This window comes from Mycobacterium sp. E735, assembly GCF_001666955.1.
In the GTDB taxonomy this organism is placed as follows: domain Bacteria; phylum Actinomycetota; class Actinomycetes; order Mycobacteriales; family Mycobacteriaceae; genus Mycobacterium.
Window position 1 is genome coordinate 1 of record NZ_LZIX01000001.1, and the last position, 97,032, is coordinate 97,032.

The following is a 97,032-nucleotide window of genomic DNA, read 5'->3' on the forward strand; positions in this document are numbered from 1 at the left end:
GTTGCCGCGTGCGTCGGCCCCGATGACGGTCATCACGTGCTGACGTTTCCGTTCCCATCCGGACCAGTTCAGGTCGGCCGGCCCGCGGCAGGTGACCTACTCGGTCACCGGCACCAAGGCGCCCGGGGACATCATCTCGGTGACCTACGTCGACGCGTCCGGGCGGCGGCGTACGCAGCACAACGTGTACATCCCGTGGTCGATGACGGTCACGCCGATCTCGCAGTCCGACGTGGGCTCCGTCGAGGCGTCCAGCCTCTTCCGGGTCAGCCGGCTCAACTGCTCGATCACGACGAGCGACGGAACGGTCCTCTCGTCGAACACCAACGACGCACCGCAGACGAGCTGCTGATGGTCAGCAGGTATTCGGCGTACCGCCGCGGCGACGACACCATTTCGCCGGACGTGATCGACCGCATCCTGATCGGTGCGTGCGCGGCGGTCTGGCTGGTGTTGCTGGGGGTGAGCGTGGCCGCGACCGTCGCGCTGGCGGACTTGGGCCGCGGCTTTCACAAGGCGGCCAGCAACACGCATTCCACCTCGTGGGTGCTGTATGCCGTGATCATCGTGTCCGCGCTGATCATCGCCGGGGCGATTCCGATGCTGATACGGGCGCGCCGGATGGCCCAGACCGACCCGGCCGCCCGGGGGATGACCGCGCCCAGCAGGCCGCCGGTGCGGCTGATGTCGCAGGCGCCGCGCACCGCGGCCGAGCGGGCGCGGCAACCGCGGCCCCAGGCGCCGGCTCCGGCGGGAGATTCCGACTGGTCGGGTGAGACCGTCGATCGGGTCTGGTTGCGCGGCACCGTGCTGTTGGTGACCGCGCTGGGCGGGGCGCTGGTCGCGGTGGCGACGGCCACCTACCTGATGGCCGTGGGCCACGACGGCCCGTCCTGGGCCGCGTACGCAGTCGCCGGTGTCGTCACCGCCGGGATGCCGGCGATCGAATGGCTGCACGTTCGCCAGCTGCGCCGGGTCGTCGACGCGGGGTAGGCGCCGGTCAGGACGCCTTGCCGTACCGGCGAACCGATTCGTCCTCGCCGAAGGTGCCGGTGTGTTGCGCGCCGTTGGCGTCGCGGCCGAAGAACGTCCAGCGCCGCGGGGTCGTCTGCGGTCCGCTGATCATCTTGACGGTGTAGCGCAGCTGCGTGGGACGCAGCGTGCCGATGATGTCGCCGACGCGGATCTTCGAGGGATGGATCTCTGGCGCGTCGGCCCAGTCCTGTATTGCCATTACGCCCGTCCTCACCGTTTCGGCCCCCCGCTCACCAGGACAGCGCCACGGTCAGGCACCCACAACTCTAGTGGACCGGCGGGGCCGAGCCGGTTGCCGCGACACCGGGGCGATTCCGGCGTCGGTGGGGTCACCCTGGCCGTCCCGACAGGTCACCGGGGGCGTAGCGTCGACGGCGAGCCGTTTCGTTGTCAGCGGTGGTCCGTGCGATCGGTGCGGGTGCCACCCACGGGCAATGCGATTCCTCCGTCCGCCCCGCGCCCGCCGGGGCGAACGACGCCGACGTGAAGGAAACCGCCCGTGGATGCCACAACCGGCCACGACCGCCGAGCCCGTCGATGAGCGCGCCGGAACGCCGACGTCGAGCCAACCCCGTCCGGCTGTCGGTGGGGCGTGAGCTCGGGCGGGCGATCGACGGCGCGTGGTGGCCACGCGCGGACCGCATCACCAACGAGTTGCCCGAGCTGATCGCCGTCCTGACCCCGTTGCTTGGGGAGGTCGAGTCCATCAACGTCAACTGGCCACCGCTGCAGCGGCCGCCCGACCTGAACTGGTCCGGATGGGAACGGAAACGTCAGCACGTGATGACCGTCATCGGGGCCGACGCACGCGTCAACCTGCTGGTCATCCCGTACGCGACCTACAGCGCGCTCGCCCTGATGGTGTTGCGCTGCGCGGCCGACCTACCCGTCGAGGCGCGCGACCAGGTGAAGCCGGCGTTTCTGACCGCCGGCTCCATCCTGCGGGCCGCGCACCAACAGTGCGGCACGGCTGTCACCGAACCAGCGCGAGGCTAGTGGTGCTCGCCGTTCTTGCCGTTTGAACCGACGGTGCTCTCCTGGTGCTCGCGCAGGGCGGTGAGGGCGCGTTGCTCCGAGCTGTGTGCCGCCTCGCGCAGCGCCGCATCCTCCGACACCGGGTCGGCGAACAGGAAGCTGCCGTGCCCGGGTGAACCCGCCGAGCCCAGCTTGTTCATCCGCTTCGGCAGTGCCGCGCCCTGATACTCGAGCGGTAGCGGGTGGCCGTGGTCGTCGACCGGGCCGAGCGGCTGATGCAGCTCGATGTACGCGCCATGCGGCAGCCGCTTGATGATGCCCGTCTCGATGCCGTGCGCCAGCACCTCCCGGTCGCTGCGCTGCAGCGCCACGCACCACCGGTAGGCGATGAAGTAGACCACCGGCGGCAGGACCACCATTCCGATGCGGCCGATCCAGGTCGTCGCGTTCAGCGAGATCTGGAACTTCAACGCGATGATGTCGTTCATCGCGCTGAGCGTCAGCACCATGTAGAACGCGATCGCCATCGCACCGATCGCGGTGCGCACCGGGGCGTCACGCGGCCGCTGCAGCAGGTTGTGGTGGGCGTAGTCGCCGCTGAACCGCTTCTCCAAGAAGGGGTAGACGATCAGCAGGACGAAGATCAGGCCCATCAGCAGCGCCACCCAGACGGGCGCCGGGATGGTGTGGTGCCAGAAGTAGAACTCCCACGGCGGCCAGATACGCGCCAGGCCCTCGGTCCACATCATGTAAAAGTCGGGCTGTGAGCCGGCGGAGACGTGAGATGGCTTGTAGGGGCCCAGGTTCCAGATCGGGTTGATCTGCAACAGCCCACCCATCAGTCCGAGCACGCCCACGATCGCGGCGAAGAACGCGCCGGATTTCACCGCGAAGATCGGCATCACGCGCACGCCCACGACGTTCTGCTCCGTGCGGCCCGGGCCGGGGAACTGGGTGTGCTTCTGGAACCAGACCATCGCGAGGTGCAGCCCGATCAGCGCCAGGATGATCCCGGGGAGCAGCAGGATGTGCAGCGCGTACATCCGCGGGATGATGGTGCCCACCGTCGCGCACTCGTTGCCGATGCCGCCGCAGGGGAAGTCGCCGCCGAACAGCGCCCAGTGCAGCCAGGTGCCGATCACCGGCATCCCGAGCGTGATCGAGGACAGCGCGGCGCGCAGGCCGATACCCGACAACAGGTCGTCGGGCAGCGAGTAGCCGAAGTACCCCTCGAACATCGCCAGGATCAGCAGCAGCGAGCCGATCACCCAGTTCGCCTCGCGGGGCCGCCGGAACGCGCCGGTGAAGAAGATGCGGGCCAGGTGGACCATGATGGAGGCGGCGAAAATCAAAGCGGCCCAGTGGTGTACCTGCCGAACGAACAGGCCGCCACGCACCTCGAACGAGATGTCCAGGGTCGAGGCGAACGCCTTGGACATGTCCACGCCGCGCAGCGGCTGGTAGGCGCCGTTGTAGGTGACCTCGGCCATGGACGGGTCGAAGAACAGCGTCAGGTACACGCCGGTGAGCAGCAGCACGATGAAGCTGTACATCGCGATCTCACCCAACAGGAACGACCAGTGCGTCGGGAAGACCTTGTTCAGCTGCCTGCGCACCGCCGCCGAGGGGTGATAGCGAGTGTCGATGTCCTCGCCCTGACGGGCCAGAACATCGCCGATCTTCGGCGGTTTCGGGGGACTCAGTTTGGGACTCATGTTGTCGTCCTCTCCCAGAATGCCGGTCCGACGGGTTCGACGAAGTCACCGTTGGCGACCAGATACCCGTTGGAGTCGATCGTGATGGGCAGTTGCGCCAGCGCACGGGCCGCCGGGCCGAAGATCGGCTTGGCGAAGTGCAGGGCGTCGAACTGCGACTGGTGGCAGGGGCACAGGATTCGGTAGGACTGCTCCTCGTACAGCGACGCGGGGCAACCGAGGTGCGAGCAGACCTTGGTGTAGGCGAACAACTCGCCGAAGTTGAAGCTCTCCTGGCCCTGGCGCTTGACCACCCGCGGCATGTCCGTGGGCCGGATCCGGATGAGCATCACGGGGTTTCGGACGCCCTGGTTGATCGCCCGCAGCTTCTCCTGCGATTCCGGCGTGGTGCCGTCACCGTCGGATTCCCGCCACGGGAACACGGTCTCCATGCCGCCTGCGTCGAGGTCTTCGGGCCGCATCTTGATGAACGGCGACGCGCCTGCGGAGCCGGTGGCCCGCGCGAGGAAGATGGTCTCGCCCGCGTACCGCGGGGTCCACCCGGACGTCCACAGCACCGCCTTCTTCCCGTTTGCGGTGGGCACCACCGGTTTCCACGGGTTCTTGATCAGGCCGCCGGCGAAGGCCACCAGGGTCGACAGGCCGAACGCGCCGAGGCCCAGCCCCAGCGACGCCCCGATCACCTTGCGGCGGCGGACGGTCGAGCCCTCCAGGGCGTCGGTCAGGTTCGCTACCACCGTCTTGCGGTCGACGTCCCGCGAGGCGCCGTCGTGGCGCTGCTGGATCGAAATCTCTTCCGGGATAAACCGTTTCTGGTAGAGGATGGTGCCGATCGCGATCGACAGGATCGACATCCCGAAGGTCAGCCCGTACAGCGGGGTGGCCAGGTCGTAGAGCAGGCTGCCCGCGGCGCTCTTGGGCTTGTACTCCCACGGCCAGAACAGGAAGACCAGCAGCAGCGCCAGGCCGAAGCCGCCGCCGAGCAGCAGCCACAGGGCGACCCCACGCTCGGCGCGCTTCTCGGCCTTGGTGCCCTCGACGGGCCAGCGGGGTTCCTTGACGATCGTCTCGACGCCGTCGAGCTTGCCGCCCAGCGCCACCAGCTCGTCGCGCGACATGGCCGCCAGCGCGGCGTCGTCGGGTTCCCTCTCGCCGACACCATGGGCGGTTCCGCCGGTGTCGGAGCCGCGAACGTCCTTTTCGCTCATGATGCTCGTGCCCCAATCCACAGTGCCAAACCGATGGCGGCGACCATCCCGATGATCCACGCCGCCATGCCCTCGGGCGCGGGCCCGAAGCCGCCGAGGCCGTAGCCGCCGGGCTGGCGCTCCTCGGTGACCGCCTTGATGTAGCCGATGATGTCCTTCTTGGCTTCGAAGGACAGCTGGCCGTCGGAGAACTTCGGCATGTTCTGCGGGCCGGTCCGCATCGCCGCCAGGATCTGCTGCTCGTTGGCCGGCTCGAGCGGCGGCGCGTACTTGCCCGACGACAGCGCCCCGCCCTTGCCGGTGAAGTTGTGGCAGGAGGAGCAGTTCAGCCGGAACAAGTCACCGCCGCGGCCCAGGTCCTCGCCGCGCAGCGACTTCATGGCCAGGCTGCCGTCGGGGTTGCGCACCGTGGTCGGGCCGCCGCCGTTGGCCTGCACGTAGGCGCCCAGGGCGTCGACCTGCGCCTCGTCGAAGATCGGCTCCTTGCGCGGCGCCTGGGCCTCGCCCGTCATCGCGGGCATCCGGCCGGTGGACACCTGGAAGTAGACGGCCTCCTCGCCGACCCCGATCAGGCTGGGGCCGCGGTCGGGCACGCCCTGCAGGTTGGCGCCGTGGCAAGAGACGCACGACGTCTCGAACAGCTGCTTGCCGGTCCGCAGCAGCGCCGAGGACGACTCGTCGGCGACGGCCACCTGCGGGCGCGGCGTCAGCACGGCCGCCAGCCCGCCGGCGATGGTCAGCGCGATCAGCAGCAGCAGCCCGCCGGACAAGCGGCGGCGCAGCCGCCGCCGGGAGCGATCACTCGCTGCTTTTCGCGGCTTCCGGTTTCGCATGGACCCCAGCTTCTTCAACCGAGCACTCCTGTTCATTCCGTTATTCGGAGCCGTCGGCTCATCGGATGAAATAGATCACGGTGAACAGCGCGATCCACACGATGTCGACGAAATGCCAGTAGTAGGACACGACGATGCTCGCGGTGGCCTGCGCCGGAGTGAACTTGCTCATCGCGGTGCGGGCCAGCAGGAAGATGAACGCGATCAGACCGCCGGTGACGTGCAGCCCGTGGAAACCGGTCGCCAGGTAGAAGACGCTGCCGTAGGCGCTGCCCGGAATCGTCGTGCCGTGGGTGGCCAGGTGGTAGTACTCGTAGCCCTGCCCGCAAACGAAGAACAGGCCCATCAGGAAGGTGATCACGTACCACCGGCGCAGCCCGAAGACGTCGCCGCGTTCGGCCGCGAACACGCCCATCTGGCAGGTGAACGACGACGCGATCAGCACCAGCGTCACCGGTACGGCCTGATAGAGGTTGAGTTCGGTCGGCGGCGGCGGCCACTTTCCGCCCGACTGCGCACGCGCGGTGAAGTACATCGCGAACAGGCCGGCAAAGAACATCAGCTCGCTGGAGAGCCAAACGATGGTGCCGACACTGACCATGTTGGGTCGATTCAACGAATGAACCCGCGACGTGATTGCAGTACCTGAGGTCCCTACAGCGCTGGTCACATCCGCAAGTATGACGCTTTGTAGTTGTTGAACTCCACCCGGGGCGGCATTTGATGTTTTCGCGTCGCGACCACGGCGGGAGCGGGCGGCCGTATGCGACGGTTGGGGGAGGTTCGGTCCTCGTGGGACCATCGGCGCGTGGCTCTGTCATCTGAGGCTTCATCCCTCGGGGGTTCCGCCGCGGGCGCGGCGGGAACGGCGCCGTCGTGGCCGCGGATCCTGGGCCGGTTGACCGACCGCCACGATCTGCCCCGCGGCCAGGCAGCCTGGGCCATGGCCCAGATCATGTCCGGCGACGCGAGCCCGGCCCAGGTCGCCGCCTTCGCGGTGGCGATGAAGATGAAGGTGCCCACCTCGGCCGAGGTCAGCGAGCTGGCCGAGGTCATGCTGAGCCACGCCCGCCCGCTGCCCGCGGGCGTGCGCGACATCGCCTCCGGTGCCGTCGACATCGTCGGAACCGGTGGTGACGGCGCCAACACCTTCAACTTGTCCACCATGGCGGCGATCGTGGTCGCCGCCGCGGGCGTGCCGGTGGTCAAACACGGCAACCGCGCGTCGTCGTCGCTCGCCGGCGGCGCCGACACGCTGGAGGCGCTCGGGGTGCGCATCGAGCTCGAACCCGAGCAGGTCGCGCGGAGCCTCGCGGAGGTGGGCATCGGGTTCTGCTTCGCGCCGCTGTTTCACCCGTCGTACCGGCACGCGTCCGCGGCGCGCCGCGAGATCGGCGTGCCGACGGTGTTCAATCTTCTTGGGCCGCTTACCAATCCGGCCAGGCCGCGGGCGGGCTTGATCGGCTGCGCATTCGCCGACCTGGCCGAGGTGATGGCGGGGGTGTTCGCCGGTCGCCGGTCCAGCGTGCTGGTGGTGCACGGCGACGACGGGCTCGACGAGCTGACCACGACCACCACCAGCACGATTTGGCGCGTGCAGGCCGGCACGGTGGACAGGCTGACCTTCGATCCGGCCGGCTTCGGTTTCGCCCGAGCCGATCTGGGCGATCTGCTGGGCGGCGACGCGCAAGCCAACGCGGCGGAGGTGCGCGCGGTGCTGGCCGGCGGAAAGGGCCCGGTCCGGGACGCCGTCGTGCTCAACGCCGCCGGTGCGATCGTCGCGCACGCCGGGCTATCCAGCCGCGCTGAATGGTTGCCGGCGTGGGAGGACGGGCTGCGGCGCGCCGGCGCGGCGATCGATTCCGGTGCGGCCGAACAGCTGCTGGCGCGATGGGTGCGGTTCGGCCAGCAGGTCTGAATCACGTTGGGCCGCTTGCTCGTACGCCAACCGGGCCGAGCGCGCCGAGGCCGCCCACGCCGCCCACCCGCCGGCGGAGCGCAACGGTGACGCCCACCCCGCCGCGTCGGGGGAGTCGTCGACGCGGACGATGCGCACCCCCGGGCCGGCCAGCCAGCGCGCGATGAGGGCGGACTCCTCCACCAGCGCACCGCCGAGCGGGGCCGGGCTCGGCAGAATCGCTTGTGCCCCAGCCACAATCGCGTCGACCACCGGCATCGGGGGCACCCCGCGCCGGGCGGAGCCCGCCGCCGCGAGCTGGCCGTGCCGGACGACGGCGAGGTGGTAGCCGCCCTGTCCGTCGGGCGCGGCCGCGATCAGCTCGGGCAGCGCGGCCAGGGCGCGCAGCCGCTGGCCGCGCCACAGGGTCTCGACGGCTGTGGCGGTGCGGTCGCGCAGGCGGGCGGCGCTCTCGAAGTGGCGGCGCTCGGCCAGCGCCGCGACCTGGTCCACGGCGGCGGCCAGGGCGGCATTCTTCAGGCCGTCGATCAAGGCGGTGGCGTGCGCGACGGCCGCGGCGTATTGGGTCGCCGTGACGCCGCGCGCCGCGGGGCACGGCGAGACCTCGACCTCGGCGCAGGCCGGGCCGTGCAGGACCGAGCGCCCCAGCCGGGCGGTGCAGGTCCGCAGCCCGGTGAAGCGGGCCAGCAGGGCGGCCGTGTCGGCGGCGTCGGCACGCGAGCGGAACGGGCCGACGGCGCGGTCATGGCGGGGCGCCCGCACCACCGCGAGCCGCGGGAACGCCTCGTCGGTGAGCGCCACCCACCACCATCGGTGCGGGAACCGCGACCGGCGGTTGTAGGGCGGGGCGTGCGCGGCCAGCAGCCGCAGTTCGCGGACGCCGGCCTCCAGGGCGTGGGCGCACTCGACGTGGTCGACCGAGGTGGCCAGGTTGACCATCTCCTTCATCCGGCCGCGCGGGTCCGCGCCGGTGAAGTACTGGCCGACCCGGCGGCGCAGGTCGACGGCGGTGCCGACGTAGAGCACCTCGCCCGACGGCCCGCGGAACAGGTAGACGCCAGGCCGGCGGGGCAGGCCCTCGGCGAGGACCCGCTTGCGCCGCTGGGCCGGCGTCACGTCCGGCAGGTAGGCGCGCAGGTCGGCGTAGGTGTGCACGCCCTGATTGCCCACCCGCTCGATGAGGGCGTGCAGCACGTCGACGGTGGCGCGCGCGTCGTCGAGGGCGCGGTGGGTGGGCTGTGTGGCGACGGCGAACAGCCGCGCCAGGGCGGCCAGCCGCACGCTGGGGGCTTCCTCGCGGCTGAGCACCCGGCGGGCCAGCCGCACCGTGCACAGCACCCGCGGTCGGGGCCAGGCGATGTCGCACCGCGCCGCCGCGGCGCGCAGGAACCCGATGTCGAACCCGGCGTTGTGCGCGACCAGCACCGCGTCCCCGGCGAACTCGAGGAACATCGGCAACACCGCGTCGATCCTCGGAGCGTCGGACACCATCGCGGTGGTGATGCCGGTCAGCTGCACGACCTGCGGCGGGATGCTGCGTTCCGGGTCGACGAGCGTGGCAAACTCGCCGAGCACCACGCCGCCGCGAACCTTGACCGCGCCGATCTCGGTGATGGCGTCGGGGGCGCTTCCGTCCGTGCCCTTGGTGCGGCCGCCGGTGGTTTCCAGGTCCACCACCACGAATGTGGTGTCGCGCAGCGGGGCGTCGGCGGTGGCAAAGGGCGACCCCAAGTCGGCGAAGCTGAGCTGAGTCGCACCACCGGCACCCATGGCCGCGAGGTTAAGCGCGACCACCGACACCCGCGCGGCTCCCACGCCGGGGCGAGTCGAGCCTGTTGCCAGCCGAAACGCGGTGCCGGCTGGTTGTCGGTGGCTGCGGTTACCGTTCGGACAGTCCGACCTGACGTTCACCCAGCCCGACCGAGAGGACCGATCCCGATGGCACGAAGCAGCAGACCCGACGGCTACGGCGCGAAGGCGCCGGATGCGGGCGCCCCGGTGGTGATCGACTGCGACGACTGCGCGGTGCGCGGGCCCGGGTGCCGCGATTGCGTAGTCAGCGTGATACTCGGGGTCCCGGAAACTTTGTTGGAAGACGAATGCGCTGCATTGGCGGTGCTCGCCGATGTCGGCCTGGCGCCGCGATTGCGGCTGGTGCCCATCCGCCGCGAGCACGATTCGGGCGTCGCCTAGGATGCTTTGTGTGCCAAAGGCTTACGAGGGGGTCAGCGTCGTTCACACGATAATGACAGAAATCTATCCAATTTCTTAACCGCTCGCTTTGGACAAACGTCGATATCGTTTCGTAACCTGTTTGAGACCTAAACCAGCTCGACGGCGCGAGGGCGCGTCGGTGGCCGTTTAAGGAAGCAAAATCTTGAGGCTTGACTCTAGATACCCGTTTGCGCGTGTCCTCACACGAACTGCCATCGGGACGCTAGCGGGCTTCACTGTGTTAACGGGTGTCCTTGCTGCGCACGTCTCGGCCGACCCGGCCGACGACGCGCTGGCGAAACTCAACGAGTTGTCCCGCCAGGCCGAGCAGACCACCGAGGCGATGCACAGCGCGCAGCTCGACCTGAACGACAAGTTGGTGGCCGAGCGTGCGGCGGAGAAGAAGCACGACGACGCCCAGGCCGCCGTCGATGCGGCCAGGGCCCGGTTGGCGTCCTACCAGAGCGCCGTCAACAAGCTCGCCGCCGCGACCTACATGGGCGGCCGCGTGGACGGCATGACGGCCATGTTGACCGCCGGGTCGCCGCAGGGGCTGATCGACAAGCTGGCCATGCAGCGCCAGATGGCGACGCAGATGGCCGACCAGATGACGAACTTCCGGGTCGCCGGCGAGCAGGCCGCCAAGGCCGAGCGGGATTCCGCCAAGTCCGCCGCCGACGCCAAGAGCGCGGCCGAGCAGGCCGCCGCAGTGCGCGCGAGCCTGCAGTCCAAGCAAAGTCAGCTGCAGGTGCAGATCGCGGTCGTCAAGTCGCAGTACGTCTCGCTGTCGCCCGAGCAGCGCACGGCGCTCGCCGATCCCGGGCCCATCCCGGCCGGTCTCCCGGCACCCGGCGCGCCCGCGCCGGAGGCCGCGCCCCCGGGCGCGCCGCCGCCCGCGGGGCAGGCACCCGGTGAGGCGCCGCCCCCCGGCGGAATGCCCGGGCCGTTCGGCGGCGGTGACCGCGCGACCGTCGTGCAGGCGGCGCTGACCCAGGTCGGCTCGCCCTATGTGTGGGGCGGTGCCGCGCCCGGCGGGTTCGACTGCTCCGGGCTGGTGATGTGGGCGTTCCAGCAGGCCGGCATTTCGCTGCCCCACTCCAGCCAGGCGCAGGCCACAGGCGGCCAACCGGTGGCGCTGTCGGACCTGCAGCCCGGGGACGTGATCACCTTCTACAACGACGCGTCACACAGCGGCCTCTACGTCGGTGACGGCATGGTGATCCATTCCTCCACCTACGGCCAGCCGGTGCGGGTGGTGCCGATGAATGCCGCAGGCCCGGTCCACGACGCCCGCCGCTACTAGAGGCCCCGCCCGTCGGCTCACGCTGCTGCTGGCCTGGGTATTCCTGGTCGAGCTCATCGTCGCGGCGGCCGTGCCGCTCGAAGCCGGACGCGGTGTCGGGATCCGGCCGGCGCAGCTGGTCACGCCGACGCGCACCCAGGCGAGCGCCACGACGAAGTCGCTGGCCGTCGGTGACCGCACCGTTCGGCTGGCCGGTTTCGGCGGCCCGGCCAGTGATCGTCTGCTGTCACGGCTGGCCTCCGACGCCGGCGCCGCGATCGACGCCGTCGAGGGGTTCTGGGGCGTGCAATGGTCGCGCGACATCTCGCTGGTCGCGGCCCGCACCGACGAGGAGTTTCGCGCCGACGCCGGCGGGGGACCGGCGGCGCAGTGGGTGGACATCGCGGCGATAACGGTTGCCGACCGCCTCGATCCGGCGCACCGGGCGGCGGTGGGTGAGCGGATCGTCTTTGCGCCAGGCGCGGCCACCATGACCGAGGGGGCGCTCCGAATCGTGTTGGCGCACGAGCTTTTTCACTACGCCGCTCGGGCGGAGACCGCCGCGGACGCGCCCCGATGGCTGGCCGAGGGCGTGGCCGACTTCGTCGCCCGGCCCCGCACGCCGGTGTCCGCCGACGCGTTGCCGGTGCCGCTGACGTTGCCCTCGGACGCCGACCTGGACGCGCCCGGGTCGCAGCGCTCGCTCGCCTATGACCGGGCCTGGTGGTTCGCGCGTTTCGTCGCCGACACCTACGGCGCGGCCAAGCTGCGCGACCTGTATCTGGCCGTCTGCGGTGTCCGCCGCACCGACGTGCCCGCCGCCGTCCACGACGTCCTGGCGACCGACTCGGCCGGCCTGCTCGCGCGCTGGCACGACTGGCTGACCCACCCGGGCTGAGGAGATGCCCCGCACGGCCCGGGTGCGCGCGCAGGCTAGCCTGACGCGGTGAGTCGGGTCCTGCTGGTTACCAACGACTTTCCGCCCCGGCCGGGCGGGATCCAGTCCTACCTGAACGACTTCGTCGGACGGCTGGTCGATGCCCGGCTGCATTCGGTGACGGTGTACGCGCCGCAGTGGAAGGGCGCCGACGCCTTCGACGAGTCGGCCGGGGCGGCCGGTTACCGGGTGTTCCGTCACCCGGGCACGCTGATGCTGCCGGGACCGGCGGTGGACGCTCGGATGCGCCGGCTGATCGCCGAGAACGACATCGACACCGTCTGGTTCGGGGCGGCGGCGCCGCTGGCGTTGCTGGCGTCGCGCGCGCGCCAGGCCGGCGCGACCCGGGTGGTGGCCAGCACGCACGGCCACGAGGTCGGCTGGTCGATGCTCCCGGTCGCCCGGTCGGTGCTTCGCCGCATCGGCGACACCACCGACGTCGTCACGTTCGTCAGCCGCTACACCCGCGCCCGGTTCGCGCCGGCGTTCGGACCCAAAGCCTCGCTGGAATACCTGCCGCCCGGGGTCAACACCGACCGGTTCCGGCCCGACCCGGCGGCCGGCGCCGAGCTGCGCGACCGGTATCGGCTGGGCCAGCGGCCGACGGTCGTGTGCGTGTCCCGGCTGGTGCCGCGCAAGGGCCAGGACACCCTGATCAAGGCGCTGCCGTCGATCGGGCAACGCGTAGACGGCGCGGCCCTGGTGATCGTCGGCGGCGGTCCCTACCTGGACTCGCTGCGAAAGCTGGCCCGCGACTGCGGGGTCGCCGAGCACGTGACGTTCACCGGGGGTGTGCCGGCCGCCGAACTGCCCGCCCACCATGCGCTGGCCGACGTCTTCGCGATGCCGTGCCGCACCCGCGGCGCCGGCATGGACGTCGAGGGCCTGGGCATCGTGTTCCTCGAGGCGTCCGCGACCGGCAAGCCGGTGATCGCCGGCGACTCCGGCGGGGCACCGGAAGCCGTGCAGCACAACAAGACTGGCTTGGTGGTCGATGGACGGTCGCCGGACGCCGTCGCCGACGCCGTCACCGAGGTACTCGGCGATCCGGACCGGGCCGCGGCAATGGGGGCGGCCGGACGCGAGTGGGTGCAGGCCCACTGGCGGTGGGACACGCTCGCCGCCCGGCTGGCCGAGCTTTTGCGCGCCTAGCCGCTCGAGCGTCACGCTGGCGTGACGCTCGACGCCCCCCGTCATGCTGGCGTGACGCTCGCAAGCGGTGGCGGTCCGCAGTGCGCCACCTCGAACCGGAGAGAACGGGATGGTCGCCCACCGCTGCCGGGCGCGGCTAGCTATTCCTTTTCGTAGATCCAGTCGATGTCGGAGGCGAACTTCTCGGCCACCACGTTGCGCTTGACCTTCATCGTCGGCGTCAGCTCACCGGTGTCCTCGGTGAAATCGACCGGCAGGATGCGGAATTTGCGGATGGACTCGGCGTGCGACACGGACTGATTGGCGTGCTTGACGGCGGCGTCCACCTCGGCGACCAGGTCGGGGTCGTTGACCAGGTCGGCCACCGACGCGCCGGCCGCCTTGTGGTTGCGCTCCTTCCACGCGCCGAACGCCTCGGGGTCGATGGTGATCAGCGCGCCGATGAACGGCTTGGCGTCGCCCACCACCATGGCCTGGCTGATCAGCGCGTGCGCCCGCAGCTGGTCCTCGAGCACCGCCGGGGCGACGTTCTTGCCGCCGGCGGTCACGATGATCTCCTTCTTGCGGCCGGTGATCTTCAGGAAGCCGTCCTCGTCGAGCGCGCCGAGGTCACCCGTCCTGAACCAGCCGTCGGTGAACGCGTCGTTGGTGGCCTGCTCGTTGCGCCAGTAGCCGCTGAACACCACGCCGCCGCGGACCAGCAGTTCGCCGTCCTCGGCGATGCGTATGCTGTTGCCCGGCAACAACGTTCCGACCGTCCCGATCCGCACGTTGCCGACCTGGTTGACCGTGATGGCCGAGCTGGTCTCCGTCAGGCCGTAGCCCTCGTGGATGGTCAGCCCGACGCCACGGTAGAAGTGGCCCAGCCGCGCGCCCAGCGGGGCGCCGCCCGAGACCGACGCGTGGCATTCCCCGCCCAGCGCGGCGCGCAGCTTGTGATAGACCAGCCGGTCGAACAGCGCGTGCTTGGCGCGTAGCACCAGCCCGGTGCGCCCGCGGTCCTGCGCCTGGCTCCAGTCGACCGCGGTCTGGACGGCGGCGGCGAAGATGCGTCCCTTGCCGTCGTTGACCGCGCTCTGCTCGGCGGTGTTGTAGACCTTCTCGAACACCCGCGGTACCGACACCACGACCGTCGGCTTGAACACGGCGAACATCGGCAGCAGGTTCTTGATGTCGCTGGTGAACCCGACGGTCACCTTGTTGGCGAACGCCGAAAGTGTCAGCGAGCGCGCCAGCACGTGGGCCAGCGGCAGGAAGATCAGCAGCCGCTGACCCTCGTCCAGCAGCGTCGGCAGGCACTCCTTGGCGCCCCGCGTCTCGTACAGCAGGTTGGAGTGGGTGAGCTGGCAGCCCTTGGGCCGTCCGGTGGTGCCGGAGGTGTAGATCAGCGTCGCCGGGTCGTCGGCGCGCAGCGCCTCCTGGCGGGCGGTGAGCTCGGCGGGCTCCACCGACGCGCCGGCCTCCGCGAGCTGGTCGAGTGCCTTGGGGCCCGACCCGTCGATGTGCAGCACGCGGCGCAGCGCGGGCAGCTCGGCGGTGAGTTCGGTGACCATCGCGGCGTGCGCGTCGGTTTCGGCGAAGGCCAGCACCGCCTCGGAGTCCTGCAGCACCCAGCGCACCTGTTCGGCCGACGACGTCTCGTAGATCGGCACCGTGACGGCGCCCACGGACAGGATCGCGAGGTCGATGATCGCCCACTCGTAGCGGGTGGCCGAGAAGATGGAGACCCGGTCGCCGGCCTGCACGCCGAGGCCGATCAGGCCCAGCGCCGCGGAGCGAACCTGTGTGGCCACCTCGGCGCAGGTGACGTCGGTCCAGACGCCGTCGACCTGACGGCGGAAGATGACGAAGCCGGGATCTGATCGCTCGTGCTCGAAGACCATGGCCGCGATGTTGTCGTGCTCGCCGACGGTGAAACGGGCGGGGACACTGTACTCACGCACTCTTACTGACCTCGTTTTTTGGCTTGGCTGACGGTCCGGGGGGACGGCTGGTTGTGGTCCAGCCTAATCCGCGCGTTCATGCAGGAATGGTGGCAGTCTGCGGGGCCTCGGGAGAGCTGTGTGAAGCTGGGGTGGTGAACAGCATCCAGATCGCGGACGAGACGTTCATCGCCGCCGACGGTGCGCGGGTCGGGGCCGCGGTCGCCGACCGGTCGTGCTGGCGTCGCTGGTGGCCGGACCTGCGGCTGCAGGTCGTCGAGGACCGGGCCGACAAAGGCATCCGGTGGGCGATCACCGGCGCGCTGACCGGCACCATGGAGATCTGGCTGGAGCCGTCACTGGACGGGGTTGTGCTGCACTACTTCCTGCATGCCGAGCCGACCGGCGTGGCGGCCTGGCAGCTGGCCAAGCTCAATCTGGCGAAAATGACACACCGCCGTCGGGTGGCGGGCAAGAAAATGGCCTTCGAGGTCAAGACGACACTGGAACGGTCACGTCCGGTCGGAGTTTCTCCGGTAGTTTAGCCGGGTCAGGCTTGCAGGGAGAGTACCGTTTCGGGCCGTAGGCCCGGGGGGTCAGACCCGCACGGTAGTTCCCCGCCGGCGGCGTCGACCGCTTGCGGGAGAGAGGGCAGCACCAGGTGGCGGAAAAAACGTCGCAGACCATCTACATCGAGGCCGACCCGGGCACCGTGATGGACGTCATCGCGGACATCGATTCCTACCCGCAATGGATCTCGGAGTACCGCGAGGCCGAGGTCCAGGAGACGGACGCCGACGGCAACCCGAAAGTCGCGCGGGTGGTGCTGGACGCCGCCGTGCTCAAGGACACCTTGGTCATGGCCTACCAGTGGCCCAAGGACCGGCAATCGGTCAGTTGGACACTGGTCTCCAGCTCGCTGTTGCGCTCGCTGGAAGGCACATATCGGTTGGCGCCCAAGGGATCTGGCACCGAGGTGACCTATGAGCTCTCGGTCGACCTCGCCGTCCCGATGATCGGCCTGCTCAAGCGCAAGGCCGAACGCCGGCTGACCGACACCGCGTTGAAGGATCTGAAGAAACGAGTCGAGGGCTGAGTGAGTCCAGCCAATCGCCGGCGCCCACCCCGGCCCGGATCAGCCTCTTCGTTGGTAAGGGCGGGGTAGGAAAATCCACGCTGGCCTGCGCCACGGCCGTCAGCGCCGCGAGCGCGGGCCAGCGCGTGCTGGTGGTCTCCACCGATCAGGCGCACTCGCTGGGCGACGTGCTCGGTGTTCCCGTCCCGCCCAGCCAGGACGAACTGGTTCGGGTCCTCGCCGATGACGCCCAGGCCGGCGGTGGTTTTCTGGACGCGCTGGCGTTGGACACGTTGGTCCTGCTCGAGGTGCGGTGGCGCGACGTGGTCGACACGCTGGATCGGCGATTTCCCGACTCGGAGCTGAGTACCATTGCCCCAGAAGAGCTTTCGGCGCTGCCCGGGGTCCAGGAGGTGCTCGGCCTGCACGCCGTCGGTGAGCTGGCCTGCTCCGGCGCCTGGGACCGCATCGTCGTCGACTGCGCCTCGACCGCCGACGCGCTGCGGATGTTGACCTTGCCCGCCACCTTCGGGCTGTACGTCGAGCGGGCGTGGCCGCGCCATCGCCGGCTCTCCGTCGGCGCCGACGACGCGCGGTCCGCGGCGGCGGTGGAACTGCTGGAGCGCATCAGCGCAAGCGTCGAGGGGCTCGGTGCCCTTTTGACCGACGGCGAATTAGTCAGCGCGCATTTGGTGTTGACGCCCGAGCGGGTGGTTGCGGCCGAGGCGGCAAGGACGCTCGGGTCGCTGGCCCTGATGGGGGTGCGCGTCGAGGAACTCATCGTCAACCAGGTCCTGGCCGAGGACGAGTCCTACGAATACCGCAACCTGCCGGAGCACCCCGCGTTTTACTGGTACGCCGAACGCATTTCCGAACAACGTGGTGTTCTCGACGAGCTCGACGCCACCATCGGTGAGGTGGCCCTGGTCATGACTCCGCATCTGTCCGGCGAGCCGATCGGCCCCAAGGCGCTGGGCGCTTTGCTCGACAACGCCCGCCGCCGTGGCGGAACGCCCCCGCCGGGACCGCTGCGTCCGACGGTGGACCTGGAATCCGGCACGGGACTTGGTTCGATCTACCGGATGCGGCTAGCGTTGCCGCAACTCGATCCGTCGGGGCTGACGTTGGGGCGCGTCGATGACGACCTGATCATCAGCGCGGGCGGGTTGCGGCGCAGGGTTCGCCTGGCATCCGTGCTGCGACGGTGCACGGTGCTGGACGCCCACCTGCGCGGTAGCGAGCTGACAGTCCGATTTCGACCAGACCCGGAGGTGTGGCCTAAGTGAGTGGGGGTCATTCCGAAATCGGTCCGGAGCTGCGCAGGCTCGCCCAGGCGATCCTGGACGGTATCGATCCGGCGATGCGGACGGCGGCCGCGCTGACGGCGGGCCGGGGAGTCGGGACCGGCAAGTGTCAGCAGGTGTGGTGCCCGGTCTGCGCGCTGGCCGCGCTGGCGACCGGTGATCAGCACCCGCTGATCACCGTCATCGCCGACCACAGCATCGCCCTGCTCGAGGTCGTGCGCGCCATGCTCGACGACATCAACGGCGCGGCCAAACCGCCGCCCGACGGGCCGACCGACGACGGTGGCGCCGGGCCGGCGAGTCCCGAGGCCACGACCAGGACCCGGTATCAGCCCATCCCCGTCACCGTCGAGGAGTGACCCGGCCGCGCCGGAGGTGGTCCGCCGCCCACGCGATGGGTACAGTTGGCGCAGAACACCGGCGGGCGGGCGAGAGGGAGGGCCATGTGGTACTGGCTATTCAAGTACATACTCCTCGGCCCGTTGCTGGCCCTGCTCGGTAGGCCGAAAGTTGAAGGCCTGGAACATATTCCGAGTTCCGGCCCGGCGATCCTGGCCAGTAATCACCTAGCGGTGATGGACAGTTTCTACCTGCCGTTGGTGGTGCGCCGCCGGATCACCTTCCTGGCGAAAGCCGAATACTTCACCGGAACCGGCTTGAAGGGCTGGTTCCAGCGCTGGTTTTTCACCGCGGTGGGCCAGGTGCCGATCGACCGGACCGACGCCGACAGCGCGCAGGCCGCGCTGAACACCGCCGAGCGGCTGCTGTCGGCGGGCAAGTTGTTGGGCATGTACCCCGAGGGCACCCGTTCGCCGGACGGCCGGCTGTACAAGGGCAAGACCGGTCTGGCGCGGCTGGCGCTGCACACCGGGGTGCCGGTGATCCCGGTGGCGATGATCGGCACCAACGTCGTGAACCCGCCCGGCTCGAACATGCTGCGCTTCGGGCGGGTCACCGTCCGCTTCGGCAAGCCGATGGACTTCTCCCGTTTCGAAGGGCTGGCCGGCAACCGCTTCATCGAGCGCGCCGTCATCGACGAGGTGATCTACGAGCTGATGGGGCTTTCCGGCCAGGAGTACGTCGACATCTACGCCGCCAGCGTCAAGGAAAACCGCAACGGGGCGTCCGGTCAGGGATCGACCGGCGAGGCCGCGCGGATTCCCGAAACCGCCGTCGGCTGAACCGTCGCGATCAGCCGACCGCTGTCACCGGCGTCAATCGCTGCGGGGCGGAATCCCGCGCGGGCGTGCGCGCGGTGACCGTCAGCCCGGCCGCGACGAGGACCGCCAGCGCCCACCAGACGTAGGACATCCCCGCGAGCTGCCGCCACCAGACGGCCGCCGCCTCGTGATGCTTGGGTAGCAGGTCGATCGTCGACCAACGCATCAGCGCCACCCCCGCCGCGCCGACCACGCCCAGCGCCACGTTGCGGCGCCGCCAGGCCAGCACGGCCAGCACCACGACCGTCGGCAGCCCCCACACCCAGTGGTGTGACCAGGAGACCGGCGAGACCACCAACCCGAACAGCGCGACGCACACGACCGCCAGCACGGGCTCGTCGGCCCGCAGCACCCTGCGCATCGCCCACACCGTCAGCGCCAGGACCAGCAGCGAGGCGGCCACCCAGAGCAGGAAGCGCTGCTGCTCGCCCAGCCCGATGCGGGCCAGCGCCCCGGCGATGTTCTGATCGGTGTTCAACGCGGCCTCGCCGATCCGGTCGGTGTGGGCCAGCGTGTGCGTCCAGTACTCCCACGAATCGCTCCACGCCAGAACGAAACCGAGCGCCGTCGCCCCCACGAAGGACATCAGCGCGGTCACCGCGGCGCGGTTGTCCCGGCGCAGCAGGAAGTACAGCAGGAACACGGCCGGCGTGAGTTTGAGCGCGATGCCCAGGCCCAGCAACAGGCCGCGCGGCCACGGTGTGCGGCGCGGCACGCAGTCGGCGATCACCAGGGTCATCAGCACGACGTTGATCTGGCCGAAGGCGAAGTTCGACGTGACCGGTTCCAGCCACATCGTCGCCGCCGCGGTGATGACGACCGCGAGCCACCAGCGGCGCAGCCACGCCGGGCCGGGCAGCGCCGTCGACGCGGCCCAGACGTCGAGGCGGGTCAGCACGATCAGCGTCGACACGACCAGCAACACCAGCGTCAGCGCCGTGATCGCGACGCTGGCGGCCGGCATGTGCAGCCAGGCGAACGGGCAGAACACGATCGCGGCGAGCGGGGGATAGGTGAACGGCAGGTTGAGCCCGATCGGTGTGTGGAACAACACATCGCCGTGGTACAGCGAATGCCCCTGCATCCAGGCCTGCGCGCCCATCTGATACACGTCGATGTCGATGCGGTAGGGCGTGTGTCCGAACAGCTGCCAGGCCACATAGCCCAGCCCCGCCGCCGCCAGCAGCCAGAGCCCGCACCACAACAGGACGCGCCCGGGGTGGCTGCCCGCGCCGGGCGTCCGCGATCTACTCATGTCGCACAACAGCGTAATGGGTGCCTGGGCGTGCGAGGTGGCCCAGCGCGGCTCCCGCGGGGCGGACGCCCACAGGCGTACGTTTCAAGAGTGCTCCACTGGTTCGTTCTGCGGGTGACGCACTGGTTCGCGAACGACATCCTCGGCGGCGGCCGGTTGCCCCTGCTGTGCTGCCTGGTGGCGTTCATCCTGACCTTCTTCGTCACGCGGACGTTCGTGCGGCTCATCCGGCACCGCGCCGACGCGGGCCGGCCGGCCCGATGGTGGCACCCGCGCAACGTCCATGTCGGCGGCATCCACATCCACCACGTGACGTTCGGCGTGGTGTTGGTGTTGCTGTCCGGGCTGACGTTGGTCACCCTGTCCATCGACGGTCACGAGCCCGAATTCACCCTGTCCGCAATATTTTTCGGGATAGGCGCGGCCCTGGTGCTCGACGAGTACGCGCTGATCCTGCACCTGTCGGACGTCTACTGGTCGGAGGACGGTCGGACGTCGGTGGACGCCGTCTTCGCCGCGGTCGGGGTGGCCGGCCTGTTGATCATGGGGCTGCACCCGCTGATGTTCTTCCTGCCGATCTGGGAGGGCACCGATTCGTGGCCGCTGCGTGCCGCGGTGGCCGGCGGCCTGGTGTTGACGCTGCCGCTGGCCGTGGTGGTGGTGCTCAAGGGCAAGGTGTGGACCGGGCTGCTCGGCATGTTCATCGTCGTCCTGCTGGTGATCGGCGCGATCCGGTTGTCGCGCCCGCACGCGCCCTGGGCCCGCTGGCGATACACCGCACAGCCGGAGAAGATGCGCCGCGCGCTGCAGCGGGAACGGACGCTGCGTCGCCCCGTGGTGCGGGCCAAGCTGTACCTGCAGTGCGCGATCGCCGGCACCCCCGGGATGCCCGACGAGCGGGTCGTCGACGCCCAGCTGGACCACGAGGTGCACCCCGCGCCGCCGCCGACCGGGCCCATCCTGATCAGCAGATAGGCTACTCATAGGCTTTCAAGGTGCGGTACTTCTACGACACCGAGTTCATCGAGGACGGCCGCACCATCGAGTTGATCTCGATCGGGGTGGTGGCCGAGGACGGGCGCGAGTATTACGCCGTGTCCACGGAATTCGATCCCGAGCGCGCCGGTGGCTGGGTGCGCGCCAACGTGCTGCCCAAGCTGCCGTCCCCGGCGTCGAAGCTGTGGCGCTCACGCAGGCAGATCCGCGCGGACCTCGAGGACTTCTTAGGCGTCGACGGGGCCGACCCGATCGAGCTGTGGGCGTGGATCGGCGCCTACGACCACGTCGCCCTGTGCCAGCTGTGGGGCACGATGCCCGAGTTGCCGCGCGCGCTGCCCCGCTTCACCCGGGACCTGCGGCAATTGTGGGAGGACCGGGGGTGCCCGCCGATGCCGCCGCGGTCGCGCGACGCCCACGACGCGCTGGTCGACGCCCGCGACCAGCTGCGGCGATACCGGCTCATCACCGCGGCGGACGCGGACGGTCCTGGCGGCGACGCGACCGGGGAGCCGGCCTGAGCCCGTCCGAACGGCGTTCGCCCTGATCAGTCACCCTCGCCGCCCGGTTACCATGGACCGATGAACTGGACCGTCGACATCCCGATCGACCAGCTACCGGCGCTGCCGCCGCTGCCGCACGACCTGCGGGCCCGGCTGGACGCCGCACTGGCCAAGCCGGCCGCCCAGCAACCCAGTTGGCCGGCCGACCAGGCGACGGCGATGCGGACCGTCCTCGAGAGCGTGCCGCCGGTGACGGTGCCCTCGGAGATCCTCCGGCTGCAGGAGCAGCTGGCCCAGGTCGCCAGGGGCGAGGCGTTCCTGCTGCAGGGCGGCGACTGTGCGGAGACCTTCACCGACAACACCGAGCCCCACATCCGGGGCAACATCCGCGCGTTGCTGCAGATGGCCGTGGTGCTGACGTACGGCGCGAGCATGCCGGTGGTCAAGGTGGCCCGCATCGCCGGCCAGTACGCCAAGCCGCGGTCGGCGGACATCGACGCCCTGGGGTTGCGGTCCTACCGCGGCGACATGATCAACGGCTTCGCCCCGGATGCGGCCGCCCGCGAGCACGACCCGTCGCGGCTGGTGCGCGCCTACGCCAACGCCAGCGCGGCGATGAACCTGGTGCGGGCGCTGACGTCCTCGGGGCTGGCGTCGCTGCACCTGGTGCACGACTGGAACCGCGAGTTCGTCCGGACGTCGCCGGCGGGCGCCCGGTACGAGGCGCTGGCCAACGAGATCGACCGCGGCCTGAAGTTCATGAGCGCCTGCGGGGTGGCCGACCGTAACCTGCAGACCGCCGAAATCTACGCCAGCCATGAGGCTTTGGTGCTCGACTACGAGCGGGCCATGCTGCGGCTGTCGGAGAGCGAGGACGGCGAACCGCAGCTGTTCGACCTGTCGGCGCACACCGTCTGGATCGGCGAGCGCACGCGCCAGCTCGACGGCGCGCACATCGCGTTCGCGGAAGTGATCGCCAACCCGATCGGCGTGAAGATCGGCCCGACGATGACCCCGGAGCTGGCCGTCGAATACGTGGAACGGCTTGACCCGAACAACAAGCCGGGCCGGTTGACGTTGGTGAGCCGGATGGGCAACAACAAGGTGCGCGACCTGCTGCCCCCGATCGTCGAGAAGGTTCAGGCCACCGGCCATCAGGTGATCTGGCAGTGCGACCCCATGCACGGCAACACCCACGAGTCGTCCAACGGCTACAAGACGCGGCACTTCGACCGCGTCGTCGACGAGGTGCAGGGCTTCTTCGAGGTGCACCGCGCGCTGGGCACTCACCCCGGTGGCATCCACGTCGAGATCACCGGCGAGGACGTCACGGAATGCCTCGGTGGGGCGCAAGACATTTCGGACCTGGATCTGGCGGGGCGGTACGAGACGGCCTGCGACCCGCGGCTCAACACCCAGCAGTCGCTGGAGCTGGCGTTCCTGGTCGCCGAGATGTTGCGCGACTAGAACAGCCCGTTCAGGTTGCTCCCGATCGTCCACGCCGCGGTGGCGACCATCCCGGTGAGCGCCAGCACCAGGGCCACCCAGATCAGCACCAAGCGCCGCCCGCGCTGGCGGGCGTAGGCGAACTCGCCGATCGGAATGCCCGCGAATTCGCCTGTGACAGGCTGGTATTCGTAGGCTTCCTCGGGCTCGTCGTCCGACACTGGTGCGCGCTGCGGCTCGGACCAGTCCTCGGGGCCGCGGGTCAACTGGCGGGTGGGGTGGCGGACCGGAGCCGCCGCCGGCGGTGGCGCGGCAACCGGGCGTTGGCTCATGCGGCTGTGGTGCAGCGCCGCCGACCGGTGCTGCGCGGAGTTGCGCGGCGCGGGGACGGAGAAGTCCGGCAGCGCAAGCTCTTCGGCGATCGCCTCGAGGGCGGCGCCCATCTCGATCGCGTCGGCGTAGCGGTTGGCCGGGTCGCGCGCCGTCGCGCGCAGGACGAACTCGTCGAACTGCGGGGGCACGCCGTCGATCGCCGCGCTGGGCGGCGGCACATCGGTGTCCAGCCGTTGGTAGGCGATCGACAGCGGCGAGTCGCCGGTGAACGGGGTGCGCCCGGTGAGCAGCTCGTAGGTGAGGATCCCGGCGGCGTACACGTCGCTGCGCGGGCTGGCGTCGCCGTCGCGCACCTGCTCGGGCGACAGGTACGCCGCGGTTCCCAAAATGACGCTCGTGGAAGTGATTCCGGCGGCCGCGACGGCGCGGACCAAGCCGAAGTCCGCGATCTTGACCTCACCCTGGTCGGAGATCAGCACGTTCTCGGGCTTGACGTCGCGGTGGACCAGCCCGGACCGGTGCGCCGCGGCGAGCCCGCTCAGCACCGGGCGCAACACCGCGGCCACGGCGTACGGCGGCATCGGACCGCGCTCGGCCAGCAGCTCGCGCAGCGTGCCACCCTCGATCAGCTCCATCACCAAGAACGGGTGCCGGGAGTCCAGGCCCTGGTCGTAGACCGCGACGAGGCCGGGATCCTTCAGCCGAGCGACCGAGCGGGCTTCGCGCTGGAAGCGGGTCAGGAACTGGTCGTCGCCCGCGTAGCGCGAATCCATCACCTTCACCGCCACCGGGCGGTCGAGCCGGGTGTCGAGGCCGCGGTACACCGTCGACGTGCCTCCGCTGGCGATCTTGGACTGCACCAGGTAGCGGCCGTCCAGCAACGCGTTGTCCAGCGGGTCTGCGGCGCCGGCGTCGGCCGGGCGACGGTGCGGGCCGGGACGGCCGGACGACCCGGGCGATTCAGCTTCGGCCACGGGGCCATCGTAGGTGCGGCGGTGTGATTGGACGCCGGAACTTGGGTTCAATCCGCGTGGCAAGGCCTACACTTGCGCCGTGAGCAGTGTTCCTGCCGGCGACGATGTTCTGGACCCCGACGAGCCCACCTACGACCTGCCGCGGGTCGCCGAATTGCTCCGGATCTCGGTCAGCAAGGTGCAGCAGCAGCTTCGGGAAGGCCACCTGGTCGCGGTGAAGCGGGACGGCGGCGTGGTGGTGCCGCAGGTGTTCTTCACCAAGTCCGGTGAGGTGGTCAAGAGCCTGCCGGGGCTGCTGACGATCCTGCACGACGGCGGCTACCACGACACCGAGATCGTGCGGTGGTTGTTCACCCCCGACCCGTCGCTGACGATCACCCGCGACGGCAGCCGGGATGCCGTCAGCAATGCCCGCCCCGTCGACGCCCTGCACGCGCACCAGGCGCGCGAGGTCGTGCGGCGGGCGCAGGCCATGGCCTACTGAGCGGGCCTACTGAGCCGGCCTATTGAGCCGGCACTACGCCTTTTCCAGCGCGTCGTCCGCCGCGCCCGCCCGCCGGTCCGGCGCGCGGTCCAGGCTGTACCAGGCGATCAGTGCGCAGACGGTGGCCAGCGAGAAATGCAGCCACGAGTACATCCCGTGCGAGCCATCGGGTTTGAAGATCACCATCACCCACGTCGACAGCCCGGCGATGACCGCGATCGCCCGTCGCGATTGCGCCAGCGGGGCGACCACCGCCAATGGCCAGGAGTAGTACCACGGCAGGGCCGCGGGCACGAACAGCACCACGACGAGCATCGAGACCGCTATGCCGGTCAGCGCGGCGCGGTCGTCGCGCCGGAAGCGCCACCACAGCAACGGCAGCGACACCGCGATGACCGCGATTCCGACGAGGCGGGTGATGCGCAGCATCGGGTAGAAGTGCACCACGAAGAACCCGTTGAACACGGCGTGGATGATGTTGGCGGCGGCGGTCGGCACCGTGAGCCAGTTGATGATCTTCACCGAACCGGCCAGCGCGGTCAGCCACCCCAGGCCCACCCCGGCCACGGCCGACAGGATGCCGAACACGACGCCGAAGATCAACAGCGACATCGCCGTGGCCGCCGCGAACGCCGTGGCCGGCCGGTATCCGCGGCGGTCGCGCAGGTGGCGGGTCCAGACCCATACCATGAACGGCAGCGCGATTCCGGCGGTGGCCTTGACCGCGATGGCCACCGTGATCAGCGTCGTGCCCAGCACGTGCCGCCCGGCGAAACTCAGCGCGATGCCGGCGGCCATCAAGCCCACCATCAGCATCTCGTTGTGCACCCCGCCCATCAGATGGATGAGCACCAGCGGGTTGAGGACGCAGATCCACAGCGCCGTCGATCCGTCGGTGCCCAGGTGCCGGGCCAGCCGCGGGGTGGCCCAGATCAGCAGCGCCAGCCCCGGCAGCATGCACAGCCGCAGCAGCGCCGTTCCGGCCACCACGTTGTTGCCGACGGCCATGGTGACCAGCTTCGCCACCAGGATGAATGCCGGGCCGTAGGGGGCGGTGGTGATCGTCCAGATGGGACTTACGTTGTCCAGCAAGCTGTTCGGGTTGGCGACCGGCCCCACCGCGTAGGGGTCGAGGCCGTCGCGCAGCAGCGCGCCCTGCGCCAGGTACGAATAGGTGTCCCGGCTGAAGACGGGCACCGAGAGCAGCAACGGCACCAGCCAGAAGCCGGTGGTGGCCTTCATCATGAACTCGGTCACCTCGCCGGCCAGCACGCGCCGGCCCAGGCGCAGCCAGGCGATCAGCATCAGGCCCACGCCCGCCCACAGCACCACGGACGACAACACCAGCCCGTGGCCAAAACGCAGCCAGGACATGTGGATCGACTCCAGCAGCGGGTCGTGTTGGCGGGTGCTGCCCGCGCCGAGGCCGCCAACCAAGATCAGCACCGAACCGAGCATGCCCAGCTTCGCCGGTCCGGACTCCGCCGCGCCGGCGAACGCGCGCAGCTGTGAAAACCACCCGGCGCCAGCCGGTTTCGCTTCCGGCGAGTCGGACGGTGGGGTGTGCGTCGGCGTCGTCATCGGCTCAGGCGGACCGGTCGGTGGCCATTCTGGCCAGCTCGGAGAGCCCCGCTTTGGCCGCCGCGTTGATCGGCGCGGCCGCCAGCGCCGCCAGGGCCCGCTGGGTCAGCTCGGCGATGCGGCGCTCCGCCGCGGCCAGGGCGCCCACCGACTCGATTACCCCGCGCAACCGGTCCACCTCGGCATCGGTCAACTGCGCCCCGATCGAGTCGCGTAACAACTTGGCCGCCAACGGATCCGACCCGTCGGCCAGCTCCAGCGCCTCGGCCAGCAGCACGGTGCGCTTGCCCGAGCGCAGGTCGTCACCCGACGGCTTGCCGGTCACCGCCGGGTCACCGAACACACCCAGCACGTCGTCACGGAGCTGGAAGGCCACGCCGATGTCCGTCCCGAACCGGCCGAAGACGTCCTGCACGTCGGGCCGGTCGGCGGCGGCGGCCGCCCCGAGCTGCAGCGGTCGCGACACCGTGTAACAGGCGGTCTTATAGGTGTCGACGTTCATCGCCGAGGCGATCGACTCGGCGGCGCTGGCTTCGGCGACGATGTCCAGGAATTGACCGCCCAGTACCTCGGTGCGGATTTCGGCCCACACGCGCTGTACCCGCCGCACGGCGTCGGGCGGCAGTTCCGCGTGGAACACGATGTCGTCGGCCCACGACAGCGCGAGGTCGCCGAGCAGGATCGCGGCCGACATGCCGAACTGCTCCGGCGAACCCCGCCAGCGCCTGCCGCGGTGCAGGTCGGCGAACTGGACATGGGCGGTCGGGCGGCCGCGGCGGGTGGAGGAGTCATCGATGACGTCGTCGTGCACCAGCGCGCAGGCGTGCAGCAGCTCCAGCGCGGAAAACAGCAGCAGCACTTCGGAATCGGGTTCCCCGCTGGCCACGGCGCGCCAGCCCCAGTAGGCGAAGGCGGGTCGCAGCCGTTTGCCGCCGTTGAGCACGAAGCTCTCCAGGGCGGCGACCAGCACCTCGTAGTCGCTACCGATGTAGGCGGTGTCCGCGCGCCGGTCGTGCAGATACCGCCGGAGCCGATCGGTGATCGCGCCGGTCAACTCGACGGTTGCCGCTGCTGCTGGGGCTTTCGAGCTCAGCGCCGCGCCCCCTTCTGCTCGACGTGCTTGGTGTGGCAGGCCCGACCAGTGTATTCGGCGCGGCACCGGGGACCTTCTCAACCTGGCGTGGCGCTGATCGCTTCGACCGCCGCACTATTCCCCCGCAAGCGGGCGGCACCCCCACGCCTATGCTGGCGGGGTGTCGGAGCCGCCCGCTGTGCGGCCGGGAGACGCCCCAAGCATCGTCGGATGGAGAGAAGCCGCGTGACACTCAACACCATTGCGCTCGAGCTGGTGCCGCCGAACGCCGACGAAGGCCGCGAGCGGGCGCTCGAGGACGCGCGAAAGGTGGTGCAGTACTCGGCGGAAACCGGTCTGGCAGGCCGGCTGCGGCACGTGATGATCCCCGGCATCATCGCTGAGGACGACGACCGTCCCATCGTGATGAAGCCCAAACTCGACGTGCTGGACTTCTGGTCCATGGTCAAGCCCGAGCTGCCGGGATTCCATGGCCTGTGCACCCAGGTCACCGCCTTCTCCGACGAGCCGACCTTGCGGCGGCGGCTGACCGATCTGCGCGCGGCCGGGATGGAAGGCGTGGTCTTCGTCGGCGTCCCGCGCACGATGAACGACGGCGAAGGCTCCGGCGTCGCGCCCACGGACGCCCTGTCGATCTACCGTGAGCTCGTGCCCAACCGCGGCGTCATCCTGATACCCACCCGCGAGGGGGAGCACGGCCGGTTCAACTTCAAGTGCGATCAGGGCGCCACCTACGGCATGACCCAGCTGTTGTACTCCGACGCGATCGTCGGCTTCCTGCGCGAATTCGCCGAAACCACCGATCACCGGCCGGAGATCCTGCTGTCCTTCGGCTTCGTCCCCAAGATGGAGGGCCGGGTCGGCCTGATCAACTGGCTGATTCAGGACCCGGGTAACGCGGCGGTGGCCGACGAGCAGGAGTTCGTCAAACGGTTGGCCGCCAGCGAACCGCCCCAGAAGCGTCAGCTCATGACCGACCTCTACAAGCGCGTGATCGACGGGGTGGCCGAGCTGGGGTTCCCGCTGAGCATCCACCTCGAGGCCACCTACGGGGTGTCGGCGCCCGCCTTCCAGACGTTCGCGGAGATGCTGGCGTACTGGTCGCCCGCCCAGTACAGCTAGCTCGGCGGCTGGTCCCGCGGTGCGGTGAACCGCGGGGAACGATCGCGGTTCATCCAGGCCAGCAGCGCGACGACGCCGGCCGCGGCGAACGACGCGATGCCCAGCCACACGCCCGCCCCGGTGAATGACCGCGTGTTCGGGTCGGTGTAGCGGGCCTGAGCCGTCATCGTGCTCACGACGCCCGGCTTGAGCTTCCAGGACACCACCGTGGACTCGACCCGGTCGCCGTTGGTGGACGTCACCACGCCGGGGAAGGCGACGGTCAGCTCGACGTCGGCTTCGGAATCGGTCAGCGAGGTCAAGTCAGCGCGGCCCTCGAGGATGACCAGGTTGCCGCTGCGCCGCAGGGACAGGTTCACCCCCTGCGCATCGGAGTTCATGTTGGCCAGCTGCGGCAACTCGGCGAACGTCAGGTCCGAGAACACCGCCTGCGATCCCACGTAGCCGTCACTGTCGTAGTTCGACACCGCCACCTTCTGGCTGAACGGCAGGTTGTTGCTGTCGAGCTGGGGGCCGGTGTCCTTGGGCGTCTTGGGTTTAGCGGCGGCGACGATCTCCCCGGACACCAGGTCGTCGGGGGAGACGGTGAGCGACGCCCTGACCCGCAGGCAGCCGGTGGCCAGCGGCACCAGCATGAGCAGCATCGCGATGGCCACCAGGCGGCGGCGCCGAGCGGTGAATCCGCGGGATCGGGGCGGGGAGAGGCTGGCGCGCACCAGGTCATCGTGCCAGATCCGGCGCGCCGCCAGCGCGGGTCCGCCCGGGCGCGCCCGCGATCCGGCGATCACAGCGGGAGCTTGCGGCCCAAGATCGCGAATGCGCGCGGGTCGCCGGCGAAATGGTAGCCGCGGATCACGTCGGTGAAGCCCAGCCGGCGGTACAACCGCCAGGCCCGGTTCGGTTCGCCGTTGGTCTCGGGCGTGGACAGCAGGACGTTCTCTTCGGCTCGACCGGCGAGCAGCCGCCGGGCCAGCGCCTCGCCGAGGCCGCGACCCTGCGCGCGCGGGTGGATGTGCAGCTCGGTCAACTCGAAGTAACTGTTCATCAGCCCGGCGATCTCCTGCGCCGGCCGGCCGCCCCGTTGCAGTCCGAGCACGACCTGCTGCTGCCACCACTGCCCGGGTGCCCCGGGGTACCCGTAGGCGATGCCGAGCAGCGGGGCGTTGCTCAATTCGGCCACCGACGGGACCGCCCCGTCCGCGCCCTCGGCCGGCTCGGCGTCCACGACGCCCACCCCTTGCCAGCCCCGCCGGCGGATGTGCTCGAGCCACATCGCGGCGCGCTGGTTCTCGGTGCCGCGTGGGTACCGCATCGCGTCGACATACACCTTCAGGGCCTCGCCCAGACGGCGCTCCATATCGGTGGGCGGCAGATCGATGAGGAATATCGCCACTCGCGGTGTCCTCCTCACCCTGTGCTCGCATGCCGGCGTTCACGTTGTCGCGCGGCCCGCGCCGCCACCGCCATTATCGGACGCGCGGGGAGGCCGTCGGGCGGGCGGTCGCGGCAACGAACCGCCCACCCATCCCGGCTGGGGAAGCCGGTTGTAGCGCACGGCCGTTCCGGCTCCGACGGGGGCACGGCCGGGGCCAGGATAGAATCGCCACCGAACCAGTGGTATGGCGCAGATTGACCTCGTATCATTTCAGTTAGTTGCCCTACAACGGGCATCCGCGTGTTATCGATAGATACGCGTCAACTGTCGGCAAGGAGGGACGAATGCCACTCTCCGATCATGAGCAGCGGATGCTCGATCAGATCGAGAGCGCTCTCTACGCCGAAGATCCCAAGTTCGCGTCGAGCGTCCGCGGCGGAGGGTTGCGCGCGCCCACCGCGCGCCGCCGCCTGCAGGGCGCGGCCCTGTTCGTGATCGGCCTCGCGATGCTGGTTTCCGGGGTGGCGTTCAAGGCCACCATGATCGGAAACTTCCCGATTCTCAGCGTCTTCGGGTTCATCGTGATGTTCGGTGGCGTGGTGTTCGCCATCACGGGTCCACGGTTGTCCGGCCGCCCCGACCACCCCGGCTCGGCGCCCGGCTCGCTGCGGCAGCGCCGCAACAAGGGCGGCGGGGGTTCGTTCACCAGTCGCATGGAAGACCGGTTCCGCCGCCGCTTCGACGACTAGCGGTCTCGCCAACGAATCTGGGGTAGCCACCGGGCTCCCCCTTTTTCATGTCTGTTTCGTAGCCGGGCGCGCCGTCATCGTCACAGATTGATCCGGCTCGGCTGAGTATCGCCGGGCCGGTGATGCCGTTTTGAGGCCGGATCGAGCCGCAACCGTGCTTTGGCGCAGGAGTTGAGCCCCACCGCGCCCCACCGAGTGCCTCCACTTCGCCCCACATCGTGGCCTGTGCGGCTTTGAGCTGCGGTTTCCTACCTTCTACTGGAACGCGAGGCTGGGCCCGGTGGGTCCGGATGCGGTGGCATGTGCGCCCATGGGTGGCGGATAACCTGGAAAAGTCCGCCACGACACTCTCGGAATGGGGCGAAGTGGGGGATTGTGGGGTATGGTGGCCACAGTGTTTGGGTGACCCCGAGTGGGAGGTGAGCCGGTGTTTCTCGGCACCTACACGCCCAAACTCGACGACAAAGGGCGGCTCACGTTGCCCGCCAAATTTCGCGACGCGCTGGCAGGGGGGTTGATGGTCACCAAGAGCCAGGACCACAGCCTCGCCGTCTACCCGCGGGGCGAATTCGAGCAGCTCGCGCGCCGGGCGAGCAAGGCGTCGAGGAGCAACCCCGACGCCAGGGCGTTCCTGCGCAACCTCGCCGCCGGCACCGACGAGCAGCATCCCGACGCGCAGGGCCGCATCACACTGTCGGCCGACCACCGCCGCTACGCGAACCTCTCCAAGGATTGCGTGGTGATCGGAGCGGTCGACTACCTCGAGATCTGGGATGCGCAAGCCTGGCAGGACTACCAGCAGACCCACGAAGAGAACTTCTCCGCGGCCAGCGATGAAGCACTCGGCGACATCATCTGAGGCGCACGCCCGTGCAACGTGGCCTCTGCCCGAACCGACCCTGGCGTACTTCCCCAACGCCAGGTTCGTGCCTTCGGACAGGGACCTCGATGCAGGGGCGTCTCGCCGGACCCGGGGAGGCGTTGCGGTGGCTGACGATTCGGGCGACTTCGGACACGTACCCGTCCTGCTGCGGCGCTGCGTCGAACTGCTGACCCCCGCGCTGACCCGTCACCATGCCGACGGGTCGGGGGCCGTCCTGCTCGATGCCACCCTGGGCGCGGGCGGGCATGCCGAGCGGTTCTTGACCGACCTGCCCGGGCTGCGGTTGATCGGACTCGACCGCGACCCCAGCGCGCTGGAAATCGCCGGCGACCGGTTGGCGCGATTTGCCGACCGCGTCACGCTGGTGCACAGCCGCTACGACGGCCTCGCCGCGGCACTGGCCGAATCCGGTTACGACACAGTCGGATCGCTCGACGGGATGCTGTTCGACCTCGGGGTGTCGTCCATGCAGCTCGACCGCGCCGAGCGGGGCTTCGCCTACGCGCAGGACGCGCCGCTGGACATGCGGATGGATCCCGAGTCGCCGTTGACGGCGGCCGACATCCTCAACACCTACGACGAAGCCGCGCTGGCGGACATCCTGCACCGCTACGGCGAGGAACGGTTCGCGCGCCGGATCGCCGCGCAGATCGTGCGCCAGCGCGCTCGCGCACCCTTCACGTCGACCGCGGAGCTGGTAGCCCTGCTCTACCAAGCGATTCCGGCCCCGGCCCGGCGGACCGGGGGCCACCCGGCCAAGCGCACCTTCCAGGCCCTGCGGATCGCGGTCAACGACGAGTTGGACTCTTTGCGCAGCGCGATCCCGGCCGGGCTGGACGCGCTCGCCGTCGGCGGGCGCATGGTGGTGCTGGCCTACCAGTCCCTGGAGGACCGGATCGTCAAGCGGTTGTTCGCCGACGCGGTCGCGTCCCGCACGCCGGTGGATCTGCCGGTCGAGCTTCCCGGCCACGAGCCGCGATTCCGGTCGCTCACGCACGGCGCCGAACGCGCGGACGCCGCCGAGGTCGAACGCAATCCGCGCAGCGCCGCGGTGCGACTACGCGCCGTGCAACGGGTCCAGCAGGCAACCGGAAAGGGCGACGCATGAAAGCAAAGCGGGAGACGCCGAATCGCCGCGGCGGGCGCGACGGTTCCGCCCGGCGCAGCAGGCGCTCGGCCGCCGAGCCCGGCTCGGCCCGCCGCACCCGGCCGGGGCGGAGCGCGGCGCCCACCCGGGAGAGCCGCGCGCCCAAATCCGGACCGCACACCGGCCCCATCGCCCGGCCCGCCGAGCGTCCCGCGCGGCCCAAGAGCACGAGCCAGGCGAAGGCGCGGGCTAAGGCACGGAAGGCCAAGGCGCCCAAGGTCGTTCGCCCACGCCTGAGCGAGCGCCTGGCGACCCGGCTGGCCTCGATCGACCTGCGGCCCCGCACCCTGGCGGCCAAGGTCCCGTTCGTCGTGTTGGTCATCGGCGCGCTGGGCCTCGGCCTGGGTCTCACCCTGTGGTTGTCCACGGACTCCGCGGAGCGCTCCTACAAATTGAGCCACGCCCGCGAGAAGACTCGGCTGCTGCAACAGCAGAAAGAGGCGCTGGAACGTGATGTGCGCGAGGCGGAATCCGCACCGGCACTGGCGGAGGCGGCCCGCAAACAGGGCATGATCCCGACGCGGGACACCGCGCACCTGGTCCAGGACCCGTCCGGGAACTGGGTGGTCGTCGGCACGCCCAAGCCGGCTGACGGGGTGCCGCCACCACCGTTGAACAGCAAGCTTCCCGACCAAGGCCCGCCGGTGCCCCCCGCACCGCCGGCGCCGCCCGCCGAAGTCCCGGTCCGGCTGCAGCCCGACCCCGCGGCGCCCGCGCCGGCCCGGTCCGGTCCCGAGGCGCTGCTGCGTGCACCGGACGGATCGTCGACGCTCGGCGGCCAGCACCTGGCGCAGACCGGGCCGCAACCGCCGGGCATACCGGGGGCACCGGCAGCCGGGCAGGCGCCCGCTGCGCTGCCCGCGCCGGGTGCGCTGCCCGTGCCGGGCGTGCCGGTGCCGGGGCTGCCCGCGCCTGCGGTGATCGCGCCCGCTCCGGGGCCCGCCGAGGTGCCGGTGCCGTTGGGCGGCTTGCCGATTCCGCCGCCCGGGCAGGTGCCCGCACCGCTGCCCGCTGAGGTTCCGGTGCCGGTGCAACGGGCCCCCGCGGTTCCCCCGCCGGTGGCTCCCGTCGTGCCCGCCGCCCCCGTGTTGGCGCCGCAGCCGGTGGCTCCCGGTCCCGCCGTGACGCCGGGTGCGCCCCGGTGAGCCGCGGCGACTCCATGCGCGCCCGCCGGTCGCAGCCGAGCCGTGGTCCCCGTAAAGCGCAGGAAGCCAAGGGGGTTCGCCAGCCGAAGCGCCGCGGGAAGCAACAGCAGGCCCAGGACGTCCGGGAGCCGAAGCGATTCCGGAAAGCCAAGGAAGCCAAGCAGGGCCGCGCGGCCGACCGTCCGGAGGCCGCGGCGACCGGGCACTCCGCTCGGGAGCGGCGCACCCGCAAGCTCGTTCAGGCGGGCAGCCGCGGCGCGTCGTTCGTGTTCCGGCATCGGGCCGGGAACGCGGCCATCGGGCTCCTGATCGTGGTGGCGGCGGTCCAGCTGTTCGTCCTGCAGGTGACCAACGCGCCGACGCTGCGCGCCCAGGCGGCGAGCCAGCTCAAGGTCACCGACGTCGAGAAGGCCGTGCGCGGCAGCATCGTCGACCGCAACAAGGATCAGCTGGCGTTCACAACCGAGTCGCGCGCGTTGACGTTCCAGCCCAAGAGGATTCGCAAACAACTCGACGAGGCCAAGAGCAAGAACTCGGCGGCCCCCGACCCACAGCAGCGGCTGCGGGACATCGCCAAAGAGGTCGCCACCCGGCTGGGCAACAAGCCCGACTCCGCGACCGTGTTGAAGAAGCTGCAGAGCGACGAGAACTTCGTCTATCTGGCGCGCGCCGTCGACCCCGCGGTCGCCAGCGCGATCTCCGACAAGTATCCCGAAGTCGGTTCGGAGCGGCAGGATCTGCGGCAGTACCCCGGCGGGTCGTTGGCGGCCAACATCGTCGGCGGCATTGACTGGGACGGCCACGGGCTGCTGGGGCTGGAGGAGTCGCTGGACTCGGTACTGTCGGGGACCGATGGCTCGGTCACCTACGACCGGGGATCCGACGGCGTCGTCATCCCCGGCAGTTACCGCAACCGGCACCGGGCGGTCAACGGCTCGATGGTCCAGCTGACGCTCGACGACGACATCCAGTTCTACGTGCAGCAGCAGGTGCAGCAGGCCAAGAATCTGTCCGGCGCACATGATGTTTCGGCGGTCGTGCTGGATTCGAAGACCGGCGAGGTTCTGGCGATGGCCAACGACAACACCTTCGACCCGTCCCAGGACATCGGGCGCCAGGGCGACAAGCAGCTGGGCAACCTGGCGGTGTCCTCGCCGTTCGAGCCGGGCTCGGTGAACAAGGTCATCACCGCGTCCTCGGTCATCGAGTACGGCCTGTCCAACCCCGACGAGGTGCTGCAGGTGCCCGGCTCGATCAACATGGGCGGCGTCAACGTGCACGACGCGTGGGAGCACGGCGTGATGCCCTACACCACGACCGGCGTGTTCGGAAAGTCCTCCAACGTCGGCACTTTGATGCTCGCGCAACGCGTCGGGCCGGAACGCTTCTACGACATGGTCCGCAAATTCGGGCTCGGGCAGCGCACCAACGTGGGCCTGCCCGGTGAGAGCGCCGGACTGGTGCCGCCGATCGACCAATGGTCGGGCAGCACCTTCTCCAACCTGCCCATCGGGCAAGGGCTTTCGATGACGCTGCTGCAGATGGCCGGCATGTATCAGACGATCGCCAACGATGGGGTGCGCATCCCGCCGCGGATCGTCAAGGCCACCATCGCACCCGACGGCACCCGGACCGAGGAGGCGCGTCCCGAGGGCGTGCGGGTGGTTTCGCCGCAGACGGCCCAAACCGTGCGCAACATGCTGCGCGCCGTCGTGCAGCGCGACCCGATGGGCTACCAGCAGGGCACCGGGCCCTCCGCCGCGGTGACCGGCTACCAGATGGCCGGCAAGACGGGCACCGCTCAGCAGATCAACCCGGCCTGCGGCTGCTACTTCGACAACGTCTACTGGATAACCTTCGCCGGCATGGCCACCGTCGACAACCCGCGCTATGTCATCGGGATCATGATGAACAACCCGGATCGCAACGCCGACGGTACGCCGGGCCACTCGGCGGCCCCGTTGTTCCACAACATCGCCGGCTGGCTCATGCAGCGGGAGAACGTGCCGCTGTCGCCGGACCCGGGTCCGCCGCTGACCCTGCAGGCGACGTAGCCAACCGGAAACCGCCGGCCAATCTGTCGTGCAGTGACGTCGGGTGTGCGTCCAGGGCGGGATTCGGGCCGAAATCCCGCCCTCAACGCACACTCGATCGATGAGCCCACCTGGCTGGCAGGCGCCTCTCGGTAGGGTGTCATGGCCGATCATGAGGACCACGTGCGTGGACGGGAGGTGTGCCGTGCCCACTGATTTGCGCCCCAGCGCCGTGGCGGGCGCGCGCCTGCCCGCGCTGGCGGCCCAGGTCGGGGCGGTGCCCGCGGACCGGGGCGCGGCGGTGCCCGACGTGCCCGTCACCGGCGTCACGCTGCGCGCCCAGGACGTGCGGCCCGGCGACCTGTTCGCCGCGCTGACGGGCGCCTCGACCCACGGGGCGCGGTACGCCCCCGAGGCGATCGAACGCGGCGCCGTCGCGGTCCTCACCGACGCCGCCGGCGTCGCGGAGATGGGCGCGTCGGCCTCGACCGTCCCGACACTGGTGCATCCGGCGCCCCGCGGGGTCCTCGGCGCCCTGGCCGCCACGGTGTACGGGAACCCATCGGAGCGTACGACGGTCATCGGGATCACCGGAACCTCGGGCAAGACCACCACGACGTATCTGGTCGAATCCGGGCTGCGCGCCGCGGGCCGCAAGGCCGGGCTGATCGGCACGATCGGCATCCGGATCGACGGCGCCGACGTCCCGAGCGCGCTGACCACGCCGGAGGCGCCCGCGCTGCAGGCCATGTTCGCGGCGATGGCCGAGCGCGGGGTGGACACCGTGGTCATGGAGGTCTCGAGCCACGCGCTGGCGCTCGGCCGGGTGGACGGCACCGGCTTCGCGGTGGGCGGCTTCACCAACCTGTCGCGCGACCACCTCGACTTTCACCCCACCATGGCCGACTACTTCGAGGCCAAGGCGAAGCTGTTCGACCCCGCGTCACCGCTGCGGGCCCGGCGGGTGGTGGTCTGCGTCGACGACGACGCCGGGCGCGCGATGGCGGCGCGGGCCGGGGATGCCATCACCGTCAGCGCAGCCGGCGAGCCGGCGCACTGGCGCGCCATGGACGTGATGCCGATGGGGGCCGGGGGACAGCAGTTCACCGCGATCGACCCCGCCGGCGTGCGCCACCGGGTCGGCATCCGGTTGCCGGGGCATTACAACGTCGCCAATTGCCTTGTGGCACTTGCGCTTCTGGACGCGGTGGGAGTCTCACCCGAGCAAGCGGCGCCCGGACTGCTGGAGACCCGGGTGCCCGGGCGCATGGAAGACATCGACGGTGGCCAGGATTTCCTCGCGCTGGTCGACTACGCCCACAAGCCCGGCGCGCTGCGCGCGGTGCTGACCACTCTGGCGCGGCCGGGTCGCCGGCTGGCGGTGGTGTTCGGCGCCGGCGGCGAGCGCGACCCGGGCAAGCGGGCGCCGATGGGCGCGACCGCCGCTGAGCTGGCCGACCTGGTCGTCGTCACCGATGACAACCCCCGCGGCGAGGACCCCGCCGCCATCCGCCGCGAGATCCTGTCCGGTGCGACCGAAAGCGGTGGTGCGGCCGAGGTCGTCGAGATCGGGGACCGGCGCGCGGCCATCCGGCACGCCGTCGCCTGGGCGCAACCGGGCGACGTGGTGCTGGTCGCCGGCAAGGGGCACGAGACCGGGCAGCGCGCCGCCGGCGAAACCCGTCCGTTCGACGACCGGGTGGAGCTGTCCGAGGCGTTGCGGGCCCGTCGGCCCCGTGAGACTCGGTCATGATCGACCTCACCGTCGCGCAGATCGCCGAGCTGGTGGGCGGCACGCTGGCCGACATCTCACCGCGGGCCGCCGCCGAGCTCCGCGTCACCGGAACCGTCGAATTCGATTCGCGCGCAGTGGGTCCCGGCGGGTTGTTCCTCGCGCTGCCGGGGGCGCACGCCGATGGGCATGACTACGCGCGGGCGGCGGCGGCGGCCGGCGCGGTGGCCGTGCTGGCCGCCCGGCCGGTGGGGGTGCCGGCGATCGTGGTGCCCCCGCAGCGGGCGAGCCGCGGCGGCGGCCTGGCCGGGGTGCTCGAACACGACACCGACGGCTCGGGCGCGGCCGTGCTCGCCGCGCTGGCCAGGCTGGCCAAGGCGGTGGCCGCCGAGCTGGTGGCCGGCGGCCTGACCATCATCGGCATCACGGGTTCGTCGGGGAAGACGTCGACCAAAGACCTCGTCAAGACCGTGCTCGAGCCGCTGGGCGAGGTCATCGCCCCGCCCGGGTCGTTCAACAACGAGCTGGGCCACCCCTGGACGGTGCTGCGCGCGACGCGGGACACCGACTACCTGGTTCTCGAGATGTCGGCCCGCCATCCCGGCAACATCGCCGCGCTGGCCGAGATCGCCCCGCCCGCGATCGGGGTGGTGCTCAACGTCGGCACCGCCCACCTGGGCGAGTTCGGCTCACGGGAGGCCATCGCGCGGACCAAATCCGAACTGCCGCAATCGGTTCCGCCGTCCGGTGTGGTCATCCTCAACGCCGACGACCCGGTGGTGGCGGCGATGGCCCGCGTCACCGGGGCGAGGGTGGTGCGGGTCAGCCGGTCCAGCCGCACCGACTCGGGTCCCAGCGACGTCTGGGCGGACGGAGTGTCGCTGGACGAACTGGCCAGGCCGCGCTTTACCCTGCACGCGATGGACAGCGCGGTCGCGGTTGAGCTCGGCGTGTTCGGCGACCATCAGGTCACCAACGCGCTGTGTGCCGCCGCGGTCGCGCTGGAGTGCGGCGCGACCGTCGACCAGGTCGCCGCCGCGCTGGCGCAGGCGGGGCCGGTGTCGCGGCACCGGATGCACGTGACCACCCGGGCGGACGGGGTGACGGTGATCGACGACGCCTACAACGCCAACCCCGACTCGATGCGGGCCGGCCTGCAGGCGCTGGCCTGGATCGCCCACCGCGCAGGCGAGAAGCGCAGGAGCTGGGCGGTGCTGGGCGAAATGGCCGAGCTCGGCGACGACGCGGTGGCCGAACACGATCGCATCGGCCGCCTGGCGGTGCGCTTAGATGTGTCTCGACTCGTCGTCGTGGGAAGTGGGAGGTCGATGAGCGCCATGCACCACGGAGCGGTCATGGAGGGCTCGTGGGGAGCTGAGGCGGTCAACGTGGCCGATGCCGACGCGGCGCTGGCGCTGTTGCGGGCCGAGCTGCAGCCCGGCGACGTGGTCCTGGTCAAGGCCTCCAACGCGGCGGGGCTGGGAGCGCTGGCCGACGCCCTGGCTGGCGTCGATCGCGAGGGCGGCGAAGCCGGGCGAAGCGGGTCGTCACCATCGGACGTCGGGGGGACCGGCTCGTGAGGCAGATCCTGATCGCCGTCGCGATCGCGCTCGCGGTGTCAATCCTGTTGACGCCGGCGCTGATTCGCCTGTTCACCAGGCAGGGTTTCGGCCATCACACCCGCGAGGACGGGCCGCCCAGCCATCATTCGAAGCGCGGCACGCCGTCGATGGGCGGCGTGGCGATCCTCGCCGGCATCTGGGCGGGCTACCTCGGGACCCACCTGGCCGGGCTGGCGTTCGACGGCGAGGGCGTCTCCGCGTCGGGCCTGCTGGTGCTGGGCCTGGCGACCGCGCTCGGCGGCGTCGGCTTCCTCGACGACCTGATCAAGGTCCGCCGGTCGCGCAACCTCGGGTTGAACAAGACGGCCAAGACCATCGGGCAGGTGGCCGCCGCGGTGCTGTTCGGCGTGCTGGTCTTGCAGTTCCGCAACGGCAGCGGATTGACACCGGCCAGCTCGGACCTGTCCTATGTGCGCGAAATCGCCACCGTCACTTTGACTCCGGCGCTGTTCGTGTTGTTCTGCGTGGTCGTGGTCAGCGCGTGGTCCAACGCGGTCAATTTCACCGACGGTCTGGACGGCCTGGCCGCCGGGTGCATGGCCATGGTCACCGCCGCCTACGTGTTGATCACCTTCTGGCAGTACCGCAACGCGTGCGTGACGGCGCCGGGCCTGGGCTGCTACAACGTGCGCGACCCGCTGGACCTGGCGCTCGTCGCGGCCGCCACCGCGGGCGCCTGCATCGGCTTCCTGTGGTGGAACGCCGCTCCCGCGAAGATTTTCATGGGGGACACCGGCTCGCTGGCGCTGGGTGGCATCATCGCGGGCCTGTCGGTCACCAGCCGCACCGAGATCCTCGCCGTCGTGCTGGGGTCGCTGTTCGTCGCCGAGGTCACCTCGGTGGTGCTGCAGATCCTGGCGTTTCGCACCACCGGTCGCCGGGTGTTCCGGATGGCGCCGTTCCACCACCATTTCGAGTTGGCGGGCTGGGCCGAAACCACGGTGATCATTCGCTTCTGGCTGCTCACGGCGATCACGTGTGGGCTGGGCGTGGCCCTCTTCTACGGTGAGTGGCTGGGCGCGATCGGTGCCTGACGTGCCCGGACTCGAGCCTCTGGTGCCGGGCGCGCCGGTGCTGGTGGCCGGCGGCGGGGTGACCGGCAAGGCGGTGCTGTCCGCGCTGATCCGGTTCGGCGCGGTGCCGACCCTGTGCGACGACGACCCGGCCACGTTGCGGCGCTACGCCGAGAGCGGCGTGGCGACGATGACGACGTCGACGTCCGCGGAGCGCCTTGCGCAGTACGCCCTGGTGGTCACCAGCCCCGGGTTCTCGCCGGACACGCCGCTGCTGGCCGCCGCCGCGACGGAGGGCGTGCCGATCTGGGGCGACGTGGAGCTGGCCTGGCGGCTGGACACGGCGGGTTACTACGGGCCACCGCGCCGCTGGCTGGTGGTGACCGGCACGAACGGCAAGACGACCACGACGTCGATGCTGCATGCCATGCTGACCGCCGCGGGCCGGCGCAGCGTGCTGTGCGGCAATATCGGCGACCCGGTGCTCGACGTGCTCGAGCAGCCGGCCGACCTGCTGGCCGTCGAGCTGTCCAGCTTTCAGCTGCACTGGGCGCCCTCGGTGCGGCCCGAGGCGGGCGTCGTGCTCAACATCGCGGAGGACCACCTGGATTGGCATTCGACCATGGCCGACTACACGGCGGCCAAGGCGCGCGTGCTGGGCGGCCGGGTGGCGGTGGTGGGGCTCGACGACGCCCGGGCCGCGGCGTTGCTGGGCACCGCCGGGGCGCCGGTGCGCGTCGGCTTCCGGCTCGGCGAGCCGGCGGTGGGCGAACTCGGCGTGCGCGACGGCCGGCTGGTCGACCGCGCCTTCGCCGACGACCTCGCGCTCCTGCCGGTCGACTCGATCCCGGTGCCCGGGCCCGTCGGCGTCCTCGACGCCCTGGCCGCGGCCGCGCTGGCCCGCAGCGTCGACGTGCCCGCCGAGGCGATCGCGGGGGCGGTCGCGTCCTTCCGGGTGGGCCGGCACCGGGCGGAGGTGGTCGCGGTGGCCGACGGCATCACCTACGTCGACGACTCCAAGGCCACCAATCCGCACGCCGCCGAGGCGTCCGTGCTCGCCTACTCCCGCGTGGTGTGGGTGGCGGGCGGATTGCTCAAGGGCGCGTCGGTGGACGCCGAGGTCGCCCGGATGGCCCCCCGCCTGGTCGGGGCCGTGCTGATCGGCCGGGATCGGCAAGAGGTTGCAGAGGCGTTATCGCGACACGCGCCGGATGTCCCCGTCGTCCAGGTTGTGACAGGCGAGGATGCTGATATGAATGCGACGGCTGTGGTTGTTGGTGCAAATGTGACAGAAGTGAAATATTCCGGCGACGATCTCGGCACTTCCGTCATGACCGCGGCGGTGGCCGCGGCCCGCGACCTGGCCCGGCCCGGCGACACGGTGCTGCTGGCACCCGCGGGCGCCTCGTTTGACCAGTTCACCGGGTACGCCGACCGCGGCGACGCCTTCGCCGCCGCCGTCCGCGCGGCCACCCGGTAGGGCGGGAATGGGTAACCCGCTGGCCCGGCTCAGACGCCGGGACAAGGACATTGCAGAGGCCGGCGCCACCGAGGCCACCGACGCCACCGCGCCGGAGCAGCCGGACGCCGACGACGACGCGGCGACCGGCCCCGTCAGCGCCGCAGGCAGCTCGGAGGCCAGGCCGTCCACGAAGCCGCAGGCGGGAGGCGAGGGGCGTAACCGGTTCGGCGCCTGGCTGAGCCGGCCCATGACCTCGTTCCACCTGATCATCGCCGTGGCCGGGCTGCTGACGACGCTCGGTTTGATCATGGTGCTGTCGGCCTCGGGCGTGCGGTCCTACGACGCCGACGGGTCGGCCTGGGTGATCTTCGGCAAGCAGGTGCTGTGGACGGTGATCGGCCTGATCGCCTGCTACGCCTCGCTGCGCATGTCGGTCCGGTTCATCCGCCGCGTCGCCTTCACCGGCTACGTCGTCACCGTCATCCTGCTGGTGCTCGTGCTGGTGCCCGGCATCGGCAACCTGGCCAACGGGTCCCGGAAGTGGTTCGTCATCGCCGGATTCTCGATGCAGCCCTCGGAGTTGGCGAAGATCGCCTTCGCCATCTGGGGCGCGCACCTGCTGGCGGCACGCCGCCTGGAGCGCGCCTCGCTGCGCGACATGCTGATCCCGCTGGTGCCGGCGGCGGTCATCGCGCTGGCGCTGATCGTCGCCCAGCCTGACCTGGGGCAGACGGTGTCGCTGGGCATCATCCTGCTGGCGTTGTTGTGGTACGCCGGGCTGCCGCTGCGCGTCTTCGCCACCTCGCTGCTGGCCGTCTTCATGGCGGGCGCGGTCCTGGCCATGTCCGCGGGTTACCGCTCGGACCGGGTGAAGTCCTGGATGAACCCCGAGAACGACCCCATGGACACCGGCTACCAGGCCCGCCAGGCGAAGTTCGCCCTGGCCCACGGGGGGATCTTCGGCGACGGCCTGGGCCAGGGCGTCGCGAAGTGGAACTACCTGCCCAACGCCCACAACGACTTCATCTTCGCGATCATCGGCGAGGAGCTGGGCTTCGTCGGCGCATTCGGGCTGCTGGTGCTCTTCGGGTTGTTCGCCTACACCGGGATGCGCATCGCCCGCCGGTCGGCCGACCCCTTCCTGCGGCTCCTGACCGCCACGACGACGATGTGGGTGCTGGGCCAGGCGTTCATCAACATCGGTTACGTGATCGGGATCCTGCCGGTCACCGGCATCCAGCTGCCGCTCATCTCAGCGGGTGGAACTTCCACGGCTGCAACGCTTTTCATGATCGGCATCATGGCCAACGCGGCCCGTCACGAACCGGAGGCGGTGGCCGCGCTGCGCGCCGGCCGTGACGACAAGGTGAACCGCTTCCTGCGGCTGCCGCTGCCGCAGCCGTACGTGCCGACGCGGCTGGAATCGTTCCGCGACCGCAAGCGCGGCGGCAAGCAACCGGGCAAGGGAAGCCCGCCGCGCAACGGCGCGCGCAAGCCCGCCCGCACGGCCCAGGAACCGCTGCGGCCGGCGTTCTCCCGCACAGCCGCACGGCCGGCGCGCAGGGCGGTGCATCATGGATCTGGCCAGCGCTCCGCCACTCGCGGGGCCGGCCAGCGTCAGGCACGGCGCGCACGCGCACTGGAAGGTCAGCGTTACGGGTGAACGACACGGTCAGCAAGCCGACCGGCGGGCGGGGGACAAGTCCCCAGCCCGCCGGTGCCGCGTTGTCGGCATTTAAACCCCTGTCGGTCGTGCTGGCCGGCGGGGGCACCGCGGGCCACGTCGAGCCCGCGATGGCGGTGGCCGACGCGCTCAGCGCACTCGATCCGCAGGTGCGCATCACCGCGCTCGGCACCCACCGCGGGCTGGAGACCCGGCTGGTCCCCCAGCGCGGCTACCACCTCGAGCTGATCACGCCGGTGCCGCTGCCGCGCAAGCCCAGCGGCGACCTCGCGCGGCTGCCCCCGCGGGTGTGGCGCGCGGTCCGCGAGACCCGCGCGGTGCTCGACGCGGTGGACGCCGACGTCATCATCGGTTTCGGTGGGTACGTGGCGCTGCCGGCCTACCTCGCCGCCCGCGGGATTCCCCGCGGCCTCAGCCGTCGGCGCCGCGTCCCGGTGCTGATCCACGAAGCGAACGCCAGCGCCGGCCTGGCCAACCGCGTCGGCGCCCGCGGCGCCGACCGGGTGCTGTCCGCGGTTCCCGACTGCGGTTTGCCGCGCGCCGAGGTGGTGGGGGTGCCGGTGCGGGCGGCCATCACGTCGCTGGACCGCGCGGCGCTGCGCGCCGAGGCGCGCAGGCATTTCGGCTTCGCCGAGGACGCGCGGGTGTTGCTGGTGTTCGGCGGTTCGCAGGGGGCCGTGTCGCTCAACCGGGCCGTGTCCGGCGCCGCCGCCGACCTGGCGGCCGCGGGCGTGTCGGTGCTGCACGCGCACGGGCCGAAGAACACCCTCGACCTGCGGGAGAGCCAACCGGGCGATCCGCCGTACGTCGCGGTGCCCTACCTCGACCGGATGGACCTGGCCTACGCCGCCGCCGACCTGGCGATCTGCCGGTCCGGCGCCATGACCGTCGCCGAGGTCTCGGCGGTCGGGTTGCCGGCCATCTACGTGCCGCTGCCGATCGGCAACGGCGAACAGCGGCTCAACGCGCTGCCGGTGGTCAACGGCGGGGGCGGCATGGTGGTCGCCGACGCCGCGCTGACGCCGGAACTGGTGGCCCGCGAGGTGTCCGCCCTGCTCAACGACCCGCCCCGGTTGGCGGCTATGACGACGGCCGCCGCGCGGGTCGGGCACCCCGACGCGGCGCGCCAGGTGGCGCAGGCGGCGCTGGACATCGCCAGGAAGGCAGCCGCGGGAGGGCGGCGGTGAACGCCGAACAGCTGCCGCCCGAGCTGCAGCGGGTGCACATGGTGGGCATCGGCGGAGCCGGCATGTCGGGCATCGCCCGCATCCTGCTGGACCGCGGCGCGCTGGTCTCGGGGTCCGATGCCAAGGAGTCCCGCGGCGTGCACGCCCTGCGCGCCCGGGGCGCCTCGATCCGCATCGGCCACGACGCGTCGTCGCTCGACCTGCTGCCCGGCGGCCCGACGGCGGTCATCACCACCCACGCCGCCATTCCGAAGACCAACCCCGAGCTCGTCGAGGCCCGCCGGCGGGGCATTCCGATCATCCTGCGACCGGCGGTGCTGGCCAAGCTGATGGACGGGCGCACCACGCTGATGGTCACCGGCACGCACGGCAAGACGACGACGACGTCGATGTTGATCGTGGCGCTGCAGCACTGCGGGCGCGACCCGTCGTTCGCGGTCGGCGGTGAGATGGGGGAGGCCGGCACCAACGCGCATCACGGCAGCGGTGACTGCTTCGTGGCCGAGGCCGACGAGAGCGACGGCTCGCTGCTGGAATACACGCCGAACGTCGCCGTGGTCACCAACATCGAGACCGATCACCTGGATTTCTACGGCAGCGCCGACGCCTACGTCCGGGTGTTCGACGCCTTCGTGGAGCGGCTGGCCCCGGGTGGGGCGTTGGTGGTGTGCGTCGACGATCCGGGCGCGGCCGCGCTGGCGGACCGCACGGCCGAGCTGGGAATCCGGGTGCTGCGTTATGGATCCGACCCGGGCGTGGACCAGGCCGCCACCCTGCTGTCCTGGGAGCAGCAGGGCACCGAGGCGGTCGCCCACGTCCAGCTGGCGGGCGAACAGCATCCCCACGTGATGCGGCTGTCGGTGCCCGGTCGGCACATGGCGCTCAACGCGCTTGGCGCCCTGCTCGCCGCGCTCGAGATCGGCGCCCCGGCGGACGCGGTGCTGGACGGGCTGGCCGGTTTCGAGGGGGTCCGCCGGCGGTTCGAACTGGTCGGCAACTCCGGGTCGGTGCGCGTCTTCGACGACTACGCCCACCATCCCACCGAGATCAGCGCGACGCTGGCCGCCGTCCGCACGGTCCTCGAGCAGAGCTCCGGCGGCCGCAGCCTCGTGGTTTTTCAGCCTCACTTATATTCGCGCACAAAGGAATTCGCCGCGGAATTCGGTCGCGCGCTGGACGCCGCCGACGAGGTGTTCGTCCTCGACGTGTACGGCGCCCGCGAACAACCGCTGGCCGGGGTCAGCGGCGCCAGCGTCGCCGAGCACGTCAGCGTGCCCGTGCGCTACCTGCCGGACTTCTCCGCGGTCGCCGAGCAGGTGGCCGCGGCTGCCGGCCCCGGCGACGTCATCGTCACGATGGGCGCGGGCGACGTGACCCTGCTCGGGCCGGAGATCGTCACCGAGCTGCGGATCCGGGACAACCGCAGCGCGCCCGGCCGGCCGGGAGTGCCGCGATGACCCAGCCGGACGACCCCGTGGGTGTCGCCGGCGAATCGGCCTCCGGTTCGGCGGACGGCGCGATCACCGAACCGATCTTCGCCGCGGGGCCCGACGTCGAGAAGCCCACGGAGGACGAGGAATTCGAGGGGCCGCGCCGACGGGCGCGCCGGGAAAGAGCCGAGCGCCGCGCGGCGCAGGCACGCGCCACCGCCATCGAAGAGGCCCGCCGGGAGGCCAAACGCCGGGCCACCGGCCGCGCGGCCGACGAGCCCAAACCCGTGGCCCGGGGTGTGGTCCGCGGCCTGAAGATGCTGTTGGTGACGGTGCTGCTGGTCGCCCTCGGGATCGGGCTCGCGCTGATCCTGTACTTCACCCCCGCGATGTCGGCCCGCAACATCGTCGTCGTCGGCACCGGGGTGGTGACCCGGGAAGAGGTGTTGGACGCCGCCCGGGTGCGGCCGGGCACGCCGCTGCTGCAGATCAACACCAACCAGGTCGCCGACCGGGTGGCCGCCATCCGGCGGGTGGCCAGCGCCCGGGTGCAGCGCCAGTACCCGTCGGCGCTGCGCATCACCATCGTCGAGCGAATCGCGGTGGCGGTGAAGGACTTTCCCGACGGCCCGCACCTGTTCGACCGCGACGGCGTCGACTTCGCGACCGGGCCGCCGCCGCCGGCGCTGCCGTACCTCGACGTCGCCAACCCGGGCCCCAACGACCCGGCGACCAAGGCCGCGCTGCAGGTGCTGACCGCGCTGCGACCCGAGGTCGCGGGCCAGGTGGGCCGGGTCGCGGCCCCCTCGGACGCCTCGATCACGCTGACGCTGGGCGATGGCCGGGTCGTCATCTGGGGGACGACCGATCGCACCGACGAGAAGGCCGAGAAGCTGGCCGCGCTGCTGACCCAGCCCGGACGGACCTACGACGTGTCGAGCCCCGACCTGCCGACGGTGAAGTAGCGACGCCGGTCAAGCGCGGCGTGTGACGGTCGTAACAGAAAAAATTTGCGAGCCGCGCGTCGGCGCGCCTGCGGGGTTAGGGCGCGCCATGCCCATACCGTTCTGGTTGCGCGGAACTACTTGACATAACTCTAACTCTATGGTTGAGGTTGAGGGTTTGCCAGAGGGACCGTGAGTGACCGGAGAAACCGAATCCCCACCAGGGAGGAAGACGAGATGATGACCCCCCCGCATAACTACCTGGCCGTCATCAAGGTTGTGGGTATCGGTGGTGGCGGCGTCAACGCCGTCAACCGGATGATCGAACAGGGCCTCAAGGGCGTGGAGTTCATTGCGATCAACACCGATGCGCAGGCGCTGTTGATGAGCGATGCCGACGTCAAGCTCGACGTCGGCCGCGACTCCACCCGCGGGCTCGGCGCCGGGGCCGACCCGGAGGTCGGCCGCAAGGCCGCCGAGGACGCCAAGGACGAGATCGAGGAGCTGCTGCGTGGCGCGGACATGGTGTTCGTGACCGCCGGCGAGGGCGGCGGCACGGGCACCGGCGGCGCGCCCGTCGTCGCCAGCATCGCCCGCAAGCTGGGCGCGCTGACCGTCGGCGTGGTCACCCGGCCGTTCTCCTTCGAGGGCAAGCGGCGCGGGTCGCAGGCCGAAGGCGGCATCAACACGCTGCGGGAAAGCTGCGACACCCTGATCGTCATCCCCAACGACCGGTTGCTGCAGATGGGCGACGCCGCGGTGTCCCTGATGGACGCTTTCCGCAGCGCCGACGAGGTGCTCCTCAACGGCGTGCAGGGCATCACCGACCTGATCACCACGCCGGGCCTGATCAACGTCGACTTCGCCGACGTCAAGGGCATCATGTCCGGGGCGGGCACCGCGTTGATGGGCATCGGCTCGGCCCGCGGCGAGGGCCGCTCGCTCAAGGCCGCCGAGATCGCGATCAATTCACCCCTGCTGGAGCAATCCATGGAGGGCGCTCAGGGCGTGCTGATGTCGATCGCCGGCGGCAGCGACCTGGGCCTGTTCGAGATCAACGAGGCGGCCTCCCTGGTCCAGGACGCCGCCCATCAGGACGCCAACATCATCTTCGGGACCGTCATCGACGACTCCCTCGGCGACGAGGTGCGCGTCACCGTCATCGCCGCGGGCTTCAGCGCGACCGGTCCCGGTCGCAGACCGGTCACCGGGGACAGCGCCGCCGAAAAAGGCGGCGCGCACCGCATCGAATCGGCGAAGGCCGGCAAGCTCACCTCGACACTGTTCGAACCCGTCGACGCGGTCAGCGTCCCGGTTCACACCAACGGCGCCACGCTGAATATCGGTGGCGACGACGACGACGTCGACGTGCCGCCGTTCATGCGCCGCTGAGGGTCTCGATCTGCTTGCCAGTGCGCGACAAACCGGCCACGAAAAGCACGGGCAGGATGGCGCTGCCCGCTGGCAGCCGGGGGGCTCCGGATACTGAAGAAGTGAGCGTGCGCATCCGGCGGGTGACCACCACCCGCGCCGGTGGTGTCTCGGGTCCACCGTTCGACACCTTCAACCTGGGCGACCACGTCGGCGACGATCCGGCGGCGGTGGCCGCCAACCGCAACCGGCTGGCCGCCGCCATCGGGCTCAAGCCCGAGCGCGTCGTGTGGATGGACCAGGTCCACGGTGACCGGGTGGAGGTGGTCGACCGGCCACGGGGCGGCGCGGTCGAGAACACCGACGCGCTGGTGACCGGCACCGCGCGGCTGGCTCTGGCGGTGGTGACGGCCGACTGCGTGCCGGTGTTGCTCGCCGACGCGCGCGCCGGAGTGGCCGCGGCCGTGCACGCAGGCCGCGTCGGCGCCCAGCGCGGGGTGGTGGCCCGCACCGTGGAGGCGATGGTCGAGCTGGGCGCGCGCCCCGAGGACATCTCGGCCCTGCTGGGCCCGGCGGTGAGCGGCCGCAACTACGAGGTGCCCGCGGCCATGGCCGACGAGGTGGAGGCCGCGCTGCCCGGCAGCCGCACCACCACCTCGGCGGGCACCCCCGGCCTCGATCTTCGGGCCGGAATCGCTTGCCAGTTAACGGATTTGGGTGTGAGGGCCATCGACATCGATCCGCGGTGCACGGTCGACGACCCGACGTTGTTCAGCCACCGCCGGGACGCGCCCACCGGCCGGCTGGCCTCCCTGGTGTGGATGGAGTGACCGCGATGGCGGTGGACATGCCTGCGGGGGGTGACCGCGAAACGGAATTGACCCACGCATTAGCGGCGGTGCGCTCGCGCCTTGCGGCGGCCGCCGAAGCGGCGGGTCGCAATGTCGGTGAAATCGAACTGCTGCCGATTACCAAATTCTTCCCAGCAACCGATGTGGTGACTTTGTCGCGTTTGGGTTGCCGGGCCGTTGGCGAATCGCGGGATCAGGAAGCATCGGAAAAAGTGAGCGAAGTCACCAAACTCTTATCGCGGGTGGACGTCCCGGCCATGCGCTGGCACATGGTGGGCCACATCCAGCGGAACAAGGCCCGCTCGGTCGCCCGCTGGGCGCATACCGCTCACTCGGTGGACAGCTCGCAATTGGTCAGCGCCCTCGATCGGGGCGTCTCGGCCGCCCTGGCGGAGGGCCGCCGCGCCGATCCGATGCGGATCTACGTCCAGATCAGCCTTGACGGCGACGAGTCGCGGGGCGGCGTCGACATCTCGCTGCCGGGCGCGGTCGACCAGCTTTGCGCGCAGGCCGAGGAGTCAAAACACCTGGAACTGGCCGGGCTGATGGCCATCCCGCCGCTGGGCTCGGACCCCGACGCGGCCTTCGGGCGCCTGCGAACGGAGCATCTGCGCGTGCTGGAATCGCATCCCAACGCCGTCGGACTGTCCGCCGGCATGTCCGACGATTTCGAAATTGCCGTCAAACACGGTTCGACATGTGTGCGTGTCGGTACCGCGCTATTGGGCCCGCGGCCGCTACCGTCACCGTATTAAGTCACTGTAGTCACATCTTCATCACTGACACCAAGCATCAGGGGCTAGAAGGGGTCAACGCAATGAGCACACTGCACAAAGTCAAGGCCTATTTCGGTATGGCCCCGATGGACGACTACGACGACGAGTATTACGACGACCACGCGCCCTCCCGCGGATTCCCGCGCCCCCGCTTCGACGACGGGTACGGCCGCTACGAGGGGCGCGACTACGACGACCCGCGCGAGCCCGCGGACTACCCGCCGCCTGGCGGCTACCGCGGCGGTTACGCGGAGGAGTCGCGGTACGGCGCCGTCCACCCCCGCGAGTTCGAGCGGCCCGAGATGGGCAGGCCGCGCTTCGGGTCCTGGCTGCGCAATTCGACCCGCGGCGCGCTGGCGATGGACCCGCGCCGGATGGCGATGATGTTCGAGGAGGGCCACCCGCTCTCCAAGATCACCACGCTGCGGCCCAAGGACTACAGCGAGGCCCGCACCATCGGCGAGCGGTTCCGCGACGGCACCCCCGTCATCATGGACCTGGTGTCGATGGACAACGCCGACGCGAAGCGGCTCGTCGACTTCGCGGCGGGCCTGGCCTTCGCGTTGCGCGGCTCCTTCGACAAGGTGGCCACCAAGGTGTTCCTGCTGTCGCCCGCCGACGTCGACGTGTCCCCGGAGGAGCGTCGCCGGATCGCCGAAACCGGCTTCTACGCTTACCAATAAACCCGGCTCGGCGGCGGCGGTCGGCCGCCGCCTTCGCTGGCCGGGCGAGCTGAGATGTGGTCGAGGGCCCGGAGTCGGTACGCTGGCAGGCGCCGCGCATGCCTGCGGCGCATGACATCTCATCGGTAAGGTCGGGGCTCTTCAGTTGGTGCTGTTCTTTCAGATCCTTGGGTTTGCGCTGTTCATCTTCTGGCTGCTGCTCATCGCCCGGGTCGTCGTCGAGTTCATCCGATCGTTCAGCCGTGACTGGCATCCCACCGGCATCACCGTGGTGATCCTCGAGATCATCATGTCGATCACCGATCCGCCGGTGAAGTTGCTGCGCCGGCTGATCCCTCAACTCACCATCGGGGCGGTCCGTTTCGACCTGTCCATCATGGTGCTGCTGTTGGTCGCGTTCATCGGCATGCAGCTCGCCTTCGGCGCCGCGGCCTAACCTTGTCTCCAGCGCCTTGTCTCCGGGCCGTTTCGGTCCCTGTCCGCGGGCCGGCTTCGGTGCCCGGAGACGGTTCGGCCACGTTTTCGCCTCGGTTTGGTGGCTGCGATTTAAAAATTCTAAGGTTTCGGATTTTATTGCCCTGAGCGTTTGAAATTGGTTCTTATTTATTGGCCTAAACAGCAACGGTCGCGCCTGGTGTGACAGGATGGACGGCAGTTGCACGACGGCTACCACTGCGTTCTACACTTTCCAGAACGTTAGACAGGAACTTGAGGGGACGAAACAATGCCGCTTACACCAGCCGACGTCCACAATGTGGCGTTCAGTAAGCCACCGATCGGCAAGCGGGGGTACAACGAAGACGAGGTCGACGCCTTCCTCGATCTGGTGGAAGCCGAGCTGACGCGGCTCATCGAAGAGAACAGCGATCTGCGTCAGCGGATCGAGGAGCTGGACCAGGAGCTGGCCTCCGGCGGCGGCGCGAGCGCCGCCCCAGCCGCCGCGGCCGCCCCCACTCAGGCGATTCCCGTCCCCGAGCCGGAGCCGGCCCCCAAGGCGGCGCCGGTGGCCGCGCCTGCCGCGTCCTCGTCGAGCAACGAGGAACAGGCCATGAAGGCGGCTCGGGTGCTCAGCCTGGCCCAGGACACCGCCGACCGGCTGACCAGCACGGCCAAGGCGGAGTCGGACAAGATGCTGGCCGACGCCCGCGCCAACGCCGACCAGATCCTCTCCGAGGCCCGCCAGACGGCCGAGACCACGGTCACCGAGGCCCGGCAGCGCGCCGACGCGATGCTCGCCGACGCCCAAACCCGTTCCGAGACCCAGCTGCGCCAGGCGCAGGAGAAGGCCGACGCCCTGCAGGCCGACGCCGAGCGCAAGCACTCCGAGATCATGGGAACGATCAACCAGCAGCGCACCGTCCTGGAAGGCCGGCTCGAGCAGCTGCGTACCTTCGAACGCGAATACCGGACCCGGCTCAAGACCTACCTGGAATCGCAGCTGGAGGAGCTCGGCCAGCGTGGATCGGCGGCGCCCGTCGACTCCAGTGCCGACGCCGGCGGGTTCGACCAATTCAATCGGGGTAACAACTAGCCTCACAGGCGTGCCGGACACTCGCCCAGCTGCGCGGTCGGCACACTAGACCTGCACACGAACTGGCTCTCCCGCTCGCCGCTTGGAGGATGACCGATGCTGATCATTGCGCTGGTGCTGGCCCTGGTCGGGCTCGTTGCGTTGGTGTTCGCCGTCGTCACGAGCAACGAGTTGGTGGCCTGGGTGTGCATCGGCGCCAGCGTGCTCGGCGTGGTCCTGTTGATCATCGACGCGTTGCAGGAGCGGCAGCGCCGCGACGCGGGCGCCACGGAGCAACACGAGGATGAGGCCGGCGAAGAGGCCGTCGACTACCCCGAGGAAGCAACCGAGGAAGCGCCCGACGAGGGCGCCCACGAAGCGCCGGCGGAAGCCGGCGCGCCGCCATCGGCGGAGGTCACCGAACAGTCGGCGGTGGCCGCGGAGGGTCGCGGCGACGACGCCGCCAAGTAACACTCAGCAGGTGGGCGTGGCGAGTGTCTCGCGCACCTCGTCGTCGCTCACCTGATGGAAGTCGTCGTACACCTGGCCGACCGCTTCGAATCCGGGCGGCATCGTCACGCAGACCACCTCGTCCGCCTCGAGGGTGAGCTCACGGCAGGTCGACCGCGGTCCCACCGGCACCGCGACCACGATCGATCTCGGGCCCGCGGCTCGCACCGCCCGGACGGCGGCCAGCATGCTGGCCCCGGTCGCGATGCCGTCGTCGACCAGGATCACCACCTGGCCGCGGGGGTCGGCCGGCGCGCGATCGCCCCGGTACGCGCGCTCACGGCGGGCGAGTTCGGTTGTCTCGCTTCGGATTACCTCACGGACCTGCTCGTCGCTGATCTGCAGGCTCGAAACCACGTCGTCGTTCATGACGACGCCGCCGCCGCTGGCCAACGCGCCCATCGCGAGCTCCGACCACCGCGGCACCCCGAGCTTGCGGACCAGGAACACATCCAGCGGGGCGTGCAGCGCGGCGGCGATCTCCCACGCCACCGGCACGCCGCCGCGGGCCAGCCCGAACACCAGCACGTCGTCCCTGTCGCGGTAGGACACCAGCTGCTCGGCCAGCGCGCGACCGGCCTCGCGGCGGTCGCGGAAGGTGCGCGTCGCAGAGTGCCGGAGAAATCCGTCGGGTGCCATCGGTCGCGTTCCAGCCTACGGGCTCTCGCCCCGGCGGCCGAGGGGTCAGCGAACCCCGGTTTCTCCCGGGGCGTTCTGGCCGCCCGCATCCGAGACGGACGCGGTGACGAGGTGCTCGAACGTGCCGGTGACATCCAGGATGCGGTCGAGGAATCGCGGTCGGTGGTCGAGGTGCAGGAGCACACCGGCCTGAGCGCTTCGGCGGTGGACCAGCAGCAGGCCGGACAGGCCGGCGGAATCGCAGAAGACGAGTTCGGCCAGGTCGAGATGCAGGTCCGCGAGGTTGGGCTGGCGGGTGAGGAGCTGGACGGCGGCCTCGACCATCGCGTCCACGGTCTCGTAGACCAGATCACCGGAGACCCGCACGCAGGCCGACCGCCCGGAGGTGGTGGTGTTCAGAGACAGGTTCATTCGGACGCTCCTGGGCCTGCGATGGCGGTGAGGGCATCGTTTGCTGCGGTCAGTAGGCGCTGGCCGCGGGGAAACTCGTTGAGCTGCACTGTCAGCGAATCCAGCGCCGGGTGCAGCGAAGCCGCCGGAACGCCGCGCGCGGTGAGGATTTCGGCGGTCCAGCTGATGAAGTCGGTGAACAGAGCGTCGTCGTCGGTGTAGAGACTCACGGTGAGGAAGTCGACGATGTGGGCGATGTCCTCGACGGTGCGCTGATGCTGCAGCGGGGAGTAGGCGCGCATGGCGGGAAAGCGGTCCTCCAGGTCGGCGACGGTGGACTTGACCAGCCGCGCCGCACTCCGGCTCACCATGGTGTATTCCTGGTCGGCCAGATGCGGCAGGTCATCGACGGGCTGGCGGTTGGACGCCCGCCGAACGGGGCTTAACCCGCGGCTCAGCCGCTCGTCGGCGGTGCGCGCGTCCGGCGCCCACGCGTCCGCCCCGAGCTGGCGGGCGAAGCGGCCGTCACGGCCGAACGCGGCGCCGCCGGCCAGGACGGGGAAGCCGGCGGATTGGCACGCGACGATCGCGGCGTGCGCGTTGGGTAACCGGGTGGGGATCGAGCAGGAGAGCGCGACGACGTCCGGGCCGTGCTGGTGCAGGTGGGCGACCAGGTGCGGGGTGGGCACCTGCGCGCCGAGGAAGTCGACCTGCCAGCCACGCAGCCGCAGGACCTCAGCCAGCAGCCGGGCGGGCAAAGCGTGCCACTCGCCGTCGACGCACGCCAGCGTGACCCGGCCGCCGTGGCTGGAGACCTTGCCGGCGGCGTGATGGGCCAGCGCGGCGATGACGCGATCGTTGATCGCCGAGGCGGCGTGTTCCTGCGCGACGCTGATCCTGTTCGCGGCCCATTCCGCGCCCACTTTGTGCTGGACGGGGGCGATCACCTCCAGCAGCACGTCCTCGGGCGTCATGCCCGCTTCCATCGCGGCGAACACGGTGGCGGCCGCGGCGTACTCGTCACGGTCGGTCAGTGCCCCCCAGAGCCGTTCGCGGACAACGAGATCGTCCGCGGCACCGGTGGCGGACGTCATGTCGGTGTCGTAGGACGTCATGCCACGTACCTGCCCCGGGTGTGCCCGTCGACGGCGCTGAGGTGGGTCCGCTGCGGGGCGGTGATGGCGACGACGGCGATGTCGTCGTGCACGCGTTGCCCCACCCAGTCCGAGGCCAGCATCAGGACGCGTTCGACGACCGCCTCGGCCGGCATCCCGGCGCAACCGGTCAGCGCGGCCGCCAGGCGCTGTTCGCCGAAGAAGTCGTCGCCGAGCGGGCCGCCGCGCGCTTCGGTGATGCCGTCGGTGTACAGCACGCACGTCTCGCCCGGCGCCAGCGAGGTCTCGAAAGATTGCACCGTGATGCGCTCCAGGGCGCCGACCAGTGTGCCCTTGGTGTTGGCCTCTTCCACTTGCCCGTTGTCGCGCACGATCAAGGGAGGGGGATGCCCGGCGCAGGTCAGGCGCAGCACCACCTGACCGTCCCGGTAGGCGACCGACGCCAGCACCAACGTCGCGAACCGCGTGTGGTCCGACGACAACATGGCACGGTTGAGCAGCGTGAGCACGCCCTCGTGGTCCTGCGCCAGCGGTGTCAGCGCCTGCAGCGTGTTGCGGATCTTGCCGGTCATCACGGCGGCCTCCAGGCCCTTCCCGCACACGTCGCCGAGCACCACCAGCGTCTCGTCCTCGGGACGTTGCGCGGGATGGAAGTCGTAGAAGTCGCCGCCGACGACCTCGTAATCCTTGGACGCCCGGTAGCCGCCGGCGAATTCGATGCCGTGCAGCCCGTGCAGCGGCGGGGGTAGCAGGTCACGCATCAGCGTGCGGGTGATGGCGGCCTGCTCGGCGTAGAGCCGCGCGGCGGACAGCGCAGCCCCCGCCCGGGCGGCGAACAAGCCGGCGAAGGTCTCCTCGTCGGCGGTGTACACCGGCCGACCGGTGCGCCGCAGCAACACCAACGCGCCGGCCGACACGCCGTGGCCCGGGAGCGTCAGGATCATCACGGACCCGGCCGCACCTGAGAAGTCTTGCGGGAGGAGCCAATCCGGAACCGAAACGGGGTCGATCCAGCTCGAGGAGACCGGCGGGAACCCATGCAGCGCCTCGCTCAACCCCGCCACCATCGCGGGGTCGGCGTCCACACTGCACTGCTCCACCGCCCCGGCCGCGGCGCTGTAGAAGACCGGAAGCCGACGGCCGCGGCCCGCGGGGGCCACCAGTACCGCCGCGTCCGCCAGGTGTTGGGCGGCCATCTGCACGGTCGCTTCCCTGCAGCGGTCGACGTTGAGCGAGGCCGTCAGCACCGACGACGCCTCGAGCAGGATCGCGGTGCGCTCCTGTTCCCGTGCCAGCGCTTCTTGGGCCTCGCGCAACAGCTGACCGGTGTCCTCGACCAGCGACCATGCCACCTCGCCGCTGGGCAGCACCGCCGCGTGCGCATCGAACTTGCGGCTGCCCACGTTTCCCGATACCAGCGAGGCGTCCGGGCCGACCGAGTCGGGATGCAGCTGCACGAGGCGATGGTGCGCGTGCGAAAGCCATTCGACCGTCTCGTCGATTCGACCGCCCTGGGCCGCGCCTGGCAACAAGGACTCGGCGGACCCGCTCAAGGCCTGCACGATTCCCGCGCGGTCGATGACCAGGGTGGGACAGGGCACAGCTGCCCACAAGCCGTCGAGGTCGATCTCGACGCCTACGTGGGCACCATCATGCATGCGGTTGACCTGTCAACGCGGGGAGTCGGAGTTGGCTAGCGTTACGTCCGACTGTACGTGTGCGGAATTGCGGGAGAGATTCGCTCGTGCGGGCCGTGCGTCGAAGATGCAGTGCAGGAGCCATTTCTCGACCCCGAGTGCGGGACTGCGGCAGGCCCGGACCTGAAGACCTGCGCCACGCGTGTGATCGCGGCTTGGCCGCTCAACACACTCCATCGGCTCGGAAATAAACGCGAGCGTTCATTTCCTCGCCTCAGTCGCGTGTCCGAGGGGGGACTTGAACCCCCACGCCCATTAGTAGGGCACTAGCACCTCAAGCTAGCGCGTCTGCCATTCCGCCACTCGGACAAGGCCAACGAGAGTTGGCAGCTAAGGCTATCGGATTGTCGCGCGCGCACCCAACCCAGCCGGGGCGCTCAGCGTCGAGCCGAGCGGCCCCGGCAGTGGTAGGAAAGGTGGTTGTGACCGCGCACACCGAGTTCCCGACCAACCCGAGTGACGACGTGGTCGAGGTCGTCAGCAGGTTGATCCGGTTCGACACCACCAACACCGGCGAACCGGAGACGACGCGGGGCGAGGCCGAGTGCGCGCAGTGGGTCGCCGAGCAGCTCGCTCAGGTCGGCTACTTGCCGCAGTACGTGGAATCGGGCGCCCCGGGCCGCGGCAATGTGATCGCCCGCCTCGCGGGTGCGGACAGCTCGCGCGGCGCCCTGCTGATCCACGGGCATCTCGACGTGGTGCCCGCCGAGCCGGCCGAGTGGAGCGTGCACCCGTTCTCCGGCGCGGTCAAGGACGGCTTCGTCTGGGGCCGCGGCGCGGTCGACATGAAGGACATGGTCGGCATGATGATCGTGGTGGCCCGGCGGTTGAAGCAGGCCGGCATCGTGCCGCCACGCGATCTGGTGTTCGCATTCCTTGCCGACGAGGAACACGGGGGCAGCTACGGGGCCCGCTGGCTGGTCGACAATCAGCCCGACCTGTTCGCGGGTGTGACCGAGGCGATCGGCGAAGTGGGCGGGTTCTCGCTGACCGTGCCGCGCCGCGACGGGGGCGAACGTCGGCTCTATCTGATCGAGACGGCCGAGAAGGGCCTGTCATGGATGCGGCTGACCGCCCGCGGCCCGGCCGGGCACGGATCCATGGTGCACGACCAGAACGCCGTCACCGCCGTCGCCGCGGCGGTCGCCCGGCTGGGCCGGCACCAGTTTCCGCTCGTGCTCACCGACACCGTCGCGCAGTTCCTGGCCGCCGTCGAGGAGGAGACCGGGCTGACGTTCGACGTTTCGTCGGGCGACCTGGCCGGAGCGATCGAAAAGCTCGGCCCCATGGCCCGCATGCTCAAGGCGGTGCTGCAGGACACCGCGAACCCGACGATGCTCAAGGCCGGGTACAAGGCCAACGTCGTCCCGGCGGTGGCCGAAGCGGTGGTCGACTGCCGAATCCTTCCGGGCCGCAAGGCGGCGTTCGAGGCCGAAGTCGACGAACTGCTGGGCCCCGATGTCACGCGCGAATGGATCAAGGACTTCGAGTCGTACGAGACCAGCTTCGACGGCGACCTGGTCGACGCCATGAACGCCGCCGTGCTGGCCCTTGACCCCGATGGGCGTACGGTGCCCTACATGCTTTCCGGTGGTACCGACGCAAAGTCTTTCGCGCGCTTGGGTATTCGTTGTTTTGGTTTCAGCCCGCTGCGGTTGCCGCCGGACCTCGACTTCACCGCGCTGTTCCACGGAGTCGACGAGCGGGTACCCGTGGATGCGCTGAGGTTCGGCACCGATGTGCTGGAACACTTCCTGACACACTGCTGAATAGTCAACGAAAGGATTCGCCATGAGCACCGCGCCCGACCCGTACGCCGCGCTGCCGCAGCTGCCGACGTTCACGCTGACATCGGAATCGGTCACCGACGGCCAGTCGCTGGCCAAGCCCCAAGTCAGCGGGATCATGGGCGCGGGCGGGGAAGATGTCAGCCCGCAGTTGAGCTGGTCGGGATTCCCGGGGGAGACCCGCAGCTTCGCGGTCACCGTCTATGACCCGGACGCGCCGACGGCCTCGGGCTTCTGGCACTGGGCGGTGGCCAACCTGCCCGCCGACGTCACCGAACTGCCCGCGGGTGCCGGCGACGGCAGCGACCTGCCCGGGGGCGCGCTCACGCTGGTCAACGACGCCGGTATGCGCCGCTACATCGGCGCCGCGCCGCCGCCGGGGCACGGGCCGCACCGCTACTACATCGCGGTGCACGCCGTGGACGTCGACAAGCTGGACCTCGGCGAGGACGCCAGTCCCGCCTACCTCGGCTTCAACCTGTTCCAGCACGCGATCGCGCGCGCCGTCATTCACGGCGTCTACGAACAGAAGTAGGCGCGGGGCTTCGGGCCAGCCCGCCGGCCCGCCGGCCCGTCGGCCCGAAGGGCCCGAAATCACTTACGTCACTCCCGTCCCGGGGGGTTTGCGTTTGGGTTTCTTGTCGGTGGGCGGGGATATGATTCGAACATGTGTTCGACTGATCTGCTCAGCCGCATCGATGCCGTGCTCGAACGGTTCGAGCGCGCGCAGGACGTGTTCTTTGCGTCGTTGGATTCACTGACGGCGGTCGAGCTTGTCGCCGCACTCGACAGATATGGATTTCTGCTCGGACGGCTGGATGCGCTCATCTACGAGTTGTCCAGCCCCTTCGGGCCGCCGAGGGGGCGGCCCACATGGCGTTGACGGACCGCGAGGAGATCCAGGGCGACGTCGACGCGCTGCGCGCCGTTGTCTCCCGATTCCAAGGGCGCTCGTACGAAGCGCTGACCAACCCGGAGCGGTTGTGGTTGCTCGAGATATTCGAGTGCGAGACGCGTCGGCTTCAGGCGCCAAGTCACCAGCTCATCAATCAGCTTGGTGAGCAAGGGGATTCGGCCGAGTTGGGCGGCAAGCTGAGCTCGGCGCTGGCCGATCGGCTGCACATCAACCGGGGTGAGGCCAGCCGGCGCATCGCTGAGGCCGCCGAGCTGGGCCCGCGCCGCGCGCTGACCGGTGAGCCGCTGGCGCCGGTGTTGCCCGCCACCGCGGCGGCCCAGCGCGACGGTGCCATCGGTGCCGACCACGTGGTGGTGATCCGGCAGCTTTTCCGCCAGCTGCCGGAATCGGTCGACATCGATACGCGCGAGCATGCCGAGAAGCACCTGGCTTCCGAGGCAACTCACTATCGCCCCGATCAACTCGCCAAGCTCGCCCGCCATCTGTTGGACTGCCTCAACCCAGACGGCAACTACACGGATGCCGACCGGGCGCGGGCCCGCGGGCTGACCCTGGGCGCCCAGCAGGCCGATGGCATGTCGAGGCTGAGCGGGTGGCTGACGCCCGAGGCCCGCGCCAGCTGGGAGGCGGTGCTCGCCAAGCTGGCCGCCCCCGGGATGTGCAATCCGGACGACGAGGTGCCGGTCATCGATGGCGCCCCGACGGAGGAGGCGGTGCAACGGGACACCCGCACGGCCGCGCAGCGCCAGCACGACGGCCTCAACGCCGCGCTGAGAGCAACGCTGGCAAGCGGCAAATTGGGCCGGCACAACGGCCTGCCGGCATCCATCGTCGTGACGACCACGCTGACCGAGCTGGAAGCCGCCGCAGGTAAGGGCTTGACCGGCGGGGGCACCATCTTGCCGATGTCCGACGTGATCCGGCTGGCCCGCCACGCCCATCATTATTTGGCCGTTTTCGACAAGGGCGAAGCGGTGGCGCTGTATCACGGCAAGCGCCTGGCCTCACCGGGCCAGCGAATTGTCTTGTACGCCAAGGACCGTGGTTGTTCGCATCCCGGTTGTGATGTGCCGGGCTACTACTGTGAAGTCCACCACGTCGAAGACTGGGCCAGTACTTACCGCACCGACATCGACCAACTCACGCTCGCCTGCGGCCCCCACCACCGGCTTCTCGAGAAGGGCTGGACCACCCGAAGACGCGCCAACGGCGACACCGAATGGATCCCGCCACCACACCTCGATCGTGGGCAACCGCGCGTCAACAACTTCCACCACCCGGAAAAGATCCTGGCCGAAGACGACGAAGAAGGGGCGGCTTAACTCGCCGCGCCGCCGGCCTTAGGGGCCGCCGACCCGACGGCATCGCCGAGCGAGGCGAACCCGCCGTCGCGCAGCCGGTGCGCGATACCGTCGTGAATGCGCTTGGGCCACAAGCCTCCGCCGTAGACGAAGCCGGTGTAGCCCTGCAGCAGCGAGGCGCCCGCGGTGATCCGTTCCCACGCGTCGTCGGCCGTCTCGATGCCCCCGACGCTGATCAGCACCAGGCGGTCGCCCACGCGGGCATGGAGCCGGCGCAGCACCTCGACCGCCCGGCGCGCCACCGGCGGCCCGGAAATGCCGCCGGGCCCCAGCGCGTCGGCCCCCGGCGTCTGCAGGCCGTCGCGCGACACGGTGGTGTTGGTGGCGACGATGCCCGCGAGGCCCAATTCCACGGCCAGGTCGGCGACATCGTCGAGGTCGGCGTCGGAAAGGTCCGGCGCGATCTTCACCAGCACCGGCCTGGACGTCTCGGCGAGCACGGCCGACAGGATGGGCCGCAGCGACTCGACGGCCTGCAGGTCGCGCAGGCCGGGCGTGTTCGGCGAGCTGACGTTCACCACCAGATACGACGCCAGCGGCCCGACCAGGCGGGCGCTGGCACGGTAGTCGTCGACGGCGCCGGCGGCCGGCGTGGTTTTCGTCTTGCCGATGTTGACCCCGATGGGAACGTCTGGTTGGTGCCGCGCGAGTTGGACGGCCAGCGCACCGGCGCCCAGGTTGTTGAAGCCCATCCGGTTCAGCAGCGCGCGGTCGGCGGGCAGCCGGAACATGCGGGGGGCCGGGTTGCCGGGCTGCGGGCTCGCGGTGACGGTCCCGACCTCGGCGTAGCCGAATCCGAGCGCGCCCCAGGTCTGCAGTCCCTTGCCGTCCTTGTCGAAGCCGGCGGCCAGCCCGAGCGGCGCCGGGAAGCGCACCCCGAACACCGTGCTCGCCAGCGCCGGATCCCTCGGGCCGAGCAGCCGCTGCAACAGCCGCCGCGCCGGGGCGAGGGCGGTGGCGCCGCGCAGCAGCGCGAAAACCAGCGTGTGGATGCGCTCGGGCGGCACGAGGAAGAACAACCGCCGCATCAGGCCGTACACGACGCCGTCGCCGGGTGCAGCCAACGTCACAATTCCGGCTGGTCGGGACGCCGGTTTTCCAGACGAGATTTCTTGCGGCGCAACAGCACTCGCCTGCTGCCGTCGGTGTAGAGCCGTACCCGGGTCAGCTCCCATCCCCGATATTCGGCCTCGATCGACAGCCGGGTGGACGCGCTGAGCCGGGTGACCTCCGGCGGCAGGCGCAGCGGCACCCACTCGTATTCGTCGGACAGCTCGGTGTCCCAGCCCGCGGGCAGCCGACTGCTGCGCGACGCGGTCAACGCGTACCCGCCGCGTGCTCGATCACCTGCACCCCCGCGCCGGACCCCGACACCACGTACAAGGTGTCTGACGCTTCGTCGAAGGCCAGTGAGTTCGGTTGCTGCACGGTTGGGTAACGCACCTTTTCGACGGGAATTCCGGTGGACAGATCGTAACCAACCACGATATTGGAAGCGGTCTGGGTTACCCAGCTCAACGCGCGGGAGCCGGCCAGGCCGTAGGGCGCCTGGGGCACCGGATACGCCTGTCGCAGGATCAGCGGGTCCACGCCGTAGACCAGCAGCTGCCCGCCGCGAGTGTCGGCGACCAGGACCCGGCCCAGCGGGTCGGCAACCATGGTGGTCGCGCCTTCGCCGGCCCGCAGCGCCTGCCGGGCCTGGCCGTCGGCGCCGATCGTGGTCACCGAGGTCTGCCCCCGGTCCAACACCGCAGTTGTATTCCCTTGCGTGGCAAGCGAATCGACCCGCGCAAAGATCTTGTTCCTGCTGCCGACGGTCGCGGTGCCAGCGGTGCCGGGCGTCGGCGCGGCCGGTGTTGGAGAAGCGAGCGTGTAGACGGCTCCGTCGGCGCTGCCCAGCACCAGCTTGCCGTCGGCGCGCAGGGCGACCGCGGTGAAATCGGCCGGTTGGGCGTCGGCGACGTTCACCTGCGTCGCGCGGGCGGTGGCCAGGTCGACCACGAAATAGCCGCCCCGGGCGGCCAGGAACAGCGTTCCGTGGCCGTCGGCGGCCATCGCGGTCGCGGGTCCCGGCAGGGCGATGACGCGCGGCGCGGCCTTCGGGTCGCCGAAGACGGTGACGCTCGCGGGGCCGGCAGGCGGGGCCCCGGGCGCCAGCACCGCGAGCTGGTGAGTCCGACCGTCGAAGGTGGCCGCGGTCGCGGCCGCGGCCAGCGGGCGCACCTCGCCGGCGGGGCGCTGGGACGCCGGCGGGGACACGGCGGGCGTGGCCGCTTCGATGGTGGGCGGCGCGGATTTGAATGTATTGGACGAACAACCTGCGATCGCCAACAGCAAAAGCGCGGCGGCGGGCAAACGGCGCTGAGCAGCCAGTCGATGACGCGTGTGCCGTGACAGCAATTATTTTCCCTTGCGTAATGACGGTGGACTTCCGAGTCTAAGGAACGCCTTCGCATCCAATATGGCCATGTCGCGCACATCAAGTCCCGGTGGCGAGGTATCGTCGCCTCATGGCCGTCATCGTTGACCGGCAGATCGCGGAGAAAGAGTTTGCTGTCGAAGATATGTCGACAGGAATCTTCGCCAGCGGGTATGGACAAGTCGGTGATGGGCGCAGTTTTTCGTTCCACATCGAGCACCGCTCGCTCGTCGTCGAAATTTACCGACCGCGCCTCGCCGGGCCAGTTCCGCAGGCCGAAGAGGTGGTCGCCACGGCGGTCCGCAGCCTGGTCGACATCGACCTCACCGACGAACGCAGCCTGGTCGCCGCCGTGCGCGACTCGGTGGCGCATGCGGTGCCGGTATCGCACTAGCCGATAGCACCTTCGCACCGGGTACGGTCGTGGTCGTGGTAGCCCCAGCCTGTCGGATGTCGGACACCGCTGCATGACGGTCATCCTGCTGCGGCACGGTCGATCCAGCTCGAACACCGCCGGGATCCTGGCCGGCCGTTCCGAGGGCGTCGACCTCGACGACAAGGGCCGCGACCAGGCCGCCGGGCTGATCGACCGGATCGGTGACCTGCCGATCCGGGCGCTGATCAGTTCGCCGTTGCTGCGTTGCCGACGCACGCTCGAGCCGCTCGCCGAGGCGCTGTGCCTGGAGCCGTTGATCGACGACCGGTTGGCGGAGGTGGACTACGGGGACTGGACCGGCCGCAAGATCGCCGAGCTGGCCGGCGAACCGCTGTGGCGGGTCGTGCAGGCCCACCCGAGTGCGGCGGTGTTCCCCGGCGGGGAGGGGTTGGCGCAGGTTCAGGCGCGCGCCGTGTCCGCCGTCCGCGAACACGATCGGCGGCTCGCCCTGGAATACGGGGGGGAGAAGGGCGGCGACGTCCTATGGGTGGCCTGCACTCACGGTGATGTCATCAAGGCGGTCGTCGCCGACGCCTACGGCATGCACCTGGACGCGTTCCAGCGGGTCACCGCCGACCCGGCGTCGGTGAATGTGATCCGCTACACCGAATTGCGCCCGTTTGTGTTGCACGTCAACCACACCGGTGCGAAATTGGCGGCGGCGCTGCGGGCCGGACCACCGCCCAAGGACGAGGCGCAGGACAAGGGCACCGCCAAGACCGACGGCGAGTCCCCGGCGGGCGCAACGGAACAGCCGGCCGCGGTCGTGCCGTCCAGCGACGCGGTGGTCGGCGGCTCAACCGATTGATTCCGCTTAAAAGATGCGCAGCGGGGCAATCGAATCGCACGGCGAAGGCAACAGCCGGTATTTTGGAGGTGCCATGGCCCGCGCAATCCACGTCTTCCGCACACCCGACCGCTTCGTGGCCGGGACCGTTGGTCAGCCCGGAAACCGAACGTTCTACATCCAGGCTGTGCACGATTCCCGAGTGGTGTCGGTGGTGTTGGAGAAGCAGCAGGTTGCGGTGCTGGCCGAGCGCATCGGCGCGCTGCTGCTCGAGGTGAATCGCCGGTTCGGCACACCGGTCCCTCCGGAGCCCGCCGAAGTGGAGGACTTGAGCCCGTTGATCACACCCGTGGATGCCGAATTCCGGGTGGGGACCATGGGCCTGGGCTGGGATTCCGAAGCCCAGACCGTGGTCGTCGAGTTGCTGGCCGTCACCGACGCCGAGTTCGACGCGTCGGTGGTGCTCGACGACACCGAGGAGGGGCCCGACGCGGTGCGGGTGTTCTTGACGCCGGAGTCGGCGCGGCAGTTCGCCACCCGCTCCAATCGCGTGATCTCAGCGGGGCGGCCGCCATGCCCGCTGTGCGACGAACCGTTGGATCCCGAAGGCCATATCTGCGCGCGCGCCAACGGCTATAGGCGCAGCGCGCTGCTCGGGCCTGACGATGAACTTGAGGCCTGACGACCGTGAGGTGTTGCGCGACGGCGAGCTGACGGTCCTCGGACGCATCCGCTCCGCCAGCAACGCCACCTTCCTGTGTGAGTCCACGCTGGGCGAATCGACGGTCCATTGCGTCTACAAACCGATCTCCGGCGAGGCCCCGCTCTGGGATTTTCCCGACGGTACGCTGGCTGGCCGCGAACTCGCCGCGTACCTGGTGTCGACGCAGCTGGGGTGGAACATCGTGCCGTACACGGTAATTCGTCACGGGCCGGCCGGACCGGGCATGTTGCAGCTGTGGGTCGAGCAGCCCGGCGACGCGGCCGACTCCGAGCCAAGGCCCGGCCCGGACCTGGTCGACCTGTTTCCCGCCAACAAGCCGGAACCCGGTTATCTGCCGGTGCTGCGGGCCTACGACTACGCGGGCGACGAGGTCGTCTTGATGCACGCCGACGACATCCGGTTGCGGCGCATGGCGGTCTTCGACGTGCTGATCAACAACGCCGACCGCAAGGGCGGCCACGTCCTGCGCGACATCGAGGGCCACGTCTACGGCGTCGACCACGGGGTGTCCCTGCATGTCGAGAACAAGCTGCGCACGGTGCTGTGGGGCTGGGCCCACAAGCCGGTCGACCAGAAGATGCTGGAGGCGGTCGCCCGGCTCACCGAGGCGCTGGGCGACTCGCTGTGCGACGAACTGGCCGAGCACATCACGCGGGCCGAGATCGCGGCGTTGCGCAGGCGCGCCCACGCGCTGCTCGACGATCCGGTGATGCCGGGCCCCAACCGGCACCGCCCCATTCCGTGGCCGGCGTTCTGAACCGGCCACCGAGCCACCCACCGGGCCGCGCACGGCCGTCGGAGATACTGAACCGGTGAGCCAGGGCCCGGACGAGTTGACCGACGCCGCCCTGGCCGCCGAACTCGCCGCGGACGCGGGCGAACTGCTGCTGAAAGTGCGCGACGAGATCGGCTTCGGACATCCGTGGGCGCTGGGCGACGCAGGCGACAGCCTGGCGAACGAGCTGATCCTGCGGCGGCTGCGCGCCGAGCGGCCCGACGACGCGGTGCTCAGCGAGGAGGCCTACGACGATCTGGTCCGGCTGAAACACGACCGGGTGTGGATCATCGACCCGCTGGACGGCACCCGCGAGTTCTCCACTCCCGGCCGCGACGACTGGGCGGTCCACATCGCGCTGTGGCAGCGCCCCACCAACGGCGAGCGGGAGATCACCGACGCCGCGGTGTCGCTGCCGGCGCGCGGGAACACGGTGTACCGCACCGACACCGTCACCGCCGACGCCGCGCGCGTCGGCATACCCCACACGTTTCGCATCGCGGTCAGCGCCAACCGGCCGCCGTTCGTGTTGCACCGGATGCGCCAGTCGTTGGCAATCCAGCCGGTGGCGATCGGTTCGGCGGGAGCCAAGGCGATGGCCATCATCGACGGCGACGTCGACGCCTACCTGCACGCGGGAGGCCAGTGGGAATGGGACAACGCGGCGCCCGCCGGAGTGGTGATGGCCGCAGGCATGCACGCGTCGCGGCTGGACGGTTCGCCGATGCGCTACAACCAGCTCGATCCGTACCTGCCCGACTTCGTGATGTGTCGCGCCGAGGTGGCGCCGATCCTGCTCGACGCCATCCGCGACGCGTGGCGCTGACTTCCCGCGTTTAGAGTCGTTGGCATGCAGTCGTGGGAGTTTCCACCGGTTCCGGTGTTGCCGGGACGTGGCCCGGAACTCCGGCTGTTCGACACGTCAGACCGGCAGGTGCGGCCCGTTGCGCCCGGGTCGACGGCGACGATGTACGTCTGCGGCATCACCCCGTACGACTCAACCCATCTGGGTCACGCGGCCACCTACCTGACCTTCGACCTGGTCTACCGGCAGTGGCTGGACCTGGGCCGCGCCGTGCACTACGTGCAGAACGTCACCGACGTCGACGATCCGCTGTTCGAACGCGCCCAGCGCGACGGTGTGGACTGGCGCGAGCTGGGCGATCGTGAGGTCGCGCGCTTTCGCGAGGACATGGCGGCGCTGCGCGTCCTGCCGCCGCGCGACTACGTCGCGGCCACCCAGGCGATCCCCGAAGTGGTCGAGCTCGTCGAGAAGATGCTGGCGTCGGGCGCGGCGTACGTCGTCGACGGCGAGTACCCGGACGTCTACTACCGCGCGGACGCGACGCCGCAGTTCGGCTACGAGTCCGGCTACGACCGCGAAACCATGCTCCGGCTGTTCGGTGAGCGGGGCGGCGACCCCGACCGCCCGGGCAAGACCGACGAGCTGGACGCGCTGCTTTGGCGCGCGGCCCGGCCGGGGGAGCCGAGTTGGCCGTCGCCGTTCGGGGCCGGGCGACCCGGCTGGCATGTCGAGTGCGCGGCGATCGCGCTCAGCCGCATCGGCAGCGGCCTGGACATCCAGGGCGGCGGCAGCGACCTGATCTTTCCGCATCACGAATTCACTGCCGCGCACGCCGAATGTGTAAGGGGCGAGCGGCGATTCGCCCGCCATTACGTGCACGCGGGCATGATCGGCTGGGACGGGCACAAGATGTCCAAGAGCCGGGGCAACCTGGTGCTGGTGTCGACGCTGCGGGCCCAGGGCATCGAACCGGCGGCCATCCGGCTGGGCCTGCTGTCCGGGCACTACCGCGCGGACCGGTTCTGGAGCCGGCAGGTGCTCGACGAGGCCACCGCCCGGCTGGGGCGCTGGCGCACCGCGACCGCCCTGGCGGCCGGCCCGGATGCCGCCGACGTGATCGCGCGGGTGCGCCAATACCTGGCCGACGACTTGAACACGCCGAAAGCGCTTGCCGCGCTTGATGGTTGGACAACAGACGCGCTCGAGTACGGCGGCCACGACGCCGAGGCTCCAAGGTTGGTGGCAACCGCGATCGACGCGCTGCTCGGCGTGCAATTGTGAACGCGGTACGTTGTCGGCCATGACGTCGCTGCAGGACAAGGTTGTTTTGATCACGGGCGGGGCCCGGGGAATCGGGGCCGAGGTCGCCCGTCGGCTGGGCAGCAAGGGCGCCAAACTCGTGCTCACCGACCTCAACGACGCCGAGCTGACCGCCCTGGCCGCCGAGATCGGCGCCGACCGGGTGCTGACGGCCGTCGCCGACGTGCGCGACCTGCCGGCCATGCAGGCCGTCGCCGCCCAGGCGGTCGAGCGCTTCGGCGGCATCGACGTCGTGGTGGCCAACGCCGGCATCGCCAGCTATGGATCGGTGCTGCAGGTCGATCCCGAGGCGTTCAAGCGGGTCATGGACATCAACGTGCTCGGCGTGTTCAACACCGTGCGCGCCATGCTGCCCGCGGTGATCGAGCGCCGCGGCTACGTGCTCGTCGTCTCGTCGCTTGCGGCCTACGCCGCGTGTCCGGGCCTGGCCCCCTACAACGCGTCCAAGGCCGCCGTCGAGATCTTCGCCAACGCGCTGCGGCTCGAGGTCGCCCACCGCGGCGTCAGCGTCGGTTCGTCGCACATGTCGTGGATCGACACCGCCCTGGTCCGCGACACCGAGGCCGACCTGCCCGCCTTCGGCAAGCTGCTCAGCAGTTTCCCGTGGCCGTTGAACAAGACCACCACCGTCGACAAATGCGCGGACGCGTTCGTCAAGGGCATCGAGGCCCGCCGGAACCGGATCTACTGCCCCCGCTGGGTGGCCCTGTTCCGCTGGCTCAAGCCGGTGCTGTCCACCCCGGCCGGCGAGCTGCCCCTGCACAAGCCCACCGCGGAGCTGTTGCCCCAACTGGACGCCCAGGTTGTCGCGCTCGGGCGCTCCACCAGCGCCTACAACCAGGGCTTGGGCAAGAAGGCCTAGGTTCGATGGCGGCGACCCGCCGCGCCCGGCTACGCCGCGCCCGGCTACGCCGCGCCCGGCTACGCCGCGCTTGCGATCGCCGCTAGGTTCGATGGCGGCGACCCGCCGCGCCCGGCTACGCCGCGCTTGCGATCGCCGCTAGGTTCGATGGCGGCGACCCGCCGCGCCCGGCTACGCCGCGCTTGCGATCGCCGCTAGGTTCGATGGCGGCGACCCGCCGCGCCCGACTACGCCGCGCTTGCGATCGCCGCTAGCGGGCTAGCGGCCGAAACCCGGGCGCCGTCGGCGCAGGTAACGCTCGAACTCCGCGGCCAGCGCGTCGCCGTCGATCTTGCCCAGGGCCTCGTTCATGTCGACCTCGGCGTCGCCGCGCTGTTCCAGCGATTGCACGTACTCGGCCAGGTCCTCGTCCTCGGCGGCCATCTCGGTGATGGCCTGCTCCCACTCCTCGGCGTCGGTCGGCAGGTCGGCCAGCGGCACCTCGATGTCGAGCACGTCCTCGACGCGGCGGAGCAACGCCACCGTCGCCTTCGGGTTTGGTGGCTGAGACACGTAGTGCGGCACCGCGGCCCAGAACGTCACGGCGGGGATCCCGGCGGCGACGCAGGCGTCCTGGAACACCCCGGCGATGCCGGTGGGTCCCTCGTAGCGGCTCTCCTCGAGCCCGAAGCGTCTGGCCGATTCGGGGGAGTAGGCGGCGCCCGAAACCGGAACCGGCCGGGTGTGCGGCGTGTCGGCCAGCAGGGCGCCGAGGATGACGACGGTGTCCACGTTGAGCTTGTCGGCGATGGCCACCAGTTCGGCGCAGAAGGTCCGCCAGCGCATGTTGGGTTCCACGCCGTGCATCAACACGACGTCGCGGTCGCTGCCCGGCGGCCGGCAGTGCGAAATCCGCATGGCCGGCCAGACCAGCTCCCGGGTGACCCCGTCGACCTGACGAATGACGGGCCGATTCACCTGGTAGTCGTAGTACGCCTCGTCGTCGATCTCCAGGATCGGGTCGGCTTCCCAAATGGCCTCGAGGTGCTCGAGGGCGTCACTGGCCGCGTCGCCGGCGTCGTTCCAGCCCTCGAATGCCGCCACGACGATGGTGTCGTGCAGTTCGGGCAGTGCGGCGTTCCCAAACGGTGGGCGATCGGATGGGGTCACAGAATCAGCGTACGGCCTTTGCGGCCGATGTTCGGCGTTGTGGGCAGGGTCCCGTCAACCGTTCAAGGGCATTCCCTAGGACGATTATCCTTGTGGGGTGCGTGCCGTTCTGACCGTCGACGACATCGGCAGCAGGCGTCGACGCCGTCAGGGCGAAATACGTTCGGCTTCACACTGGTTAACCTTGGTAACTACCACGTCGCAGGCAGGACCCTAGGGCTGTCGATCGCGGCGATGAGTTGGGCGTCCAGACGTCGATCGGGGGACGACGTAGACTTTTCTGGTCGAGAGGCGTTGCAACGGATCTCCGGTCTCACCGGTATCCGCCACGCTCGGCAGAGTCAAGGGCGCCTTCCGCTACGGAAGGATGCACGTGAACGTCCCTGTAAAGGCCCCGGAGCCAGAGACCTTCGTGCCCGACATCCGGCCCGACTGCACCGCAGAACTGACGGCCGCTCTGCGCGAGCGGATCGTGGTGATCGATGGCGCGATGGGCACGGCGATTCAGCGCGACCGGCCGGACGAGGCCGGCTATCGCGGCGATCGCTTCACCGAGTGGCCGACCGCTCTGCAGGGCAACAACGACCTGCTCAACCTGACGCAGCCGCAGATCATCGAGGGGATCCACCGCGAGTACCTCGAGGCCGGCGCCGACATCCTGGAAACCAACACGTTCAACGCGAACGCGATCTCGCTGTCCGACTACGGCATGCAGGAGCTGGCCTACGAGCTGAACTATGCCGGCGCCGCCCTGGCCCGCAAGGCCGCCGACGAATACGGCACGCCGGATAAGCCCCGCTACGTCGCCGGCGCCATCGGCCCGACGACGCGCACCGCGTCGATCTCGCCGGACGTCAACGACCCCGGGGCCCGCAACGTCTCCTACGACCAGCTGGTCGCCGCCTACCTCGAAGCCGCCAACGGCCTGGTCGACGGCGGTGCCGACCTGCTCATCATCGAGACGATCTTCGACTCGCTGAACGCGAAGGCGGCGGTGTTCGCCGTCGAGACGCTGTTCGAGGAGCGCGGACGCCGCTGGCCGGTCATCATCTCGGGCACCATCACCGACGCGTCCGGGCGGACGCTGTCCGGTCAGGTCACCGAGGCTTTCTGGAACTCGATCCGGCACGCCAAGCCGCTCGCGGTCGGCCTCAACTGCGCCCTGGGCGCCCCGGAGATGCGGCCCTACATCGCCGAGATGGCGCGGATCGCGGACACCTTCGTCTCCTGCTACCCGAATGCCGGACTGCCCAACGCCTTTGGCGAGTACGACGAGACCCCGGAGCGGCAGGCCGGCTACATCGCCGACTTCGCCGAGGCCGGCCTGGTCAACCTGGTCGGTGGTTGCTGCGGAACCGCGCCACCCCACATCGCCGAGATCGCCAAGGTCGTCGAGGGCAAGGCGCCGCGCGAACTGCCGGAGATCCCGGTCGCCACCCGGCTCTCGGGCCTCGAGCCGCTCAACATCACCGACGACTCCCTGTTCGTGAACATCGGTGAGCGCACCAACATCACAGGCTCCGCCCGGTTCCGCAACCTGATCAAGGCCGAGGACTACGACACCGCGCTGTCGGTGGCCCTGCAGCAGGTCGAGGTCGGTGCGCAGGTCATCGACATCAACATGGACGAGGGCATGATCGACGGCGTCGCCGCGATGGACCGGTTCACCAAGCTGATCGCGGCCGAGCCGGACATCAGCCGTGTCCCGGTGATGATCGACTCGTCCAAGTGGGAGGTCATCGAGGCGGGCCTGAAGAACGTGCAGGGCAAGCCGATCGTCAACTCGATCTCCATGAAGGAGGGCGAGGAGAAGTTCATCCGCGAGGCGCGGCTGTGCCGCAAGTACGGCGCCGCCGTCGTCGTGATGGCCTTCGACGAGCAGGGCCAGGCCGACAACCTGGAGCGCCGTAAGGAGATCTGCGGGCGCGCCTACCGGATCCTGACCGAGGAGGTCGGCTTCCCGCCCGAGGACATCATCTTCGACCCGAACTGCTTCGCGCTGGCGACCGGCATCGAGGAGCACGCGACCTACGGCATCGACTTCATCGAGGCCTGCGCCTGGATCAAGGAGAACCTCCCCGGGGTGCACATCTCCGGCGGCATCTCTAACGTGTCGTTCTCGTTCCGGGGCAACAACCCGGTCCGCGAGGCGATCCACTCGGTGTTCCTGTTCCACGCCATCAAGGCGGGCCTCGACATGGGGATCGTCAACGCGGGTGCGCTGGTGCCCTACGACTCGATCGATCCGGAGTTGCGGGACCGCATCGAGGACGTCGTCCTGAACCGTCGCGAGGATGCGGCCGAACGGCTCCTGGAGATCGCCGAACGGTTCAACAAGACCGAGAAAACGGACGATCCCGCCGCCGCCGAGTGGCGCAGCCTTCCCGTCCGCGAACGCATCACGCACGCGCTGGTCAAGGGCATCGACGCCCACGTCGACGACGACACCGAGGAGTTGCGCGCCGAGATCGCCGCCGCGGGTGGCCGCCCGATCGAGGTGATCGAGGGCCCGCTGATGGACGGGATGAACGTCGTCGGCGACCTGTTCGGCTCCGGCAAGATGTTCCTGCCCCAGGTCGTGAAGTCGGCCCGGGTGATGAAGAAGGCCGTCGCGTACCTGCTGCCCTTCATCGAAGAGGAGAAAGAACAGAACGGGACCGCAGCGGCGAAGGACACCAACGGCACCATCGTGATGGCGACCGTGAAGGGCGACGTCCACGACATCGGCAAGAACATCGTCGGGGTTGTGTTGCAGTGCAACAACTTTGAAGTGATCGATCTCGGTGTGATGGTGCCGGCCCAGAAAATCCTGGATGCGGCCAAGGAGCACGACGCCGACATCATCGGACTGTCCGGGCTGATCACCCCGTCGCTGGACGAGATGGCCAACTTCGCCGTCGAGATGGAACGCGAGGGGCTCGAGATCCCGCTGCTGATCGGTGGGGCGACCACGTCGCGGGCCCACACGGCCGTGAAGATATCGCCGCGCCGCAGCGGTCCGGTGGTGTGGGTCAAGGACGCCTCGCGCTCGGTGCCTGTCGCGGCGGCCCTTCTCGACGACAAGCAGCGTCCGGCCCTGCTGGAGGCCACCGAGAAGGACTACGCGTCGTTGCGGGAACGGCACGCGCAAAAGAACGAGCGGCCGATGCTGACGCTGGAAAAGGCCCGCGCGAACCGGACGCCGATCGAGTGGGACGGCTACACGCCGCCGGTGCCCGCTATCGGTGCGGGGGTACGTGAATTCCAGGACTACGACCTGGCCGAGTTGCGCGAGTACATCGACTGGCAGCCGTTCTTCAACGCCTGGGAGATGAAGGGCCGCTTCCCCGACATCCTCAACAACCCGGCCTCGGGCGAGGCCGCCCGCAAGCTCTACGACGACGCCCAGCAGATGCTCGACACCCTGATCAAGGAGAAGTGGCTGACCGCCAACGGGGTGATCGGGTTCTTCCCGGCGAACGCGGTCGGCCCGGGTTTCGAAGACATCGAGGTCTACACCGACGACACCCGTACCGAGGTACTGACCACGTTGCGCAACCTGCGCCAGCAGGGCGAGCACCGGGACGGCATCCCCAACCGGTCGCTGGGCGACTTCATCGCGCCCAAGGAGACCGGGCTGGCCGACTACGTCGGCGCCTTCGCCGTCACCGCGGGGCTCGGCAGCCAGGAGAAGATCGCGGAGTTCAAGGCGGCCCTCGACGACTACAGCGCGATCCTGCTGGAGTCGGTCGCCGACCGGCTGGCGGAGGCGTTCGCCGAGCGGATGCACCAACGGGTCCGCAAGGAGTTCTGGGGATTCCAGCCGGACGAGCAGCTGGACAACGAGGCGCTCATCGATGAGAAGTACCAAGGAATCCGTCCCGCCCCGGGCTACCCGGCCTGCCCGGAGCACACCGAGAAGGTGACGCTGTGGAAGTTGATGGACGTGAAGGAGCGGACCGGCATCGAGCTGACCGAGTCGATGGCGATGTGGCCCGGCGCCGCGGTCAGCGGCTGGTACTTCTCGCACCCGCAGTCGCAGTACTTCGTGGTCGGCCGGTTGGGCCAGGACCAGGTCGCCGACTACGCGAAGCGCAAGGGCTGGACACTGGCCGAAGCCGAGCGCTGGCTCGCCCCGAGCCTCGGCTACAACCCGGAGGACTGAGCCCAAGGGCTCAAGGGGACATTCAGGGGAAGGGATGTTCATGCTCGAGCGAGAGTTGAATCGCATTGCCGACATCGCCGTGGAGGCCGTCAGTGTCACGGTCTTGCATGTCCGGCGCATTGTGGGAGTCCTGTGCACCGCGCTCGACCGCACGAAACGCGAAGTTGGCGACTTAGCTTGGGACTATGGCGATCTGGCGACAAGCGTCGGTTTCTCGGCTCGCCGTAACCGCGCGTCCACCGAGCACGACGGTCGGGAGACGCTCAGCGAGCACGCGGACAACGTGATATCGATCGAGCTGCGCCGTCGGAAGGCCAACTGAGACAACGCCAAAGGCGCCGGTGCTAGATGCGCAGCACGGAACTCAAGGCCGCCAGCGGGATATGCGCCTGCACCGTCCCGCCGTCCATGTACCACTGCATGACGCCGGGGGTGAAGTTGATCGGCTCATCGTGCCCCACCGGATAGTCGGGCATGTACAGGATCAACTCGTCGGGCGTCACCGCCCACGCCTTGTAGGCCCCGGAGTAGACCTTGTCCGGCGTCCAGCGGTCGATCACGAACGGGTAGCTGCCCGGGTCGTGCGGCGGCGGCGCCTGATCCAGCGCTGTTTCGATGAACGGTTGGGCCAGCGGGGGAATGGCGGTCAGCGGGTTCGACGTCGTCAGGTCCGCCAGCTGCACTCGCCGGCCGCTCGCCATGTCGAAGGTGAAGGTCCGGTAGGCGTTGTTGAACTTCGGCCCGTCGGCGTGGTAGTCCTCGTGGAACACCGCGCTGAGCAGGTTTTGATGCCGGAATACCTCGAAGTTCTCCTCGCCATAGCTGTCGGCGGCCATCTGCGAGTTGGCGGTCTTCCAGTTGTTGACCAGGGTGTGCAGGTAGTCGCGGATCACCGGGCCCGTGGTCGGGTTGTCGACCAGGTCGTCGGGCACGGCGACCTTGATGTCCCGCACGGCTTTGCGTTCCGACGTGACCGAGGTATGGCAGTACTGGCCGTCCCAGTCACCGCCCAGCTCCCCGCAGAATGAGGGTGCCGACGCGTGGGTGACGGCGGTGGTGGGAACCGTTGCGGCGGCGGTCAACACCGTCGCCGCGAGCATCCGGCGGATCACAGCAGCTGCACCTTGCCGGCCCGCCAGCGACCGTCGACCTTCTCCATGGTCATCTTGATCCGGCTGCGGTCGATGCGCGGGTCGGGCGCGGCCGTGTTGGTGACGGTCTGGTCGATGAAGACCAGCACCACAACCCTGTTCGTCGACTCGGACTGGATCGCCGAGTCCACCACCACGCCGTGCGCGGTCGCCTTGTTGTCGATCAGCAGCTGCCGCAGTTTCACGCTGGACTGGGTGTACATGTCCTTGAACTCGCCCGTCGCGCCGTCAAGAACCTGCCTGAAGTTATCGTCGACCTTGTTCGAATCAATGCTCGTCAGCACCTGGGCGTAGGCGATGGCGGCCTGCTGGGCCTGTTCGCCGGCCAGCTTCACCTGGTGCTCCTGCCACTGCCGCCAGCCGAGGAAACCCGAAACGGCAAGTGAGGCAACGAGTAGCGCCGGCAACGCGCCGCGACGCAGGTAGTGCTTCCAGGGGCGCCCGCGGCGATCGGGCTCGCGCCGCTTGCCTTTGAGCAGCACGCCGTCTTCTTCGTCCGGCCGGTCTTCGTCGAGCTGTTCGTCGTCGACGCGGACCGCCTCGGCGTCTTCGGTTGCGACTGGGGGTGTTTCGTCGTCCGGCTCCACCTCGGCGCGCACCTCGGCCTTCGGGTTCTTCTTGGTGGTCACGATCACGATCAGCTCCTCGAGATATGGGTTGACGGCTCAGTGCGGCGGTTCGATCGGCAGAGCCGGGCCGCCGTAGGGGGTGGGAATGGTGTAGCGACCCTGCGGGATCGGATCGGTTCGACGGCCCAGGTCGGCACCCGGCGGGGGACCGGCGGTGTCGTCGCCGCCCGGCCGCGGGGCGTTCTTGGCTCCCCGGATCGAGACCGCGGGGTCGTCGTCGCGGCAGTAGGTGTACATGAACGGCTCGTAGTAGTCGGCGGCGGAGGAGGCGTGCGACGGCGTCCCGTAGTCGCACACATAGCGCGGGTAGAGGTCGGCCGTCGCCCAGACCCCGTGATCGTGAAATGCGCTCGCCACCGCGTCCAACACGGACCCACGGTAGTCGGGGAACAGCGCGTTGAGCGCCGGAACCCGTAGATAGAGCAGCTGCGACATGGTCGCCATGCTGCCCAGCAGCTGCACCATCGTGTCGGAATTGTCGGCGAACAGGTTGTCGACCGCGGAAAGCGTGCGCGGGGTTTGCCCGGTCAAGCGGCGATAGCCGGCCTGCATCCTGGCCACGCCCGTCAGCGTTCGGTCGAGTTCCGTTGCGGCAGCGCCCAGTCCGGCGTTCTTGTCGCTCGCCAGGGTGAGCACCACCCGGCTGGTCTTGATGATGCTGGTGGTTTGGGGCAGCACCGAATCGAGCGTGGAGAGCAGAAACGTGCCGCCGTCGACGATGGCGGTCAGCTTCGCCGGGCCCTCCTTGCTCAGGCTGAGTTCCTTCTTGATCAACTCGACCTTGTGGGGGTCGACCTGGGCCAGCAGCCCGTCGGCGTCGCCGAGCAGCTGCGCCAAGCTGACCGGAACGGTGGCGCGGTCGGAGGTGATGAGGCTGCCGTCGTGCAGGTACGGCCCGGCGTCCGAGGTGGCCTCGAAGTTGATGTACTGCTCGCCGGCCGGCGACAGCGCCGACACGTGCACCACGCTGTTCGCCGGTATCCGAACGTTCGACGTGATGCTGGCGATGGCGTTCACGCCGTTATCGGTGATCCGCAGCGACTCGACCCGGCCGACGCGCACCCCCCGCAGCGCGACATCCTGGTTGGGCAGCAAGCCGCCGGATTCCGGCAACTGCACGGTGACGCGGTAGGTCGATGCGAAAGGTTCCACCCGCAACGCTCCGATGAGCAGGTAGGCGGTGGCGACGACCAGAATGAGCGCCAATCCGGCCACCGACAGCCAGACCTGTTGCCGGTGACCGGTACGCACCGCCCGGACGATGGCGTTCGCGACGTTGTCGACGGTGCGGATCATGGTCGCGGTCCCGGCGGTGGTGGTGCTGGCGGCGATGGTGCTGGCGGGGGTCCGGGGGCGACGTCGATTTGGCCGGGGATGTTCGGGTCCGGAACCACCGGAACCTGTGGCGAATTCGGCCCGCGGCCGACCACCCGTTCTTGCAGACGCCACAGGGTGTACTTCAGGGTGCCGACGAGCAGGTTCACGTTGTAGTGGTGCGGCCCGTGCAGTCCGATGTCACCGGGGAACCCGATATCGGGAAGCGATCCGAGCATGATCTTGTCCACGCCCACGTTCACCGAAATCGAGTTGCCCGCGGTCGACTTGACCAACGGCGGAATCAGCCGGTTGAGCGCCAGCCAGCTGGTATCCGGGCTCATCGCAACGTCATTGGCAGCCCCGGCGACCGTGTTCAGGTCGCGGATGATGCTGCGGCCGCTGGTGTCGGTCCCGCCGATCGACGGGAACCGGGCCAGCAGCCGGGAGGTGTCGCCCACCTGGATCGCGACGTCGGAGAGCTGGGCGGTGTTGTCGGCCAGCGCCGAAGTGGCGGGACCGGCGGCCGCCATCAGCTCGCTGATGGTTTGGTTCTTGGCGTCGAGTTCGTCGGCCAGGTGCGACAATTGGGTCAACGCGGTCGAGATCTGGCCGGAACGCGAGTCCAGCGTCCCGAGCAGCTCGTTGGACTTGCGGATCATGTCCCCGAACGCCTGGCCCTGGTCACCGGTCGCCTTGCCGAAACCGTTGATGATGTTGGTGAAATTGCGCACCGCCCCGCCGTTCACCAGGATCGCCGCCGAACTCAACACCGACTCGACCGTCGCGGCGGCCGCCGTCGAGTCCAGGCCGATGGTGTCGCCGTCCTTCAACAGTGGCGCCTCCGGATCACCGGCCGCCGGCGGCTTCAGGGCGACGAACACGTCGCCCAGCGGTGTCGCGGTTCGCAATTCGGCGGTGCTGCCCCGCGGCAGTTGCACGCCGTCCCTGATGCGCAACCGGGTGACCGCGGTGTAGTTGCGCGCGACCATCGACTCGAGCTGCCCCACGTCGGCGCCGGCGAGTTTCACCTTGGCGTTCATCGGCAGGTTGAGCGCGTTGGAGAACACGGCGTTCAGCGAGTAACCGCCCGAGCCCAGGCCCGGGGCCGGAAGGGGCAGGCTGGCAAGGCCGTTCGTGGCGCATCCGGCGGTCACCAGCGCCGCGGCCGCCGCCGCCAGCATGCCCCGGGGGACCGCGGTCATCATTTCTGCCCCATGGCGGCCATGCCGTCCAGCACATAGGTCAACCCGAAATCGGGGCCGAAGTCCTGTATCGTCCCGGTGCTGCAGCCCAGTTGCCGAAGGCCCATCAGGTTGCAGATCTCTTTGGTGTACTGGCTGTCGAAGAGCAACCGATCCGTCAGAAACCGCGCCCGGACGCTGCCGTTGGCCCGGTCGATCATGTTGTAGGCGTTGTCGGCCACCAACGGAGCCAGGTCCAGGAGTTCGGCCAGGTCGCGTCGCTGGTCGGTCACCGTCTGCAGCGTGGCGTTGCCGTTTCGGGCGGTCTGCTTGATGTTGTCGCGGTTGGCGTCGAGCAGGTCGCCGGCCCGTTGGATCAGTTCGTCGAGTTTGCGTCCCGTGGTGCCGCTGCCGAGGTCCTCGTCGGCCATGATCTGGCTGACTTGGTGGATGGTGGAGGCGAATTCCCGCAACTTGGTGTCGTTGGCGGCCACCGCGTCGAACAGGGAGCTGATGTTCTTCACGATCGTGGTGATCTGCTCGCGGGTCGCCGCGCCACCGTCGCTGGACAATCGCAGCGCCTTGGACAGCTCGCCGAGCGCCGCCTTGATCCTTTCCCCGTTGCCGTTGACGACCTGGGTGCCGCCGTTGAGCACGTCGGCGACCGGCCCGCCGCCGCGGCCGTCGCCCTCGAGCGACTTGGTCACTTTGTCCAAAACGTTGAGGACGCTGCTGAATTCGACGGGCGTCTTGGTGCGCGGCAACCCGATGGTGTCGTGGTTCTCCAGCGTCGGTCCGCCGTGATAGGGCGGTGTGAGTTCGATCTGGCGGTCGGTGAGGATGGAGGTTGACACCGTGACGGCCTGCGCGGTGGCGGGAACCTTGACGTGGCGGTCGACGGTGAATTCGACTTCGACGTAGCCGCCCTTGGCGGTGATCTTGGTGATCTTGCCGACCGGCATGCCCAGCACAGCCACCTCGTTGCCCTCGTAGAGGCCTGAGGCGCTGTCGAACTGGGCGGTCACGGTAATCGCGTCCTCGTCGGACCCCAGACACCACCAACCGATGCCGGCGGCCGCGGCGATCACCGCGAGGGCCGCGATGACGGCCACCGATTTCGACGCGAGCGATTTCACTTGCAATCCTTGAAGTACTGGATCATGCCGAACTGCTTGGCGCGGCCGCTGATTGCGCACATCCACGAGTCGATCAGCGGGACGTTGGGGGCGTTGAAGTTGATCGCGTTTCCGTCACCCGTGAGGTTGGCCGCCTCGCGGAAGAAGATCGGGCTGGTTTGCAGCATGCTGTGCAGCAGGTCGTCGTGCCCGGACATCAGGTTGGTGAAGTCGCGCATGTCCTTGATCAGCGCGTCCAGGGCCGGCCGGTCGTTGACCACGACCTGGCTCATGGTGTCGACGAGGCTCGACAGGGATTGCATCATCGCGTGGAAAACGGCTCGCCGCGCGACGAACTGGCCCAGCAGGTCTTGGCCCTGGTTGACCAGGGTGCCGATGTCGGCCTGCTGACGCCGCAGCGTGTTGGTCACCTGTTCGGTGCTGCGCAGCAGCTGGCCCAGCTGGTCACGTCGCAGCGCGATGATCGACGAGAGCGTGTGGATGTTCGAAATCGCTTGCGGCACAACCGCAGGCAGTCCTTCGAGCTGCTTGCCGAGCACTGCGAGCGACTGCGCGAACCGGTCGGAGTCGACCTGTTCGAAAGTGGTGGTGGCGTCCTGCAGCGCGGCTTGCAGGTCGTAGGGCACCTCGGTGTGTGCCAGGTCGAAGGTGTTGTTGGGCAGGTGCGCCGCGCCGGCGGGTTCCAGCGAGAGGTACCGCGAACCCAGGATGGTGGTGACCTTGATCTGCGCCCGGGAATCCTTGCCGAGCGCGATGTTGTCCCGAATCTTCAGCCCCGCCTCGACGTGGTCGCCGACGAGTTTCATGCTGGTGACGTTGCCCACCGGGATGCCTGCGACCACGATCGGGTTGCCGGCCCGCAGCGAGGCGGCTTGCAGGAACTCGGCGGTGTAGTGCCGATATCCGGCGCCGAGCGCGTGCACGAGCAGCATCACCCCGATGATCACCGCGACCACCGCGACGGCGATGAACCCGAGCAGGGTTTTGTTGTAGCTTTCCAGCGGTCGTTTCCTCATCCGCCGCCACACCGACGCGTCAGCCATCCGCCGTGCTCCTGCATCTGGGGCTGTGCCACGCCTTGTTGCCCGGGGTCGCGGCGTTGACGATGATCGGCACCACGTCGTTGAGGCCGGGGAAGAACCCCATGAAGTTCACGTCGCACACGTAGGCGTTGCCGTAGGCGCCCTGGTTGCCGACCCGGGCGAGCCCCTTGAGCAGCAGCGGAATGTTGTCGCCGAAGAACGCCACCTGCGGTTCGACCTCCATGATGTGTTTGGTGGCACCGGGCTGGCGGTCGATGAACTCGCGCAGCGCCGGGTACACGTCCGTCGCCGCGGTCGACAGCCGGTCGGTCACCCGGGCCAACGAACCGACCGAGGCCACCAGGTCGGGGCGCCGGACGTCGAGCTCGCCCACGACGCCGCGGGTCTGGGTGATCACCCCGTCGAGGTTGTCGTTCTGCTGGGCCAGGTTGGCCATCACCTTGTTGAGATTGGTGATCACGCTGCCGAGGGCCTGGTCCCGGCCCGCGAATGTCTCTGTGAGCGTTGAGGTCTGGCCGACCAGCGTGGTCAGCGACGACGTGTCGCCTTGCAGCGAGGCGATGATGCCCTTGGTGAGGTTGTCGGCGTCGTGGGGGTTCAGCAGGCTGAACAACGGTTCGTAGCCGTTCAGCAGCGTGGTGACGTCGAAGGAGGGTTCGGTGCGTTCCAGGGGAATCGTGCTACCCGGTGGGAGCGGCTGCGGGCTGCCGTCCCTGCCCAGGGACAGCCCGAGGTAACGCTGGCCGACGATGTTCTGATAGGTGACCGACGCGAGGGTGTTTCCGAACAGCCGTTGTTCCTGCTGCACCACGAACGAGACCTTCGCGAGATTTCCCTCGAGCTCGATCTTTTCGACCCGGCCGACGCGGACGCCGGCCATCCGGACGTCGTCGCCTTCGCGCAACCCGTAGACGTCGCTGAAGACCGCCGAATACGTGGCGGTGTTGCCGGCCACGTCACGGCGCAGGCTGACGTACACCAGCCACGTCAAGGTCAGCGAGACGACCATGAACAGGGTCAACGCGACGAGCGGGCCTCGAAACCTCATTTGGCCTCCCCGGGCGGATGAGCCGGCGGATGGGTGATGGACACCGTCGTGCCGCGGGCGACCGGGCCCAGCAGCAGCTCGGTGGCGGCGGTCGCAGGCTCGCCGGTGATCACGCCCAACATGTTCCGTTCGTACTGGCTCCCAACGGGTCCCACGTTCCCGCCGAACGACGCCTGCGGGATCCACGGTGCCTTTGGCGCCACCGGTGCGACCCACGGTTCGTGGGGCTGCGGCGTGGCGGGCGCCCCCGGCGACGGGTTGTCGGGGTTCGCACTCCCGGGCACTGGCGGTGACGGCGTGATCCCCGCGGGCAGTGGGGGATTGGGATCGGACAGGTTGGGGTTCGGGTTGATCAGCGGCGGACCCACGGCGACGAGATTTCCGTCCGGGCCGATCACCGTGCCCGGGGGCGGGGCCAGATCCTTGGGCGGTTGATAGTTCTGCGGCAGCAGGACGTCGGGAAGGTCGGGCCGCACCGGTATCAGCGGTGCGGTGAAACAGCTGGGTCCCTTAAGCTCGCCGTAATGGGGGCAGTCGGCGCGGGTGTAGGTGGAACTGGGGGTGAACGTCAGCATCGCGCGCATGTTGCCGAGGTTGGTGACCGGGTTCCAGACCTGCTCCATGAACTGGTTGGCCAGGTTGTCCAGCTTGGCGACCGCGGGCACAAAGTTATTGGACTTCTGCGCCAGCACACCGAGCACGGGCGTGAAATCGGTTGTGATCCCTATGAGTTGGTCGATATGGTTGCCCAACGACTGGCGCGTGGTGCCGACCGTGTAGTCGGCGCCCGACAGCAACGCGGCCAGCTGACCGCGCGTCTCGGCGAAGGTCCGCATCGGCTCGACGGCCTGGTGCAGCGCGTCGAGCAAATCGGGGGCGGTCTGCGCCAGCCCCCGAGTCGCATCCAGCAACGCAGACACCGTCGAGGGGCCGGCGTCGGTGCTGACAATCGAATTGAGCTGGTCGAGAAGGCGATTCAATTGCGCGCCGGCGTTCAGGAGGCTGACGCGGCGGTGATCGGTGGCGGCGCCCAGCGCGGCCAGGATCCCCACCGACCGGTCGTCCCGGTCGCGGCCCGCCGCGGCGAGCAGGTCGCGCAACTTCGTCACGGTCGTCTGGAACAACACCGTCGGAAGCCGCTTGTCCTCCGGAATATGCGCCCCGTCGCGGATCGTTGCCGCTGGGCGCTCCCGGTTCGGGGAGCCCACCAACTGAACCGACGACACGGCGAAGACATTGCTGGGCACCACGCGCGCGGTCACGTTGGCCGGGATCGAGCCGGCGAATTCTTCCTTGAGGTCGATGTGGACGTAGTTGGGGTTGCCGTGCGCCGCGGGCACGACGCCGTCGACCATGCCGACCAGCACACCGTGGTATTTGACGTCCGACCTCTGCGGCAAGCCATCGCCCACGTTCACCAGATCGGCGACCACGCGGACGTAATCGTTGAGTCTGCCAGTGGATTTGACCAACATCGCGGTGGTGAGCAGCGCGCTGACCACCACGACCGCGATGCCGATGCCGAACAGCTGCCGGTCGGACGGGCCGCGCCCGTCCAGCTCAAAGGAGTTCGGCATGTTCCCCCGACCTACCCGCCGAACCGTGCGCCGGAGTCGACGCCCCAAAGCGCCATGGTGAGCAGCATGTTCACGATGATCACGACGGTGATGCTGGCCCGCATGCCGTGGCCCGCGGCGACCCCGACGCCCTCCGGTCCGCCGCCGGCGTAGTACCCGTAGTAGCACTGGATCGTGGAGGCGATCCAGACGAAGATGACGGCCTTGATCAGGGAATAGACGATGTCCTGCCCCGCCAGCATCAACGTGAAGTAATGCAGGTAGGAACCGGTCGAGCCACCGCTGCCCAGTCCCACCACCACTTGGGTGCTCAGGTAGCCGATCGCCAGGCATGCGGCGTACAGCGGGACGATCGCCACCACCGAGGCGATCAGCCGGGTGGTGACGAGGTACGGAATCGGCCGGATCGCAATCGATTCCATGGCATCGATCTCTTCGGCGATGCGCATGGAGCCCAGTTGGGCGGTGAAGCGGCAGCCGCCCTGCATGGCGAAGGCCAGCGATGCCATCAGCGGGGCCAGCTCGCGGGTGTTGACCAACGACGAGACGAAACCGGTGGCGGGCCCCAGGCCGAGCAGGTCCAGGAAGTTGTAGCCCTCGATTCCCACGAGCGCCCCGACCGTCATGCCGAGCACGACGGCCACGCCGGCGGTGCCGCCGCCCACCACGATCGAGCCGTTGCCCCAGGTGATGTTCGACAGCAACCGCAGGAACTCGCCCCGGTACTGGCGCAGGGCAAGCGGGACCGCGACGAGCGCGCGGACGAAGAAGACCAGCAGGTGCCCGAGCCGAATGATCGGCACTTTGCCCCGTCGGTAGAGCCGGACGAGCGGGACCGAAATCGGTGCCAACGGTTGATAAGCGGACGCCGTCATGTCACAGCCCCGTCCTGGGGGACAACATGATGTAGAGCTGGCTGATGGCGACGTTGACAATCATCAGTAGCAGGATGGCCTCGACGACCGCCGCGTTCACCGAGTTTGCGACGCCCGTAGGTCCGCCCTTGGTGGACAAGCCTTTCTGGCTCGACACGATGGCCACGATGGCGCCGAACACGACCGCCTTGACCAGCGCCAGGATCATGTCGTCGGTCGTCGCGAAGGAGGCGAACGTCGACACGAAGCTGCCCGGCGCCCCGTTCTGGAAGTACACGTTGAACATGTAGCTCGCGAAGAATCCGGCGAAGCACACGACTCCGGTGAGGGCCACGCCGATCATCACCGCGGCGGCCAACCGGGGGACCACCAGACGACGGATCACCGAGACGCCCATCACCTCCATCGCGTCGTTCTCTTCGCGCATCGTTCGCGAGCCCAGATCGGCGGTGATGGCCGACCCGACCGCCGACGCCATCAGCACCGCGGCCACCAGCGATGCTCCCTGCCGGATGACCGCCAGGCCGCTGGCGGCCCCGGCCAGCGACGTGGCCCCAACCTGGCCGGCCAGCAGTGCGAACTGGATGGACAGCGTGACGCTGATCGGCAGTGACACCAGGATGGTCGGCAACACCGCGGTGCCTGCCATGAATGCGCCCTGGCGGACGAACTCCTGCCACTGAAATCGCCCGGTCATCAGGTCGAAGAAGAAATACTGTGCCGTGCGCACGCCCAAGACGAACTGTTCGCCCACCGTGGTCAGCGACGCGACCGGGTGGCGCTTGACGTACCCGACCGACCAGTTCCGGATCGCGACGACACCATCGAGTTGCGTCGTCATAGCGGCGTGACCCAAAGCCCGCACAGCAAACTTATGGCAACCGTCATCGACTATCAGCTACCGCTTCCATCGGCCCTCTCCCCACCCCTGAATTCCTGAGTGCCGAGCAGACGACTTCCGACGCCGTCGAAGCCAATTCTTATTAAAATAATGTCAACAGGCGCCCAAGACTCTGCAGCTCATCGGTGTGTGCCGCATCACGTTAGCCTACTTGATAGCGACTTTCAATAGTGTAGAGTCACTCATCTGAGTTCGTCGCTGGACAGCGCCGCGGGGTTCCAATGTCGGATTGACGAAGGTGAAGGCATGCCCTCAGCAAACACCGGCTCGTTGCGGGACCGGCGTCGTGCTGAGCTAGTTTCGCAGATCCAGCAGACCGCCCAGCGGCTTTTCGCCGAACGCGGCTTCGACGCCGTGACGACCGAGGAGATCGCCTCGGCGGCCGGCGTATCGATCAGCACCTATTTCCGGTACGCACCCACCAAGGAGAGCCTGCTCGTCGGTCCCGTCCGGGAGGCCAGCGCCGAGATCGTCGAGTCCTACAGCGCGAGACCACCGGACGAGTCACCGGTCGAGGCGTTGATTCGGCTGTTCGTCGCGCGCGCCCAAGAGGTCATCGAAGTCCAGACGCTGGACACTTGGCGCCAGGCCGTCGCCACCGCCCCGCGGTTGCTGAGCCAATCGGTGCTGGTCACCGAGATCGAACACCGCGAATTCGTCGAGCAAGTGGCGTCCCGCATGGGCGTCGACGCGGCGGCAGACGTCCGGCCCGCGCTGTTGGTGCACACCAGCTTGGCCACGGCCAAATTCGTCATCGACCGCTGGCTCACCCAGCCCCCCGACGGCCCGGAGTTTCACGTTCAGCTCGAAGAGGCGCTGCGCATGACGCTCGCCGGGTTCGACTGACCGGCGGCGCAAAACGTCACCGGCGGAAACCGCCGTGACTTTGCTCGCCGCCGCGTGAAACAATCGCTGGCCGTGAAGACGTTTGAGGATCTGTTCGCCGAGTTGGGCGAGCGCGCCCGTAGCCGGCCGGCCGGCAGCGCGACGGTTGCCGCCCTGGACGGTGGCATCCACGGGTTGGGCAAGAAGATCCTCGAAGAGGCCGGCGAGGTATGGCTCGCCGCCGAACACGAACCCGACGAGGCGCTGGCCGAGGAGATCAGCCAGTTGCTCTACTGGACGCAGGTGTTGATGATCGCGCGTGGCCTGTCGCTCGACGACGTCTACCGGAAGCTCTGACGATGTTGCGGGTCGCGGTTCCCAACAAGGGCACGCTGAGCGAGCCGGCCAGCGAGATTCTCGCGGAGGCGGGCTACCGTCGTCGCACCGACTCCAAGGACCTCACCGTCATCGACCCGGTCAACCAGGTCGAGTTCTTCTTCCTGCGGCCCAAAGACATTGCGATCTATGTGGGTTCGGGGCAGCTCGATTTCGGCATCACCGGACGCGATCTGGTCCGCGACTCGGACGCGCCGGTGCGCGAGAGGCTGGCCTTGGGTTTCGGGTCGTCGAGTTTTCGCTACGCCGGCCCGGCCGGGCGTGAGTGGACGACGGCGGACCTGGCCGGTAAGCGGATCGCGACCGCGTACCCCCATCTGGTGCGAAAAGATCTGGCGGAACGCGGCATTGAAGCGACCGTCATCCGACTCGACGGGGCGGTGGAGATTTCGGTGCAGCTCGGCGTGGCCGACGCCATCGCCGACGTAGTCGGCTCCGGGCGCACGCTGAGCCTGCACGACCTGGTGGCCTTCGGCGATCCGCTGTGCGATTCGGAGGCGGTGCTGATCGAGGGCGCCGACCCGGACGGCCAGGGCGGCACGCGAGCGGCGCGCGATCAGCTGGTGGCGCGGATCCAGGGTGTGGTTTTCGGGCAGCAATACCTGATGCTCGACTATGACTGCCCGCGTTCCGTCCTGGAAAAGGCCACGGCGATCACGCCGGGTTTGGAGTCGCCGACCATCGCGCCGCTCGCCGATCCGGACTGGGTCGCGATCCGCGCGCTCGTGCCCCGCCGTGGCGTGAACGAGATCATGGACGAGCTGGCCGCCATCGGCGCCAAAGCCATTCTGGCTTCCGACATCAGGTTCTGCCGGTTCTGACCAACTGGGTGGCGCGACCGCGGCTGTGTTAGCGTCCGCCTAGGGCTGTTTGCCCGTGTCACCCTCATGGGCCGTCATCCCTCACCACTGCCGGCTGTTCGATCCCCAGGAGGGTCTTCGTGACACACGCGCTTATTCTGCTGCTGGCTTTACTGATTGGCGTCATCGCCGGGCTGCGTTCGCTGACGGCCCCCGCCGTGGTCGCCTGGGCGGCCTATCTTGGCTGGCTCGACCTGCATGGCACGTGGGCGTCGTGGATGGCCAACATCATCACGGTCATCGTCTTCACCGTTCTCGCGGTCGGCGAACTGGTCAACGACAAGCTGCCCAAGACGCCGGCCCGCACGGCGCCGCCGATCTTCGCCGCCAGGATCGTCATGGGCGGATTGGCGGGGGCTGCGCTCGGCGCCTGGCCGCACTGGACCTTCACCGCGCTCGGGGCCGGCGTCATCGGCGCGGTGCTCGGCACACTCGGCGGCTATCAGGCGCGCAAGCGGCTGGCCACCGTGGCCGGCCGGGACCTGCCCATCGCGCTGCTCGAGGATGCAGTCGCGATCTTGGGCGGGTTCGCCATCGCCGCGGTGACGGGTCACGTGCTGACGGAATACATCCTGACGGCCGTTAAGTGACACAGCATTTCGACGCGATCATCGTCGGCGCCGGGCAGGCCGGGCCCCCGTTGGCCGGGCGGCTGACTGGGGCCGGGCAACGGGTTGCGCTGGTGGAGCGCAAACTGATCGGCGGCACATGCGTGAACACCGGATGCATCCCGACCAAGACCCTGGTTGCCAGCGCGTACGCCGCTCACCTCGCGCGCCGCGGTGCGGATTTCGGAGTGGCGACCGGACCGGTCAGCGTGGACATGGCGAAAGTCAAGGCACGCAAGGACGAAATCATGCTGGGCGACCGAAAGGGCGTCGAGGACTGGTTGGTGGGAATGGACGGTTGCACCGTCTTTCGTGGGCACGCAAGGTTCGAGGACCCGCACACGTTGCGTGTCGACTCCCGAGACGGGCAAGACGTGCTGCACGCCGACCGGATCTTCCTCAACGTCGGCGGTCGCGCGGTGGTGCCGGAAATCCCCGGGCTCTCCGACATCGAGTTCTTGACCAACGTCTCGATCCTCGAACTCGACACGCTGCCAAGCCATCTCGTCATTCTCGGCGGTAGCTACATCGCGCTGGAGTTCGCCCAGATGTACCGGCGCTTCGGCGCCCGGGTGACCGTCGTCGAGCGGGGTTCCCGGCTGGCATCCCGCGAGGACGAGGACGTGTCCGCCACCGTCCGCGACATCCTGGAGGGCGAGGACATCGAGGTCATCGTCGGTGCGGATGACGTGCGAATCACCAAGAAGGACAATGGCTTTGAACTGACCCCGAGCGCCGGCGCCGCCCCGGTCGCCGGCAGTCACCTGCTGCTGGCCGTGGGCCGACGGCCCAACACCGACGACCTGGGCCTCGAGGCGGCCGGTGTGCAGACCGACGCCCGCGGCTACATCGTCGTCGACGACCAGCTCAAGACGAACGTCGACCACATCTGGGCGATGGGAGACTGCAACGGCAAAGGCGCCTTCACCCACACCTCTTACAACGATTTCGAGATCGTCGCCGCCAACCTGCTCGACGACGACCCGCGCCGGGTCAGCGACCGCATCACCACCTACGCGCTCTACATCGACCCGCCGCTGGGGCGTGCCGGGATGACCGTTGACCAGGTACGTGCGTCGGGACGCAAGGCGCTGGTAGGCAAGCGTCCGATGACGCGGGTCGGCCGGGCGGTGGAAAAGGGTGAGACGCAAGGGTTTATGAAAGTCGTCGTGGATGCCGACACCCGGGAGATACTGGGAGCGGCCATCTTCGGCGTCGGCGGCGACGAGGCCGTTCACGAGATCCTGGACGTCATGTCGGCCAAAGCGCCCTACACGACGCTGGCTCGCACCATGCACATCCATCCCACCGTCAGCGAGCTCATTCCCACGATGCTGCAGGAGATGACGCCGCTGCAGTAGTGGCGATCGCGAGCGCGGCGTTGGCCGGGCGCGGCGGGTCGCCACCATTGGCTGGTGGCGATCGCGAGCGCGGCGTTGGCCGGGCGCGGCGGGTCGCCACCATTGGCTAGTGGCGATCGCGAGCGCGGCGTTGGCCGGGCGCGGCGGGTCGCCACCATCGACTCGTGGCGATCGCGAGCGCGGCGTTGGCCGGGCGCGGCGGGTCGCCACCATTGGCTCGTGGCAGTCCCTACCGCGACGCCGGGGCGGGGCGACGCGAGCGGCGTCGCCTGTTGCGCGCCGCGCTCGCCCGGGGCGCACGAGTCGCCACCGGGGCCGGCGCGACGACCTCGCGTGGCGCCGGCTGGCCGGCCAGGGCGTGGATGACGGGGGAGGCCGCGGTTACCTGCTGGGGCACGGCGCGAATGGCAGCCTTGCGCATCATCGATTCGGCGTCCCGGCGTTGGTCGGGCAACACGATGGTGACCACGTCGCCGGAAGCGCCGGCGCGGGCCGTGCGGCCGGACCGGTGCAGGTAGGCCTTGTGCTCCGGCGGCGGGTCGACATGGACGACCAGCTCGATGTTGTCGACGTGCACGCCACGCGCGGCGATGTCCGTTGCCACAAGCACTCTCGCGTGACCGGCCGCGAACGCCGCCAGGTTTCGGTCGCGCACGTTCTGGGAAAGGTTGCCGTGCAACTCGACCGACGGGATGCCGGACTGCGTGAGTTGGCGGGCCAGCTTCCGGGCCTGATGCTTGGTCCGCATGAACAGGATTCGCCGGGATTCGCCCGAGGCCAACCGGTGCACCAGGTCCTTCTTGGCCTGGGGTCCGTCGACACAGAAGAGATGATGTGTCATCGCGGGAGTCACGGATGCCGGTTCGGCGACCGATCGCGTCACGGGGTCGCTGAGGAATCGCTTCACCAGGGTGTCGACCGCGGCATCGAGAGTGGCCGAGAACAGCATCCGCTGCCCGGCCGCCGGCGTGGCCGCCAAGATGCGGGTGACCGTGGGCAGGAAGCCCAGATCGGCCATGTGGTCGGCCTCGTCGATCACGGTCACCTGTACGGCGCTCAGCGTGACGATGCCCTGCTTCATCAGGTCGTCCAGCCGGCCCGGGCAGGCGACGACGATGTCGACGCCGGATTTCAGCGCCGCGGCCTGCCGGTGCTGCGGCACCCCGCCGAAGACGGTGGTCACGCGCAGACCCCGAACCGCGGCGAGCGGCGCGATGGTCGCGGCGATCTGCGTCGCGAGTTCGCGGGTGGGCGCCAACACCAGCCCGGTCGGCTTGCCCGGTCGGCGGTTACCCGCATCGAGTCGGCTCACCAGCGGGATCGAGAAGGCGAGCGTCTTGCCGCTACCGGTCTTGCCGCGGCCCAACACATCACGGCCGGCAAGCGTGTCCGGCAGGGTCTCGATCTGGATTGGGAACGGCCGGTGGGCGCCGCCCTTGGCGAGCGCGTCAACCAGCGGTGGGCTCACCCCGAGGTGCGCAAATGTTTTGTCTTCAAGCATGTTTCACTGTCCCTAAAGCGTCGGTGGTAGCGAGATTGCCCGTATGGCAACGTCGATCGCCGCGACTCGAGGCTGTGCGGAGCGCACCTAGTCATCTCGGACTCGGCGCCCCGCGGGGATCTGAGAGGAAATAACGAATCGATCACGACGTGCTGGCAAGCCATTTGGCGCCAACGTTGACAACAGCCTACCGCACTCGCCGATGAACTATTGCGTCCGGACGCTCAGGCCGCAATGACGCTCGTCACACCTACGGACGGGCTGAGATCACGCCGCCGGTTCGGTCGGCTGCGAAACGCCTTGTGACAGTGCGATATCCGGCCATCCGGGGTAGGTTGGCGGGGTTCCGCCGAACAACGGGCAGTACTGCTGGTGGGGGCACCAGTCACACAACCGCGACTGGCTGGGACGGAAATCGCCGGTCCGGCCTGCGGATTGGATGGCACGCCACATCGCCATCAGGGTCTTCTCGAAGCGCAGCAACTCGTCGTGGTCGGGCGAATAATCCAACACCTGCCCGTCCGCGAGGTAGATGAGCCGCAGCCGAGTGGGTGGTACGCCGCGCGTGCGCAGCAGGGCCACCGCGTAGAACTTCATCTGGAACATCGCCTTGAACTCGGCCAGGGCCCGCGCCGCCGGCGGGGCCTTGCCGGTCTTGTAATCGACCACCCGGGTCTCCCCGGTGGCGGCGAGGTCGATCCGGTCGATGAATCCGCGCAGCAGCGTGCCGTCGGCGAGCTCGACCTCCACGCGCTCCTCGCAGCACTGCGGATCGAAGCGCGTCGGGTCCTCGAGGCGGTAGTAACCGAAGAGCAGCGCCCGAGCCTCGGCGATCAGCTGGCCGCGCTGCTCGGTATCGAAGTCGCCGGCCAGGTCGGGCGTCGCGGCGATCACCTGTTCCCAGGCCGGCTCGACCAGCGCCAGCGCGGTGTCGGGGCCGCGCTGCGCGGCGGGCAGCCCGTACAGCTGCTGCAGCGCCGCGTGCACCACCGAGCCGCGCAGTTGTGCGGCCGACGGCGCCTCGGGCAACCGATCGATCGCCCGGAACCGGTAGAGCAACGGACACTGCTTGAAGTCCGCCGCCCTCGACGGGGACAGCGCCGGTTTCGACGCCGGTCTTGCAGCCGGCCGCGCGAGTGCCTGCGGCTGGTCGGTCATGTCCGCAGCGTAGAACCGGGTGCCGACAACCCCGAGCACCGCCCGCGGCGAGTCGGCTGGCACGCTAGACGGCGTGTCCGCAACCGGCCCGTTCACCGTCGGGGAACGCGTCCAACTCACCGACGCCAAAGGCCGGCACTACACGATGGCGCTCACCCCCGGCGCGGAGTTCCATACCCATCGCGGCTCGATCGCACACGACGCGTTGATCGGGCAGGAGCAGGGCACTGTGGTCAAGTCCAGCAACGGTGCGCCCTTCCTGGTGCTGCGCCCGCTGCTGGTCGACTACATCATGTCGATGCCCCGCGGCCCGCAGGTCATCTATCCCAAGGACGCCGCGCAGATCGTGCACGAAGGCGACATCTTCCCGGGCGCGCGCGTGCTGGAGGCCGGGGCCGGATCGGGGGCGCTGACCTGCTCGCTGCTGCGTGCGGTCGGACCCGACGGGCGGGTGGTCTCCTACGAGCAGCGCGCCGACCACGCCGAGCACGCCCGCCGCAACGTCTCGGTGTTCTACGGCCGGCCGCCCGACAACTGGGAGCTGATCGTCAGCGACGTCGCCGACTCGGATTGGCCCGACGGCTCGTTCGACCGCGCCGTGCTCGACATGCTCGCGCCGTGGGAGGTGCTCGACGCAGTCGCCCGGCTGCTGATCCCCGGCGGCGTGCTGATGGTCTACGTCGCCACCGTGACCCAGCTGTCGCGGGTCGTCGAGGCCCTGCGTGCCCAGCAGTGCTGGACCGAACCCCGGTCGTGGGAGACGCTGCAACGCGGCTGGAACGTCGTCGGTCTGGCCGTTCGGCCGCAGCACTCCATGCGCGGGCATACCGCGTTCCTGGTCTTCACGCGACGGCTCGCGCCCGGCGTCGTCGCGCCGGCGCCGTTGGGGCGCAAACGCGAGGGCCGCGACGGCTGACCGGGGCCTCAATCGTCGCTGCGCTGCAGGCCCCGTCGCACCGACAGCAGCTCGAACTCGGGGTGCCCGGCCACCAGCCGTTCGGCCGCATCGAGGACGTCGACGGCATGGCTTCGGTCGCCGGACACCGTGGCCACGCCGATGCCGGCGCGCCGATACAGCTCGTGCGAACCCGTCTCGGCCGCCGACACGCTGAACTTGCGTTGCAGCTCGGCGACGACGGGGCGGATCACCGACCGCTTCTGTTTGAGCGACCGGACATCGCCGAGCAGCACGTCGAACTCGAGCCAGCCGATCCACATGCCGCGGGTCAACCGGGTGGGCTCGGCGTCGGGCCGGGCTCGGGCGGCGGCGCGGGAGCCGGGGCGGGTTGCGGCGCAGGTGCGGGCGCAGGGGCAGGCTCGGGAGGCGGTGCCGGGTTGGGCGGCGGTGTCGCGGGTGACTTGCCCAGTGCCAACAGCATTTCGGCGGTTCGCCGAGATAACTGCCAACCGCCTTGGAACGGCGTGAATTCCATCGGGAAGTGGAAGCTGGCGTTGGGCCGCTGTGCGGTGTTGACGTCGATGTTGGCCACCACGTTGCCGGGGGTCTTGTCGGACCAGGCGATGTCGTGCGCGACGAAGGTCATCGGCAGGTAGCCGTTGTCGCGCAACGCGTTGGTGAACTTGTCCAACGTGTCCGCGCTCTCGGGGGTGGCGCCTTCGACCAAAGTCACCTTGTTGATACCGGGTACGTTCGGGTCGGCGAGCCGGGTCAAGATGTCGGTAAGGGCTTCAGGCGTCGGCAGCGGGGTAGTCGGAGGTACGACAACCGTGCTCGACGTGGCGGGGGCCGCCGCGGGCATGGAGGAGGCGATGCGGGGTTGCTGATGCGACGAACATCCCGAAATCCCGACCGCCGCCAAGACGGTGACGGCGCTCACTGCTGCGGACAGGTGTCGGCGCATCCAGTCGATCAGGCCGGTCGGAGGGTCGGGGCGCTTCCCGAAGTGGGCGCCCGCCGCGCGGTCGGGCCAACGGGTGCAACTGAACTCACACTCGCGGTCGCCACGCCGACGTCGGCGGTGCCGGTAAAGCCTGTGGCGAGGCTTTTTGCGGTCACGGCGGCCCTTTCGATCAGCGAGATTAGTGGCCGAGATTACCAGCGAGACGAAAATCTTAACTTTTCGTGGGTATTTGACTCCGCACATCATTGGTCAATCGCCGGTAGCTTTGAAGTATCCACCGCGCCAATTCGGTGTGGGAAAGGAGCGCAACATGGGTGGCTCAGAGCGTTCTGAATCATTCGGTACCCCCCGCGAGTCAGGCATGTCCAGCGGCGATGCTGCCGAATTGGAAGAATTACGCCGCGAGGCAGCGTTGCTGCGCGAGCAACTCGAGCATGCAGCCGGGGCGCAAGGCGGCGCCCGCTCTGCGCGTGATGTGCATCAGCTCGAAGCCCGGATCGACTCGCTTGCGGCCCGCAACTCGAAGTTGATGGAGACGCTCAAAGAGGCGCGCCAGCAACTACTCGCGTTGCGTGAGGAAGTCGACCGGCTCGGGCAGCCGCCGAGTGGCTACGGCGTGTTGCTGGGCTCACACGAGGACGACACAGTCGACGTGTTCACCTCGGGCCGCAAGATGCGGCTGACGTGCTCGCCCAACATCGACGTCGGGTCGCTGCGGAAGGGTCAGACGGTCCGCCTCAACGAGGCGCTGACGGTCGTCGAGGCCGGCACCTACGAATCGGTCGGCGAGATCTCCACGTTGCGCGAACTGCTGGCCGACGGGCACCGGGCGTTGGTTGTCGGTCATGCCGACGAAGAACGCATCGTGTGGCTCGCCGAGCCGCTGGTGGCCGAGGACCTGCCGGAAGGGCATCCCGACGCCCTCAACGACGACACCAGGCCGCGCAAGTTGCGGCCCGGCGACTCGCTGCTGGTGGACACCAAGGCCGGCTACGCGTTCGAGCGCATTCCCAAGGCCGAGGTCGAAGACCTGGTGCTCGAAGAGGTGCCCGACGTCAGCTACTCCGACATCGGTGGTCTGACGCGCCAGATCGAGCAGATCCGCGACGCCGTGGAGCTGCCGTTCCTGCACAAGGAGCTGTACCGGGAGTACGCGTTGCGCCCGCCCAAGGGTGTGCTGCTGTACGGCCCGCCCGGTTGCGGTAAGACGCTGATCGCGAAGGCGGTGGCGAATTCGTTGGCCAAGAAGATGGCCGAGGTCCGTGGCGACGATGCGCGCGAGGCGAAGTCCTACTTCCTCAACATCAAGGGCCCCGAGCTGCTGAACAAGTTCGTCGGCGAGACCGAGCGCCACATCCGGCTGATCTTCCAGCGGGCCCGGGAGAAGGCGTCCGAGGGAACGCCCGTGATCGTGTTCTTCGACGAGATGGACTCGATCTTCCGCACCCGTGGTACCGGCGTCTCGTCGGACGTCGAGACCACCGTCGTCCCGCAGCTGCTGAGCGAGATCGACGGCGTCGAGGGTCTGGAGAACGTCATCGTGATCGGCGCCTCCAACCGCGAGGACATGATCGACCCCGCGATCCTGCGGCCCGGCCGTCTGGACGTGAAGATCAAGATCGAGCGTCCGGATGCCGAAGCGGCGCAAGACATCTTCTCGAAGTACCTGGTTGAGACCCTGCCGGTGCACGCCGACGACCTCGCCGAGTTCGGGGGCGACCGGTCGGCCTGCATCCACGCGATGATCGAAAAGGTCGTCGAGCGGATGTACGCCGAGATCGACGACAACCGGTTCCTGGAGGTCACCTACGCCAACGGTGACAAGGAAGTCATGTACTTCAAGGATTTCAACTCCGGGGCGATGATCCAGAACGTCGTCGACCGGGCGAAGAAGAACGCGATCAAGTCGGTGCTGGAGACCGGGCAACCGGGTCTGCGCATCCAGCACCTGCTCGACTCGATCGTCGACGAATTCGCCGAGAACGAGGACCTGCCCAACACCACCAACCCCGATGACTGGGCGCGGATTTCGGGCAAGAAGGGCGAGCGGATCGTCTACATCCGCACCCTGGTCACCGGCAAGAGCTCGAGCGCATCGCGGGCCATCGACACCGAATCCAACCTGGGCCAGTACCTGTAGGGCGCTAAGCCGCGCCGCGACTCAGACCACGCACACGCCGTGGTTTGAGTCGCGGCGCGCTTGCTCAGGGTTCGGGTCGCGGCGCCGCGACACTCAAAACCGCGCGCACGACACGCCGCGAGGGATGTGCGTGGCAGCCGTCAGTCGGTCACCAGCGAATAGCTGTTGGTCAGGTTGTCCTGCAGCACCTGGGCCGCCCGGGTCCGCGTGTCGACGCGCAGTTCGTCGGTGAGCACCCGCGGTTGGTAGCTCCACCCCGCCGGCAGGTCGAGCCGCTCGGCGAGCCCCGGCAGGTCCGCTTGCGACAGGTTGGGGTCGGCGACCTGGCTCAAGGTCTGCATCACCCAGTGCTGCCCTTGGGGGTCGATCAGCTCGTAGACCTGTTCACCGGCGTTGAAGACGAAGACCGTGTGCCGGTTGACCTTGTTCGGGATGTAAGGCGCCGGATTCATCGAAGAGAGCAGCACCGTGGCCTGCTGAATCATCTCGATACCGCCGAAAGTCTTCGTGATCTGAGGACCCTGGGCTTCCTTTTCGATGGCGTTCATCAGCCAGTACCGCGGACCGTTGAGCAGGGCTGCGGCCACGCCGTTTTCGGCGGCGATGGCGTGCGGGTCGAGCGCGGACCACAGCTCGGCGGGACAGTCGTTTAGCGGGAAGCTGTTGTAAACCGTTGCCTGCGGGCCGGCTTCGCCGGCGGTTACCAGGAGCACTTCGCCGTAGCGTTTTCCTGCCAGGTCGAGCGCGTGTTTGCCGACGGCACGGTCGGACTCGGGGGCGGACACACGGTGAAGTTAGTCACTACCGTCGGTGTCGTCAACAGCACCCGCGGTCGGCGCGACGGCGGCGCGGTAGCGGTTGCGGGCGATCAGCGTGGCATGCAGGTCACCGATCAGCGGGAACCGGCTCGGGCTGGCGATGGCGTTCCTGGTCTCCATCGCGGCGGCGTTCGTCATCTCGGCCACGGTGGAGCGGGTGCGACCGACGCTGAAGTCGGCGGCGGCCTTCTCCGGAGATGCCGAGCACCTCGCGGGCACGCCGTTCGCGACCATGCCGGACGCCCCGGACAGCACGCCGTTGAGGAAGAGCGAACGCCTCAACGTGGTGTTCGTTCTGGCCGCGTCCCAGCTGGCACAGATCCTGGTGGTGGCGGTGGTCACGGCCACCATCTATTTGATTCTCGGCCTGATCGTGCTGAGCCCGGAACTGCTCAACGAATGGACCCACACCTACAAGAGCACCGCGACGGTGTTGGGCTTCACGCTGCCGGTCCCGGACTCGCTGGTGCACATGAGCCTTTTCCTGGGCGCGCTGACCTTCATGTACATCAGCGCCCGCGCGGCCGGCGACACCGAGTATCGGTCCACCTTCCTGGACCCGCTGATCGGTGACCTGCATGCCACGCTGATCGCCCGCAACCGCTACCGCGCCGCCGTCGCGCCGACCATGGTTG

The 97,032-nt window shown here is 69.3% G+C and carries 92 protein-coding genes, 1 tRNA gene and 4 pseudogenes; 59 read left to right on the forward strand and 38 right to left on the reverse strand.

All coding sequences use genetic code 11. The annotated features are described in order from the left end of the window. Positions 1–76 precede the first annotated feature (76 nt). A pseudogene (locus tag A5704_RS00005) lies at positions 77–352 on the forward strand (MmpS family transport accessory protein); the annotation flags it as partial. Then, positions 352–993, forward strand: coding sequence for a DUF2561 family protein (locus A5704_RS00010; protein WP_067758496.1), 642 nt, complete (start codon positions 352–354; stop codon positions 991–993). The pseudogene A5704_RS00005 and the gene A5704_RS00010, both read left to right, overlap by 1 nt. A gap of 7 nt (positions 994–1,000) precedes the next feature. Here A5704_RS00010 and A5704_RS00015 read toward each other — a convergent pair whose 3' ends face one another. Continuing rightward, the gene (locus A5704_RS00015; protein WP_067758499.1) at positions 1,001–1,234 is read right to left on the reverse strand and encodes a hypothetical protein; all 234 of its coding nucleotides are present in this window, start codon (positions 1,232–1,234) and stop codon (positions 1,001–1,003) included. A 338-nt stretch (positions 1,235–1,572) separates the two neighbouring features. On the opposite strand from A5704_RS00015, the gene A5704_RS00020 reads away from it, so the two are divergent. Further along, positions 1,573–2,031: a DUF5994 family protein gene (locus A5704_RS00020; RefSeq protein ID WP_067758662.1), complete on the forward strand. Its 459-nt coding sequence runs from the start codon at positions 1,573–1,575 to the stop codon at positions 2,029–2,031. On the opposite strand, the gene A5704_RS00025 is transcribed toward A5704_RS00020, so the two are convergent. Genes A5704_RS00025 through A5704_RS00040 form a run of 4 tightly spaced genes read right to left on the reverse strand, consistent with a single transcriptional unit; the run spans position 2,028 to position 6,436 of the window. Next, positions 2,028–3,725: a cytochrome bc complex cytochrome b subunit gene (locus tag A5704_RS00025; protein ID WP_067758502.1), complete on the reverse strand. Its 1,698-nt coding sequence runs from the start codon at positions 3,723–3,725 to the stop codon at positions 2,028–2,030. The two genes, A5704_RS00020 and A5704_RS00025, sit on opposite strands and share 4 nt — an antisense overlap. Next, positions 3,722–4,933 (reverse strand): ubiquinol-cytochrome c reductase iron-sulfur subunit, encoded by a 1,212-nt coding sequence (locus A5704_RS00030; RefSeq protein ID WP_067758505.1) that lies wholly within the window; start codon positions 4,931–4,933, stop codon positions 3,722–3,724. Before A5704_RS00030 ends, A5704_RS00025 begins: the two co-directional genes overlap by 4 nt. Continuing rightward, on the reverse strand, positions 4,930–5,784 hold the full coding sequence (locus A5704_RS00035) for a cytochrome c (RefSeq protein WP_082950336.1): 855 nt from the start codon (positions 5,782–5,784) through the stop codon (positions 4,930–4,932). The genes A5704_RS00030 and A5704_RS00035 overlap by 4 nt, the downstream gene beginning before the upstream one ends. A 40-nt stretch (positions 5,785–5,824) precedes the next feature. Next, positions 5,825–6,436 carry a heme-copper oxidase subunit III gene (locus A5704_RS00040; protein WP_067274561.1) on the reverse strand — a complete coding sequence of 204 codons (612 nt, stop codon included), beginning with the start codon at positions 6,434–6,436 and terminating at the stop codon, positions 5,825–5,827. 138 nt (positions 6,437–6,574) lie between these two features. Between A5704_RS00040 and trpD the strand changes: the two genes are divergently transcribed. After that, a complete protein-coding gene (gene trpD / locus A5704_RS27245) occupies positions 6,575–7,684 on the forward strand; it encodes an anthranilate phosphoribosyltransferase (RefSeq protein ID WP_231968675.1) in 1,110 nt (369 codons plus the stop codon). Here trpD and A5704_RS00045 read toward each other — a convergent pair. Beyond that, a pseudogene (locus tag A5704_RS00045) lies at positions 7,622–9,454 on the reverse strand (DEDD exonuclease domain-containing protein); the annotation flags it as partial. The gene trpD and the pseudogene A5704_RS00045 sit on opposite strands and share 63 nt — an antisense overlap. A 168-nt stretch (positions 9,455–9,622) precedes the next feature. Between A5704_RS00045 and A5704_RS00050 the strand changes: the two are divergent. The 4 genes from A5704_RS00050 to pimB all read left to right on the forward strand — a co-directional run bounded on the left by A5704_RS00050 (position 9,623) and on the right by pimB (position 13,269). After that, positions 9,623–9,877: a hypothetical protein gene (locus A5704_RS00050; protein WP_067758511.1), complete on the forward strand. Its 255-nt coding sequence runs from the start codon at positions 9,623–9,625 to the stop codon at positions 9,875–9,877. Positions 9,878–10,061: 184 nt separating this feature from the next. After that, positions 10,062–11,201 (forward strand): peptidoglycan hydrolase RipC, encoded by a 1,140-nt coding sequence (gene ripC / locus A5704_RS00055; protein ID WP_067886736.1) that lies wholly within the window; start codon positions 10,062–10,064, stop codon positions 11,199–11,201. A gap of 25 nt (positions 11,202–11,226) precedes the next feature. Further along, a complete protein-coding gene (locus A5704_RS00060; RefSeq protein WP_067758668.1) occupies positions 11,227–12,078 on the forward strand; it encodes a hypothetical protein in 852 nt (283 codons plus the stop codon). Positions 12,079–12,126: 48 nt separating this feature from the next. Then, entirely contained in the window at positions 12,127–13,269 is a 1,143-nt protein-coding gene (gene pimB, locus A5704_RS00065) for a GDP-mannose-dependent alpha-(1-6)-phosphatidylinositol monomannoside mannosyltransferase (RefSeq protein ID WP_067758516.1), read from the forward strand. Between the two features lie 140 nt (positions 13,270–13,409). Here the strand turns inward: pimB and A5704_RS00070 are convergent, their stop codons facing one another. Beyond that, the gene (locus tag A5704_RS00070) at positions 13,410–15,212 is read right to left on the reverse strand and encodes a long-chain fatty acid--CoA ligase (protein ID WP_067782944.1); all 1,803 of its coding nucleotides are present in this window, start codon (positions 15,210–15,212) and stop codon (positions 13,410–13,412) included. 134 nt (positions 15,213–15,346) lie between these two features. Here A5704_RS00070 and A5704_RS00075 point away from each other — a divergent pair, with 134 nt between their 5' ends. The 5 genes from A5704_RS00075 (at position 15,347) to A5704_RS00095 (ending at position 18,751) form a co-directional block, all read left to right on the forward strand. After that, on the forward strand, positions 15,347–15,736 hold the full coding sequence (locus A5704_RS00075; RefSeq protein WP_067758671.1) for a polyketide cyclase / dehydrase and lipid transport: 390 nt from the start codon (positions 15,347–15,349) through the stop codon (positions 15,734–15,736). Positions 15,737–15,852: 116 nt separating this feature from the next. Beyond that, positions 15,853–16,287, forward strand: coding sequence for an SRPBCC family protein (locus A5704_RS00080; RefSeq protein ID WP_067758522.1), 435 nt, complete (start codon positions 15,853–15,855; stop codon positions 16,285–16,287). Then, complete coding sequence (locus A5704_RS00085; RefSeq protein WP_197499102.1) at positions 16,284–17,552, forward strand: ArsA family ATPase; 1,269 nt, start codon at positions 16,284–16,286, stop codon at positions 17,550–17,552. Before A5704_RS00080 ends, A5704_RS00085 begins: the two co-directional genes overlap by 4 nt. Further along, positions 17,549–17,929, forward strand: coding sequence for a hypothetical protein (locus A5704_RS00090; RefSeq protein WP_067758528.1), 381 nt, complete (start codon positions 17,549–17,551; stop codon positions 17,927–17,929). Before A5704_RS00085 ends, A5704_RS00090 begins: the two co-directional genes overlap by 4 nt. Before the next feature lie 84 nt (positions 17,930–18,013). Continuing rightward, entirely contained in the window at positions 18,014–18,751 is a 738-nt protein-coding gene (locus tag A5704_RS00095) for a 1-acyl-sn-glycerol-3-phosphate acyltransferase (RefSeq protein WP_067758531.1), read from the forward strand. 10 nt (positions 18,752–18,761) lie between these two features. Here A5704_RS00095 and A5704_RS00100 read toward each other — a convergent pair whose 3' ends face one another. Further along, complete coding sequence (locus A5704_RS00100) at positions 18,762–20,045, reverse strand: glycosyltransferase 87 family protein (RefSeq protein ID WP_067758535.1); 1,284 nt, start codon at positions 20,043–20,045, stop codon at positions 18,762–18,764. A gap of 108 nt (positions 20,046–20,153) precedes the next feature. Here A5704_RS00100 and A5704_RS00105 point away from each other — a divergent pair, with 108 nt between their 5' ends. From A5704_RS00105 to A5704_RS00115, 3 genes are read left to right on the forward strand one after another with little or no spacing between them, the layout of a single operon-like run. Next, positions 20,154–21,020: a hypothetical protein gene (locus A5704_RS00105; protein WP_156670200.1), complete on the forward strand. Its 867-nt coding sequence runs from the start codon at positions 20,154–20,156 to the stop codon at positions 21,018–21,020. A 20-nt stretch (positions 21,021–21,040) separates the two neighbouring features. Beyond that, the gene (locus A5704_RS00110) at positions 21,041–21,562 is read left to right on the forward strand and encodes a polyadenylate-specific 3'-exoribonuclease AS (RefSeq protein WP_067782938.1); all 522 of its coding nucleotides are present in this window, start codon (positions 21,041–21,043) and stop codon (positions 21,560–21,562) included. A 60-nt stretch (positions 21,563–21,622) separates the two neighbouring features. Beyond that, positions 21,623–23,011: a class II 3-deoxy-7-phosphoheptulonate synthase gene (locus A5704_RS00115; RefSeq protein ID WP_067758544.1), complete on the forward strand. Its 1,389-nt coding sequence runs from the start codon at positions 21,623–21,625 to the stop codon at positions 23,009–23,011. Here A5704_RS00115 and A5704_RS00120 read toward each other — a convergent pair. Then, positions 23,008–24,297: a protein kinase gene (locus tag A5704_RS00120; protein ID WP_067782933.1), complete on the reverse strand. Its 1,290-nt coding sequence runs from the start codon at positions 24,295–24,297 to the stop codon at positions 23,008–23,010. The genes A5704_RS00115 and A5704_RS00120 overlap by 4 nt on opposite strands. A 79-nt stretch (positions 24,298–24,376) precedes the next feature. Here A5704_RS00120 and A5704_RS00125 point away from each other — a divergent pair, with 79 nt between their 5' ends. Beyond that, a complete protein-coding gene (locus A5704_RS00125) occupies positions 24,377–24,781 on the forward strand; it encodes an Rv2175c family DNA-binding protein (protein WP_067758550.1) in 405 nt (134 codons plus the stop codon). 33 nt (positions 24,782–24,814) lie between these two features. Here A5704_RS00125 and A5704_RS00130 read toward each other — a convergent pair whose 3' ends face one another. Both A5704_RS00130 and idsA2 read right to left on the reverse strand, forming a co-directional pair. Then, the gene (locus tag A5704_RS00130) at positions 24,815–26,362 is read right to left on the reverse strand and encodes an alpha-(1->6)-mannopyranosyltransferase A (RefSeq protein ID WP_067758553.1); all 1,548 of its coding nucleotides are present in this window, start codon (positions 26,360–26,362) and stop codon (positions 24,815–24,817) included. 4 nt (positions 26,363–26,366) lie between these two features. Beyond that, positions 26,367–27,416 carry a bifunctional (2E,6E)-farnesyl/geranyl diphosphate synthase gene (gene idsA2 / locus A5704_RS00135; RefSeq protein WP_067758557.1) on the reverse strand — a complete coding sequence of 350 codons (1,050 nt, stop codon included), beginning with the start codon at positions 27,414–27,416 and terminating at the stop codon, positions 26,367–26,369. A gap of 264 nt (positions 27,417–27,680) precedes the next feature. Here idsA2 and A5704_RS00140 point away from each other — a divergent pair, with 264 nt between their 5' ends. Further along, positions 27,681–28,577 carry a mycobacterial-type methylenetetrahydrofolate reductase gene (locus A5704_RS00140; protein WP_067782927.1) on the forward strand — a complete coding sequence of 299 codons (897 nt, stop codon included), beginning with the start codon at positions 27,681–27,683 and terminating at the stop codon, positions 28,575–28,577. On the opposite strand, the gene A5704_RS00145 is transcribed toward A5704_RS00140, so the two are convergent. Both A5704_RS00145 and A5704_RS00150 read right to left on the reverse strand, forming a co-directional pair. Then, the gene (locus tag A5704_RS00145; protein ID WP_067758674.1) at positions 28,574–29,221 is read right to left on the reverse strand and encodes a DUF3153 domain-containing protein; all 648 of its coding nucleotides are present in this window, start codon (positions 29,219–29,221) and stop codon (positions 28,574–28,576) included. The two genes, A5704_RS00140 and A5704_RS00145, sit on opposite strands and share 4 nt — an antisense overlap. Positions 29,222–29,361: 140 nt before the next feature. Next, positions 29,362–29,970: an N-acetyltransferase gene (locus tag A5704_RS00150; RefSeq protein ID WP_067758571.1), complete on the reverse strand. Its 609-nt coding sequence runs from the start codon at positions 29,968–29,970 to the stop codon at positions 29,362–29,364. A gap of 326 nt (positions 29,971–30,296) precedes the next feature. Between A5704_RS00150 and A5704_RS00155 the strand changes: the two genes are divergently transcribed. The 20 genes from A5704_RS00155 to A5704_RS00250 all read left to right on the forward strand — a co-directional run bounded on the left by A5704_RS00155 (position 30,297) and on the right by A5704_RS00250 (position 52,645). Continuing rightward, positions 30,297–30,701 (forward strand): DUF3040 domain-containing protein, encoded by a 405-nt coding sequence (locus A5704_RS00155; protein ID WP_067274495.1) that lies wholly within the window; start codon positions 30,297–30,299, stop codon positions 30,699–30,701. 427 nt (positions 30,702–31,128) lie between these two features. Then, on the forward strand, positions 31,129–31,560 hold the full coding sequence (gene mraZ / locus A5704_RS00160; protein WP_007170790.1) for a division/cell wall cluster transcriptional repressor MraZ: 432 nt from the start codon (positions 31,129–31,131) through the stop codon (positions 31,558–31,560). Next, on the forward strand, positions 31,535–32,692 hold the full coding sequence (rsmH, locus tag A5704_RS00165; protein WP_156737569.1) for a 16S rRNA (cytosine(1402)-N(4))-methyltransferase RsmH: 1,158 nt from the start codon (positions 31,535–31,537) through the stop codon (positions 32,690–32,692). The genes mraZ and rsmH overlap by 26 nt, the downstream gene beginning before the upstream one ends. Next, positions 32,689–33,876, forward strand: a complete 1,188-nt coding sequence (locus tag A5704_RS00170) for a hypothetical protein (protein ID WP_067886744.1) — start codon at positions 32,689–32,691, stop codon at positions 33,874–33,876. Before rsmH ends, A5704_RS00170 begins: the two co-directional genes overlap by 4 nt. A 14-nt stretch (positions 33,877–33,890) precedes the next feature. Next, entirely contained in the window at positions 33,891–35,930 is a 2,040-nt protein-coding gene (locus A5704_RS00175; RefSeq protein ID WP_156737571.1) for a penicillin-binding protein 2, read from the forward strand. Between the two features lie 151 nt (positions 35,931–36,081). Next, complete coding sequence (locus A5704_RS00180; protein WP_067886808.1) at positions 36,082–37,662, forward strand: UDP-N-acetylmuramoyl-L-alanyl-D-glutamate--2,6-diaminopimelate ligase; 1,581 nt, start codon at positions 36,082–36,084, stop codon at positions 37,660–37,662. Then, on the forward strand, positions 37,659–39,221 hold the full coding sequence (gene murF / locus A5704_RS00185; protein WP_067886749.1) for a UDP-N-acetylmuramoyl-tripeptide--D-alanyl-D-alanine ligase: 1,563 nt from the start codon (positions 37,659–37,661) through the stop codon (positions 39,219–39,221). The genes A5704_RS00180 and murF overlap by 4 nt, the downstream gene beginning before the upstream one ends. Next, complete coding sequence (mraY, locus tag A5704_RS00190; RefSeq protein ID WP_067758585.1) at positions 39,218–40,297, forward strand: phospho-N-acetylmuramoyl-pentapeptide-transferase; 1,080 nt, start codon at positions 39,218–39,220, stop codon at positions 40,295–40,297. Before murF ends, mraY begins: the two co-directional genes overlap by 4 nt. Position 40,298: 1 nt before the next feature. Continuing rightward, complete coding sequence (gene murD, locus A5704_RS00195; RefSeq protein WP_369828406.1) at positions 40,299–41,756, forward strand: UDP-N-acetylmuramoyl-L-alanine--D-glutamate ligase; 1,458 nt, start codon at positions 40,299–40,301, stop codon at positions 41,754–41,756. A 7-nt stretch (positions 41,757–41,763) separates the two neighbouring features. Next, positions 41,764–43,401 carry a putative lipid II flippase FtsW gene (gene ftsW, locus A5704_RS00200; protein WP_067886751.1) on the forward strand — a complete coding sequence of 546 codons (1,638 nt, stop codon included), beginning with the start codon at positions 41,764–41,766 and terminating at the stop codon, positions 43,399–43,401. Then, positions 43,398–44,609, forward strand: a complete 1,212-nt coding sequence (gene murG, locus A5704_RS00205; protein ID WP_067758591.1) for an undecaprenyldiphospho-muramoylpentapeptide beta-N-acetylglucosaminyltransferase — start codon at positions 43,398–43,400, stop codon at positions 44,607–44,609. Before ftsW ends, murG begins: the two co-directional genes overlap by 4 nt. Continuing rightward, the gene (gene murC / locus A5704_RS00210) at positions 44,606–46,066 is read left to right on the forward strand and encodes a UDP-N-acetylmuramate--L-alanine ligase (protein ID WP_067886754.1); all 1,461 of its coding nucleotides are present in this window, start codon (positions 44,606–44,608) and stop codon (positions 46,064–46,066) included. The genes murG and murC overlap by 4 nt, the downstream gene beginning before the upstream one ends. Further along, positions 46,063–47,004, forward strand: a complete 942-nt coding sequence (locus A5704_RS00215; protein ID WP_067886757.1) for a cell division protein FtsQ/DivIB — start codon at positions 46,063–46,065, stop codon at positions 47,002–47,004. Before murC ends, A5704_RS00215 begins: the two co-directional genes overlap by 4 nt. Positions 47,005–47,223: 219 nt before the next feature. Then, positions 47,224–48,375, forward strand: coding sequence for a cell division protein FtsZ (gene ftsZ / locus A5704_RS00220; RefSeq protein WP_067758682.1), 1,152 nt, complete (start codon positions 47,224–47,226; stop codon positions 48,373–48,375). Positions 48,376–48,476: 101 nt separating this feature from the next. After that, positions 48,477–49,184 carry a peptidoglycan editing factor PgeF gene (pgeF, locus tag A5704_RS00225; protein ID WP_067758601.1) on the forward strand — a complete coding sequence of 236 codons (708 nt, stop codon included), beginning with the start codon at positions 48,477–48,479 and terminating at the stop codon, positions 49,182–49,184. A 5-nt stretch (positions 49,185–49,189) separates the two neighbouring features. After that, positions 49,190–49,960: a YggS family pyridoxal phosphate-dependent enzyme gene (locus tag A5704_RS00230; protein ID WP_067758685.1), complete on the forward strand. Its 771-nt coding sequence runs from the start codon at positions 49,190–49,192 to the stop codon at positions 49,958–49,960. Positions 49,961–50,022: 62 nt separating this feature from the next. Further along, positions 50,023–50,664: a cell division protein SepF gene (locus A5704_RS00235; protein ID WP_067274456.1), complete on the forward strand. Its 642-nt coding sequence runs from the start codon at positions 50,023–50,025 to the stop codon at positions 50,662–50,664. A gap of 145 nt (positions 50,665–50,809) precedes the next feature. Then, entirely contained in the window at positions 50,810–51,100 is a 291-nt protein-coding gene (locus tag A5704_RS00240) for a YggT family protein (protein ID WP_007170773.1), read from the forward strand. Positions 51,101–51,388: 288 nt separating this feature from the next. Then, positions 51,389–52,195 carry a DivIVA domain-containing protein gene (locus A5704_RS00245; protein WP_067758604.1) on the forward strand — a complete coding sequence of 269 codons (807 nt, stop codon included), beginning with the start codon at positions 51,389–51,391 and terminating at the stop codon, positions 52,193–52,195. Between the two features lie 96 nt (positions 52,196–52,291). After that, positions 52,292–52,645 carry a hypothetical protein gene (locus A5704_RS00250; RefSeq protein ID WP_067886760.1) on the forward strand — a complete coding sequence of 118 codons (354 nt, stop codon included), beginning with the start codon at positions 52,292–52,294 and terminating at the stop codon, positions 52,643–52,645. Positions 52,646–52,648: 3 nt separating this feature from the next. Here the strand turns inward: A5704_RS00250 and A5704_RS00255 are convergent. The 5 genes and pseudogenes from A5704_RS00255 to A5704_RS00275 form a co-directional block, all read right to left on the reverse strand. Next, positions 52,649–53,329: pseudogene (locus tag A5704_RS00255) on the reverse strand (phosphoribosyltransferase); the annotation flags it as partial. A 39-nt stretch (positions 53,330–53,368) separates the two neighbouring features. Next, positions 53,369–53,734 (reverse strand): STAS domain-containing protein, encoded by a 366-nt coding sequence (locus tag A5704_RS00260; protein WP_067886768.1) that lies wholly within the window; start codon positions 53,732–53,734, stop codon positions 53,369–53,371. Further along, positions 53,731–54,828 carry a B12-binding domain-containing protein gene (locus tag A5704_RS00265; protein WP_067886771.1) on the reverse strand — a complete coding sequence of 366 codons (1,098 nt, stop codon included), beginning with the start codon at positions 54,826–54,828 and terminating at the stop codon, positions 53,731–53,733. Before A5704_RS00265 ends, A5704_RS00260 begins: the two co-directional genes overlap by 4 nt. After that, on the reverse strand, positions 54,825–56,486 hold the full coding sequence (locus tag A5704_RS00270; protein ID WP_067758618.1) for a PP2C family protein-serine/threonine phosphatase: 1,662 nt from the start codon (positions 56,484–56,486) through the stop codon (positions 54,825–54,827). The genes A5704_RS00265 and A5704_RS00270 overlap by 4 nt, the downstream gene beginning before the upstream one ends. A 262-nt stretch (positions 56,487–56,748) precedes the next feature. After that, positions 56,749–56,834: transfer RNA gene (locus tag A5704_RS00275), tRNA-Leu, on the reverse strand. Between the two features lie 113 nt (positions 56,835–56,947). On the opposite strand from A5704_RS00275, the gene A5704_RS00280 reads away from it, so the two are divergent. The 4 genes from A5704_RS00280 to A5704_RS00295 all read left to right on the forward strand — a co-directional run bounded on the left by A5704_RS00280 (position 56,948) and on the right by A5704_RS00295 (position 60,550). Further along, a complete protein-coding gene (locus A5704_RS00280; RefSeq protein WP_197505029.1) occupies positions 56,948–58,294 on the forward strand; it encodes a M20/M25/M40 family metallo-hydrolase in 1,347 nt (448 codons plus the stop codon). Between the two features lie 22 nt (positions 58,295–58,316). Continuing rightward, entirely contained in the window at positions 58,317–58,847 is a 531-nt protein-coding gene (locus tag A5704_RS00285; protein WP_067886774.1) for a YbhB/YbcL family Raf kinase inhibitor-like protein, read from the forward strand. Between the two features lie 132 nt (positions 58,848–58,979). Beyond that, positions 58,980–59,195, forward strand: coding sequence for a hypothetical protein (locus tag A5704_RS00290; protein WP_067886778.1), 216 nt, complete (start codon positions 58,980–58,982; stop codon positions 59,193–59,195). Then, entirely contained in the window at positions 59,186–60,550 is a 1,365-nt protein-coding gene (locus A5704_RS00295; RefSeq protein WP_067886780.1) for an HNH endonuclease signature motif containing protein, read from the forward strand. The genes A5704_RS00290 and A5704_RS00295 overlap by 10 nt, the downstream gene beginning before the upstream one ends. Here A5704_RS00295 and A5704_RS00300 read toward each other — a convergent pair. Genes A5704_RS00300 through A5704_RS00310 form a run of 3 tightly spaced genes read right to left on the reverse strand, consistent with a single transcriptional unit; the run spans position 60,547 to position 62,989 of the window. Beyond that, positions 60,547–61,629 carry a quinone-dependent dihydroorotate dehydrogenase gene (locus A5704_RS00300; protein WP_197499144.1) on the reverse strand — a complete coding sequence of 361 codons (1,083 nt, stop codon included), beginning with the start codon at positions 61,627–61,629 and terminating at the stop codon, positions 60,547–60,549. The two genes, A5704_RS00295 and A5704_RS00300, sit on opposite strands and share 4 nt — an antisense overlap. A 26-nt stretch (positions 61,630–61,655) precedes the next feature. Next, on the reverse strand, positions 61,656–61,910 hold the full coding sequence (locus tag A5704_RS00305) for a DUF5703 family protein (RefSeq protein ID WP_067758633.1): 255 nt from the start codon (positions 61,908–61,910) through the stop codon (positions 61,656–61,658). Then, positions 61,907–62,989, reverse strand: coding sequence for a YncE family protein (locus tag A5704_RS00310; RefSeq protein ID WP_369828407.1), 1,083 nt, complete (start codon positions 62,987–62,989; stop codon positions 61,907–61,909). Before A5704_RS00310 ends, A5704_RS00305 begins: the two co-directional genes overlap by 4 nt. A gap of 110 nt (positions 62,990–63,099) precedes the next feature. Between A5704_RS00310 and A5704_RS00315 the strand changes: the two genes are divergently transcribed. The 7 genes from A5704_RS00315 to A5704_RS00345 all read left to right on the forward strand — a co-directional run bounded on the left by A5704_RS00315 (position 63,100) and on the right by A5704_RS00345 (position 68,717). Next, a complete protein-coding gene (locus A5704_RS00315; protein WP_067758640.1) occupies positions 63,100–63,402 on the forward strand; it encodes a hypothetical protein in 303 nt (100 codons plus the stop codon). A 73-nt stretch (positions 63,403–63,475) separates the two neighbouring features. Continuing rightward, the gene (locus A5704_RS00320; RefSeq protein ID WP_067886788.1) at positions 63,476–64,252 is read left to right on the forward strand and encodes a histidine phosphatase family protein; all 777 of its coding nucleotides are present in this window, start codon (positions 63,476–63,478) and stop codon (positions 64,250–64,252) included. Between the two features lie 73 nt (positions 64,253–64,325). Further along, positions 64,326–64,913: a DUF3090 domain-containing protein gene (locus A5704_RS00325; protein ID WP_067886814.1), complete on the forward strand. Its 588-nt coding sequence runs from the start codon at positions 64,326–64,328 to the stop codon at positions 64,911–64,913. Continuing rightward, positions 64,897–65,712, forward strand: coding sequence for an SCO1664 family protein (locus A5704_RS00330; protein WP_082950341.1), 816 nt, complete (start codon positions 64,897–64,899; stop codon positions 65,710–65,712). The genes A5704_RS00325 and A5704_RS00330 overlap by 17 nt, the downstream gene beginning before the upstream one ends. 55 nt (positions 65,713–65,767) lie before the next feature. Continuing rightward, entirely contained in the window at positions 65,768–66,556 is a 789-nt protein-coding gene (locus A5704_RS00335) for a 3'(2'),5'-bisphosphate nucleotidase CysQ (protein WP_067758649.1), read from the forward strand. Positions 66,557–66,580: 24 nt separating this feature from the next. Then, a complete protein-coding gene (gene mshC / locus A5704_RS00340) occupies positions 66,581–67,816 on the forward strand; it encodes a cysteine--1-D-myo-inosityl 2-amino-2-deoxy-alpha-D-glucopyranoside ligase (protein WP_067783679.1) in 1,236 nt (411 codons plus the stop codon). 19 nt (positions 67,817–67,835) lie between these two features. Continuing rightward, positions 67,836–68,717, forward strand: coding sequence for an SDR family oxidoreductase (locus A5704_RS00345; RefSeq protein ID WP_067758691.1), 882 nt, complete (start codon positions 67,836–67,838; stop codon positions 68,715–68,717). Positions 68,718–68,975: 258 nt separating this feature from the next. Here A5704_RS00345 and A5704_RS00350 read toward each other — a convergent pair whose 3' ends face one another. Continuing rightward, the gene (locus A5704_RS00350; RefSeq protein WP_067758655.1) at positions 68,976–69,866 is read right to left on the reverse strand and encodes a PAC2 family protein; all 891 of its coding nucleotides are present in this window, start codon (positions 69,864–69,866) and stop codon (positions 68,976–68,978) included. A 367-nt stretch (positions 69,867–70,233) separates the two neighbouring features. On the opposite strand from A5704_RS00350, the gene metH reads away from it, so the two are divergent. Beyond that, entirely contained in the window at positions 70,234–74,010 is a 3,777-nt protein-coding gene (gene metH / locus A5704_RS00355; protein ID WP_067783684.1) for a methionine synthase, read from the forward strand. A 34-nt stretch (positions 74,011–74,044) separates the two neighbouring features. Further along, positions 74,045–74,332: a hypothetical protein gene (locus A5704_RS00360; protein ID WP_067783687.1), complete on the forward strand. Its 288-nt coding sequence runs from the start codon at positions 74,045–74,047 to the stop codon at positions 74,330–74,332. A gap of 22 nt (positions 74,333–74,354) precedes the next feature. Here the strand turns inward: A5704_RS00360 and A5704_RS00365 are convergent, their stop codons facing one another. From A5704_RS00365 to A5704_RS00410, 10 genes are read right to left on the reverse strand one after another with little or no spacing between them, the layout of a single operon-like run. Then, complete coding sequence (locus A5704_RS00365) at positions 74,355–75,122, reverse strand: mannan-binding family protein (protein ID WP_082950449.1); 768 nt, start codon at positions 75,120–75,122, stop codon at positions 74,355–74,357. Continuing rightward, complete coding sequence (locus tag A5704_RS00370; RefSeq protein ID WP_067886794.1) at positions 75,119–75,802, reverse strand: hypothetical protein; 684 nt, start codon at positions 75,800–75,802, stop codon at positions 75,119–75,121. The genes A5704_RS00365 and A5704_RS00370 overlap by 4 nt, the downstream gene beginning before the upstream one ends. A 24-nt stretch (positions 75,803–75,826) precedes the next feature. Further along, positions 75,827–77,086, reverse strand: a complete 1,260-nt coding sequence (locus tag A5704_RS00375; protein WP_067783694.1) for an MlaD family protein — start codon at positions 77,084–77,086, stop codon at positions 75,827–75,829. Further along, entirely contained in the window at positions 77,083–78,309 is a 1,227-nt protein-coding gene (locus A5704_RS00380; RefSeq protein ID WP_156675629.1) for an MlaD family protein, read from the reverse strand. Before A5704_RS00380 ends, A5704_RS00375 begins: the two co-directional genes overlap by 4 nt. Further along, entirely contained in the window at positions 78,309–79,424 is a 1,116-nt protein-coding gene (locus A5704_RS00385) for an MCE family protein (RefSeq protein ID WP_067783700.1), read from the reverse strand. Before A5704_RS00385 ends, A5704_RS00380 begins: the two co-directional genes overlap by 1 nt. After that, positions 79,421–80,467, reverse strand: coding sequence for an MCE family protein (locus tag A5704_RS00390; RefSeq protein WP_067783703.1), 1,047 nt, complete (start codon positions 80,465–80,467; stop codon positions 79,421–79,423). Before A5704_RS00390 ends, A5704_RS00385 begins: the two co-directional genes overlap by 4 nt. After that, positions 80,460–81,515 carry an MlaD family protein gene (locus A5704_RS00395; RefSeq protein ID WP_067783706.1) on the reverse strand — a complete coding sequence of 352 codons (1,056 nt, stop codon included), beginning with the start codon at positions 81,513–81,515 and terminating at the stop codon, positions 80,460–80,462. The genes A5704_RS00390 and A5704_RS00395 overlap by 8 nt, the downstream gene beginning before the upstream one ends. Further along, positions 81,512–83,092 carry an MlaD family protein gene (locus tag A5704_RS00400; protein ID WP_067753872.1) on the reverse strand — a complete coding sequence of 527 codons (1,581 nt, stop codon included), beginning with the start codon at positions 83,090–83,092 and terminating at the stop codon, positions 81,512–81,514. Before A5704_RS00400 ends, A5704_RS00395 begins: the two co-directional genes overlap by 4 nt. An 11-nt stretch (positions 83,093–83,103) precedes the next feature. Beyond that, entirely contained in the window at positions 83,104–83,967 is an 864-nt protein-coding gene (locus tag A5704_RS00405; protein ID WP_067753869.1) for an ABC transporter permease, read from the reverse strand. Position 83,968: 1 nt separating this feature from the next. Then, the gene (locus A5704_RS00410) at positions 83,969–84,808 is read right to left on the reverse strand and encodes an ABC transporter permease (protein WP_067886796.1); all 840 of its coding nucleotides are present in this window, start codon (positions 84,806–84,808) and stop codon (positions 83,969–83,971) included. 306 nt (positions 84,809–85,114) lie between these two features. On the opposite strand from A5704_RS00410, the gene A5704_RS00415 reads away from it, so the two are divergent. From A5704_RS00415 to A5704_RS00435, 5 genes are all read left to right on the forward strand, one after another. Next, entirely contained in the window at positions 85,115–85,714 is a 600-nt protein-coding gene (locus A5704_RS00415; RefSeq protein ID WP_067753863.1) for a TetR family transcriptional regulator, read from the forward strand. Positions 85,715–85,768: 54 nt separating this feature from the next. After that, positions 85,769–86,050: a phosphoribosyl-ATP diphosphatase gene (locus A5704_RS00420; protein ID WP_067783712.1), complete on the forward strand. Its 282-nt coding sequence runs from the start codon at positions 85,769–85,771 to the stop codon at positions 86,048–86,050. Between the two features lie 2 nt (positions 86,051–86,052). Continuing rightward, positions 86,053–86,910, forward strand: coding sequence for an ATP phosphoribosyltransferase (hisG, locus tag A5704_RS00425; protein ID WP_067886799.1), 858 nt, complete (start codon positions 86,053–86,055; stop codon positions 86,908–86,910). 119 nt (positions 86,911–87,029) lie between these two features. After that, positions 87,030–87,539, forward strand: a complete 510-nt coding sequence (locus A5704_RS00430; protein ID WP_067886801.1) for a DUF4126 domain-containing protein — start codon at positions 87,030–87,032, stop codon at positions 87,537–87,539. After that, positions 87,536–88,918: an FAD-containing oxidoreductase gene (locus A5704_RS00435; RefSeq protein ID WP_067886804.1), complete on the forward strand. Its 1,383-nt coding sequence runs from the start codon at positions 87,536–87,538 to the stop codon at positions 88,916–88,918. The genes A5704_RS00430 and A5704_RS00435 overlap by 4 nt, the downstream gene beginning before the upstream one ends. A 229-nt stretch (positions 88,919–89,147) precedes the next feature. On the opposite strand, the gene A5704_RS00440 is transcribed toward A5704_RS00435, so the two are convergent. After that, entirely contained in the window at positions 89,148–90,419 is a 1,272-nt protein-coding gene (locus A5704_RS00440; protein ID WP_067753848.1) for a DEAD/DEAH box helicase, read from the reverse strand. A gap of 267 nt (positions 90,420–90,686) precedes the next feature. Continuing rightward, complete coding sequence (locus A5704_RS00445; protein ID WP_067886818.1) at positions 90,687–91,577, reverse strand: RecB family exonuclease; 891 nt, start codon at positions 91,575–91,577, stop codon at positions 90,687–90,689. A gap of 73 nt (positions 91,578–91,650) precedes the next feature. Between A5704_RS00445 and trmI the strand changes: the two genes are divergently transcribed. After that, positions 91,651–92,493: a tRNA (adenine(58)-N(1))-methyltransferase TrmI gene (trmI, locus tag A5704_RS00450; protein WP_067753845.1), complete on the forward strand. Its 843-nt coding sequence runs from the start codon at positions 91,651–91,653 to the stop codon at positions 92,491–92,493. 8 nt (positions 92,494–92,501) lie between these two features. On the opposite strand, the gene A5704_RS00455 is transcribed toward trmI, so the two are convergent. Together A5704_RS00455 and A5704_RS00460 are read right to left on the reverse strand one after the other, a co-directional pair. Next, positions 92,502–92,795 carry a DUF503 domain-containing protein gene (locus A5704_RS00455; RefSeq protein ID WP_067783723.1) on the reverse strand — a complete coding sequence of 98 codons (294 nt, stop codon included), beginning with the start codon at positions 92,793–92,795 and terminating at the stop codon, positions 92,502–92,504. An 8-nt stretch (positions 92,796–92,803) separates the two neighbouring features. Further along, positions 92,804–93,439: a hypothetical protein gene (locus A5704_RS00460; protein ID WP_067783726.1), complete on the reverse strand. Its 636-nt coding sequence runs from the start codon at positions 93,437–93,439 to the stop codon at positions 92,804–92,806. 310 nt (positions 93,440–93,749) lie between these two features. Here A5704_RS00460 and arc point away from each other — a divergent pair, with 310 nt between their 5' ends. Continuing rightward, positions 93,750–95,579 (forward strand): proteasome ATPase, encoded by a 1,830-nt coding sequence (gene arc, locus A5704_RS00465; RefSeq protein ID WP_067783741.1) that lies wholly within the window; start codon positions 93,750–93,752, stop codon positions 95,577–95,579. Between the two features lie 140 nt (positions 95,580–95,719). On the opposite strand, the gene A5704_RS00470 is transcribed toward arc, so the two are convergent. Together A5704_RS00470 and A5704_RS28100 are read right to left on the reverse strand one after the other, a co-directional pair. After that, complete coding sequence (locus tag A5704_RS00470; RefSeq protein ID WP_067753819.1) at positions 95,720–96,364, reverse strand: hypothetical protein; 645 nt, start codon at positions 96,362–96,364, stop codon at positions 95,720–95,722. A gap of 9 nt (positions 96,365–96,373) precedes the next feature. Beyond that, complete coding sequence (locus tag A5704_RS28100; protein ID WP_197508423.1) at positions 96,374–96,535, reverse strand: hypothetical protein; 162 nt, start codon at positions 96,533–96,535, stop codon at positions 96,374–96,376. Between A5704_RS28100 and A5704_RS00475 the strand changes: the two are divergent. Continuing rightward, a pseudogene (locus A5704_RS00475) lies at positions 96,471–97,032 on the forward strand (hypothetical protein); the annotation flags it as partial. The gene A5704_RS28100 and the pseudogene A5704_RS00475 overlap by 65 nt on opposite strands.

What these genes read in the sequence shown, in the direction of transcription:
- A5704_RS00015 (WP_067758499.1), bottom strand. Translation starts at nt 1,234, where the DNA reads ATGGCAATACAGGACTGGGCCGACGCGCCAGAGATCCATCCCTCGAAG.
- ftsZ (WP_067758682.1), top strand. Translation starts at nt 47,224, where the DNA reads ATGACCCCCCCGCATAACTACCTGGCCGTCATCAAGGTTGTGGGTATC.
- A5704_RS28100 (WP_197508423.1), bottom strand. Translation starts at nt 96,535, where the DNA reads ATGACGAACGCCGCCGCGATGGAGACCAGGAACGCCATCGCCAGCCCG.
- A5704_RS00290 (WP_067886778.1), top strand. Translation starts at nt 58,980, where the DNA reads ATGTGTTCGACTGATCTGCTCAGCCGCATCGATGCCGTGCTCGAACGG.
- A5704_RS00265 (WP_067886771.1), bottom strand. Translation starts at nt 54,828, where the DNA reads ATGACGTCCTACGACACCGACATGACGTCCGCCACCGGTGCCGCGGAC.
- A5704_RS00315 (WP_067758640.1), top strand. Translation starts at nt 63,100, where the DNA reads ATGGCCGTCATCGTTGACCGGCAGATCGCGGAGAAAGAGTTTGCTGTC.
- A5704_RS00320 (WP_067886788.1), top strand. Translation starts at nt 63,476, where the DNA reads ATGACGGTCATCCTGCTGCGGCACGGTCGATCCAGCTCGAACACCGCC.
- A5704_RS00115 (WP_067758544.1), top strand. Translation starts at nt 21,623, where the DNA reads ATGAACTGGACCGTCGACATCCCGATCGACCAGCTACCGGCGCTGCCG.
- A5704_RS00230 (WP_067758685.1), top strand. Translation starts at nt 49,190, where the DNA reads ATGGCGGTGGACATGCCTGCGGGGGGTGACCGCGAAACGGAATTGACC.
- A5704_RS00380 (WP_156675629.1), bottom strand. Translation starts at nt 78,309, where the DNA reads ATGACCGCGGTCCCCCGGGGCATGCTGGCGGCGGCGGCCGCGGCGCTG.
- A5704_RS00100 (WP_067758535.1), bottom strand. Translation starts at nt 20,045, where the DNA reads ATGAGTAGATCGCGGACGCCCGGCGCGGGCAGCCACCCCGGGCGCGTC.
- A5704_RS00145 (WP_067758674.1), bottom strand. Translation starts at nt 29,221, where the DNA reads ATGCTGCTCATGCTGGTGCCGCTGGCCACCGGCTGCCTGCGGGTCAGG.
- A5704_RS00295 (WP_067886780.1), top strand. Translation starts at nt 59,186, where the DNA reads ATGGCGTTGACGGACCGCGAGGAGATCCAGGGCGACGTCGACGCGCTG.
- A5704_RS00285 (WP_067886774.1), top strand. Translation starts at nt 58,317, where the DNA reads ATGAGCACCGCGCCCGACCCGTACGCCGCGCTGCCGCAGCTGCCGACG.
- A5704_RS00235 (WP_067274456.1), top strand. Translation starts at nt 50,023, where the DNA reads ATGAGCACACTGCACAAAGTCAAGGCCTATTTCGGTATGGCCCCGATG.
- A5704_RS00410 (WP_067886796.1), bottom strand. Translation starts at nt 84,808, where the DNA reads ATGACGACGCAACTCGATGGTGTCGTCGCGATCCGGAACTGGTCGGTC.
- A5704_RS00010 (WP_067758496.1), top strand. Translation starts at nt 352, where the DNA reads ATGGTCAGCAGGTATTCGGCGTACCGCCGCGGCGACGACACCATTTCG.
- A5704_RS00330 (WP_082950341.1), top strand. Translation starts at nt 64,897, where the DNA reads ATGAACTTGAGGCCTGACGACCGTGAGGTGTTGCGCGACGGCGAGCTG.
- A5704_RS00395 (WP_067783706.1), bottom strand. Translation starts at nt 81,515, where the DNA reads ATGAGGTTTCGAGGCCCGCTCGTCGCGTTGACCCTGTTCATGGTCGTC.
- A5704_RS00180 (WP_067886808.1), top strand. Translation starts at nt 36,082, where the DNA reads ATGAGGACCACGTGCGTGGACGGGAGGTGTGCCGTGCCCACTGATTTG.
- A5704_RS00455 (WP_067783723.1), bottom strand. Translation starts at nt 92,795, where the DNA reads ATGTGGATCGGCTGGCTCGAGTTCGACGTGCTGCTCGGCGATGTCCGG.
- rsmH (WP_156737569.1), top strand. Translation starts at nt 31,535, where the DNA reads ATGAAGCACTCGGCGACATCATCTGAGGCGCACGCCCGTGCAACGTGG.
- murF (WP_067886749.1), top strand. Translation starts at nt 37,659, where the DNA reads ATGATCGACCTCACCGTCGCGCAGATCGCCGAGCTGGTGGGCGGCACG.
- A5704_RS00130 (WP_067758553.1), bottom strand. Translation starts at nt 26,362, where the DNA reads ATGACGACGCCGACGCACACCCCACCGTCCGACTCGCCGGAAGCGAAA.
- ftsW (WP_067886751.1), top strand. Translation starts at nt 41,764, where the DNA reads ATGGGTAACCCGCTGGCCCGGCTCAGACGCCGGGACAAGGACATTGCA.
- A5704_RS00405 (WP_067753869.1), bottom strand. Translation starts at nt 83,967, where the DNA reads ATGACGGCGTCCGCTTATCAACCGTTGGCACCGATTTCGGTCCCGCTC.
- A5704_RS00360 (WP_067783687.1), top strand. Translation starts at nt 74,045, where the DNA reads ATGTTCATGCTCGAGCGAGAGTTGAATCGCATTGCCGACATCGCCGTG.
- metH (WP_067783684.1), top strand. Translation starts at nt 70,234, where the DNA reads ATGCACGTGAACGTCCCTGTAAAGGCCCCGGAGCCAGAGACCTTCGTG.
- A5704_RS00260 (WP_067886768.1), bottom strand. Translation starts at nt 53,734, where the DNA reads ATGAACCTGTCTCTGAACACCACCACCTCCGGGCGGTCGGCCTGCGTG.
- A5704_RS00095 (WP_067758531.1), top strand. Translation starts at nt 18,014, where the DNA reads ATGTGGTACTGGCTATTCAAGTACATACTCCTCGGCCCGTTGCTGGCC.
- A5704_RS00050 (WP_067758511.1), top strand. Translation starts at nt 9,623, where the DNA reads ATGGCACGAAGCAGCAGACCCGACGGCTACGGCGCGAAGGCGCCGGAT.
- A5704_RS00345 (WP_067758691.1), top strand. Translation starts at nt 67,836, where the DNA reads ATGACGTCGCTGCAGGACAAGGTTGTTTTGATCACGGGCGGGGCCCGG.
- A5704_RS00245 (WP_067758604.1), top strand. Translation starts at nt 51,389, where the DNA reads ATGCCGCTTACACCAGCCGACGTCCACAATGTGGCGTTCAGTAAGCCA.
- A5704_RS00250 (WP_067886760.1), top strand. Translation starts at nt 52,292, where the DNA reads ATGCTGATCATTGCGCTGGTGCTGGCCCTGGTCGGGCTCGTTGCGTTG.
- A5704_RS00390 (WP_067783703.1), bottom strand. Translation starts at nt 80,467, where the DNA reads ATGGCTGACGCGTCGGTGTGGCGGCGGATGAGGAAACGACCGCTGGAA.
- A5704_RS00025 (WP_067758502.1), bottom strand. Translation starts at nt 3,725, where the DNA reads ATGAGTCCCAAACTGAGTCCCCCGAAACCGCCGAAGATCGGCGATGTT.
- A5704_RS00440 (WP_067753848.1), bottom strand. Translation starts at nt 90,419, where the DNA reads ATGCTTGAAGACAAAACATTTGCGCACCTCGGGGTGAGCCCACCGCTG.
- A5704_RS00270 (WP_067758618.1), bottom strand. Translation starts at nt 56,486, where the DNA reads ATGCATGATGGTGCCCACGTAGGCGTCGAGATCGACCTCGACGGCTTG.
- hisG (WP_067886799.1), top strand. Translation starts at nt 86,053, where the DNA reads ATGTTGCGGGTCGCGGTTCCCAACAAGGGCACGCTGAGCGAGCCGGCC.
- A5704_RS00175 (WP_156737571.1), top strand. Translation starts at nt 33,891, where the DNA reads ATGCGCGCCCGCCGGTCGCAGCCGAGCCGTGGTCCCCGTAAAGCGCAG.
- A5704_RS00215 (WP_067886757.1), top strand. Translation starts at nt 46,063, where the DNA reads ATGACCCAGCCGGACGACCCCGTGGGTGTCGCCGGCGAATCGGCCTCC.
- A5704_RS00030 (WP_067758505.1), bottom strand. Translation starts at nt 4,933, where the DNA reads ATGAGCGAAAAGGACGTTCGCGGCTCCGACACCGGCGGAACCGCCCAT.
- A5704_RS00415 (WP_067753863.1), top strand. Translation starts at nt 85,115, where the DNA reads ATGCCCTCAGCAAACACCGGCTCGTTGCGGGACCGGCGTCGTGCTGAG.
- A5704_RS00155 (WP_067274495.1), top strand. Translation starts at nt 30,297, where the DNA reads ATGCCACTCTCCGATCATGAGCAGCGGATGCTCGATCAGATCGAGAGC.
- A5704_RS00020 (WP_067758662.1), top strand. Translation starts at nt 1,573, where the DNA reads ATGAGCGCGCCGGAACGCCGACGTCGAGCCAACCCCGTCCGGCTGTCG.
- mshC (WP_067783679.1), top strand. Translation starts at nt 66,581, where the DNA reads ATGCAGTCGTGGGAGTTTCCACCGGTTCCGGTGTTGCCGGGACGTGGC.
- arc (WP_067783741.1), top strand. Translation starts at nt 93,750, where the DNA reads ATGGGTGGCTCAGAGCGTTCTGAATCATTCGGTACCCCCCGCGAGTCA.
- A5704_RS00325 (WP_067886814.1), top strand. Translation starts at nt 64,326, where the DNA reads ATGGCCCGCGCAATCCACGTCTTCCGCACACCCGACCGCTTCGTGGCC.
- A5704_RS00400 (WP_067753872.1), bottom strand. Translation starts at nt 83,092, where the DNA reads ATGCCGAACTCCTTTGAGCTGGACGGGCGCGGCCCGTCCGACCGGCAG.
- A5704_RS00445 (WP_067886818.1), bottom strand. Translation starts at nt 91,577, where the DNA reads ATGACCGACCAGCCGCAGGCACTCGCGCGGCCGGCTGCAAGACCGGCG.
- A5704_RS00170 (WP_067886744.1), top strand. Translation starts at nt 32,689, where the DNA reads ATGAAAGCAAAGCGGGAGACGCCGAATCGCCGCGGCGGGCGCGACGGT.
- A5704_RS00375 (WP_067783694.1), bottom strand. Translation starts at nt 77,086, where the DNA reads ATGATCCGCACCGTCGACAACGTCGCGAACGCCATCGTCCGGGCGGTG.
- A5704_RS00460 (WP_067783726.1), bottom strand. Translation starts at nt 93,439, where the DNA reads ATGCGCCGACACCTGTCCGCAGCAGTGAGCGCCGTCACCGTCTTGGCG.